Below are 112,946 nucleotides of genomic sequence, written 5' to 3'. Positions count from 1 at the left end.
GCGGTGACGCTGCCGAAGCCGCTGGGTGGCGCGCACATCTACCGCAAGGTCCGGGATCGCGCCTCCTACGCCTACGCCCTGGTCTCGGTGGCGGCGGTGGTTCAGCCGGACGGCAGCGGCCGGGCGGCCTTCGGCGGCGTGGCGCACAAGCCCTGGCGGGTTGAGGCGGCGGAAGGCGAGATGGCTCGGGGCGCCAAGGCGGTGACCGCGCAGGCCTTCGCCGGCGCCAAGCCCACCCACGACAATGCCTACAAGCTGACGCTGGCCGAGCGCACGCTCAGCGCGGCGCTGAACGAAGCGAGGGCCTGAGCCATGAAGTTCGACACCCCCGCGGGCCAGAACCCGATCGACCAGCTCAAGGTCGTGGGCAAGGCCACCGACCGCATCGATGGCAAGTTCAAGACCACCGGGACGGCGCCCTATGCCTATGAGCGCCACGACGTGGTGGCGAATCAGGCCTACGGCTACGTGCTCGGCGCCGGCATCGCCAAGGGCCGCATCCGCGCCATCGACACGGCGGCCGCCAAGGCGTCGCCCGGCGTCGTCGCCATCGTCACCACCCTGGACATGCCGGCCCTCGGCCTGGGCCGGATGAACGCCGCCAACCTCTTCGGCGGTCCCCAGGTCCAGCACTACCACCAGGCCATCGCGGTCGTGGTGGCCGAGACCTTCGAGCAGGCACGAGCCGCGGCGTTCCTCGTCAAGGTCGACTATGCCCGCGAGGCCGGCCAGTTCGACCTCGCGGCCGTGGCCTCGTCCGCCAAGCCGGTTCCCGGCGACAGCGGCGAGGGCAGCGGCGGCGGCGGCGAGGATCGAACCGGCGACTTCGAGGGCGCCTTCGCCTCGGCGCCGGTCAAGTTCGACGAGACCTACACGACCCCCGACGAGAGCCACGCGATGATGGAGCCGCACGCGACCATCGCCGCCTGGGAGGGCGACAAGCTCACCCTCTGGACCTCCAACCAGATGATCGCCTGGACCAAGGGCAGCATCGCCAAGATCCTCGACATCCCGGAGGCGTCGATCCGCGTCGACTCGCCCTATATCGGCGGCGGCTTCGGGGGAAAGCTGTTCGTGCGCTCCGACGCCGTGGTGGCGGCGCTGGCCGCCAAGGCCGCCGGCCGACCGGTCAAGGTCGCGCTGACCCGGCCGCTGGTCGCCAACAACACGACCCACCGGCCGGCCACGATCCAGCGCATCCGCATCGGCGCGACGGCGGACGGGACGATCACCGCCATCGCCCATGAGAGCACCTCCGGCAACCTGCCCAAGGGCAAGCCCGAAACCGCCGTGGACCAGACCAAGCTGCTCTATGCCGGGGCCAATCGCCTGACGGCCATGAAGCTTGCCCATCTCGACCTGCCCGAAGGCAATTCGATGCGGGCGCCGGGCGAGGCGCCGGGCCTGATGGCCCTCGAGATCGCCATGGACGAGATGGCCGAGAAACTGGGCATGGACCCGGTCGCCTTCCGCGTCCGCAACGACACCCAGGTCGATCCGGGCCATCCGGAGCGCCCGTTCTCCCACCGCAACCTCGTGGGCTGCCTGAAGCTCGGCGCGGAGACGTTCAACTGGTCGGCCCGCAACCCGAAGCCCGGCCAGGTTCGCGACGGGCGCTGGCTCGTGGGCATCGGCATGGCGGCGGGCTTCCGCAACAACCTGCTGATGAAGTCGGGCGCCCGCGTTCGGCTCGGGCGCGACGGCCTCGTCACGGTCGAGACCGACATGACCGATATCGGGACCGGCTCCTACACCATCATCGCGCAGACCGCCGCCGAGATGATGGGCGTGGGCCTCGACAAGGTGGTGGTGCGCCTCGGCGATTCGTCCTACCCGGTCTCGGCCGGCTCTGGCGGGCAGTTCGGTGCGAACAACTCGACCGCCGGCGTCTACGCGGCCTGCGTTCAGCTCCGCGAGGCGGTGGCGCAGCGGCTCGGCTTCAACTCGGACGATGCGGTGTTCGCGGACGGGCAGGTCCGCTCCGGAAATCGCACCGAGACCCTGGTGAAGGCGGCCGCCGACGGCGAACTCGTGGCCGAGGATTCGATCGAGTACGGCGACCTCGCCAAGAAGCAGCAGCAATCGACCTTCGCGGGCCACTTCGTCGAGGTCGGCGTCGATGTCGACACCGCCGAGATCCGGGTGCGGCGGATGCTGGCCGTCTGCGCGGCCGGGCGCATCCTCAACCCGAAATCGGCCCGCAGCCAGGTCATCGGCGGCATGACGATGGGCGTCGGTGGGGCGCTGATGGAGGAACTCGCGGTCGACACCAAGCGCGGCTTCTTCGTGAACCACGACTTGGCCGGCTATGAGGTGCCGGTGCATGCGGACATCCCGCACCAGGAGGTGATCTTCCTCGACGAGGTCGATCCGCAATCCTCGCCGATGAAGGCCAAGGGCGTGGGCGAACTCGGCATCTGCGGTGTGGGCGCGGCGGTGGCCAACGCGGTCTACAACGCCACCGGCGTGCGGGTGCGGAGCTACCCGATCACCCTCGACAAGCTCCTCGGCCAAATGCCGGACGCTGCCTGAGACCGAACGCGCGAAGGCCGCGGCAGGGATCCTGCCGCGGCCCGCAGGACGTCGCGCGACCCCCGATGGCCTTCAGGCCGCCGGGGGTCGTTCGCGTTCAGCTGTGTGCCAGCACCGCCAGCAGCAGCAGCGCGATGATGTTCGTGATCTTGATCGCCGGATTCACGGCGGGGCCGGCTGTGTCCTTGTAGGGATCGCCGACGGTGTCGCCGGTCACGGCCGCCTTGTGGGCGTCCGAGCCCTTGCCGCCGTGATGCCCGTCCTCGATGTACTTCTTGGCGTTATCCCAGGCACCGCCGCCCGAGGTCATCGAGATCGCGACGTAGAGCCCCGTGATGATCACGCCGAGGAGCATCGCTCCCACCGTGGCGAAGGCCTGGCTCTTTCCGCCGATCGGCTGGATCACGAAGAACAGCACGATCGGCGACAGCACCGGCAGCAGCGAGGGAACGATCATCTCCTTGATCGCCGCCCGGGTGAGCATGTCGACGGCGCGGCCGTAATCCGGCCGGTCGGTCCCCTGCATGATGCCGGGCTTCTCACGGAACTGCCGACGCACCTCCTCCACCACGGCGCCGGCCGCGCGGCCCACCGCGGTCATCGCCATGCCGCCGAACAGGAATGGGATCAGGCCGCCCAGTAGCAGACCGACGACCACGTAGGGGTTGGAGAGCGAGAAATCGACGGTCACGCCCTGGAAGAAGCGGTACTGGGTCGGGCTCGCATGGGCGATGAAGTAGTTCAGGTCGGAGGTGTAGGCGGCGAACAGCACCAGGGCGCCGAGGCCGGCTGAGCCGATGGCGTAGCCCTTGGTCACCGCCTTGGTGGTGTTGCCGACCGCGTCGAGGGCATCGGTGGACTTGCGCACGTCCGGCGGCAGGCCGGCCATCTCGGCGATGCCGCCGGCATTGTCGGTGACCGGCCCGAAGGCATCGAGGGCCACGATGAAGCCGGCGAGCGCCAGCATGGCGGTGACCGCGATGGCGATGCCGAACAGCCCGGCCAGCGAGTAAGTGCTGATGATGCCCGCGACGATGACGAGCGCGGGCAGAGCGGTGGATTCGAGCGAGATCGCCAGGCCCTGGATCACGTTGGTGCCGTGGCCCGTCACGGACGCGTCCGCGATGGACTTCACCGGCCGGAAGTTGGTGCCGGTATAGTACTCGGTGATGACGACGATCAGCGCCGTGATGACGAGGCCGATCACCGCGCAGCCGAGAAGGCCCCCGGAGGTGAAGGTCACGCCCGCGTTGGTGGTGAAGGCCGTGCCGAAGCCGCCGAACAGGGTGTAGTTCACGCCCGCGATGGCGACGATCGAGAGGGCTCCGGCGGTGATCAGGCCCTTGTAGAGCGCGCCCATGATCGACTGGTTGGCCCCGAGCCGCACCGCGTAGGTGCCGGCGATCGAGGTCAGGATGCAGGCCGAGCCGATGGCCAGGGGATAGAGCAGCATCGCCTCGAGGACGTTGCGCCCCCCGACCTCGGTCTGGCCGGAGAAGAAGATCGCCGCGAGCACCATGGTGGCGACCACGGTCACCGCGTAGGTCTCGAACAGGTCGGCCGCCATGCCGGCGCAGTCGCCGACGTTGTCGCCGACATTGTCCGCGATGGTGGCAGGGTTGCGCGGATCGTCCTCCGGGATCCCGGCCTCGACCTTGCCGACGAGGTCGCCGCCGACATCCGCGCCCTTGGTGAAGATGCCGCCGCCGAGACGGGCGAAGATCGAGATCAGCGAGGCGCCGAAGCCCAGGGCCACCAGGGCGTCGATGACGTCGCGGCTGGCCGGCGACAGGCCGGCGATGCGGGTGAGGTAGCCGTAGTAGAGCGCCACGCCGAGGAGCGCGAGGCCGGCCACGAACATGCCGGTGACGGCCCCCGATTTGAAGGCGACGTCGAGGCCGCCGCCGAGCGACGTGGAGGCCGCCTGCGCGGTGCGGACGTTGGCGCGCACCGAGACGTTCATGCCGATGAAGCCGGCCGCCCCCGACAGCACGGCGCCGATCAGGAAGCCGATCCCCACCTTCAACCCGAGGAAATATGTGAGGGCGACGAACAGCACGAGCCCGACGATCGCGATCGTGGCGTATTGGCGCCGGAGATAGGCCTGCGCCCCCTCGGCGATCGCCCCCGCGATCTCCTGCATGCGCTGGGTGCCGGCGTCGCGCTTCATCACGTCGTTGATCGTGAGGATGCCATAGGCGACGGCGCACAGCCCGCCCAGGATGATAAGCAACAAAGCTGTCATTCGACCGTCCTTGATTGGCGATGCCCGTGCGGGTCTGTCGTGGCGTTGCTGGACTTCGTGGCCGTGATTTCCGGGTGTGCGCAGCGTTTCTGGCGTGCGAAGGTCATCGTTCGCGCGAGCGTCTCCGCCGCGCGCCGCGTTTCTGTTGTTGTGCATCTCCTCCCAAGGAATGCCTGCTCTGAGTGCCAAACTTCACCGGCGCTGGCAAATGCTGCCGAGCTTTTTCAGCCGCGAATATTTTTGCATCGCAAAACAGGTCGGGTTCGGTGGAAGTGTTCGCGCGGGCGCGAGCCTGATCTCAGCGTTCGCGGACGGCGCCGTGCGAAGCGGCCGGCGTCTCAGAAGTGGCTGAAGGACCCTGTCCCCAGCACCCGCGGCGTGCCGTCGGCCTCCCGGAAGGAAGGCGACGCGGAACCGGCCGTGACCGTGCCGATGCAGGTCAGGGGCGTGCCGGTGGCGCCCGCCGCCGCCAGGCAGGCGTTCAGGTTCGCGGGGGCCACGGCGCAGAGGATCTCGTAATCGTCGCCGCCCGTCGCGATCGGGGTCAGGAGGGCCGGCTCCTGGGCCAGGGCTCTCGCGGCGGCGGGCGAGAGCGGGAGCCGGGCGAGATCGATCGCCGCGGAGCGCCCCTCCCCCTTCAGCATCTTGGCCAGATCCCCGGCGAGGCCATCCGAGACGTCCATCGCGGCCCGGGCATAGCGGCGCAGGACCGGAGCGAGGCCGATGCGCGGGCGGGGATGCCAGTAGCGATCGATGAGGGCGTCGTGATCCGCCGCGTCCAGCGCGCCCGCCCAGCCCGGCCCGTTGGGGCGGCGCAGGAGCAAGCCCAGGGCCGCATCCCCGATCGTGCCGCTGACGCAGATCCGGTCGCCGACCTGCGCGGTCCCACGCCGGACGATCCCCCCCGCCGGGACTTCGCCGATCGCGGTCACGCCGATCAGCGCCGGGCCGGCCGCCCGCACGGTATCGCCGCCGAGGAGGTCGAGGCCGAACTCCGAGAGACCATCGGCGAGGCCGGCCGCGAAGCCAGCGAGCCAGTCCTCGGTCCAGTCATCGGGCAGCGCGAGCGTCAGCAGGATTCCGCGCGGGCGGGCGCCCTTGGCGGCGAGGTCCGAGACGTTCACGCCGAGGGCCTTGCGGGCGATCGAACCCGGTGGATCATCGGGAAAATAATGCACCCCGGCCACGATGGCGTCGGTCGTGAGAACGAGGTCGCAGCCGGGACTGGGCGACAGGGTGGCGGCGTCGTCGCGCAGGCCATCCGCTCCGGGTCCCGCCAGGGGCGCGAAGTAGCGCGCGATCAGCCCGTCCTCGTCGGGCCGGGCCATCGGGGTCAGGCCCGGCCGGAGGCCGGCAGGCCGGCGAATTCGTTGCCGCGCACGTCCCGGGCCACCTTGTCGAGGACGCCGTTGACCATGCCGGGCTCGTCGCCGCCGAAGAAGCTGTGGGCGACATCGACGTATTCGGAGATGACGACCCGCGCCGGTACGTCGCGGCGGGACATGAGCTCGTAGGCGCCCGCCCGCAGGATGGCGCGCAGGACCGCCTCGATGCGCTTGAGGGGCCAGCCTGAGGCCAGTGCCCCGTCGAGGATCGGATCGATGGCCCGCTGCTCTTCGACGACGCCGCGCAGGAGGTCGCGGAAGAAGGCGATCTCCGCGGCCGGATGCTCGATGCCGTCGACCTCGCGGCCGATCCAGAAGGTCTCGAACTCGGTGAGCGCCTCGATCACGCCCTTGCCCGAGATTTCCATGTCGTAGAGCGCCTGCACGACGGACAGGCGTGCGCCGCTGCGTTCGGCGGTCTTCATCCCGGAGTCGTTGGCCATGATCCTCAATCCTCTCCGACCGACGCCGCCGATGCGTCGCGCTTCAGCGACAGCACCGCGAGCGCGGCCTCGGCGGCACCGCCGCCCTTGTTCAGTTCGGCGACCCGGGCACGGGCCTGGGCCTGGGCTTCCGTCTCCACCGTGAGGATGCCGTTACCCAGCGGCAGGCGCAGGGTGACGGAGAGGTCCATCAGGGCCCGCGCGCTCTCGCCCGCGACGATGTCGTAATGCCCGGTCTCGCCGCGGATGACGCAACCGAGCGCCACCACGGCATCGTAGGGCTGGCCGGCACGGGCCGCGGCCTCGACCAGGATCGCGATGGCGGCCGGGATCTCCAGGGCGCCGGGCACGGTCACCACCGTGGCCACCGCTTCGGCCGCGGCAAGAGCGCCTTCCGCGCCGGCCAGGAGCTCGTCGGCGAGATCCTCGTAGTAGCGGGCTTCGACCACGAGGACGCGCGCGCCCTTGACGTTGGCGGGAGCGGTGCGGGAAGCGTAGGCGAGCGATACCATCGAGAGGCTTTCACGGGACACGGTCGGCGGACGGCACAGCAGCCGGGACCGGGCGCGCTTGCCGCGACCCTCGGGGATCCGTCGGTGCGCAAGACTCGACCGGCCGGACCTGTCCTGCGCCCGCAGGCGCGAGCGATAGACCCTAGGCGCCGTGGCGACAAGCGCGAGCCCCGCCAATCCGGGACGGCGGGTGCTGGTCCGCGCGCTCAGGTCCCTGCGGCGGCGCGGCTCTCGGACAGGCGGGCGGCGTAGCGGGCGATGAGGTCGACCTCGAGGTTGAGCCGATCCCCGGCCCGCCGCTCGCCCCAGGTGGTCACCGCCAGGGTGTGCGGGATGAGCAGCACCGAGAACAGGTCGCCGTCCACCGTGTTCACGGTCAGCGAGGTGCCGTCGAGGCAGACGGAGCCCTTCTCGGCGATGAAGCGTGCGAGCTGGGCCGGGGCGCGCAGGGTGAAGCGATCCGAGGGGGCCCATTGCGGATCCCCCGCGCCGCCCGTGACGGGGTCTCGGGCCACGAGTTCGGCCAGGCCGTCCACATGGCCGGTGACGAGATGGCCGCCGAGCTCGTCGCCGATCTTCAGGGAGCGCTCGAGATTCAGGCGCCGGCCCTCGCGCCACGTGCTCACATGGGTGCGGGCCAGCGTCTCGGCCGCGGCATCGACGGCGAAGATGCAGCCGTCCTCGGCCGGCTCGATCGCGACCGCCGTGAGGCAAGGGCCCGAGCAGGCGATGGAGGCACCCAGCGCGATGGTGGCGGGATCGTAGTGCGAGCGGATGCGAATGCGGCGCAGGCGGTCGTCGCCGGCGACCGACACGACCTCTCCGACATCCGTGACGAGACCGGTGAACATCTCAGGCGCTCCGCTCGTAGGTGACGGCCCGGTCGGGACCGAGAATCCGGGTTTCGACGACCCGGAGGTGGTGTTCGTCGAGCCGCTTCCGAAGCACATGGCCGATGGCCGGCAGGCCGCCGGTGTCGCCGAGTCGTCCTGGGCCGGTGATGAGCGTGAAGACGTCGACGAGGTCGGCGCCCGCCAGGGCATCGGCGAGGTGCGGGCCGCCTTCGCAGCAGAGGCGCGTCACGCCCCGCTCGGCCAGGGCCCGCAAGGCGGCGTGCAGGTCGACCCGTCCCGCGCCGTCGGCATCGACGCCGATCACCTCCACACCGAAGGAGGCCAGCATGCGCTTGGCGTGCACCGGAGCCCGGCGGGTGCTGAGGATTAGGGTCGGAACGTCGCGGGCGCTCCGCACCAGGGTGGTGGAGGGCAGCAGGCGGAGGTTCGAATCGAGCACGACGCGCAGGGGCGAACGGTCGGACAGCCCCGGCAGCCGGACCGTGAGGGACGGATCGTCGGCGCGCGCGGTGCCGATGCCGACGAGGATCGCATCCGCGTGCGCTCGCCAGAGATGGACCGCTCCGTCGGCGATGGGGCCGGTGATCCGCAGGCGCTCGGCGGGCGCACCGGCGAAACCATCCTGGGTCTGGGCGAGCTTGAGGTGCAGGCTCGGCCGCCCCCGCGTCACGCGGGTGACGTGGCCGCGATGATCGCGGGCGGCCTCCTCCGCCAGGAGGCCCGTGGTCACCGCGATCCCGGCGGCGGCGAGGAGATTATGGCCGCGCCCGGCGACCCGCGGATCGGGGTCCTCCAGGGCCGTGACGACGCGGGCGATGCCGGCTGCGACGATGGCGTCGGTGCAGGGTGGGGTCCGTCCGTGATGGGAGCACGGCTCCAGGCTGACGTAGAGCGTGGCGCCGCGGGCCGCCTCCCCCGCCATGGCGAGAGCGATCGGCTCCGCGTGCGGGCGGCCGCCGGGGGCGGTCACGCCCTGGCCGACGATCCGCTCCGCACCGGGCGGACCCGCCACCACCACCGCGCCGACGGAGGGGTTCGGCCAGGTGCGTCCGAGGTTGCGATGCCCGAGGGCGAGGGCGAGACGCATGTAGCGGCGGTCGGTCTCGCCCGGGCCCGCGGTCTCCGTTCCGGCGGTCTCCATTCCGGCGCTCCTCAAGCCCGGGACTTCGGCTGGCGCTTCGGCCGGAGGGGCGTGACCGTCGCGGAGAGATCCGGAAGCCGGTCCCCGGTCGCGGTTCCGCCCGCCCCGCGCGGCTCCTCCGAGCCCGTATCGGCCGGGAGGGCAGCCGGATCGGAGAGGGTCCCGAGCAACGCCTTGAAGTCGCTGGCCTCGCGGAAATTCTTGTAGACCGAGGCGAAGCGCACGTAGGCGACGTCGTCGAGCCCCTTCAGGCCCTCCATCACGAGTTCGCCGATGGCCTCGCTGCCGATCTCGGCCTCGCCGCTGCTCTCGAGCTGACGCGTGATGCCGCTGACGAGGCGTTCGATGCGCTCGGGGTCCACCGGGCGCTTGCGCAGGGCGACCCCGATCGAGCGCTGGAGCTTGTCGCGGTCGAAGGGCACGCGCTTGCCCGAGCGCTTGAGCACGGTGAGTTCGCGCAACTGCACCCGTTCGAAGGTGGTGAAGCGACCGCCGCAATCCGGGCAGACCCGGCGCCGGCGGATCGCCGCTGCGTCGTCGCTTGGGCGCGAATCCTTCACCTGGGTGTCGGGACCGCCGCAATAGGGACACCGCATCGGACGGACACCTGGGAGGGAGGAGCGCTGAGGGGAAGGCGCGCCGGAAACGACAACGGCCGCGGACTCGAGGGTCCGCGGCCGTTGCATGGCATGGTGAGGGGCGCCGGTTCAAGCGCCCGCTGGCGGGGCGTTGCGCCTCAGCCGTAGATCGGGAAGCGGTCGGTGAGGGCGTGCACCCGCTGCTTCACGCTCGCCTCGACCGCGGCATCGCCCTCGTCACCCTTGGCCACCAGGCCATCGAGGACTTCGACGATGAGTCCGCCGATCTGCTTGAACTCGGCGACGCCGAAGCCGCGCGAGGTGCCGGCCGGGGTGCCAAGGCGGATGCCCGAGGTGATGGTGGGCTTCTGCGTGTCGAACGGCACGCCGTTCTTGTTGCAGGTGATGTCGGCGCGGCTGAGGGCCGCTTCCGCCGCCTTGCCGGTGAGGCCCTTGCTGGTGAGGTCGACCAGCATGAGGTGGTTGTCGGTGCCGCCCGAGGTGATGTTGTAGCCGCTCGACATCAGGGTGTCGGCCAGCGCCTTGGCGTTCTCGATCACCTGCTTGGCGTAGATCTTGAACTCGGGCTTCAGGGCCTCGCCGAAGGCCACGGCCTTGCCGGCGATGACGTGCATGAGCGGGCCGCCCTGGATGCCGGGGAAGATCGCCGAATTGAACTTCTTGGCCAGCGCCTCGTCGTTCGTCAGGATCATGCCGCCGCGCGGGCCGCGCAGGGTCTTGTGGGTCGTCGTGGTGACGACGTGGGCGTGCGGGAACGGCGACGGATGCACGCCGGCCGCGATCAGGCCCGCGAAGTGCGCTGCGTCCACGAAGAAATAGGCGCCCACGGCATCGGCGATCTCACGGAACTTGGCGAAGTCCCAGTGGCGCGGATAGCCCGAGCCGCCGGCGATGATCACCTTGGGCTTGTGCTCGTGGGCGAGGGCCTCGACCTGCTCCATGTCGATGCGCTGGTCGTCGCGGCGCACGGTGTAGGAGACGGGCTTGAACCACTTGCCCGAGACGTTCGGGGGGGCGCCGTGGGTGAGGTGGCCGCCGGCCGCGAGGTCGAGGCCGAGGAAGGTGTCGCCCGGCTGCATCAGGGCCAGGAACACGCCCTGGTTCGCCTGGCTGCCGGAGTTCGGCTGCACGTTGGCGAAGCCGCAGTTGAACAGACGCTTGGCGCGATCAATGGCCAGGTTCTCGGCGATGTCGACGAACTGGCAGCCGCCATAATAGCGGCGGCCCGGATAGCCCTCGGCGTACTTGTTCGTCAGCACCGAGCCCTGCGCTTCGAGAACCGCGCGCGAGACGATGTTCTCGGAGGCGATCAGCTCGATCTCGTGCTGCTGGCGGCCGAGTTCCTGGGCCACCGCCTGCGCGATCTCCGGATCCGCGTCCGCGAGGGGAGCAGCGAAGAAGGTGTTGGAGAAGTGCTTGTCGGCAGCAGTACCGGCGCTCATGGAAAGCCTCGATTGTTGAACGGGCGGACGCACCCGTAATCCGCTGGCGTTGGGCGGGCGGGCGTTCGAAGGCTGGATTACTACACGCGACCGGTTCCAAGGCCAAGCACAGGCATTTTTTTGCGTGGGATCAAAAAAATTCAGCACAGAGCGCGTCGCTCAGAGTCCAGACGGCAACAACCCGTGTCGTGGCGTCGCATCCACCATGCAAAAGGCCCGCGCTTTGGGGCGCGGGCCACGACAATCGTGCGGTTTGATCGCCCGTGAGCGGGCTCAGTTCTCCTCGTCGCCCGGCTCGAAGCTCTGAACCGGCTCGGCGCTGGCGACGGGGGTCGGGGCCGAGAGGGTCGAGGGCACGTTCACGCCGTCGCGCTTGTAGATGTCGTCGCGGAACTGGACGAGGCCGTCCGGGGTCGACCAGGCCGTGATGTAGGTCCAGTAGACCGGAACCGGGGTCGACAGCGTGGCGTCGACCCGCTTGCCGCTCTCGATGGCCTGCTCGACCTGCTCGCGGCCCCAGCCGGGCGTGTCCTTGAGAAGCCAGGTGATGTACTCGCGCACGTTCTGCACGCGGACGCAGCCCGAGGAGATGAAGCGGAAATCGTCGCCGTAGACGCCCTTCGAGTTCGTGTCGTGCATGAACACGCCGTAGGGGTTCGGAATGTTGATGCGCACGATGCCCATCGAGTTGAAGTCGGCCCCCGAATCCTGGCGGTAGCGGTAGCGGGTGCCTTCGTCCGAGTTCCAGTTCACCGAAGCCGGGGAGATTTCGTTTTCGCCGGCGAAGATACGGATCTTGTTCTCGGTGAGGTAGGTCGGATCCTTCTGCATCTTGGGGATCAGGTCCTTCTTCACGATGGAAGCCGGGACCGTCCAGAAGGGGTTGAAATTGATCTGCGTCGCCTTGGTGTTCATGATCGGCGACTGGCGGTCGATCTTGCCGACGCCGGCGGCGTGAAGGGTCACGACCTGGCCGTTCTCCACCGTCTGCACCAGGGCGGCGGGGATGTTGGTGATGACGAACCGATTGCCGAGGTTGCCGGCATAGGAGCGCAGGCGCACCACGTTGATTTCGAGCTGGTGCAGGCGGACATCGGCCGGCACGTTCATGGCCGCCTGGGTGGTCTGGCTCATGGCGCCGGTCTGGCTCAGGCCATGCCGCGCCTGGAAACGCTTCACGCCGGCCGCGACGTAGGAATCGTATACGCCCGAGCCGCCGGAGGCCGGGTCGAGGTCGCCCGTGACGATCAGGCGCTGGCGCAGGGCGGCCACGGCCGGCCCCTTGGCGCCGACGCGCAGGCGATCGGCGCCGGAGACCGGCTTCCATCCGCCGCGATTGACGATATCCCGGTAGCGCTCGATCATCTGCTCCGTGGCCGCCACGGTCTGCGGAGACAGGATCGGCGTCGAGGAGCGCTGCACCTGCATGGCGGCGGGCGAGGCATAGTCCTGCGCCCATTCGGCCTGGGCGAAGCCGCCGGCCTCACGCGCCGTCGCCGACTGGCCGATGACGGCCGCCGATGCGAGCAGCGCGAAGCCGAGCGCGCGGGTGTGGAAAGCCTGTTTCAGCATCGGACGTGAACTCTGATCTGATTTACGAAGCGACATGCGGTGTCGTCGGTCCCGGCAGCGCGCGCCGAGGTCTCGCAACACCCCCTGTCACGACCGTGTCGGGGTACGGTTAAGAACTCATGGGGACCCGGCCACATTGTGGCACGGCGCGGCTTATCCCCGCGATCCCCGGACACGTTCTCTCGACTGCGGCCCGTGTGCCACAGCACGGTGTCCCACCGTGCGATCGGCATGGCGAAACGAGGACCGATGGCGTAAGTCGAAGGACGATGACGCTTCCGGCGAACCAGGCTGGCCACGGAAGGTGGGCCCCGCTGCGCGCGATCACTGCGGTGGTCGCCCTCTACGCGTTCGTTCTCCATGCCGTCCTCAGCGGTCTCGTGCCCCTGCCGGACTCCTCCGCGCACGGCATCCTCTGCCTCGGGCAGATCGACGAGGCCGGCCCCGCTGAACCCGATTCGACCCACGCCCATCATCAGCCCTGTTGCACCGTGGCCGGGCCGATGCTGCACGCGGCGATGCCGGAGGTGTCGGCTCGCACCATCGTCTGGCCGGCGCCCGCGACGAGCCGGGTGACCTGGCGACGCGAGGCGTCCGTCTCCGCTCGTGGACCGCCGGGCACGATCCCCCATCCCAGAGGTCCGCCCGCCGTCTGATCCGATCGCCGATTCCCGATCCCATCAGACACGGACCATCCGATGAACCGCATCCCCCGGGCCGAGCTCTTCGCAGGCCTCCTCCTCTCCCTGTCCGCTACCGCCGCCCTCGCCCACGCCACCCTGGAGCGCAAGGAGGCGAGCCCGAATGCCGCCTACCGCGGCGTCGTGCAGATCACCCATGGCTGCGACGGCCAGCCGACCAACCGCGTCAGCGTCACCATCCCCGAGGGCGTGATCGGTGCCAAACCGATGCCGAAGCCCGGCTGGACCGTGACGACCGAGAAGGGCGCCTATGCCCGCGCCTATCCGTACTATCACGGGGACATTCGCGAGGGGGTGAGGACCATCACCTGGACCGGGGGCAGCCTGCCCGACGATCAGGTCGACGAATTCACCTTCCTGGCGCGGGTCAGCGACGCCTTCACGCCCGGCAGCACGGTCTACTTCCCCGTCGAGCAGGATTGCGCCGCGGGGCAGTACCGCTGGGGCGAGATCCCGGCCGCGGGGCAGGAGGCCCATGCCCTGAAATCCCCCGCCCCCGGCGTCCGCATCGTGGCCGCCGCCTCCGGCCCGGCCCGCGCCGCGGCGTCGAGCGTCAAGGCCGGCGACCTGAGCATCGAGACCCCCTGGATGCGCGCGACGCCCGGTGGCGCCAAGGTGGCGGGCGGCTACGTCCGCGTCACCAACACCGGCAGCCAGGCCGACCGCCTCGTCGGTGCTTCGATCCCCCTGGCGGGACGCACGTCGATCCACTCCATGATCATGGAGGGCGGCGTGATGAAGATGGCCCCGGTCGAGGGTGGCCTGGTGATCAAGCCGGGCGAGACGGTGGAGCTGAAGCCCGGCGGGCTGCACCTCATGTTCGAGGATCTCGCGAGTGGACCAAAGGCCGGCGAGACGGTCGAGGGCACGCTGCGCTTCGAGCGCGCCGGCACCGTGCCCGTCACCTTCAGCGTTGCGCCCATCGGCGCGATGAAGCCGGGTGCGCCAGCCGCCGCCGCGACGGCACCGGGCCACCACGAGCACTGACGCCGCGCGTCCCCGGATCCCGGGGACCGAAGGCCGGCCGGATCCTACCGTGACCGGCCGGCTCGACGCCTGGCGGTGTTTGTCTTCCAACTGGCCCGACCCATCGCTCCGCCGCGCGCATCCCCGCGCGGCGTCCGCCACCCCGCCCCTCTCCCACCGGGATCATGCCGGCCCCTTCGCGCCGTCGCGAAGCGCGGGCCCATGGTCCGGAGCCCGTCCCATGTCCGCGCCTCGGAATGTCTCCCCTCCCCGAAATGAGCTCGCCCTTCGCTCCCCCTGCCCCAAGGCCGCTGCCCTCGCCCTCCTGAGCGGCGCCTCGCTCCTGACCCTCGTCATCGCCGCGACGCCGTCCTGCGCCGAGGAAACGGCTGCCGCGACGTTGTCCGAGCTCAGCATCGAGGGCGCCGCGGCCGGCTCCCTAACGGTGCCGAGCGTCGCGGCCCAGCGCGCTGCGGTGAACGCCACCGTCGGTTCCGTCGCCTTCGTCGACGCCAAGGACTTCCAGGACCGCTACGCCAATACCCTGCGCGACACGCTGAAGGACGTGCCCGGTGTCTACGTGCAGGAACGCTACGGCCAGGAACTCCGCCTGTCGGTGCGCGGCTCGGGCATCTCGCGTGGCTTCCACCTGCGCGGGCTCGAACTGCTGCAGGACGGCATTCCGCTGAACCTCGCCGACGGCAGCGGCGACTTCTACCAGGTCGATCCCCTGGGGCTGCGCTCGATCGAGGTCTACAAGGGTGGCAACGCCCTCACCTTCGGAGCGACGACCCTCGGCGGGGCCATCAACGCCGTCACTCCCACCGCCCAGACGGCCTTCGCGCCCAACATCCTGCGCATCGACGGCGGCGCCTTCAACACGATCCGGGAGAACGTTCAGGTCTCGCGCATCTCCGGCCCGGTCGATTTTCTCGTCAACGGCACGATCACCAATTCCGACGGCTACCGGGACCACGAGACCCAGCGGACGCAGAACTTCAACGCCAATCTCGGCTACCAGCTCGCGCCGGGCGTCGAGACGCGCTTCTATGCCGGAGTCTACCTGACCGACCAGAAGCTCCCCGGCACGCTGAGCCTCTTCAATGCCCTGAACAATCCGACGCTCGCCAATCCGTCGGCGATCGCCGGCAACCAGTCGCGCAAGGTCGAGACCGAGCGGATCGCCAACCGCACCTCGTTTCTGCTCGATGTCGGCAAGCTCGACATCGACACCTGGGCGATTCACAAGTCGCTCTACCACCCGATTTTCCAGGTTATCGATCAGGACGGCTGGACCTACGGGATCGCCCCAAACTGGGCCGGGACCTTCGAGGTCGCCGGCTATCGCAACGACCTGATCCTCGGCCTGCGCGCCTTCGCGGGCCAGAATTCGGCCCTCCAGTTCGTCAACGTCGCCGGCCAGCGCGGCGCGCAGACGCTGCGCGCGGTGCAGAGCGCCTCGAACTACGAAGCCTATGGCGAGAACCGCTTCTGGTTCCTGCCGGACGTGGCCCTGATGGCCGGCGCCAAGGCGTTTTCCTCCAACCGGACCTACAGCAACAAGGGCGGCTTCTCCGGCGCCAACGCGTTCCCCGCCTCGGCCAACGAGACCTATGCGGGTATCAATCCCAAGGTCGGCCTCCTCTGGCAGCCGCTGCCCGACCTGCAGGTCTTCGGCGACATCACAGGGTCGCGTGACGTGCCGGATTTCTCCGACCTCGTGCAGCAGAATACGCTGAACACTACATTCGTGCCGCTGCGGGCGCAGCGCGCCGTGACCTACGAGGCCGGCACGCGCGGGCGGATCGATCGACTGTCCTGGGACGTCACCCTCTATCGCTCGGAGATCCGCGACGAGCTCATCAACTTCTCGATCAACCCGGTCCTCAACATTCCGGCCGCGACCTTCAACGCGCCCCGGACCCGCCACCAGGGCGTCGAGGCCGCAATCGCCCTCGATCTTGCCCGCGACCTGATCGGCACCGGCGACGCGGTCGTGGTTTCGCAGATCTGGACCCACAACGACTTCCACTTCCTCGCCGACCCGGTCTTCGGCGACAACCAGATCGCCGGCATCCCGCGCGATGTGCTGCGCACGGTCCTGACCTATCGCAACCGCGAGGGTTTCCACGTCAGTCCCTCCGTCGACTGGGTGCCCCAGGGTGCCTTCGCCGACCATGCCAACAGCCTGAGGGTGCCGGGCTACGCCCTCCTCAACGTCCAGGCCGGGTACGACTTCCAGAACGGCGTCTCGGTCTTCGTCGATGCCCGAAACCTGACCGATGCCCGCTACGTGTCGGACATCTCCGTCGTCACCGATGCCCGGACCGTCGCGGGCGGCCCGGTGGCCTTTTACCCGGGCGTCGGCCGCAGCATCTTCGGCGGCATCCGCGCCGGTTTCTGATCGGGCGGGAGCGGGCCGCCGGGGGAGGGTGCGCCTTTCGCGGCCGCCCGCTAGAAGCGCGCCATGAATGAGGGTTTCACCATCGCGCGCGCCCCCGGTGTTCCGGCGCCGGACCATCACCCGGACGTGCATGTCGGCCCGGATGGCTGGCTGTTCCTGATCGGCGGCACCAATTCCGTGCTGAGGCAGTATCGCGATCCGGGGATTCCACGCGCCATCCTCTGGCGCTGGCGCCGCATCCTGGAAGCGCGGGTGCGGCGTTGCGCGGGCCTCGGCACCCGCTACGCCCACGTGGTGGCGCCGGAGAAGCTTACGGTCTATCCGCAGGCGTCCGATGCGCTCGCCTTCGACCCCGAGCGCGCGCCGGTCCTGCGCCTGGAGCGCTGGCTCCGCCTCTCGCCGGCCCGGCGCCACTGGATCGATCTCGTACGGCCGTTTCGCGCGCGTGCCGCCGAGGCGCCGCTCTATTGCCGGACGGACAGCCACTGGACCTTCGCCGGATATCTCCTCGCCTATGGCGAGATCTGCCGCCATCTCGGTCTTGCTCCGCGCCAGGATATCCTCCGGCGCCGCATCGGCTCACCCGCACCCTATGCCGGCGATCTCGGCCTGAAGTTCGATCCGATCCGCAGGGAGACGGTGGAGTCCTGCCTGTTCGAGACCTCGGCGCGGCGCATCCACGCCAACAGGCTCGTCAAGGCCTTCGAGGCGGAGGGCCGGGGTCAGGCGGCGCATATCGGCGCCCACGTGGTCTACCGGAACGACTCGCGCGAGGCCGACCCGCGCCGGCTGGTCCTGTTCGCCGATTCCTACGGCCACCATACGTCGACCCCCCATACGGTGAGCCTGACGCCGCTCCTCGCCGACACCTTCCGTGAGGTTCACGTCCTGTGGTCGACGAGCATCGACTGGGGCTACGTCGCCCGGGTGAAGCCGGATTTCGTGGTGTCGGAGATCGCCGAGCGCTTCATGATCGAGCTGCCCCAGACCGGCTTCAACATCGAGAAGCTCGCGGATCTCGCCTTGGCGCGTAGGACAGGCTGAAACGACGAACGCCCCGGAGATGTCTCCGGGGCGCGATGTCGATCGATGGCGGTCCGCGATGGGTGTGCGGGCCTAGTAGAGCCCGCCGGCCTGGGCGGCGCGATCTGCGTCCGGCGGAACCGCGGCCGGGGCGCTGGAGGATTGTGCCGGGGCGGCGACGTAGGCGTCGGGCGGGGCGGTGCCGGGCTTGAAGGCCTCGAGGATGGTACCACCACCCTCGCCCGAGCCGGCGCGCATGCCGGAGGCGGCCGAGACGCGGATCAGCTTGATGCCCGGGGGCACGCGGAACGGCGTCGGCGGCTTGTCCTTGAGGGCCTGCTTCAGGAAGTCCAGGGCGATGGGGGCTGCGAGACCGCCGCCGGTGGCCCGGTCCCCCAGGGAGCGCGGCTTGTCGAAGCCGATATAGACGCCCACCGCGAGGTCCGGCGAGAAGCCGACGAACCAGGCGTCCTTGGCGTCGTTCGTCGTCCCGGTCTTGCCGGCGAGGGGCTTGCCGACCTGCTTCAGGATTGTGGCGGTGCCGCGCTGGACCACGCCTTCCATGATCGAGACCATCTGGTAGGCGGTCAGCGGGTCGAGGACCTGCTCGGAATCGTCCACGAGCTTGGGCTCGTCCTGGCCCGACCACTTGTCCGCGTCGCAGCCGAGGCACTTGCGGTTGTCGTGCTTGTAGATGGTCTCGCCGACGCGATCCTGGATGCGGTCGATCAGGGTCGGGCGGATGCGCCGGCCGCCATTGGCCAGCATCGAATAGGCGGTGACCATGCGCATCACCGTAGTCTCGCCGGCGCCGAGCGACATCGGCAGCACCGGCAGCATGTCGTCGTAGACGCCGAAGCGGCGGGCATATTCCGCGATCAGCGGCATGCCGACGTCCTTGGCGAGCCGCACCGTCATCAGGTTCTTCGAATGCTCGATGCCGTAGCGCAGGGTGTGCGGACCGCCGGACTTGCCGTCGTAGTTCGAGGGCGTCCAGGCCTCCTGGCCGGGGCCCGCCTCGATGGTGATCGGCGAATCCTGCACGATGGAGGACGGCGTGTAGCCGTTGTCTAGGGCCGCCGAGTAGACGATCGGCTTGAAGGAGGAGCCGGGCTGGCGCATCGCCTGGGTGGCGCGGTTGAACTGGCTCTCGTCGTAGGAGAAGCCGCCGACCATTGCGTGCACGCGACCGGTATAGGGGTCCATCGCCACGATGGCGCCCGAGACCTCGGGCCGCTGGCGCAGGCGGTACTGGTTGCGGCTCGTATCCGTCGCCTCGACGTAGACGACGTCGCCGGCGTTCAGCGCCGCGGCGGGCGACCGCCCGGTCCAGCGGGTGCCCTCGGCGGTGATCGTGCCGGTCTCGCGCTCCTTCGAAACCTGGCCGGAGGCTTCGCGGCGCGGCTGCAGGCCGATCTGGGCGGAGCCGCCGGTGGTGTTCAGGACCACGGCGAGGCGCCACGGCGCGACGTCGCCGAGACCGGGCACTTCGGCCACGGCGAGGCCCCAGTCGCGGCCGACGAGGTCGACCTTGGCCTGCGCGCCGCGCCAGCCGTGCGACTGGTCGTAGCGAACAAGACCGTCCACCAGGGCCTTGCGGGCCCAGGACTGCATCTTCGGGTCCAGGGTGGCGCGCACGGAGAGGCCGCCCTCGTAGAGCTTCTTCTCGCCGTAGCGCTCGGCGATCTCGCGCCGGACCTCTTCGGTGAAGTAGTTGGCGTTGGCGGCGTTGGCGAAGGCGACGCGCGGATTGACGCCGAGGGGCATCTTGCGGGCCGCCTCGGCCTCTTCCTTGGTGATGTACCCGTTCTGGGCCATCAGGCCGATGATCTCGTTGCGCCGATCGAGCGCCTTCTGGGTCTGGCGGTAGGGGTGGTAGTTGTTCGGCCCCTTCGGCAGGGCGGCGAGGTAGGCCGCTTCGTTGATCGTCAGTTCGTGAACCGACTTGCCGAAGTAATCGAGTGCCGCTGCCGCGACGCCATGCAGGTTGCGCCCGGGCACGATCGTGCCGAGGAAGATCTCGTTCAGGTAGAGCTCGAGGATCTTGTCCTTCGAGTAGGCGGCCTCGATCCGGAAGGCGATCAGCGCTTCCTTGGCCTTGCGCTCGAAGGTCTGCTCCGGGGACAGGAGGAAGTTCTTGGCGACCTGCTGGGTGATCGTCGAGGCGCCCTGCTTCTTGCCGCTCTTGAAGTTCGTCAGCGCGGCGCGCACGAGACCCTCGGGGTCGACGCCGCCATGCTTGTAGAAGTTCTTGTCCTCGGCCGAGAGGAAGGCCGCGACGACGATCTTGGGCATCGCCTGAATCGGGAGGTAGAGCCGCCGCTCACTGGCGTACTCGGCCAGCAGCGAGCCGTCCGCCGCATGGACGCGGCTCATCACCGGCGGCTCGTAATTGGCGAGCGCGGCGTGATCCGGCAGGTCCTGGCTGAATTTCCAGTAGAAGAACGCGGCCGCCGCGGCGGCGATCACGAAGACCATCGCGCCGACGCTGAACAGGAAGCCGAAGAAACGAAGGATGAAGCGCATCCGGGTCCCGTCCGTCGATGATCCATCGCCGCCGGCCGGCCGCGAGAGCACCCGCCACGATGGCGCGTAGCTCCTCGGACCGTGTCCCATTCCGAAATGCAAGAGTCCCGCCGCGTGAAATGCGGTCGAGCCCACGCTGTCGGCGGCGTTCGCTCAAGCGCGCCGCGATCAATCCGACCGAGACCATCGGCATCGGTGTGACCGGAGCGCTGTGAGCCCCGGTTTCACACGCATTCTATGGTGAAACTGGGGCGATTGCGGCCGAGCGACGGGGCGGCTGCGGACGGGTCAGCGACGTCCGGCTGCCGAAGAACGCATCGATCGCCTTGGCCATGCCGCCGGTCACCTCGGCGCGCCAACCCTCCGACTGCAGCAGGTCGAGGTCGTGCTTGCTGGACAGGTAGCCGAGTTCCACCAGCACCGAGGGGACGTCGGGCGAGCGCAGAACCTGGAAGCCGGCCTCGCGGTGCGGCTTGGCGCTCATCTCCATGACCGGCCCGAGATGGGTCATCAGCCTCTTGGCGAACCCCGACGAGAAGGTGCGGGTCTCGCGCAGGGTCAGTTCCTGGAGGATGTCGGCGACATGGCCGGGACCCTCGTTCGATTCGGTGCCGGCGGCCGCGTCGGCGCGGTTCTCGCGCTCGGCGAGCTTGGCCGATTCGGCGTCGGTGGCCTTCTCGGAGCCGGTGTAGATGGTGGCGCCGCGCACCTGCGGGGCCGACGAGATCGAATCCGCATGGATCGAGACGAAGAGGTCGGCCTTCGCGTCGCGAGCGAGGCGGACGCGCTCGGAGAGGGGCACGAAGACGTCGCGGTCCCGCGTCATCCGCACCCGGTACCGGCCGCCGGCTTCGAGCTGGGACACCAGGGCCTGGGCGAAGCCGAACACGATGTCCTTTTCGAAGGCGCCGGTGGCCGCGATGGCGCCGGGATCGGTCCCGCCGTGGCCGGCATCGACCATGATCAGAGGGCGGGCGTCCGTCGATTCCGGGATGGTCGCGACCTTGCGCTGGGCCGGTGCCGGATCGCTCGCCACCGAAGCGCGTCGGAAGCCCTCGCGATCGCTGCGCTGGAACTCGATGCTGAGCAGCACGGCGCCGTCGCGCGGGCGCGTGACGGTCTCGATCCGCCCCACCGTCGCCGGTTGGGCGAGGTCGACGACGATGCGCGACCGTCCCGGCGCGAAGAGCCCGTAGCGGAAGGAGGCCACCACCCCGTCGCGCTTCCGGCCGGTTTCCGGCCCGAGCTGGAAGTTCACTTCCGCCAGATCGATCACCGCCCGATCCGGACGCTCCATCACGAAGGCCTTCGCCTCGATGGCCTTCGAAAGGGTCAGGGTCAGCTTCGTGGTACCGTTGCTCGTGGCGAGGTCCGCCGCGATGGCGACGGCCGCCGGCGAGGCGGTCCCATGAGCCTTGTCGGTGTCCTGTGCCCGTGCACCGGTCCCGGCGAACGGGCTCGCTCCGGCGCAGGCCAGGGCGAGGAGGACGGAGCGGAGAAGGCGGGCGCGTCTCGGCATCGTTCCGGCAATCATCCCCGTGAGGACGGGCCCGCCCCGGAGGAGCGGGCTCGCGAGCGGGCTATGGCGTAAGCCAGCCACTACGGGATACCGATGGGATGGTTAACCGTTCCTCAAGGGCCGCGTTCCACTTCGGCGCCCCTTGTGTCCCGGAGGCGACAGCCCCCGCCACGACGCGGGCCGCGGCGATCCCCCTGCCGAGGTTCGGCACGGCGATGTCAGGTCAGAGCGGCAGATCAAAGATTAAGGACCTTGCCAAAACGTCGCGACGCTCTGTAATGATACGGTCCCCTTCCCGGTGCCGTGCGGTTTGCTCCGCGGCCCGCGGGCGCGGTTCGGCATTGCGTCGAATCGCCTTCGCAGTCGGTTCCCCGCGTCAGACATGGCGGCACAGCAAGGCCGGGTGGGAGTCGGTTCATTCGGTGGCCTTTTCGGCCGCCGCACCGTTCTGCACATGCCGGCCTGTCTTCGGATGGGCCCATACAGTCTTCGCGAGGTCAGGGAGAGAATGAGCGGACACACAGCATCGGTTGCCGTTGCTCGTGTTCAACGCCTGCGCGTTTCGCGTGGCGCCGCCTTCTCGTCGCCCCTGGCCAGGATCAACCCCACGCGCGCCGAGATCCGGCGCCCAGCGGCGGTTGGCGGCAATCCCTTCCCCACAGCTTCCGCGACCCCCTTCCCCGGGTCGTCACGGGCACCGATCCGCCGGGCCGTCGCGCCCGGACCGGTCGGCGCCTCATCGGGACCGCGCGGTTCGAGGAGAACGACGTCGACCGCCATGTCGAAAGTTCGTCATGGCCAACAACAACAAGATGCTCATCGACGCGATGCACCCGGAGGAGACCCGGGTCGTCACGGTTCACGGGTCTAGGGTCGAGGAATTCGACTTCGAGGCCGCCAACAGGCGCCAGCTTCGCGGCAATATTTACCTCGCCAAGGTGACGCGCGTGGAGCCCTCGCTCCAGGCCGCCTTCATCGAGTACGGCGGCAACCGCCACGGCTTCCTCGCTTTCAGCGAGATCCACCCGGACTACTACCAGATCCCCCTCGCGGACCGGCAGGCCCTGCTCGAGGACGAGGCCCGCGAAGCCGAGGAGCACCGGGAGCGCGAGGAGCGCAAGCCCCGCCGCCGCTCGCGCGGCCGTCGCGACGGCACCTCCGCCAAGAAGGCGCGCACCTCCGAGACGGTGACGTCGGAGGACGTCGGCGCACCGATTGCCGGCGAGGCCAACGGCAACCCGATCTCCTTCGACGAGACCTCCTTCGACGAGACTTCGGCCAGCGATCCGGCGATCGGCGTCGCCGACGCGCTGCTCGAGGGCGGCCTCGGCGACGCGCCGCCGCCGATCCTGCCCGGCAGCGATGAATCCGCCGACTTGCCGCAAGCGGCCCTCGCCAGCGGCGAGAGCTCCGAGGGCGACGAGCCGGCGGCGTCGGACGTCCCGTTCTCCGACGACGCAGGGTCTGCTGGTGCCACCGCCGAGGCGCCGGTCGAGCCGGCGGCCGAGTTGGCGCTCGAAGCCGCACCCATGGGCGAGGCCGACTCAGACATCGCGGCGCCCGCCGCCGGGACCACGTCCGAGGAGGAGCCCGACGAGGACGATGCGGACGAGAGCGACGAGGATTCGGAGGACGACGATTCGGACGACGAGTCCGAGGATGACGACGATGATTCCGATGAGGACGACGACGAGGACGACGAGGAGAGCGAGGGCGAGGACGGCGAGCGTCCGCAGAAGATCGCTCAGGTCGGCGGCGATGCCCTGGCCGAGATCCCAGAGCGCCCGCGCACCTATCGTCGCCACTACAAGATCCAGGAGGTCATCAAGCGCCGCCAGATCATCCTGGTGCAGGTCGTCAAGGAAGAGCGCGGCACCAAGGGCGCGGCGCTGACCACCTACCTGTCCCTGGCCGGGCGCTACTCGGTGCTCATGCCGAATACCGGACGTGGCGGTGGCATCTCCCGCAAGATCACCTCGGCCGCCGACCGCAAGCGCCTCAAGGAAGTCGCCCAGGACCTGGAGGTGCCGGAAGGGATGGGCGTCATCCTGCGCACGGCCGGCGCCTCGCGCACCAAGCCCGAGATCAAGCGCGACTTCGAGTACCTGATGCGCCTGTGGGAGAGCGTCCGCGAGCTGACGCTGTCGTCCTCCGCTCCGGCGCTGGTCTACGAGGAAGGCTCGCTCATCAAGCGCGCCATTCGCGACCTCTATAACAAGGACATCGACGACATCCTGGTGGCGGGCGATGAAGCCTATCGGGAGGCGCGCGACTTCATGCGGATGCTGATGCCCGGCCAGTCGAAGGTCGTGCAGCCCTACCGGGACGCGACGCCGATCTTCGCGCGCTACGGGGTCGAGCAGCAGCTCGACGCGATGTTCTCCACCCACGTCACCCTGAAGTCGGGCGGCTACCTCGTCATCAACCCGACGGAAGCCCTCGTCTCCATCGACGTGAACTCGGGTCGCTCCACCCGCGAGCACGACATCGAGGACACCGCCCTGCGCACCAACCTGGAGGCGGCCGAGGAGGTCGCCCGCCAGCTGCGCCTGCGCGATCTCGCCGGCCTCGTCGTGATCGACTTCATCGACATGGAGGAGAAGCGCAACAACCGCGCTGTGGAGAAGAAGCTCAACGAGTGCCTGAAGAACGATCGCGCCCGCATCCAGGTCGGCCGGATCTCGCCCTTCGGCCTCCTGGAGATGAGCCGCCAGCGCATCCGCACCGGGATGCTGGAGAGCTCGTCCCTGCCCTGCACCCATTGCGGCGGCTCGGGCTACGTCCGGGCGACCTCGTCGGTGGCGCTGCAGATCCTGCGGGCGATCGAGGAATCGCTCCTCAAGAGCACGACGCACAACCTCGTCCTGCGCACCCGCACCGAGGTGGCGCTCTACATCCTGAACCAGAAGCGGGCGCACCTGCGCGAGCTGGAGGTCCGTTTCGGCGTCTCCCTCACCATCGCGGCCGATGAGCGCCTCGCTGCCACCTCGGCCTTCCAGCTCGAACGTGGCGAGCCAGCGGTCCGTGCCGAGGGGCCGGTGACCGGTGTGCGTGCCGTGGCGATCAGCTCCGCCCTCGAGCCCGAGGAGGATTTCGATCCGGAGATCGAGGAGGAGGTCGCCGAGGCCGAGACCGAGGAGACCGAGGCCGGCGCCCCGGCCGAAGAGACCCGTGAGAAGGCCGCCGACGGTGGCGAGGGCCGCGGTGGACGTCGCCGCCGTCGCCGTCGGCGGGGCGGTCGCACCGAAGCGGGCGAGCAGATCGGTGGCGAGTCGGCCTCCGAGGGCGACGAGGATGGCGAGGGCGAGGAGTCCGAGGACATCGCCGCGCAGGCCGAGGCCGACGAGACGGTCGCGTCGGCCGAGACGCCTGCGTCCGGCGAGGATGATGGCAGCGGCCGCCGTCGCCGCCGGGGTCGCCGCGGCGGCCGCGGGCGTGACCGTGACGGTCGCGGGCGCGATGGCGAAGCCGTCGGCCAGGAAGCCGGGCGCGACGAGTCCGAAACTCAGGACTCCGCTCACCGGACCGGTGACGAGCAGGCCTTCGGCGATCGGCCGGTCGCTTCGGTGGAGGGCGACGAAGGTGCAACCGACGCGCCGTCCGCTTTCCTGGGCGGCGAGGAGCCGGTGAGCGCCGCGGCGGTGTCCGAGGCGGTGGCACCCGCGGCCTCCGAGACGGCCGCGCCGGTCACCCTGGAAGCGCCAGTGGCGGTCGAGCCGGAGGCCGAAGCGCCCCAGACGACGGAGCCGGTGCTTGCGTCCAAGCCGGCGCCCGAGCCGGTGGCGGTGGTGCTCACGCCCCCGTCCGATCCGGATCGTCCGAAGCGGGCCGGCTGGTGGTCCCGGACCAAGGCGGCCCTGACCGGCGAGTGATCGTCCGTTATTAGCCAGAACGAGCGGGGTGGGCGTCGAGCCCGCCCCGTTCTGCGTTTCAGCGAAGCCAAGCCTTGAGGCGCAGCACCGCATCGACGCAATCGGCGTGCGAGCCCGCGAACGAGAAGCGGACGTGGTGGCCGCCATCCTGGCCGTCGAAATCGAGTCCCGGAGTCGCGGCGACCCCGGCTTCGTCCAGCATCCGCCGGCAGAATGCCACCGAATCGTCGGTGAGGTTCGAGACGTCGGCGTAGAGGTAGAAGGCCCCGTCGGCCGGGTGCGTGCGCCCCAGGCCAAGGCCCGGGAAGGCGTCGAGGAGAAGGGCGCGGTTGACGGCGTAGCCCGCGCGCACCGCCTCGACTTCGCCCACGGCGTCGAAGGCCGCCAGCGCCGCGACCTGTGAGAGATAGGGCGCCGAGATGTAGAGGTTCTGCGCCAGCCGCTCGACGGGCCGGGCGAGCCAGTCCGGCACCACCATCCAGCCTATGCGCCAGCCCGTCATGCACCAGGTCTTCGAGAACGAGTTGATGACGATCGCTTCGTCGTCGTAGCGCAGGGCCGTCTCGGTCGGCACGCCGTAGGCGAGCCCGTGATAGATCTCGTCGGAGATGAAGCGCAGCCCCAGCGCCCGGGCCGTGGCACAGAGGTCGGCGAGGCGCGCCGGCTCGATCACGGTGCCGGAGGGGTTGGCCGGGCTCATCACGAGGATGCCGGACAGGGGCTCTCGTTCGTGTAGCGCCTTGAGGGCGGCGCCGGTGGGGGCGAAACGGTCCGCTTCCTGCAGCACCAGGGGGGCCGGGACGAGGTCGAGGGCGTTGAGGAGGCTGCGATAGGCCGGGTAGCCCGGTTGCGGAACCGCGATGCGGGCGCCGGCATCGAACAGGCCGAGGAAGGCGAGCACGAAACCGGCCGAAGAGCCGGTCGTCACGACGATCCGGCTCGGTGGGACCGCGACCCCATAGGTTTCGGCGTAGTGGCGTGCGATGCGCTCGCGCAGGGCCGGGAGGCCGAGCGCCTGGGTGTAGGGCAGTGCGCCGGTCGCGAGAGCCGCCTGTGCAGCCGCGATCACCGCGCGCGGGGCCGGTGCCGAGGGCTGCCCAACCTCCATGTGCACGACGGCCTCCCCGCGCGCCTCGCGGGCGGCGGCGGCCGACATCACGTCCATGGCGAGGAACGGGGCGACGCGGGCCGCGCGTTCGGAGGGCAGGTTCGAAGAGAGGATCAGGGGCTGGCTCATCGGCTCCGTCATAGCGGCTGCGCCGCGCGAGGGCCAAACCTGCCATTCGGTGATTGACCGCCCGCCGCGAAAACGCCTAACCCGGCCGCTAACCGCATGTCGCATCGACGACACGACCCCCGATGGCCGGCCTACGTCTGACCGGTCCCGCCCCGCGAGGACGTATGCCCCTCTTCCGCTCCCTGCTCTCCGCCACGATTTTGGCCGGCACCCTCGGCGCCGCGGTGGCTCAGACCACCCCGAGCCAGCCCGCCCCGGCCGCCGCCTTCACGGATGCGCAGCGCCAGGCGATCGAGGGGATCATCAAGGATTACCTCGTCAAGAATCCCGAGGTTCTGCAGGAGGCGATCGCCGAGGGCGAGCGCCGGCAGCAGGAGACCCAGAAGCTGGCCCAGTCGGCGGCCCTGAAGGAATCCCGCGAGGCTTTGGTCAACTCGCCCCACGGCGTCGTGGCGGGCAATCCCACGGGTGACGTCACGCTGGTCGAGTTCTTCGACTACAATTGCGGGTATTGCCGCAAGGCGCTCTCGGACATCCAGGCCCTGATCAAGGGGGACCCGAAGCTGCGCGTCGTCCTGAAGGACTTCCCCGTGCTCGGCGCCGAATCCCTGGAGGCCAGCAAGATCGCGCTCGCGGCCAAGCAGCAGCTCAAGGGCGACAAGATATTCGAATTCCATACCAAGCTCCTGGAATCGAAGGGCCGGGTGAACGGCGAGCGCGCCGTGGCCGTGGCGAAGGAGATGGGCCTCGACGTCACCCGCCTGATGAAGGACGCGCAGGGCCCCGAGGTGAAGGCCGCCCTGTCCGAGAATGTCGGCCTCGGCGACAAGCTCGGCCTGTCGGGCACGCCCGCCTTCGTCATCGGCGACGAGATCATTCCCGGCGCGGTCGGCCTCGAGCCGATCCGCAAGACCATCAGCGATGTGCGCCAGTGCGGCCACGCCAGCTGCTGAGCCCTCGACGTCCAGACCCGAGTCGTCGCTGCCGGGCATGTTCCGCCCGGCCATGGCATCCGCCAGCGACCCTAGCCGCACCCTCCGCCTGACCTGAAGACGACCGAGCCGATGCCCAAGGAGCCGATGTCCAAGAACGACCCCTTCGATCCGGAGCTCGTCCGCGAGCTCGCCAAGCTCATCAACGAGACCGATCTCAGCGAGATCGAGGTCGAGAAGGGGGATCTGCGCATCCGCGTCGCCCGCCGCATCGAGGCGGTTCAGGTGCAGGTCGCGGCTCCCGCGCCGGCCCCGGTGCCCGCGATGGCCGCCGTCGCCGCGCCGCTTCCGGTCCCCGGTCCCGGGGGCGGCCTCGACCGCAAGGCCGGTGCCGGCCATCCCGGCTCGGTCCCCTCCCCCATGGTGGGTACCGCCTATCGCCGGCCCTCGCCCGAGGCGAAGCTGTTCGTCGATGTCGGCTCGAAGGTCGAGGCGGGCGACAAGCTCCTGCTCATCGAGGCGATGAAGACCTTCAACGAGATCGTTGCGCCCCGCGCCGGCACCGTCACCGCCGTCTTCGTCGAGGACGGCCAGCCCGTCGAGTTCGGCGAACCCCTCCTCGTCATCGAGTGAGCAGGGCCGCACCCATGTTCGATAAGATCCTGATTGCCAACCGGGGCGAGATCGCCCTGCGCATCCTGCGTGCGGCCAAGGAACTCGGGATCGCCACCGTGGCGGTCCACTCCACCGCCGACGCGGATGCGATGCATGTGCGCCTCGCCGACGAGAGCGTCTGCATCGGGCCGCCAGCGGCCCGCGACAGCTATCTAAACATTCCCTCGATCATCGCGGCTTGCGAGATCACCGGGGCCGACGCCGTCCACCCGGGCTACGGCTTCCTCTCCGAGAATGCGCGCTTCGCCGAGGTGCTGGCCCACCACAACATCGGCTTCATCGGTCCCAAGGCGGAGCACATCCGCATCATGGGGGACAAGATCGAGGCCAAGCGGACCGCCAAGCGCCTGGGAATCCCTTGCGTGCCCGGCTCCGAGGGCGGCGTGGAGGATCCCGAGGAAGCCAAGCGGATCGCCGCCGAGATCGGCTATCCGGTCCTGGTCAAGGCGGCTTCCGGCGGCGGCGGCCGCGGTATGAAGGTCGCCCGGTCCGAGGCCGACTTGGAGCAGGCTCTCGGCATGGCCCGCACCGAGGCCAAGGCGGCCTTCGGCGACGATGCGGTCTACCTGGAGAAGTACCTGGAGAAGCCGCGTCACATCGAGGTGCAGGTGCTTGGCGACGGGCGCGGCAACGCGGTTCACCTTGCCGAGCGTGACTGCTCCCTGCAGCGCCGGCACCAGAAGGTCTGGGAGGAAGGCGGCTCGCCGGCCCTCAACGCCGACATGCGCGCCGAGATCGGCGGCATCTGCGCCCGCGCGATGCAGGACCTGCAATATCTCGGCGCCGGGACGGTGGAGTTCCTCTACGAGGACGGAAAGTTCTACTTCATCGAGATGAACACCCGCATTCAGGTCGAGCATCCCGTCACCGAGATGATCACCGGCATCGACTTGGTGAACGAGCAGATCCGCGTCGCCGCCGGTCTGCCTCTGTCGATGACGCAGGACGAGATCAAGGTCGAGGGGCACGCCATCGAGTGCCGCATCAATGCCGAGCATCCGGCGACCTTCCGTCCCTCGCCGGGCCTCATCACCTACTTCCATCCGCCCGGCGGCCTCGGCGTGCGCGTGGATTCGGCCGTGTTCCAGGGCTATCGCATTCCGCCGAACTACGACTCGCTGATCGGCAAGCTGATCGTGCACGGACGCACGCGCAACGAGTGCCTCATGCGCCTGCGCCGCGCCCTCGACGAGTTCGTGGTCGACGGTGTCGACACCACCCTGCCGCTGTTCCGGACCCTGGTGCGCAATGCGGATGTCCAGAACGGAGAGTACGACATCCATTGGCTCGAGGGGTTCCTGGCCGATGGCGGCCTCGACGAACCGTCGGCGCCGTAAGCCGGGGGGGAACAGCGCCGGCGCAGATTCGTTTTCCAGCATCTGCCCAGGCTCGATCGCGGGATTTGCCGCCGGGCCGCCCTGCAAGGAATACCCACCGCGTGCGCCTGACCATCCCGCTTCTCGCCGGCCTCCTTCTCGCCGGTCCCGCCCTCGCCCAATCGCCCTCCGGCAACGTCGGCCAGCCCGAGCGGGCGGTACCGCAGGCGGGTGGAACCACCCGCGGACCGATCGACAACCCCTCGACCCGCGACATGGCGCCGGTCCCGGGCGCAGCGACGGCCCCGGCCGGCGAACGCGGCATGAGCGCCGGCGCGGGCGCGGTCGATTCGGCCAAGGGCGGCAATGCCAACGACACCAACCGCGGCGTGCCGAACACAGGTACGACGTCCGGCGGCCCCGCCCGCTGATTGGACAACCCGTCGCGGCGGGTCTGCCCTGATTGTTCGATCCCGAGCCGGCCCCGAAACGGGCCGGCTTTTTCGTGCCGGTCCGGTCCCCTGGCGAGTCATCGACCACCCATGTGCGTTCACGCACAACCAAATTGCGCGTGAACGAGATTCAAGCTGATCCGGATCATCTCTTTCACGCTGAGCTCCGTTCGCGGATGGGCCCAATCTGAGCCGTTGCGACGACGTTCGCTCGTTCCCTGGGAATGATCTCAACACTTTCCAGGCCCGTCGCCTGCGACCGATTGCCAGCGAAGGAAGTGCCGGAACGCTTTGATCCGTCACGACTTCCTCCCCCAGATCAGTCAGGCGGAGCCGGAGCGGGCCTTTCGAGCCCCGAAGCGACCTGCTCCGCCGGAGACCGAATTCCTAACGACCGACTTCCTGAAAGATTCCGATGCGCACCTTCAGCCTGACCTTCGTCGCCGCCTCCCTGATCGCCTCTGCCGCCCTGGCGCAGTCTCCGTCCGGCAATGTCGGCCAGCCCGAGCGGGCCGTTCCGCAGGCCGGCAACACCACCCGTGGCCCGATCGACAATCCGTCGGCCTATGGCGCCTACCGCAACGCCGATGGCCGCGTCGACATGGACGTGACCGGTTCGGTGGTCGAGACGCCCTACACCACCAACCGCGAGGCGATCTTCGAGGATTCCGCGAAGGGCGGGAACGCCGAACAGCCGAATCGGATCGTGCCGAATCTTGGCACCACCTCGGGCGGCCCGAACTTCTGAGCATCCCCGCCGTCTGGCATGCGAGGGCGGAACCGGGAGGTTCCGCCCTTTTTCGTGAATCGGGCACCCCGTGCGGCGCGCCTCCCTCTGGCCTTCCACGTGGCACCGCTTCAAACTCCGCTCATGTATGATGGCGACCGCGTCGAGATCACGCCCGAGATCCTGTTGAAGGCGTATGCGGCCGGCATCTTTCCCATGGCGGAGGATGCCGACGATCCGGCCATCTACTGGGTTGAACCACGGGCGCGCGGCGTCCTGCCCCTCGACGCCTTCCATGTCGCCAAGCGTCTCGCGCGAACCGTGCGGTCGGACGTGTTCGAGGTCCGAACCGATCAGGATTTCGATGCGGTCATCGCCGGCTGCGCCGCGCCGCGAGGTGATGCCCAGCGAACCTGGATCAATGGCCGGATCCGCGAGCTCTACGGTGCCCTTTTCGAGGCCGGGCATGCCCACACGGTGGAGGTGTTCCTCGACGGCCAGCGGGTCGGCGGCCTCTACGGCGTCTCCCTCGGAGCCGCCTTCTTCGGGGAGAGCATGTTCCACACCGTCCGCGACGCCTCGAAGGTCGCCCTGGTGCATCTCGTGGCCCGTCTGCGCGCGGGCGGCTACCGCCTCGCCGACACGCAGTTCGTGACCGATCACTTGATGCAGTTCGGCGCGGAGGAACTCCCGCGCCACATCTACAAGCGGCGCTTGGCCGAGGCGATCGACCAGCGGGCAGACTGGACCGTCTGGCCAGGGGACGGATCGGTGCGCGGGCAACAGGTTTTGGACGCGTTAGCCCTCGGCTGACGCGCGTCGGCGCATCCTAACGGAACAGGGCGTCGAACAGCGACTGCGGCTGCTGCGGCGGCGGCGCCGGGGCCGGCCCCTCGTTCGACGGGAAGAACTTGCGCGAGGGCTTCTGCCTGGGCTGAACCGGCACCCCGCGCGGCGCTTCCACATCCACCTGGCCGTTCGGATTCACCTGCTGGGCGGTCCGGGTGGCGTCCTGGCCGCTCTTCGGACGCCGGGTCTTCTCCGGCTTCGAGGCCATGGCGGGCACATCTTCCTGCTCGCGCGCCTCGGCGATCACCTCGGAGCCGCCCTTACAATCGACGAGCCAGACATCGTAGATCGGATGCTCGATGGCGTGCAGGCCGGGGCTCGACGCGAACATCCAGCCGGTGAAGATGCGGCGATACTTGTTGTCGAGGGTAACCTCGTCGACCTCGAGGAAGCCCGTGGTCTTCGGGCTCTCGGTCGGCGGGCGGCTGTAGCAGACCCGCGGCGTCAGCTGCAGGGCGCCGAACTGCACGGTCTCGTCCACCGCCACTTCGAAGGAAACGATGCGCCCGGTGATCTTGTCGAGGCCCGAGAACACCGCGGTGGGGTTCTTGATCTTGTCGGCGGCGGCCGGGAGGCCGGAGAGGCCGATCGCGACCGACGCGAGGAGGAGGCGCTTGACCACGGAGCGAGACGATCCTGCTGTGCTGCGGCTCACGGACGACCCTCCTCGCTGGCGCCCCGGGCGGGCGCGACGATGCGAGGTCTTCTTAAGCGCGCGAAGATTGGTGGAAAAAGGGCCGGCCCCTGACCAGAGGGCCTGACCTCAGTTGCCCGGGCTCCAGGGCACGTAGTCGCCGGTGGCGGCCGGGCGCTGGCCGACATTCAACTGCGAGCCGCGCGGGCGGTAGGCGCCGCTGGTCCCGGTCAGGTTCTCCACGTAGGGCTTCTGCCAGGCCCGCGGCGTGTAATCCTGTTCGCTCGGGGGTACGTCGCCGTTGTGACAGAGCCAGGCGCGCCAGCCCGGGGGCACCTTCGAGGCGTCGGCATATCCGTCATAGACCACCCAGCGCCGCTCGGTGCCGACGGAACGGTCGATCAGCGGCCCCTGCGCCCGGTAGTAGACGTTGCCGAGATCGTCCGCGCCGACGCGCTGCCCGCTGCGCGCCGTGTAGAGCGCGAGCGACATCGTCTGCCCGTTCCACCAGGTGAAGATCCGCAGGAGCGTGTCCTTGAGAGCCATCGCGTTCGCCTGAATGGGGCACCCGCGCCCCGCCATCGTGTTCCGGCGCGGACTATGGTGAGGCGCATGCGTGAAGTCCAGCCGCGCGGCGGCGCCCGCGCGGCGAAGGGCCTGAGACCGATGCGGCGGAAATCTCACACCCGGCGCCGTTAACCCTGCGGGCACCACCGGCGAGGGTGGCACCACCTGTGGGTGGAAAATTTTTCGCCTCCGAATCCATCAAGCGAAAAGGGCACTTACGGATCGGGTCGCGATATCCACAGGAATAAGACGCCACCCACTACATGTAGCCCGGAACAGGCAGCCGGCACACTAGTTATTGACGTGAGGCCCCGGGCTGGCATACCTTCGGATCGTCGCCGAGGCTGTCGCGTCACCGGCGGATCACCGAATTTTCGTTACCCATTCCGGCGCTTCGCGGCGTTCGCGGACGCTTGGCTTCATCATTCTTCGACACGGCGTCGCACTTCTTCAGGCGGCTCGGGAGACAGGTTCCATGCGGTTCGAACGGCGCCATACCACGGCCGGACAATCCCCTTACGCGACGATTCCCTTTCGCAAGACCCTGAGCGAGATCCGCAACCCGGACGGTTCCACGGTCTTCCGCCTCGACGGGATCGAGGTGCCGGAGAGCTGGTCCCAGGTGGCCAGCGACGTCCTCGCACAGAAGTACTTCCGCAAGGCCGGCGTACCGGCGGCCCTGAAGAAGGTCGAGGAGAACGACGTGCCGTCGTTCCTGTGGCGTTCGGAGCCGGATCTTGTCGCGCTGGCCCAGCTGCCCGAGGCCGAGCGCTACGTCTCCGAGATCTCGTCGACGCAGGTCTTCGACCGTCTCGCCGGCTGCTGGACCTACTGGGGCTGGAAGGGCGGCTATTTCACGTCCGAGGCGGACGCCTCGGCCTTCCTCGACGAGCTGCGCTTCATGCTCGCCCGCCAGATGGTGGCGCCGAACTCGCCGCAATGGTTCAATACCGGCCTCCACTGGGCCTACGGCATCGATGGCCCGGCGCAGGGGCACTACTACGTCGATTACCGCACCGGTGAACTGACGAAGTCCGCCTCGTCCTACGAGCACCCGCAGCCGCATGCCTGCTTCATCCAGGGCGTGCAGGACGACCTCGTCAACGAGGGCGGCATCATGGACCTCTGGGTCCGCGAGGCGCGCCTGTTCAAGTACGGCTCGGGCACCGGCTCGAACTTCTCGCTGCTGCGCGGCGAGAACGAGAAGCTCGGCGGCGGCGGCAAGTCCTCCGGCCTGATGTCCTTCCTCAAGATCGGCGACCGGGCCGCGGGCGCGATCAAGTCGGGTGGCACCACCCGGCGCGCGGCCAAGATGGTCATCGTCGACATCGACCATCCGGATATCGAGCAGTACATCGACTGGAAGGTGAAGGAGGAGCAGAAGGTCGCTGCCCTCGTCACAGGCTCCAAGATCGTCTCCAAGCACCTGAGCGCGGTGATGAAGGCCTGCACCCAGTGCGAGGCCGAGGGCGATGCCTGCTTCGACCCCGAGCGCAATCCCGTCCTGAAGAAGGCCGTCAAGGCCGCCCGCAAGGACGCGGTACCGGATTCCTACACGAAGCGCGTGATCCAGTTCGCCCGCCAGGGCTTCACCAAGATCGACTTCCCCGTCTACGACACCGACTGGGATTCGGAAGCCTACCTCACCGTCGCCGGCCAGAACTCCAACAACTCGGTCTCCCTCACCGACGACTTCCTGCGCGCGGTCGAGTCCGATGCCGACTGGAACCTCACCGCCCGCACCACCGGCAAGACCACGAAAACCGTGAAGGCCCGCGACCTTTGGGAAAAGATCGGTGAGGCCGCCTGGGCCTCGGCCGATCCGGGCCTGCACTTCAACACGACGATGAACGACTGGCACACCTGCCCGGCGGGCGGCCGGATCCGGGCGTCGAATCCGTGCTCCGAATACATGTTCCTCGACGACACCGCCTGCAACCTGGCCTCGGCCAACCTGCTGACGATGTACGACCGCGCCACGAACCACTTCGACGTCGCGACCTTCGAGCATCTCAACCGCCTCTGGACGGTCGTGCTCGAGATCTCGGTGATGATGGCGCAGTTCCCCTCAAAGGAGATCGCAGAGCTCTCGTACCGCTACCGCACCCTCGGTCTGGGCTACGCCAATATCGGCGGCCTGCTGATGAGCATGGGCCTGCCCTACGACTCCGAGAAGGGTCGTGCGCTGGCCGGCGCCCTCACGGCGATCATGACCGGCGTGGCCTACGCCACCTCCGCCGAGATGGCCGGCGAACTCGGGGCCTTCCCGGCCTACGAGGAGAACGCGGATGCCATGCTCAAGGTGATCCGCAACCACCGTCGCGCCGCCCACGGCGACGCGGAGGGCTACGAGTTCCTCTCGATCGCCCCGGTGCCCCTCGATCTGGCCAACGTGCCCCAAACCGACATCGCCGAGCGGGCGAAGCACGCCTGGGACCGCGCCCTGGCGCTGGGCGAGGAGCACGGCTACCGCAACGCTCAGGCGACCGTCATCGCGCCCACCGGCACGATCGGCCTCGTGATGGATTGCGACACCACCGGCATCGAGCCGGACTTCGCCCTGGTGAAGTTCAAGAAGCTCGCTGGCGGCGGCTACTTCAAGATCATCAACCGCGCGGTGCCGGATGCCCTGCGCACCCTCGGCTACCGGGAATCCGAGATCGCCGAGATCGAGGCCTACGCGGTCGGCCACGGCTCGATGGGCCAGGCGCCGGCGATCAACCCCGGGTCGCTCCGCGCCAAGGGCTTCACCGACGACAAGCTCGCGGCGGTGGAGGCGGGCCTGAAGTCGGCCTTCGACATCAAGTTCGTGTTCAACCGCTGGACCCTGGGCGACGACTTCCTGAAGGACGTGCTCAAGGTTCCGGCCGAGAAGCTTGCCGATCCGACCTTCGAGATCCTGCCCTTCCTGGGCTATTCGAAGAAGGACATCGAAGCGGCCAACACCCACATCTGCGGTGCGATGACCCTGGAGGGTGCCCCCTTCCTCAAGCCGGAACACTACGCGGTGTTCGATTGCGCCAACCCGTGCGGCCGCATCGGCAAGCGCTACCTCTCGGTGGAGAGCCACATCCGCATGATGGCGGCGGCGCAGCCCTTCATCTCGGGCGCCATCTCCAAGACCATCAACATGCCCAACGACGCGACGGTCGAGGATTGCAAGAACGCCTACAAGCTGTCCTGGACCCTGGCCCTCAAGGCCAACGCGCTCTACCGCGACGGCTCGAAGCTCTCGCAGCCCCTGAACTCGGCCCTGATCGCCGACGAGGACGACGACGCCGAGGACTTGGTCGAGGCGCTGATCGCGGCCCCGGCCGCCGCCAAGGCTGCGCAGGTCGCGGAGAAGATCGTCGAGCGGGTGATCGAGCGCGTCGAGCGCATCCGCTCCCGCGAGAAGATGCCCCATCGTCGCAAGGGCTACACCCAGAAGGCGGTCGTGGGCGGGCACAAGGTCTACCTGCGGACCGGCGAGTACGATGACGGTCGCCTCGGCGAGATCTTCATCGACATGCACAAGGAAGGCGCCACCTTCCGCAGCCTGATGAACAACTTCGCCATCGCGATCTCGCTTGGGCTCCAGTACGGCGTGCCGCTGGAGGAATACGTCGAGGCCTTCACTTTCACCCGCTTCGAACCCGCGGGCTTCGTGCAAGGCAACGACGCGATCAAGAACGCGACTTCGCTCCTCGACTACGTCTTCCGCGAGCTCGCCGTGTCCTACCTCGGCCGCGCGGATCTGGCCCACGTCAACCCGTCCGAGATCGGAGGCACGGTGATCGGCGGCGGCGAGACCGACACCACCCGCGAGCCCGGCCGGACGGAAGCCACCGCCTCCAGCGTCGTCTCCCGCGGCCTCCTGCGTGGCTCGGCCGACCGGCTCACCCTGATCCAGGGTGGACCCGCCGGCGGCACCGTCGGTGTCGGCGCGGCAAGCGCCGGCCAGACCACCCCCGCCGGCGGCGTGGTCCATGCGCTGCGCGGTGCCACGGCTTTGAAGGCCGAGCCGGTCCAGGCCGGCCAGGCCGAGGCCCTGGTCAACGCCTTGCCCTTCGCCAAGCCCGACCCGATCAAGCCCGAGCGCACGGTCTCCGATCGCCGCGCCGAGGCGAAGATGAAGGGCTACGTCGGCGAAGCCTGCCCCGAATGCGCGAACTTCACGCTCGTCCGGAACGGCACCTGCCTGAAGTGCGACACCTGCGGCTCGACGACCGGCTGCTCGTAAGTCTCGGGAACCTTCGGAACGGCCGCGCGATCCCCATCGCGCGGCCGTTTCGCGTGACGGGAACGGAACCCATCCATGTCTGCCTCGCCGCCCAGCGCCGTGGTGATCGGCGCCTCCGGCGGGATCGGCCGGGCCCTCGTCGCCGGCCTCGTGGGCCGGGGGACCTACGGATCGGTCTTTGCCCTCTCGCGGTCGGGGACCGTCGAGGCTGGGCCCGTGGCGGTGGGACCGATCGACCTGACCGATGAGGCGTCCGTCCGTATCGCGGCCGAGCGCGTCGGGCGTCACGGTCCGGTGGGTCTCGTCGTCGTCGCTGCGGGGCTCCTGCACGGGTCCGGCGTCGCGCCCGAGAAGGCGATCCGGACCCTGGATCCGGCGGCCATGGCCGCGGTCTTCGCGGTGAACGCGATCGGTCCGGCCCTGGCGGCCAAGCACTTCCTGCCCCTGATGCCGCGCGCCGGGCGCAGCGTCTTCGCCGCGCTGTCGGCGCGGGTCGGCTCGATCTCCGACAATCGTCTCGGTGGCTGGTACGCCTACCGAGCGTCGAAGGCGGCCCTGAATCAGATCCTGCGCACCCTTGCGATCGAGGCACGCCGCACCCACCCCGATGCGATCGTGGCGGGCCTGCATCCCGGCACCGTGACCACGGCCCTGTCCGAACCCTTCCGACCGGACCCCAACACCCCCGGTCTGTTCACCCCCGAGACGAGCGCGGCGCACCTGCTGCGGGTCATCGAGGGGCTCGGGCCGGAGGATACGGGCGGGGTCTTTGCCTGGGATGGACGCCGCGTTCCCGCCTGATCCGGTTCCGGGCGTCGCATGGGGACCGGAAGGACCGATGTCGCTCCCCGGCAACGGCGCGAACCATACGGACGAGGCAGGAAGGTCCGATGTCGGACGAACGATGTCGCCCCGGCGAGGATGGTGCTAGACCGAAGCAGGTCCTGTCGGCCGGGCGATCCGCCGTCGGCGCGCGGCCGGGAGCCACATCGTGCCGGACTGCGCTGGCCCTCCAGGCCTCTCGACCTTGGCGGATGCCGGGACGACCCCCTCGCAAAGGCGATTCGCGGTTGCGGTCGCCGCCGCCTTCGGGCTTCTGACGCTCGCCCTCCTGCCCATCGTGGCGGAGCCGATGGGCGCGATGCCGGGATTCGTCCCGAGCTACCAAGCCGCGCTGATCACGGTCTACGCGGTCACAACCTGCCTTTTCTTCGCGCAATACCGGCGCACCCGGTCGGTGCCGCTGCTGGTTCTCGCCGCCGGCAGCCTGTTCACGACACTCATCGTCGCGGTTCAACTCCTCAGCTTCCCGGGCCTGTTCGGACCGGGACGGATCATCGGCTCGGGGCCGGGCACCACGACCTGGCTCTGGACCCTGTGGCATGTGGGGCCGCCGCTCTTCGCCCTGCCCTACGCGATCATGGAGGGCGACCGGCGCCCGCGCCTCGTGCCGCACGCCCGGGTCGGGGCCGTCGGCGGCCTCACCGCCCTGGCCGTCGCAGCCGCCGCCGGTGGGCTGAGCTGGATCGTCGTCGCCTACGTCGACTATCTGCCCCGCAGCGTCGAGGGCGACAATTACTGGCTGCTGACCACGTCGGGAGTCGGTCCGGCCGTGGTGCTCCTCACGGTGGCGGCCCTTGCGACCCTGTGCTGGCGCACGCGCCTGCGCACCGTGCTGCAGCTCTGGCTCGCGGTTTCGCTGCTGCTCCTCGTCTTCGACAACCTCATCACCCTGCCGGGCGCCGCCCGGGGTACGGTGGGCTGGTTCGCCGGGCGGCTGGAGGCCCTGGCGGCCGGCATCGTCGTCCTGGCCGTCTACCTGCGCGAGGTCGACGTCCTCTACGGCGCCGCGGAGGCGGCCGCCGTCCAGAGCGAGCGCCAGCGGGCCGAGCTCGAGATTGCCCGCGACAACGTCGCGATCGCCCTCGAGGCCGCGGATATGGGCAACTGGACCCTCGACCTCCGGACCGGGGCCTCCGTTCGCACGCTGCGGCACGACCGCATCTTCGGCTACGACAGCCTGCTTCCGCGCTGGGGCCTCGCCGACTTCCTCGGGCATGTGGTCGTTGACGACCGGGCGCTGGCGGAAGCCGCCATGGCGCGGGCGCAGGTGGAGAACATCCTCTGTTTCCAGTGTCGCATCACCCGGGCCGGGGACGGTGCCGAGCGCTGGATCGACGTGCGCGGCCGGCTCTATCGGGACCCGGATGGAACCCCCGCCAGCATGGCCGGCGTGGTCATCGACACCACCGATCGGCACGAGGCCGAGCAGCGCCTCAGCCAGGCGCAGAAGATGGAGGCGATCGGCCAGCTCACGGGTGGTGTCGCTCACGACTTCAACAACCTCCTCACGGTCATCGTCGGAAACCTCGACATGATCGTGCGCCGGCCCGACAACGCCCAGCGGGTCGAGCGGCTGGCGACCTCGGCGATGACGGCGGCCCGGCGCGGAGCCGAGGTCACCGAGAAGCTCCTGTCGTTCTCGCGCCGGCAGGTCCTGCGACCCGAGACCGTCAATCCCAACCACCTCATCAAGGACTTCCAGGGCCTGCTGCAGCGCGCGGTCGGCGAGACCGTCGACATCGTCCTCGACCTCGACGCGGCCCTCGATCCCGTCCGCCTCGATCCCGGACAGTTCGAGAGCGCCATCCTGAACCTCGCGGTGAATGCCCGCGACGCCATGCCGAGTGGCGGCACCCTGACGATCCGGACCGAGAACCTGTCCCTCATCCCAGAGCGCCGGGCGGCCTGGCCCGATCTGTCCCCCGGCGATTACGTCCGCGTCACGGTTGGCGATACCGGCCTCGGCATGGATGCGGCCACGGCCGCCCGAGCCTTCGAGCCGTTCTTCACCACCAAGGATGTGGGGAAAGGCACCGGGCTCGGTCTGAGCCAAGTCTACGGCTTCGCGCGCCAGGGCGGCGGGCAGGTCCGGGTCGCGAGCGCGCCGGGCCAAGGCACCAGCATCACCATCGACCTGCCGCGCTCGGCCGAGCCGGTCGTGCAGGCCGCCCGGACGGACGGGCTTCTGCCGCTGCGTCGGGCCGCGGAGGGCGAGGTCGTCCTGGTGGTGGAGGACGAGGCCGCGGTGCTGGAGATGGCGGTCGAGAGCCTGTCGGAACTCGGCTACCGGACCCTCACGGCCACCCATGCGGCCGAGGCGTTGGAACGCCTGAAAGGAGCGGAGCGCATCGACATCCTCTTCTCCGACGTGGTCATGCCCGGCGGGATGAACGGCGTCGAGCTTGCGACCCATGCCCGCGCCCTGCGCGCCGGCCTGCGGGTGCTGCTGGCCTCGGGCTATACCGGCTCCGCCCTCGGCGAACAGGGGGTCCCCGGCGACCTGCCGCTCCTCAGCAAGCCCTACCGCCGCGAGGATCTCGCCGACAAGCTGCGGCTGGTCATGGGCGGGCGCTGAGAGCAACCGGGACCCGTCAGGGTTTCGGCAGCATCCGGTCGCTGATGATCCGGCGCTGGATCTCGCTCGTCCCTTCGAAGATTGTGGTCAGGCGTGCGTCGCGCCAGTAGCGCTCCACCCGGCGCTCGGTGGTGTAGCCGTTGCCGCCGTGAAGCTGCATCGCTTGGTTCGTGACCCGCACCGCCATCTCGGTGGCCACGAGCTTGACCATCGCCGACTCGCTCTCGGCCGGCTCGCCGGCATCGAGCAGGTGGGCCACCTGGTTCCAGAAGGCGCGCGCCTGCGCGACGTCGGCCGCCATGTCGGCCAGGGCGAAGCGCAGCGCCTGGAAATCGCCGATCGGGTGCCCGAACTGCTCGCGCTCCTGCAGGTAGGCCTGGCAATCCTCCAGGGCCGCCCGGGCCACCCCGACCGCGCGCGCCGCCGTGTGCACCCGTGCGATGTTGAGCCCCCGCTGGACCGAAGCGAAGCCCCCGGAATCCGCGTCGGCGCCCTGGTCGCCGTAGAGCCCGGTGAGGCGATCGGTCTCCGGCACCCGCACGCCGTCGAGGTCCAGTTCGAAGGTGAGGAAGCCGTGATAGCCGATCTTGTCGATGACCCGGCCAGTCATGCCGGGCGGAAAGGTACCGGGCTCCTTCACGACGAGGAAGGGTTCGAGCCCCGCCGAGCGTGGCTCGCCGGGCTCGGGATCGCGGGTCCGGGCCAAGACCTCGACGAAGTCCGCGGCCTTGGCGAAGCCCGCCCAGCGCTTGGTTCCGGTCAACACCCAGGTGTCGCCCTCGCGTACCGCCCGGGTCTGCACGCCGGCGAGGTCCGAGCCGGCGGTGGGCTCCGAGAGGGCGATGCCGCCGATCCATTGTCCCTTCGCCGACTTCTCCAGAAGGGCCTTTCGCCGCTCTGGATCGAGGGTCTGGGTGCCGAGACCCTGGCCCCGCGCCAGGATGCTGCCCACCGAGAGCCAGGCCCGGGCGAGTTCCTCGGAGACGAGGCAGTACTCGAACACGCCGTGGCCGAGGCCGCCCTGCTCGGCCGGGATCGTGATGCCGAACCAGCCCTTGGCGGCCATTTGATCGATGAGGCTTCGCGGCATCTCCGCCTTCTGCGGATCGAGCGCGTCGGCGAGCGGCATCACGACGTCCCGGGCGAAATCGCGTGCCTCGGCCTGCAGCTTGGCCCGCGCCTCGGTCCGCCAGGGGCTCAGGAGCTCTGGCGGCGTCGGTTCCATGCGCTCGCGCTTCGCCATGTCGTCCCCCCCCTTGTCGTCGATCCCGCCGCGTTGGACGGAATCGATCCTCTGCGGAAGCTAGAGCGGCCCGCAGGGATGTCGACCGGAGATTGCGGGGCTGGCGGGCGCGACGGGGTACGGGAGTTCTCGCGGTCTGTTGTGGCTGCCGCGCGCCGGGTCGCGTTGCGCCGCCCGCGCGATCCGCGTAACCAACCGCGAGAGGACGCGCATCACGGGGACGGTCGGGGGGAGCGGAGGCTTTGACGGTGGATTCGCGGGGGTTGGACATGGGCTTGCCGCCCGCCGAAGCTCTGACCGTCTGCGACCGTGAGCCGATCCACCGCCTCGGGACGCTCCAGCCGCACGGCTTCCTCCTCGCCCTCCGGGCGACGGACGGCCGAATCGTCCAGGCGAGTGCCAACGTCCCCGGGGGTGTCGAGGCCTGCCTCGGCCAACCCTGCGATGCGGTCTTTCCGGAACTCGCCGGCCTCCTGCTGGAGGGAGCGGCGGAATCCGAGCGCGACGGCGCCCAGTACCTGCGCACCGTGACCCTGGCCACCCCCGAGGGGGCCCTCGCCTACGACCTCGCGATCCATCGCTCGGCCAGGCTCATCATTCTGGAATTCGAAGCGGTCGCGAGCGTCTTCGCATCCGACCACAGCCTCGACGCGCTCTACCCGCGCCTGAGCCGCTTCGTGGAGGGTCTGCACGACGCCGCCTCCGTCGCCGCGCTGTGTCACCTCGTGGCCGTCGACATCCGCCATATCACCGGCTTCGACCGTACCCTCGTCTATCGGTTCGACCGGGACTGGCACGGCACCGTCATCGCCGAGGATGGCAACGGCGCCTTGCCCTCCTACCTCGACCTCCGCTTTCCCGCGTCCGACATCCCCGCCCAGGCCCGGGAGCTTTACCGGCGCAACCGCCTGCGGATCATCCCCGATGCCGGGTACCGGCCGGTCCCCATCCTGCGGGAGGCCGGCGAGGACGCGGAGCCTCTCGACCTCAGCCAGTCGATTCTGCGCAGCGTTTCGCCGGTGCATGTCGAGTACATGCGCAACATGGGCACGATGGCGTCGATGTCGGTGTCGATCCTGGTCGACGGCGTCCTCTGGGGCCTGATTTCCTGCCACAATGCCGAGCCCCGCCGCGTGCCGCTCCAGGCCCGCAACGCCTGCGACTTCCTCACCCGCATCTTCGCGCTTCAGCTCGCGGCCAAGGAGCGTGGCGCGGAGACCGAACAGCGCCTGCGCCTGGGGGCGATCCAGTCGCGGCTCCTCGGCTTCATGGCGGAGGAGGAAAACTTCCTCGACGGCTTGCTGAAGCATTCCGACGACGTCCTGGCCCTCGCCGGAGCATCAGGCGCGGCCGTGATCACCTCGGACACCTGCCGGCTCCTCGGCGCGACGCCGCGGGAATCCGAAGTGCGGGCAATCTACCAATGGCTCTCCAGCGGACCCGGCGGTGCCGACCTCGTCGCCACGGATTCGCTGAGTGAAGTCTATCCGCCGGCACGCGCCTTCGCCGAACGGGCGAGCGGCCTCTTGGCGATCTCGATCTCGCAGAAATATGCCAGCTACGTGCTCTGGTTCCGACCCGAGGTGGTGCGCACGGTGAAGTGGGGCGGCGACCCGACCAAGGCCGCCGTGCCCGATCCGGCCGGCGGCCTTGAACGATTGCACCCTCGGCAATCCTTCGCCATCTGGAAGGAGACATTGCAGAACCGCGCCCTCCCCTGGATGCGGGCTGAGATCGAATCGGTGAAGGACCTGAGGGCCTCCGTGCTCGGGATCGTTCTGCGGCGGGCCGAGGAGCTCGCCTCCCTGAGCGAGGAATTGCAGCGCTCCAACAAGGAACTGGAAGCCTTCTCCTACTCGGTCAGCCACGACCTCCGCGCGCCCTTCCGGCATATCGTCGGGTACTCGGAGCTGTTGCGATCGCGCGAAGGCAGCCTCTTATCCGAGAAGGGGCGGCACTACATCAACACGATCATCGAGGCGGCCTTCTCGGCGGGTACTCTGGTCGACAACCTGCTGCGCTTCTCGCAGATGGGCCGCAACGCCCTGAACCCGGTCGCCGGCGATCTCAACGCGCTGGTCGAGGAGGTCCGTCGCTCTGTGCTTCGTGACGTCTCCTCGGAGCGGACGATCCACTGGACCATCGGGCAGCTCGGACGGGTCAACGCCGATCCGGTGATGCTGCGCCTCGTCATCGAAAATCTGCTCTCGAACGCCGTCAAGTACACCCGTGGTCGGACGGATGCGACGATCGAGATCGGTCGTCTCGATGGTCGGAGCCCCGACACCGGACAGGGGGACGACGGAGCGGAGCAGGCCGTCTTCTTCGTGCGCGACAACGGCGTCGGGTTCGACATGGCCTATGTCGACAAGCTGTTCGGGGTGTTCCAGCGCCTGCACCGGGTGGAGGAATTCGAGGGAACCGGCATCGGACTTGCGAATGTGCGGCGCATCGTCGAGCGCCATGGCGGTCGCACCTGGGCCGAAGGAGCCGTGGGACACGGCGCAACCTTCTACTTCACGCTGCCGACACCGAGGGCGGTGCCCAATCCGAATGCCGCGAACCGAGCCCGATCGTCGCGGAACCCCAGGGAAGCGCGCTGATCCATGCCCGATCTGAAGCCGATCCTCCTCGTCGAGGACAATCCGAACGACATCGAACTCACCCTTGCCGCCCTGGAGAAGAGCCAACTCGCCAATGAGATCGTGATTTGTCGCGACGGTGCGGAGGCACTCGACTTCCTCTATCGCCGCGGCGACTTCGCGGGCCGGGATACGCGCGACCCGGCCGTCGTCCTCCTCGACCTCAAGCTGCCCAAGGTCGACGGCCTGGAGGTCCTCGCGCAGGTCAAGGGCGATGTCCGGACCCGCGCGATTCCGGTTGTGATGCTGACCTCCTCGCGGGAGGAGACCGACCTCGTGCGGTCCTACGACCTCGGCGTGAACGCTTTCGTGGTCAAGCCCGTTGGGTTCACGGAATTCTTCGAGGCGATCCAGGATCTCGGCGTGTTCTGGGCGGTCCTGAACGAGCCGCCCCCGCATCGGGGAGGAGGTTGGCCATCGAACACGTGACTCAGCCCGATCAGGCGACGCAGGATGATGTCGGTCCGGCACTCCTGAGAATCCTCCTTCTCGAAGACAGCGACCTCGATACGGAACTCCTCGGTGCGGTGCTCGACGATCTCGGGCGTCCGTATACGATCGACCGGGTGATGACCGCGCCGGACTTCACCGCTGCAGCTGCGTCCTGCGGGCATCACCTCATCCTCGCCGACTACGTTCTGCCGACCTTCGACGGCCTCAGCGCCCTGGCGATCGCTCGCACCCATTGTCCGGGTACGCCCTTCGTCTTCGTCTCGGGCACCCTCGGTGAGGATGTCGCGGTGGAAGCCCTGAAGCGGGGTGCCACCGATTACGTGACCAAGCAGCGCCTCGACCGCCTGCCCCGGACCATCCTGCGCGCCCTCGCCGAGGCGCGCGCCCATGCCGAGCGCGAGCGCGCAGTCCAGGATCTGCGGGACCTCAACGCGACCCTGGAGGCCCGTGTGAAAATGCGCACGAGCGACCTCGCCGCCGCCAATGCCGAGCTGCACCGCCAGATTGCCGAGCGCGAGCGGGTCGAGGAGGCTCTCCGCCAGGCGCAGCGCCTGGAAGCCGTCGGCCAACTCACCAGCGGCGTCGCCCATGATTTCAACAATCTGCTGACGGTGATCTCCGGCAACATCGAGTTCCTGGAGCGTGCCATCCCCGACGAGCGGTCGCAGCGCCGCCTTCAGATGATGCGTGGTGCCGCCGACCGCGGAGCACGCCTGACGGCGCAACTCCTCGCCTTCTCCCGTCGTCAGCGCCTGGAGCCGACGCCGGTGGAGCTGAACCAGACCGTCGCGTCCATGCGCGATCTCCTGCAGAGCTCGATCGGCGGTGCGGTGCGCATCGAGATGACGCTGCAATCCGATCTCTGGTCAGCCCTTGTCGATGCGACGCAGATCGAGCTCGTGATCCTGAACCTCGCGATCAACGCGCGCGACGCCATGGCCGTGGGAGGTTGCCTCACCATCGAGACCGCGAACGTCACCCTGACGCGGACCCCTGCCCGTGCGGAAGAGCCGGTGCCCGGCGAGTACGTGATGCTCGCGGTGAGCGACACCGGTACTGGGATTGCGCCCGAGGTCCTGGCCCGTGTGTTCGAGCCGTTCTTCACCACGAAGGCGGTCGATAAGGGGTCTGGCCTCGGCCTCGCACAAGTCTATGGCTTCGTGAAGCAGTCCGGCGGCGGAGTTCGCATCGACACCCGCGTGGGCGAAGGCACCTCGGTGCGGATCTACCTTCCGCGGGCGGAGGCCACCTCCCCGGCCCGCGAGGCATTCCGGCCTGTTATCGACTGCGCCGAGCAGCGTCGGGCGGGCGATCGGCCGGTGGTCCTCGTGGTGGACGACGATAGTGCGGTGCGCGAGATCACCACCTCGATCCTGTCCGAGAACGGCTATCGCATCCGCGAGGCGGGCTCTGGCCTTGCCGCTCTCTCCGCTCTCGAATCCGACGCCTGTGTCGACCTGATCGTTCTGGACTTCGCCATGCCGGGCATGAACGGGGCCGAGGCCGCGTGCCAGATCCGCCTTCGCTGGCCGCATCTTCCCGTGATGTTCGTCACCGGATACGCCGACACCGCGGCGCTGATGCAGGCGGGCGAGGTCGGAGCCGAGCGCATCGTCCAGAAGCCGTTCCAGCGCGGAGAACTGGCGCGCAAGGCCACCGCCATCCTCGCCGAGGCGTCCGTCGGCCCGGCCGGCTTGCGCCTCGTCGTCGGCCAGCGCCACACCGCCTGAGCTTGTTGCGGATTGGCCAAGCTCTCATTCGACGGCCGAGAAGGTTGATCGGAGATCGATCCACCGCATCCAGCCGTGACGATCGTTGCCGGCAAGCGTCGATCGGCCTTGTCCGACGGCCATGTCCGCAGGCCCTGCGTGCCCCGGCAAGTCGAGGGAGAAATCCGAACGGATGGCGCGCGGTACATCGGTGGCGACCGCTGCATCGGGCCGCCGACCCCGTGCTTCGAAGATGACAGGGTCCACCCCGCTCAGGGCCGTGACGACGCAGGCGGCCCCATTACGGACGTTCGTGAGAACCGGAGGCGATCGCCGCCGCGATCGTGACCGCGGGGTCGGTGTGCGCGTCGGGCTTGCCCGTCGCAGCGGCGACGAAGATCCCGGCCAGGACGGCGAAGGCCCAGCCAGGACGGCGAAGGCCCAGCCAGCGGTGGTCGCGATTCAGCCCGCGCCTTCCGCCTCCGAGCCGCGCAAGGAGGGCCCCGGCCACAACCCCTTTGCCGAGGATGATCAGCACCATCGTGCCGAGAAGCTCCCCCAGGAGTGGCGACGTCATGGCAAGTCCGCCGACGTCGTCTTGTGTTTCCGAGGTGGTCGATGTCGGGGTGAACGTCAGTCGTCCTGCCTGTCCCAGTCGAAGGCGCGCTTCACCGCCCGGCCCCAGGCCGCGGTGATGCGCTGGCGCTGCGTCGCGTCCATATTTGGCTCCCAGCGCCGGTCGATTCCCCAGTTGCGCACGAGGTCGTCCGTGCTCTTCCAGTATCCGGTCGCGAGGCCCGCAGCGTAGGCGGCTCCCAGCGCTGTGGTCTCCGTCACCTTCGGCCGCACGACCGGAACGTCGAGGATATCGGCCTGAAACTGCATGAGGGTCACGTTGGCGACCATGCCGCCGTCCGAGCGCAGCTCCCGCACCGGGATGCCGGAATCCTTCTCCATCGCCTCCAGGACCTCGTGGGTCTGGAACGCCGTAGCCTCCAAGCAGGCCCGGGCGATGTGGCCGCGATTGGCATAGCGGGTCAGGCCGATGATCAGGCCGCGGGCACCCTCGTTCCAGTGCGGCGCGTAGAGCCCAGAGAAGGCGGGCACGAAGTAGACACCGCCATTGTCTTCCACGGTGGTGGCCAGGCGCTCGACCTCGGCGCTGTCCTGGATCATGTGCAGGTTGTCGCGCAGCCACTGCACCAGCGCGCCCGTGATGGCGATGGAACCTTCCAGCGCGTAGACCGCGGGCGCGCCGTCGAGCTTGTAGCCCAGCGTCGTCACGAGGCCACAGGTCGAGGGCATTGGCGTCTCGCCGGTGTTCATCAAGGCGAAACAGCCGGTGCCGTAGGTGTTCTTCGCTTCGCCCGGCCGAAAGCAGGTCTGGCCGAACAGGGCGGCCTGCTGGTCTCCGAGGATCCCGGCGATCGGCACCCCGGCGAAGGGCAGGCGTGTCTCTCCGTAGACTTGGGACGACGAGACAATCCCCGGCAGCATCGCGCGGGGAATTCCGAACATGGCAAGCATGCCATCGTCCCAGGCCAGGGTCTCGAGGGACATGAGTTGGGTGCGGCTGGCATTGGTCACGTCGGTGACGTGGAGGCCGCCGTCCGGGCCGCCGGTGAGATTCCAGACGAGCCAGCTGTCGATATTTCCGAATAGGACGTCGCCAGCTTCCGCCTTCTCTCGCGCGCCGTCGACATGGTCGAGGAGCCAGCGCAGTTTCAAGCCCGAGAAGTAGCTCGCCAGGGGCAGGCCTGTGAGCGCCCGGAAGCGATCGCGGCCGCCGTGGCGAGCAAACTCGGTCACGAGGCGATCGTTGCGGGTATCCTGCCAGACCAGCGCATTGTGAAGCGGAGTACCCGTGCGCCGGTCCCAGATCAGCGTAGTCTCACGCTGGTTCGTGATGCCGATCGAGAGCAGGTCCTTCGGCGTCAGTCCGGCCCCGTCGAGGGCATCCTGCATGACGGCCTGCGTATTGCGCCAGATCTCTATCGGATCGTGCTCGACGTGGCCGGGCCGCGGATAGATCTGCGCATGTTCCCGCTGCCTGCAGGCGGTGATGTGCCCTTCGCGATCGAAGACGATGAAGCGGCTGCTGGTGGTGCCCTGGTCGATGGCGCCGACATACTGAGACATGGTCGTCTTCCTCCCTTGGGAGCGGCGTCGAAGATGTCCGGGCCGGTCTTCGCGCCGGCTTTGGCGTTTCGGAAGGCGTTGGCGTCAGGCGGCTTCGGCCTTCCGCGCGATATAGGCGGCGAGGCGCGCGGCACTTTTCGGACTCGTGCGCAGGCCGAGCTTCGAGCGGCGCCAAAGGATGTCCTCGGCGGTCCGCACCCATTCGGCGCGAACGAGATAGTCGACCTCGACAGCCGTCAGGCCGCCGTCGAAGGCGTCGCCGAGATCCGCGAGACTGCGGGCGCCCTTCACGATGGTCCGCGCTTCGGTCCCATAGGCTCGGGCGAGGCGCCGCGCGGTCTCGGACGGGAGGAAAGGAGCCTCTCGGCGGAACTGCTCCAGAAATGTTTCGAAATTCGCCTCCGGCATCGCGCCGCCGGGCAGGACTGCAGTACCGGTCCAGGCTTTCTTGAGCTCCGGGAAATGTGGCGCGATCTTCTCCATCGCGTGCTCGGCGAGGCGACGGTAGGTCGTGATCTTGCCGCCGAAGACCGAGAGCGCTGGAGCCCGCCCACCGCCATCCTCGAGGTCGAGCACGTAGTCTCGGGTGACCGCCGAGGCATCGGCTGCCGCGTCATCGTAGAGCGGGCGCACCCCGGAGTAGCTCCAGACCACATCCTTCGGGTCGATCGACCGGGCGAAGGAGCGATTGATGCTCTCGCAGAGATAGCGCGTCTCCTCCGCCGAGATCGTCGCCGGGCCGGGCTCGTTCTCGTAAGGTACGTCGGTGGTACCGATCAGGGTGAAGTCGTGCTCGTACGGAATCGCGAAGATGATGCGCTTGTCGGGCTGCTGCAGGATATAGGCCTGGTCTCCCTCGTAGAGCTTCGGCACGACGATGTGGCTGCCCTTAATCAGGCGGACTGCCGCGCGGCTGTTGATCCCGAGAGTGGTGCCCAGCGTCTCGCTCACCCAAGGTCCGGCCGCATTGATGACGGCCTTCGCGCGAACGGTCTCGGACTGCCCGGTGCCGACGTCGTGGAGGGTTGCGGTCCAGGACCCATCGATGCGGCGGGCCGATTCGACGGCGGTCCGTGTTCGGATTTCGGCGCCCCGCGACCTGGCATCCATCGCGTTGAGGACGACGAGCCGACTGTCCTCCACCCAGCAATCCGAATAGACGAAGCCCTTCGAGAGCCGACCCTGTAGAGGCGCGCCCATCGGCGATGCTCGCAAGCGAACCATCTCCGAGCGCGGGAGCGTGCGCAGGCGCGCGAGATGATCGTAGAGGAAGAGGCCGATCCGCAGCATCCAGGCCGGGCGGAGTCCATCGTCGTGCGGGAGCACGAAGCGGAGCGGCCAGATGATGTGCGGTGCCAGACGCAGCAGGCGTTCCCGCTCGGCGAGCGCCTCGCGCACCAGGCGGAACTCGTAATATTCCAGGTAGCGCAGGCCGCCATGGATCAGCTTCGTGCTCGATGACGAGGTGAATTCGGCGAGGTCCCCACGCTCGCAGAGCAGGACCGAGAGGCCTCGTCCGGCCGCGTCGCGAGCGATCCCCGTGCCGTTGATGCCTCCGCCGATGACGAGCAGATCGTAGGGGGCTCCCTCGGCCCGACGGATCCGTCCTGACGTCATGAGTCTCCTCCAGGTCTCGTCGTATGCCGACGCCAGGAAGATTTCCCCTTGTCGAGGAATAGTCGCAAGCGAAAATCAGGGCTTCGCGAGACGCCTCCCGATCCGTTCAATGCGAGCTTCACCCCGTGCCGTTCCATCAGGGCGACGATTTCTGGCGGCGGCGGCCGGTCCGTGAAGAGCGCGTCGATCTGCGCAAGGCGTCCCACCTCGACCATCGGCCGGCGCGTGAACTTGGTGTGATCGGCCACCAGGAAGGTCCGTCGGGCGTGCAGGAGGATGGTCTTAGCAGGGTGTTGAAGAAGTCCGTGGCGTGCCAGGGGTTGGCATGATTCACTGCTCCCTGGCAGTCAGCGGGGGAGGCAGATGCGGGGCTCGGATCGGCATTCGGGAGCGTTGTTCTCGTATGTGGCCCTTGGGGCTCGGGTCCGGTCCGATCATCCTCTGCGAGCCATCCGACACTGACGGACGAGGCGCTGGCGGCCCTGAGCGGGTCGTTCTCGGCGCTTTATGCGGCCCGGATGGGTCATCCGTCGATCCCGCCCGAGATGCTGCTACGGGCCATGCTCCTGCAGATGTTCTACTCGATCCGCTCGGAGCGGCAACTGATGGGGCGGCTGGCGTTCGACTTGTTGTTCCGCTGGTTCGTCAGGCTGGGCATCGACGATCAGGCCTGGGACCATTCGAGCTTCACCCGGAACCGGGACCGGCTGCTGGCCGGTGGGATCGCGGCCCAGTTCCTGGCCGCCGTGCTGGCCCAGCCCCGGGTCAGGCGGCTTCTGTCCAGCGATCTCTTCAGCGTCGACGGGACGCTGATCGAGGCCTGGGCGTCGATTCATATGCTTCAATCCAAGGATAAGGGCGGCAACGATCAAGGGAAAGATCCGCCGCCGTCCGCCGGCGGGCGCAACGTCGAGGTCGACTTCAGGGGTCAGACGCGCTCGAACGAGACCCGCGCGAGCACCACGGACCGAGAAGCCCGCCTCTACCGTAAAAGTTCGGGAATGGAAGCCAAGCTCTGCTTCATCGGTCACACCCTGATGGAGAACCGCTGGGGCCTGATCGTAGATAACCTCGCCGCATGTCCAGCTGGTTCGGTCCTGGCTGATCCTTCAAATCAGCCCGGTCCAAAGCCAGCCGGTCAGGTCATGATGTCGCCGGAGCGTTTGAGATTCATCAGGTTTTCGGCATCCTTGATGCCAGCCGGTGCGTTGGCCACGCGGACCTTGACCATCTTGACGCATGCCTCGAGGGCGGTCTGGCCAAACTCGTCGTTGTCAAACCAGAGGATGATCTCCTCGAACCGGTCGAGGCAAAGGTAGTCGGCCTTGAGCTTCCCGGCGGCCCCCTTGGAACCCCCGTCGACCGACTCCACCGCGAATTGCCCCAAGCGAAGCAGTGCGTGTGGCTATCGGCAGTCGTTGCCCTCGGGGAAGCTGGTGTCGCGTGGGGCATGGGGTCTCCATGTCCGGCGAGCCCTCGGCTCCGCTCCGGCTTTTGGTGGGACTGCGTGGGACTTGGCGTAGGAGAACTTGACGGGAGACCCGGAGAATGGCCGGCGATAGGTCGCAAATGTTCTCGCCGGGAGGCGCCAGATGAAGGCGCCCCCGCGAGTTGCCATCTTAGTTTTCTGAGAAGAACCTGGCGACCCCGGTTGGGCTCGAACCAACGACCTGCCGCTTAGAAGGCGGCTGCTCTATCCAGCTGAGCTACGGAGTCGGGGGTGCCGTCGCCCGTAAAAGGCATGGGTCCCGCCCGGGGTCAAGCCTTTCGGCCGCGGGGGGCGAGGCCCCGGCTTCCGGCGCACGGGAAGGGTCGACGTGTACCGCGCCGGGTCGGTCCTTTCGAGGCTTCGCGTGGGCGGCCGCTTGAAATAGTCCGGCCGGTCCTGTGGGATGCCGATCCATCGTCGAGGGCGGCCCCGCCGGGAGCGGACGCGCGTCGGCGGCCGGCGCGGAGAGCATCCCGATGAGCAGCGCGAATCGACCCGAAGGACCGGCCCCTGTGAAGGGGGGCCTCGTGGCCTACCTGACCGTGGCGGGCGCGATGAAGGCGGTGGAGTTCTACGTCGGGGCCTTTGGGGCGGAGATCGCTGCCGCGTTGCCCGTCGACGACCAGGGACGGACGATGCACGTGCATCTCCACGTCAACGGGGCGTCGCTGATGCTGAGCGACGCGTTTCCCGAGTACGGGCACGCGCTCCAGCCGCCGCAGGCCTTCTCCCTGATGCTGATGGTCGACGACATCGATGCGCGCTACGCCCATGCCGTCGCGGCCGGCGCGACCGCCGTGACGCCGCCGGCCGACATGTTCTGGGGGGATCGCTACGGCCAGCTGCGCGACCCCTTCGGGGTGCTCTGGGCGATGAACCAGCCGAAGCGCTGACCCTCTCTCGCCCGCCGTCCTCTGTCGCTGCTGGACCGAGCGGGACGCGATCGGGCGCTGGTTTGCCCGCAAGGCGTTTGTGGCGGCGGCGGCGGAGACCGACCTGGGGCCGGGCGGCGCGACTTGATTCGTCATGCGGGGCCCGGACGGCGCGAGATTCCCAGCGCCGGCTTCAACCTCGAACCGATGAAGAACCCCCGGATCGTCTCCACGAACGCCTCTGTCCCGGCCCGGGACCCCTCGGCCAAACCGCTCTCCACCGGCCTCGTCACCTTCGCGCCGGAGGGCGAGGCCACCTGCCACATCACGCGGCTGCGGCACTGGTCGGCGGAGGACTGCGCGGCCCAGGTGGCCATGGGCTTCCCAAACGAATGGGGCCGCGCTCGCCGCAAACCTCTGACGCGGCCTTCGCCCAGGCCGCCCGGAGGACCAACGCGGGGGAATGCGGTCATCTCCGAGAAGAGCGTCAAGGTCAGCGCGCCAATCTGCACGAACCTCCGGTACACGTGCAATGCAGAAGAGGCGATCCGCCACGACGTCTCGCGGGTGCCGGACTCCCACCCCGATCACCTCCCGCGGGCCCGCGGCCCCTGGCCCGGCGACGTCATCCTGATCCGCTTCACCCTCGGCGGGCAGAGCTTCCAGGCCCTGAACGGCGACGTGGCGGCCGATGACGGCACGGCCTCCGCGATCAGGGGTGCCTGCGTGGATCGGGCGGCGTCGACCGGCTCCGGAGGGGGCGCCGGGCGGAGGGCAGTTCCCATATCCCGTAGGGCTGGCTGCGCGACCGCTGGGGTGTGCCCTGGCCGATCGTTCCGGCGATCCCGCCTTGGCCGGTCGGGTCTTCACCGCCATGCAGTCCCTGGTGAAGCGCGACGTCGCCGCCGTCCAGCACGCGGCAGAAGGAACGGATTAAAACCGGGGGCGCCGCAAAAATGACGGAATCCTCGCGGGCCGTGGAACCACTCCCCATGCTTACGCTTGTATAGCAAAGGTTACGGCATAGGTAAGGGACCCAACATGAAGACCTTGGCGACTGCCCTCGCAGGCCTACTCGGTGTCTGCGTTCTCTCCACGAGCCCTGTTGTGGCGGCTCCCTATGATCCGTTCGGCACGAATGCCGGCGAGGATTACTACGCGTCCGATCCGGCCTACGGCTACGGCCGCGCGACCGACGATCCGTACGGCTACCCGGCCACCGCCGGCCAGGGCTACCAGGCGGCACCCCAGGCGCAGGTCGCCCCGATCCCGCGCGAGATCGTGGCCTTCGACGGCAACTACAAGCCGGGCACGATCGTGGTCTCCACGGCCGAGCGGCGCCTCTACTTCGTGATGCCGAATGGCGAAGCGATCCGCTACGGCGTCGGCGTCGGCCGTCCGGGCTTCACCTGGTCGGGCGTCAAGACGGTGACGGCGAAGAAGGAATGGCCGTCGTGGACGCCCCCGGCCGCGATGATCGCCCGTCGCCCCGACCTGCCGCGTTACATGGCAGGTGGCGTCGAGAACCCCCTGGGCGCCCGCGCCATGTATATCGGCAACACCGAATACCGCATTCACGGCTCCAACGAGCCGGATACCATCGGTCAGGCCGTGTCGTCGGGATGCATCCGGATGACCAACGAGGACGTCACCGACCTCTACGAGCGTGTGAAGGTCGGAGCCAAGGTCGTCGTTCTGAACTGATTTTTCGCGACAGGGACGATCACGCGAAGGCCGCGCCATCCGGAAGGATGACGCGGCCTTCGGCGTTCCGGGCGTCGGATCGTCGACCGCTCAGGGGACCACGCGCCCGACCGCGGTCTGCGGTGGGCTGAAGGGCGCGATCGGCATGTCGCAGAAGCAGCGCGCACCGAGGGGGCGCGGACCCGGCAGCGGGCAGGAATAGGGCTGGTAGCCGGTCAGGCCCGACTGCACCGCATCGCAGTTCAGGCCGACCTCGCGACGGGGCGGCAGGCGGCGCTCGTCATAGGCGCGGCGCGGCGGCGGCCTGTCGTAGCCATCGTCATCATATTGCGCGCTGGCGCCCTGTGCCGCGAAAAGCCCGGCGAGGACCGTGAGGATCAGGCTGCCTCGGGAGATACGTCGCATGGTCATACGCCCTCGTTGACAGCGCCGGCCCGGAACACTCGGGCAAGCGCGGCGACAGGGTTAGGAGACCCGCCCGGGGCGGGCAAGTCGGGTTCGCGACGGTTCGCATCGCAGCCGGTGCCGCTCTGCACGCCCGGGCTCGAACGCGAACAGCCCGCTTGGCCGAAGGGCGAAGCGGGCTGCAAGGCGGAAGCCGTGAGGGCTTCGCGGAGCGACACTTAGGAGTTGGTGGCGTTCCGCATGGCCTGCTCGGCATCGCTGCCGGCCTTGCGAGCGGCTTCGGAACCCTGCTCCATCGCCTTGCGGGCGTGCTCGGCGCCCTCCTGCATGGCACCCTTGGCCTTCTCGGCGCTCTGCTGCATCGCCGACTGGGCGAGGCCGCCGAATTCCTTGGCCTGAGCCTGGATGGCGGCGAACTGGCTGCGAACGAACTCGGCCTGATGCTGCATCGCTTCCTGCAGGTCGCGGGAGCGGACGAGCTTCTGGGCGAGGTCGAACGCCGCCGTCACGTTCTGCTCGGCGAATTCGAAGCCGCGGGCGGACACGTCCTGGGCGTTGGTGCGCGCCATCTCGGCGGAGCCCTGCACGGTGTCGGCGGTGCGGCGGGCGGCGCTGATGAAGGTGTCGAACGCCTTGCGGGCCTGATCGACGCTCTTCTCGGCGAAATCGCGCATCTCGGCGGGAACCTCGTAATTCGGGGTGCTGTTCATTATCCTCTCCTCAATCTCGTTGTTGATGGCGCGTTGTGCACTGCACAATAGCACAGCGCCGGCCCTATGCCACCCTGCTCGGGCGCATTAAGGTTGACAACAGGTAAACGTGCGGCGGCCCCTCTCGTGGCTTATGGAGAGGCGGTGACGCGGTAAAAAGGACGTCACGTTCCAAGATTCGTCACGCGAAACAGGTGCGGATGTTCGAGAGTGGAGCCTCAGGGCCTGGCGGGAACGACGACGGGGCGATTCAGGCGGCTCTGCGTCGATGCGCGGATGATTCGCGCCTCGGCCCCAGCCTGAGCGATTCGAAGACGGCGGTTCTGCTCCTTGATGCGGACGGGACGCGCATCCTGCACGCGTCGCCGCGGGCCGCGAATCTCCGGGACGGCATCAGCGGAGCGGACGGCCGCGTCGACGCGGGGCTCAGGCTCGGCGAGCAGATCGCGCAGGCTCGCCTGCGAAAGGACCAGCCGGTGCTCATGCGCCTGCATCTCGATGCGCGGCGCCTGGCACCGCCGGTCCTGGTCAGCGTGATGCGCATTGCCCTCGCCGAGTCGCGCGACGCGGTCGTGCTCCTCGCGAACTCGCCGCTCCCGATGCGTCTGCAGGGTCTCCGCAAGCGCCGCGCACCCGGTGTAGCGGCCGTCGACACGGCTGCGATCGCCGAGCCGGACGCGGCGGAGCACGCGGGCGCGCCGGTCGTAAGCGAACCCGTCGTGGAGACGGGGGAGCCGATCGTCGCCCGGCAGCGCTTCACCTGGGAAAGCGACGCGGCGGGGACGATCCTCCAGGTTTCGTCGGCGGCCGGACCGGGCTTGCGCCGGCGCCTCGAGGGGCGGAGCTGGCAGGCGCTGGCGGATGCGGACATCCTGCGCGATGCCGGCGGCCTTCTCGCCGCCCTCGATCTTGGGCGGACCTTCCGGGCGATCCCGCTGACGTTGATCGCGGCGGATGGCGCCCTCTGCGATCTCGAAATGTCCGGCGCTCCGAAGAGCCGGGCCGGATCGGGATGTCGCGGCTTCGGGCAGATCCGGTCGATCACGGGTCCCGTCGCGGCGCCGCCGGCACCGACGGTCGCGGCGGCGCCCGCCCAGGCGACGACCGCGGCCGCGCTCGTGCCCGACCCGCCCGCGGCCTCCCATACCGAGGCCGATGTGGCGGTCGAGCCGGCGGTCGATTCCGGCGATCCGCATCTCTCGAGCCACGAGCACGCGGCGTTCCGCGAGATCGCACGGGCCCTCGGTGCCCGGTTCGCGGGCGACGAGCGTTCGGACAGGGAGGCCGAGCCCAGCCTTCCCTGCGCGGTGATGCCGTTTCCGGTTCCGTTCGCGCGGTCGGCCGACGACCTGTCGCCCGATGCCGCCATGGTGGCGACCCTGGAGCGCATCCCCTCCGGCGTCTTGGTCTATCGCGACGACACCGTGCTGTTTGCCAACCAGACCCTCCTCCGCCTCGTCGGGTACGCGACGCGGGAGGATCTCACGGCGGCCGGTGGGATCGGGCACCTGTTCGGTGGCCTCGATCCCCAGGCCCGACCGGCGGGTGAGGCACCCCTGGTGCTGACGACCCGGGACGGCGGACGGGTCAGCGTCCTGATCGAGCATTCCGCCCTCGATTGGGCCGGCCGACCGGCCCACCTCCTGCTCGCCCGCGATGCCGAGCCGAGCGAGGAAGCCCGCGCCGCGACGGCGACCGCGATCGCCCAGGATTTCGCCGCCCGCCATAGCGTGGATGCCCGCGCGGTCCTCGATGCGCTGGAGGACGGCATCGTGCTGCTCGACCACCAGGCCCGCATCCTCTCCTTGAACCGTCGGACCGCCGAGACCTTCGGGCTCGATCCGCGCGAGGTGGTGGGCGCGAGCTTCCTTGGCCTGTTCGCCTCGGAGCATGCCGTCGATCTGCTGGCACGCCTGCATGCCGAGCCGGGCTCAATGGTGCGGGACGAGGTGCCGGTGGCGGTGCGCGGCACGGGACGGCGCCTTCGGGTGAAGGTGCTGCCGCTCTCGGGGGACGCGGAGGAACGTGTCTGCGCCGTGATCCGCGACGAGGCCGCGGCCGCCGACCGGAGCGGGGCCGACCTGCGGAGTTCGATCGCGGCACGGGAGGCGATCCCCCAGCAGGCCGAGCTCCTGGCTCAGGTCGCTCAGACCCTTCAGGCGCCGGTCAAGCAGATGCTCGATTCGCTCGGGGGCCTCGTCGACGAGACCGTCGGTCCCGTGGGGTCGGAGCGTTACCGCGTATCCCTCCGGGAGGTGCACGCCTCGGGCGCGCGCCTGCTGGATCTCCTCACGGATCTACTGGACCTGGCGCGGATCGAGGCCGGGAAGATCGACCGCGTCGTCGCGGACATCGCGCTGAACGACGTGGTGACGCACTGCGTCACGCTCCTCCACCCGGAGGCCGTCCGCCGGCGCATCGTCCTGCGCACCAGCTTCTCCACCGACCTGCCGGTTCTCTCGGCCGACGAGCGTTTCGTGCGCCAGGCGACCATGAACGTCATCGCGAACGCCATCGCGCTGACCGAGGCCGGCGGACAGGTCATCGTGTCGACGTCGCTCGCGGATCGCGGGGAGATCGCCCTGCGCATCCGCGATACCGGGGTCGGGATGACGGCGGCCGAGATGGAGGGCGCCCTGCATCCCTTCCGGTCGGGCTCCCGGGTCGAACCATCCCGCGGTACCGGACTCGGGCTGCCGCTGACCAAGGCGTTGACCGAGGCCAATCACGGTCGCTTCCGCATCTCCAGCCGGAAGGACGAGGGAACCCTGGTGGAGATGCTCTTCCCCGTGCCGGGAGCGACGAAATGGGCCTGACACCGGGCCGGGGTCGCTGCAACCGGCCCACGCAGCGCGCGTTGTTTTCACAGCGGAGGGGAGCCCCTCCCCTGCCATGGAGACGATGATGCGTGCGTTGACGTTGATCGCCGGTCTGGCGATCGGTCTGCCGGGGGTGGCCCTGGCCCAACAGAGCGGCACCGAGTCGAATCTGGGATCGGCCGGCCAGTTCCGGAGTATCACTTCGACCGGCGTGACCAAGCCCCCAGGCCGGGCGGCCGCCCCCGAAGAGGATCGCGTGTCGGACACCACCCGCAAGCAGCGCGCCATCGACAAGAAGGTCGAGACCGGCATTTGCATTGGGTGCAACTGACGAGTGTTCAGACAAAAGACCGGTCCTGTCCCGCACCGCGCCATATGGGTGCTTGCGGGGAATATCTCGTTGAGCCTATGACGGTATTTGGAAGACCCGGCTGCGTGAACAGTCGCGATACGATCGGGCACCGATAGGGACAACGCGATGGACGAGAAGGTGGTCGAAGTGCGTTCGACGTGGAGCGAGGGCGCCCACGTCGACAACGCGAAGTACCTGGCCATGTACGAGGCCTCTGTCACCGATCCAGAGCGGTTCTGGAGCGAGCATGGCAAGCGCATCGACTGGATGACACCCTTCACGAAAGTGAAGAACACGAGTTTCGAGCCCGGTCACATCTCGATCAAGTGGTTCGAGGACGGGCGGACGAACGTCGCTTACAATTGCATCGACCGCCACCTCGCGTCGCGGGGCGATCAGGTCGCGATCATCTGGGAAGGCGACGACCCGAGCGAGTCCAAGCACATCACCTATCGCCAGCTTCATTCTGAAGTCGGCAAGATGGCCAACGTCCTGCGCAATCGTGGCGTGTCCAAGGGCGACCGGGTCACGATTTACCTGCCGATGATCCCCGAGGCCGCCTACGCGATGCTCGCCTGCGCCCGCCTCGGCGCCATCCACTCCATCGTGTTCGGCGGCTTCTCGCCGGATTCGCTGGCCGGGCGCATCGAGGGCTGCGCCTCCAAGATGGTCATCACGGCGGACGAGGGCCTGCGCGGCGGCCGCAAGGTGCCGCTCAAGGCCAATGTGGATGCCGCCATCGCGCGCCTGCCCCAGGACAGCGTCGACCACGTGGTCGTGGTGCGCCGCACCGGGTCGTCGATCGCCATGGAGCCCGGCCGCGACGTCTATTACGACGAGGCCGCCGCCCAGGTCACCGACGAATGCCCGGCCGAGCCGGTGGAGGCCGAGCACCCGCTCTTCATCCTCTACACGTCGGGGTCGACCGGTCAGCCGAAGGGCGTCGTCCACACCACCGGCGGCTACCTCGTCTACGCCTCGATGACGCACCAGTACGTCTTCGATTACCGCGAGGGCGAGGTCTATTGGTGCACGGCCGATGTCGGCTGGGTCACGGGCCACTCCTACATCGTCTACGGGCCCCTCGCGAACGGCGCGACGACCCTGATGTTCGAAGGAATCCCGACCTATCCGTCGAACTCCCGCTTCTGGGAGGTGGTCGACAAGCACAAGGTCAACATCTTCTACACTGCCCCGACGGCGATCCGCTCGCTCATGGGCGGTGGCGAAGGCCCGGTGAAGAAGACCTCCCGCGCGTCCCTGCGCGTCCTCGGCTCGGTCGGCGAACCGATCAATCCGGAGGCCTGGGACTGGTACTACAAGGTCGTGGGCGATTCCCGCTGCCCCATCGTCGACACCTGGTGGCAGACCGAGACCGGCGGCATCCTGATCACGCCCCTGCCGGGCGCGACCAAGCTGAAGCCGGGCTCGGCGACGCGGCCGTTCTTCGGTGTCCAGCCCATCGTGGTCGATGCCGAGGGTAAGACGCTGGACGGGCCGTGCGAGGGCAACCTCTGCATCAAGGATTCCTGGCCCGGCCAGATGCGTACGGTCTACGGCGACCACGAGCGCTTCGAGCAGACTTACTTCTCGACCTATCCGGGCAACTACTTCACCGGCGACGGCTGCCGCCGCGACGCGGACGGCTATTACTGGATTACCGGCCGCGTCGACGACGTCATCAACGTCTCGGGCCACCGGATGGGCACGGCGGAGGTGGAATCCTCCCTCGTCGCGCACCCGAAGGTCTCAGAGGCCGCGGTCGTCGGGTATCCCCACAATGTCAAGGGCCAGGGCATCTACGCCTACGTCACCCTGATGGAGGGCGAGGAGGGCTCGGAGGAACTGCGCAAGGAACTCGTGACCTGGGTCCGCAAGGAGATCGGTCCGATCGCCTCGCCGGATCTGATCCAGTTCGCGCCGGGCCTGCCGAAAACCCGCTCGGGCAAGATCATGCGCCGCATCCTGCGCAAGATCGCCGAGGACGAGTTCTCCTCGTTGGGTGACACCTCGACGCTCGCCGAGCCGGCGGTGGTCGACGACCTCATCGAGAATCGTCAGAACCGGACGCACTGAGCGCCCCGTTCCCTTCGATCGCGCGGATACGGCAACCCCGTGTCCGCGCAATTTGCTGCGCCGACAATTCACACGCCTTCAATCCGGAAGCCGCCCTGACAAGAGGCGGATCCCTGGGAGAAAACCGTCATGGCCGATCTGGAGACTGCGCGGATCGCGCAGAGCCCGCACTTCAAGGAACTGGTCCACGAGCGGACACGCTTCGGCTGGACCCTCACCATCATCATGCTGCTGATCTATTTCGGCTTCATCGGCTTGATCGCCTTCGACAAGGCGCTGCTCGCCGTGAAGATCGGCGGCGGCACCGCCTCCCTCGGCCTCGTCCTCGGCGTCGCCGTGATCGTGCTCGCCTTCATCCTCACCGGCATCTACGTCCAGCGCGCCAACGGCCGCTTCGACCAGCTGACCGCCGCCCTCAAGCGGGATCTCGGCCGATGATCCGCGCGAAGCACCCCCTCGTCCTCGGCACCGCTCTGGCGGCCCTGGCCGTGACGGCGGCCTACGCCGCGGGCCCCGATCTCGGCGCGGTCAAGCAGTCGGCGACGAACTGGCCGGCCATCGGCATGTTCGCGTTCTTCGTGCTGTTCACCCTCGGCATCACCTACAAGGCCGCCAAAGGCACCAAGTCGGCGGCCGATTTCTATGCCGCCGGCGGCGGCATCTCGGCCGGCACCAACTCCCTGGCCATCGCGGGCGACTACATGTCCGCCGCCTCGTTCCTGGGCATCTCGGGCCTGGTCTACACCTCGGGCTTCGACGGCCTGATCTACTCCACCGGCTTCCTCGTCGGCTGGCCGATCGTGCTGTTCCTGATCGCGGAGCGCCTGCGCAACCTCGGCAAGTTCACCTTCGCGGACGTCGCCTCCTTCCGCCTCGACCAGACCTCGATCCGCATCATCTCGGCCACCGGCACGCTGGTGGTGGTGGCGTTCTACCTGATCGCCCAGATGGTCGGCGCGGGGAAGCTGATCCAGCTCCTGTTCGGCCTGCCCTACCTCTACGCGGTCATCATCGTCGGCGTGCTGATGATCGTCTACGTGGCCTTCGGCGGCATGAAGGCGACCACCTGGGTGCAGGTGATCAAGGCCTGCCTGCTGCTGGGCGGGGCGACCTTCATGGCCGGCGCCGTGCTGTACAAGTACGGCTTCAACCCCGAGACCCTGTTCGCCGCTGCCGTCGCCACCCACCCCAAGGGTGACGCGATCATGGCGCCGGGCGGCCTCGTCAACAATCCGATCGAGGCGATCTCGCTGGGTGTCGGCCTGATGTTCGGCACGGCCGGCCTGCCGCACATCCTGATGCGCTTCTTCACGGTGTCGGACGCCCAGGCGGCCCGCAAGTCGGTGTTCTATGCCACCGGCCTGATCGGCTACTTCTACATCCTCACCTTCATCATCGGTTTCGGCGGTATCGCCCTGCTGATGTCCGACCCGGCCTACTTCTCCCTCGACGCGGCCGGCGCCTTCGACAAGCTCAAGGGCATGATCGGCGGCACCAACATGGTGGCGGTGAACCTCGCCAACGCGGTGGGCGGCCCGTACTTCCTGGGCTTCATCTCGGCCGTGGCCTTCGCGACCATCCTGGCGGTGGTGGCGGGCCTGACGCTCGCCGGCGCCTCGGCGGTCAGCCACGACCTTTACGCTCAGGTGATCGCCCGCGGGCGCACCAACGAGGCGGCGGAGGTCCGGCTCTCCAAGATCGCCGCCGTCGTCATCGGCATCGTGGCGATCTATCTCGGCTACGTCTTCGAGAACCAGAACGTCGCCTTCATGGTCGGCCTCGCCTTCTCGGTGGCGGCCAGCTGCAACTTCCCGGTCCTGACCATGTCGATCCTGTGGAAGGGCACCACCACCTGGGGTGCCCTTATCGGCGGCCTCGTCGGCCTCGTCGCGGCGGTCGGGATGGTGGTGCTGTCGAAGGCAGTCTGGGTGACGACCTTCGGCAATCCCGTGGCGATCTTCCCCTACGACAACCCGGCCCTGTTCTCGATGCCGCTGGCCTTCCTGACGATCTTCCTCGTCTCGAAGCTCGACAACACCCGGCGGGCGAAAGCCGAGCGCGCACTGTTCGACGCGCAGTTCGTTCGCTCCGAGACGGGAATCGGTGCCGACGGCGCCCACGCGCACTAGGCGCTGCTGACGCAAACAAAGGCCACTCGAGGGGGGCGCGACGCGAGTCGCGCCCCTCTTCGTTTCCGGGCCCGACTTTAATCCCGGCCAAAGACAAAAAAACTTCGCGGACGGCTAAAAAAATATCTGGATTCGATCTCTCGCGGTCGTCGGGGGACTTGGGCGAAAACGTGGCATGGCCTAGCATTGAGCCGCGGGTCCTCAGACTTAGGCTCAGGCGAGCCGCGGGCTGAACAGTCCGGGCAGCTTTTGCCGCAGTGCTGCGGTCGCCGCAGGGTCCAACACGTCACGGGCGGACTACGCCTGGGCAAAACAAGACTTGGAGAAACGTCCCATGGTTGCGTCCAGCGCAATTCCCGTCAGCGATTCGGCCACACGGCCGATGAGCGCCGGCGAGAAGAAAGTCATCCTCGCCTCCTCCCTCGGTACCGTCTTCGAGTGGTACGATTTCTACCTTTATGGATCGCTCGCGACGATCATCGGAGCGCAGTTCTTCTCGGCCTACCCGGAAGCGACGCGGAACATCTTTGCGCTGCTGGCCTTCGCGGCGGGCTTCCTGGTCCGGCCCTTCGGCGCCCTGGTGTTCGGCCGGCTCGGCGATATGGTCGGGCGCAAGCACACCTTCCTCATCACCATCCTCATCATGGGCATCTCGACCTTCTGCGTCGGCCTGCTGCCCTCCTACGACACCCTGAACGGCTACGGCATCGGCTGGGTCGCCCCGGTGACGCTGCTGGCGCTGCGCATGCTGCAGGGCCTGGCTCTGGGCGGCGAGTACGGTGGCGCCGCCGTCTACGTGGCCGAGCACGCGCCCCGCGGCCGCCGCGGCTTCTACACCGCCTTCATCCAGACGACGGCGACGCTGGGCCTGCTGCTCTCGCTGGTCATCATCCTGTCGACGCAGGGCTACGTGAACGGCGCCTACGCGCCCACCGTCACCACGGCCGCCGACGGCACCCAGACCACCATCACGGCCTTCCAGGCCTGGGGCTGGCGCATCCCGTTCCTCGTCTCCTGCGTGCTGCTCGGCATTTCCGTCTGGATTCGCCTGCAGATGAACGAGAGCCCGGCCTTCAAGAAGATGAAGGAAGAGGGCACCCACTCGAAGGCGCCGCTCTCGGAGGCCTTCGGCCAGTGGCGCAACGCCAAGTGGGCGCTGCTCGCGCTCCTCGGCCTCACCGCCGGTCAGGCCGTGGTCTGGTACGCCGGTCAGTTCTACGCCCTGTTCTTCCTCCAGAGCATTCTCAAGGTCGACCAGTTCACCGCCAACGTGCTGATCGCCTGGTCGCTGCTTCTCGCCACCGGCGGCTTCCTGTTCTTCGGCGCGCTCTCCGACAAGATCGGGCGCAAGCCGGTGATCCTCGGCGGCTGCCTGATCGCGGCGCTGACCTACTTCCCGCTGTTCGAGCAGCTCACCGCCAACGCCAACCCGGCGCTTTACCAGGCGCAGTCCACGGTGCCGGTGGTGGTCAAGACCAACCCGGACGAGTGCTCGTTCCAGTTCAATCCGGTGGGTACGGCCAAGTTCACCAAGGAGTGCGACGTCGCCAAGGCGCTGCTCGCCCGTTCGGCCGTGAACTACACCACCGAGCCGGTCGCCGCGGGCGCGCCGACCATCGTGACCATCGCGGGCAAGGACTTCCCCGTCGCCGACCCGGCCTTCGCCAAGTCGGTTCCCGCCGCCCTGACCGCCGCCGGCTACCCGGCGCCCGCCGGCAACGCCACCATCGTGAAGGTCGCCAACCCGATCGACATCTTCACGGGCCAGAAGCTCATCGTCATCGGCATCCTGACGATCCTCGTCCTCTACGTGACGATGGTCTACGGCCCGATCGCGGCGGCCCTGGTGGAGCTGTTCCCGACCCGCATCCGCTACACCTCGATGTCGCTGCCCTATCACATCGGCAACGGCTGGTTCGGCGGCCTGCTGCCGGCCACCTCCTTCGCCATCGTCGCCCAGACCGGCAACATCTATAACGGCCTGTGGTACCCGATCGCGATCGCGGCGATGACCTTCGTCATCGGCCTCCTCTTCATCCCGGAGACCAAGGACCGCGACATCTTCACCTACGACGAGAACCCGGTCCGCTGAGGCCGGCTCTCCCCCGAGGGGCCCCGCCGCGAGGCGGGGCCCTTTTCGTTTCAGGTGGCTTGAGGCTCAGGCGTCGTCAGGAAGTCGGTGACCAGCAGGGCGTGGTCGGCGATGCTCTGGCGGGCATACGCCATGGCGAAGTCGGCGACCGCCTCGTCGAAGGCGGACCCCTTGCCGAGATAGCCGGCGATCATCGCGGCATCGCCCGAGCGGGCATGGGCGCGGGCGAGGGTCGTGCCGCAGAGCCGGGCGTAGGGCTTGGCGCCGCTCTCGGCGAGGATCTCCGCCACCGCCGACAGCTTCCGGTTCTTCAGCTGGCGCACGTAGTAGCAGCGGCCGCTCGCGTCGGAGACCGTCGTGCCGAGGAAGAGGTCGCTCGCCGCCTGCATGATCCGCTGGCCGTCGATGACCCGCTGGCCCTCCGAGGCGACGCTGAACGGCGTGAGCGCGAGCTGGCCGATCACGGACGGGCGGGCTTCCTTGATCTGCAGGAACAGCGGGGCGCCGTCCGCGTCGCTGTAGATCCCGACGGCGCAGACCAGCCCCACCGAGCCGATGCCGACGACCTTGAAGGCGACGTCGCGCTGCGCGTAGCGCGAGAGGAGGGTCCAGCGGTCGGCGGTGAGGCTGTGCGGGTAGGCGAGCAGGGCCGCCGCCGCGTCGCGCACCGCCTCGGTGAGGCCGCGGGGCCCCTCGTGGAAGATGATCGGCGCCTTGTCGGCGATGCGCCACTCCACCGGGTCGGTCTCGTGCGGGGCCACCGCGAGGGTGGGCACGTCGCCACGGCTGAGGCCATCGGCATTCTCGGTCCCGGCCTCGGACAGGAGGCGCCGGCAGAGGTCGCCGTCGCCGAGGCGCCCGACCTCGTGGTCGAGGTCGATCCGGCTGTGCCAGATCGCCAGGGGCGAGAGGGCCGCGAGCTCGCGCATGTGTTCGCGATAGGCCCGGACGCCGGCCCGCGCCGCCCGTCGCGCCTTGTCCGCGCCGTGCGGCAGGGCGGCCAGGGCGATGCTGGCGGCGAGGCGCTTCACGTCGACGGTGAAGTCGACGTTCCACAGGGTCTCGTCGAAATCGTTGATGTCGAACAGCGTCTGCCCCTCGGGGCTGCGGTAGACGCCGAAATTGCCGATGTGGCAGTCGCCGCAGGCCTGAACCGGGATGCCCGGCACCGGTACGCCCTCGAGGTCCGCCGCCATCACGGCGGCGGCCCCGCGCAGGAAGGCGAACGGGTCGGCCCGCATTCGCTCGCGGCGCAGGGGCACGAGCTCGGCGAGCCGGCCGGTTTCCCCGGCCTCGAGGACTGCGAGGGGATCGCGCTGCGGTGCGGGCCGCCAGTCGGCGTGCGACTCCCGCGAGACCTGCTCGCGCAGGCGCTTGCCCGCCGCCCGGCGCTCGTCGCGGCGGCTGGATTGGTGCGTATGAGTCATGGGATCGGGCCTCGTGGACTCGAAGAAGCGTAGCCGTTCCCAGCCGCCCGGGCGAGGCGTCAGTGCCGGAAATGGCGGTGGCCGGTGAACACCATGGCGAGACCCGCCGCGTCGGCGGCCTTGATCACGTCGGCGTCGCGCATCGAGCCGCCCGGCTGGATCACCGCCGTGGCGCCGGCTTCCGCCGCCGCGATCAGCCCATCGGCGAAGGGGAAGAAGGCGTCGGATGCGACCACCGAGCCCTTGGCCAGGCTCTCGGTCGTGCCGAGGCGCTTGGCGCCCTCGGCGGCCTTCCAGGCGGCGATGCGCGCGGAATCCACCCGCGACATCTGTCCGGCCCCGATGCCGACCGTCGCGCCGTCGCGCGCATACACGATGGCGTTTGACTTGACGTGCTTCGCGACCCGGTAGGCGAAGCGCAGGTCGGCGTATTCGCGCTCCGACGGCGCGCGCTGCGTGACGACTGTCAGCGGCATGTCGTCGACCACCGCGGCGTCGCGGGCCTGGACCAGGAGGCCGCCCGCGAGGGTCTTCACGGTCTCGCCGGCCCCGCGCGGGTCGGGCAGGCCGTCGGCCAGGAGGAGGCGCAGGTTCTTCTTGCCCGCGACGATCGCGATCGCCTCCGCGGTGGCGTCCGGTGCGATGATCACTTCGGTGAAGATCTCGACGATCCGGCGCGCCGCCTCGGCATCCAGGGGGCGGTTCAGGGCGACGATGCCGCCGAAGGCGGATGTCGGATCACAGCTGAGGGCACGCTCGTAGGCTTCGACGAGGCTCGCGCCCTCGGCCACGCCGCAGGGATTGGCATGCTTGATGATCGCCACCGCCGCCGAGCGCGCCGGGTCGAACTCGGCCACGCATTCGTAGGCCGCGTCGGTGTCGTTGAGGTTGTTGTAGGACAGGTCCTTCCCCTGGAGCTGGCGCGCCGTGGCGACGCCCGGGCGCGGCAGGCCGGGAGACCGGTAGAAGGCCGCGCTCTGATGGGGATTCTCACCGTAGCGCAGGGGCTGGGCGAGGCTGCCACCGAAAGCCCGATAGGTGGGCGTCGCCGCGTTCTCGATCTGGCCGGCGAGCCAGTTGGCGATGGCCGCATCGTAGGTCGCCGTGCGGGCGTAGGCCTTCTGGGCGAGGCGGCGGCGGGTCTGCGCGTGCAGGCTGCCGGCATTCGCCTCCAGCTCGGCGAGGAGATCGGCGTAGTCCGCGACGTCCACCACGACCGCGACGTCGGCGTGGTTCTTCGAGGCTGCGCGGATCATTGCCGGGCCGCCGATGTCGATGTTCTCGACGCAGTCGTCGTAGGCGGCGCCCTTCGCCACGGTCGCCTCGAACGGGTAGAGGTTGACCACCAGGAGATCGATGGCGCGGATCCCGTGCGCCGCCAGGGCGGCCTGATGCTCGGGGTTGTCGCGCACCGCCAGCAGGCCCCCGTGGACGCCGGGATGCAGGGTCTTCACCCGCCCGTCCATCATCTCGGGAAAGCCGGTCAGGTCGGCGACCTCGGTGACCGGGAGTCCGGCCTCGCGCAGAGCCTTGTGCGTCCCGCCCGTGGACACGAGCGCGATGCCGAGGCGGTCGAGGGCGGTGGCGAACGCGACGAGGCCGTCCTTGTCCGAGACGGAGAGGAGTGCGCGGGTGACCCGCACCTGGTCATGCGACATGGCGTTGCGTCCGGAGGCAAGCGACGAGAAACTGAGCGGCGCCTACCATGAAATTGTGCGCTGCGGCCAGTCGTCCCCTCAGCCCTGGCGCGCCGGAACCCGGGCGAAGCCCCAACGGATGCGGGTGTCGTCCGCGACCGGCAGGTAGAGCACGATCTGGTCGGTGCGCCGGGCGCCGGTGATCCCCGCGAAGTAGACGCTCTCCTCCAGGGCCACGGGCACGCCCTCGGCACCGAAATGCCAGATTTCGCCGATCGGCGAGGTCAGTTCGAGGCGGCCGTCGTCGAGACCGCGCGCGGCGATCGCCGGATGGAGGTGAAAGCGCACCGCCACCTCCTGCGGCCGATGCCGGGCCTTGCCCCGCTTGCCGGCCGGCGGACGCAGGAAGGCGTCCTCGCCTTCGAGGACGTTGCCGTTGCTCGCCAGGCGCCAGCGTCGTTCGTGGACGATGCCGAGATCGCCCGCATAGCCGTCGTGGCGCGCCGCCAGGATGGTGGCGCCCTCCTCCGTCGTCCGCTCGGACTTCACGTCGCGCGGGCCGCGCAGGATCACGGGTCCGATCCGGTGCGAGAGCCAGGTCACGGCCCAGCGCTCGTACCAGGCTCCCCCCCCGACGAGGAAGCGGCAGGACGAGGTGTCGCCGACCGTCGCGGTGGAATGGGCGGCGGTGCTGCGGGCGAGACGGCGCAACTCGGGTCCGCTCGCGGGCAGGCCGCAATTGACGACGATGCGCTGGGGGCCGCTCGACATCTCGAAGGACAGGCACCCTGCCCCGGCGTTGATGGAATCGGGCAGCGGCGGCGGCGCGCCGACATCGGCGACGACGAGGACCCGCCCGCCCTCCAGGCGCTCGTAGCCGGAATTCGGCGCGTGCATCATCGGTTGGGCCAGGGCGCCGTCGTAGACCAGCAGGGTGGCGAGGTGGTCGGCCGCCGTGGCGCCCATGCCGTTGAAGTGGCTCAGCGACGCATCGGGGTGCCGGAGCAGGCGCAGGAGCGGCAGCATGCGGTCGATGGCGTGCAGGAGCGCTTCCGGCGGGTCGATGCTGCGCGACAGGAAGCTTTGGCGCAGGGGCAGCAGGTCGAGGAGCAGTTCCATGGCGAACCGCGGATCGCGGCTGCGATGGCCGCCGTCGCGCAGGATCTGTCGCTCGAGTTCCCGCACCAGGATGCGGGTCGAGCGGCGCAGGATCGCCTGGATGCCGTCGCAGCACAGGCCCGCGTAGCAGAGCGCCACCGCCGCCAGCAGGCGGTTCTGCGGGGCGATGCTCCGGCGCAGGTCGCTCTCGAGGTCGCGGGCCGTTTTGCCGAGGGCCTTCAGGAAGGCCTGGTAGAAGGCGTGGTCGGCCCCCTCCAGGACGAGGGGCGACTGGCACAGGAACGAGATCAGCCGGCGGGCGGCGACCGGCGTCGGCCGGGCGAGGGCCGCGTCGCCCCGGCCGGCGATGAAATCGGCCACGAAGGCGCGGGCATTGGCGCGGGCCAGGGCCGTATCGGCCGCGCGCAGGTGGCGCAGCCAGCCGAAGCCGTAGAGGATGTCGGCCCATTCCGGAGAGGGCGGTGCGTAGTCGAAGGGCGAGCGACCGCTCACAGACAGGGAGCGCCCGGCGAAGACGAACAGGCCGGCATAGATGTCGTCGGCGAAGGTCGCGTCGCTGGTGCGCAGGTCGTGCGGTGCGATGACGAGCGCTGTGACGCGGGCGCGGGCCAGAATATCGGGTCGGCCGGTCACCCGGGCATAGGTGTCGCGCACCGAGCGCGCGACTTCGCGTCCGATCAGCCGATAGAAGCGCCAGCGATCAGTCCCCCAACGCACGCGCTCTCCTCTTCCGGGGGCACAGCCGCGGGCTGGCGTCGCTCCGCGTCCTGTCCATCTTGTAACTAGGCCGTGGGCCTTAACCTGCGGTTAACCTCAAGTCACCCGCCCCATCGGGGGCAGACGGCCTCATTCCGCCGGGCCAGAGGCGACCGGGCGCATCGGCCGGGCGCTGCGGGCATCCGCGGCCTTCAGCGCCTTCCAGCTGTTCGGCTGCGCCACGAAGGCCCGCAGCGCCGCGGTGTTGGCCGCCGCTTCCTCGGGCGAGAGATCCTGGCGGGAGACGGCGTCCGCCTCGGCGAACTTGCCCTGCAGCCCGAGCACCAGGGCGAGGTTCTGGCGTACCCGTGCGTCGGCGCGGGGCTGTTCGGCGGCCCGCCGCAGGGTCGCCTCGGCCTGCGGCAGCTGGCGGCCGAGGGCGTAGGAGAGTCCGAGGTTCGACAGGATGACCGGATCGTCCGGCTGGATCTTCAGCGCCGCCTCGTAGAAGCCCTGGGCCCGGGTATGGTCGTTGAGCTGGTCCGCCACCGCGCCCTGGGCGGAGAGGACGCGCCAGTCGGGACGCGCCGGCGTGTGGGCGTTCTGAAGGACGTCGGCCGCCTCCTGGAACCGGCCGACCTCGGACAGGCTCTTGCCGTAGGCAGCCAGGACGGTGTTGTTCTTCGGGTTGCGCAGGGCCGCCTGCTGCAGGACCGCGACGGCCTGCGTCTTCTGGTTCGTGGCGCGCAGGGCCTGGGCGTAGCGCAGGGCCAGCGACAGGTCGTTCGAGTCGGCGGCGTACTTCTCGCCGAGGGCCTCGACCTCCCGTCGGCTGATGACGGCAGGGCTCGGGGAGCGGCCGAAACCCGGAAGGGAGATCCCCCCGATGGAGCCGGTCGTTTCCGGCGACCGGGACTGGCAACCGGCGGTGAGGGCCGCCACGAGCGCTGCCGCCAGGACGGGCATCGGGCGCACCCGGGAGAAGTTGACCAGCGGCCGGACCATGACGCGCTCCACGACGGCCCGCAGGGGCCTAGGATTTGCTCCGGCGAGCGCTTCGCGCTCCCGTTGCCCCGGTGATAGAGCGTTAACCCTAACCCGCCGTTAATCTCCCGCCCCTGTCCTCGCGAGCGCCATGATCCAGACCCTGTCCCGCCTCGTTGCCGATCCGGGCGACGCGATCCCGATCCTGAGCGTCACTCCGGAGACCTGGCCCCGGCTCGAGGCGGCGCTGCCGGCCCCGCAGGCGGCCTATGCCCGCGCGACCGAGTTCGTGCCGAAGGCCGGGCGGATCGCCCTCCTCCCGGCGGCCGACGGTCGGCTGGGGCAGATCCTGTTCGGCCTGGGCGATCGCAGCGATCCGCTGATCGCCGGCAAGCTCCCCGGCGCCCTGCCGCCCGGCACCTATCGCCTCGTTCCCGCGGACGGGTTCGATGCCGGCGCCGCTTCCCTCGCCTGGCTCCTCGGGAGCTATCGCTTCGCACGCTACCGCGAGGTCGGCTCCGAGCGCCCGGCCCTCGTCGTACCGGACGGGGTCGACGGTGCGGCCGTCACCCGCATCGCCGAGGCCGTGGCGCGGGGCCGCGACCTCGTGAACACGCCGGCGAACGACCTGGGGCCGGCGGAGATCGAGGCCGCGGTGCGCGCGGTCGCCGAGCGCCACGGCGCCACCGTCTCGGTCGTGACCGGGGAAGACCTCGCCGTGGCGTTTCCCCTCGTCCACACGGTCGGGGCGGCCTCGCCGCGGGCCCCGCGCCTCATCGACCTCGCCTGGGGACCGACGGACGCGCCCCGCGTGACCCTGGTCGGCAAGGGCGTCGCCTTCGACACCGGCGGACTCGACATCAAACCGTCCAGCGGCATGCTGCTGATGAAGAAGGACATGGGTGGCGCCGCCGCCGCCCTGGCGGTCGCCGACATGGTCATGGGCTCGGGGCTGCACCTGCGCCTGCGCCTGATCGTGCCGGCCGTGGAGAACGCCATCTCGGGCAGCGCCTTCCGTCCGGGCGACGTGATCCGCAGCCGGGCCGGGCTCACCGTCGAGATCGGCAACACCGATGCCGAGGGGCGGCTGATCCTCGCCGACGCCCTCGCCCTGGCGGATGCCGACGCACCGGACCTGCTCCTCGACTTCGCCACCCTGACGGGTGCGGCACGGGTCGCGCTCGGACCCGACCTTCCGGCCTTCTTCACCGAGGACGAGGCGCTGGCCGCGGCGGTGTCCGAGGCCGGGATCGCCGTCGCCGATCCGGTCTGGCGCCTGCCCCTGCACAAGCCCTATGCGCGCCTGCTCGATTCGAAGGTCGCCGACCTGAACAACGTCTCCGGCGGCCCCTTCGCCGGGGCGATCACGGCGGCCCTGTTCCTGCGCCGCTTCGCCCCCGGCACCCGGGCGCACGTCCATTTCGACCTGTATGGCTGGAACCCGTCCACCAAACCCGGTCGGCCGGAGGGGGGCGAGGTGCAGACCGCCCGCCTCGTCCACGACCTCCTCGCGCGCCGCTATCCGAAAGCCTGATTGCGAGGAGGCCCGCCCGGGCGCGTGGCTTCAGAGGCCAAGCATCGCCTTCTCGGATTCGTACGCGGCCCGGACCGGCTCCGCCCCGTAGAGCCGCTCCAGCCGCCGCACGGTGAAATGCGCCCGGGCGGTGGACTGGAAGTGGTCCATGAAGGCGGCGTTCACCGCCGCCCCACCGACGGCTCCCAGGATGGGGACGGCCTGCGCCGCCACCTTCTGGGAGACGACCAGGCCGAAGCGGGCCGCGATCTGCGTCGAGAAGCGGATCAGGGCCGGCGCGGCCTCGTCGAGGAGGGCGCGGTTGCCGGCATAGCGCGCCGCCTCGACCATCGTCTTGGCCAGGGCCGCGCGCACGGCGAAGTAGCCGCTCTCGGTGAGCGCGCTGCCCGCCGCCTCGCGACCGCCCAGGGCGAAGACCTGCACGCAGGCCAGGGCATTCTCGGGATCGCTGAGGTCCTCGCCCTCCTCCCGGGCGATCTGCGCGATCGAGCGCAGCATCAGGGTGGTGGAGACCGGCAGTTCGATCGCGAGCGTCGCGAGGCCGAAGGCGCCCCCGAGGGCACCGGAGACGGCGGCCATCGCCTTGTGGCCGAAGGCGCTGGAGGGCAGGTACTTCGCCAGGCGCGTGGTCGTGCGGACCGTTGCGGAATCCGTATCGGCCGGACCGGCGAGAAGCGGATCGGCCGGAACCGCGATCGCGCGCCCCTCCGGCAGCGTCGCCAGGGCGACCTTGAGCGAGGCGCGCATGGCGCTCTCCGTCGCCTGCGACACCGCGTCGGTGACCGGCGCCGGCAGGGCCCGTCCGATCATGTCCAGGGGGGCGCCGGCCACGGCCGAGAGCCGCGCCGCGAGGCCGGGCTTCTCCAGCGCCTCGACGGCGCGCCGCAAAGCCGCCCGATCGGCCTCGCTCAGGCCGGGAATGCCGGGGCTCACGGCCGGGGCGGTGGTGGTGTCGTCGACGAGTTTGATGTTGCTCACGTCTGCTGTCTCATCCGTGTGCCGGGTGGGGTTTCGTGGGCCGGCCTGCGCCAGGGTGGTCCTGGCCGGTGGAAGCAAGGCCGGGGCCCCGCGGATGGTTCCCGCCGATCTCGTCGCCCGCGGCCGCTTCGGGGCGGACCGGGTCCGTCGCGGTCGCTTCGGCGGCGGACACCTTTCGCCCGCCCGCCCGGCCGACCAGCAGGCAGAGGACGACCACCGGGATGCCGACCGCCGCCGTGAAGGCGAAGAAGACCGGATATCCGTAGGCCGCCACGACGAAGCCGGAGGTGCCGGCCACGAGCTTGCCCGGCAGCGCATAGAGCGAGGAGAAGAGTGCGTACTGCGTCGCCGCGAAGCCGGGCGCGGTCAGGCTCGACATGTAGGCGATCAGGGCCATCCCGGCGAAGGAGCCGCAGAAGTTGTCGATCGAGATCGTCGCCGTGAGACGCCAGACCTCCGGTCCGCCGAAGGACAGCCATGAGAAAGCGAGGTTCGAGGCCGCACCCAGGAAGGCGCCGACCACGAGCGTGGGGAACAGGCCGAAGCGCGTCATGGCCCAGCCGCCCACGAAGGCGCCCGCGATGCCGACCCAGATGCCGTAGAGCTTCGAGACGGCTCCGATCTCCACGAGGCTGAACCCCACCTCCCGGTAGAGGGGGCTCGCCATCACGCCGGAGATGAAGTCCGGCAGGCGATAGAGGGCGACGAGGAGCAGGATCGCCCAGAGGCGGGCGCCGAGCCGCGTGTGCAGTTCGGTGAGGGGCTCCAGCACCGCGCCCCGGAAGGTCCAGGTCCTCGCCGGGGCGGCCGGCGTCGCGTCGGTGATCGCGCGGTCGTAGGCCGGGGCGAGCAGCGCGGCCACCATGCCGACGGCCATCAGGGCCGCCATCGACAGGTAGGCGACGTTCCAGCCATAGGCGCTGGCGATGAAGAGGGCTCCGGCACCGGCCGACATCAGGGCGAGGCGGTAGCCGAGGTTCGAGGTGGCGGCCATCACCCCCTGCAGGTCCGTGCCGGCGGCGTCGATGCGCCAGCCGTCGATGACCACGTCCTGCGTCGCGGCGCAGAAGGCGACGAGGAACGCACCGAGGCCGAGAAGCGCCAGGCTGGTGCCGGGGTCGGCGAAGGCCATGAGGCTCAGCGACAGGGCGACCGCGCACTGGGTCGCGATCATCCAGGCCCGGCGGCGGCCCAGCGCCCGGCTCAGCACCGGCACGTCGAACCGGTCGATGATCGGGGCCCAGAAGAACTTCAGGCTGTAGGGGAGCGCCAGATAGCTGAACAGGCCGATCGATTTGATGTCGACGTCCGAGTAGGCGAGGCGCGTCGAGAAGGTCCCGAGGACCAGCAGCAGCGGCAATCCCGACGAGAAGCCCAGGGCGAGCATCAGGAGGATCCGGGGATCCTCGACGATGTCCCTCAGTCGGAGGCGGCGGCTCGGGATCTCCAGCGCGTCGCTTTGGGCCATGGCATGGAACTCCTGGGGGCCGAAAGGCTTGATGCCCGCAGACCATAGCAGGCCTCCGCGCCGCCCCGGCACGGGGCTGTCGCCGGGCCCGCGTGCCGTGGCGCATCGCTTACCATCGGCAGCATGCCTTCCGAAATCTTAACGCGAGGTCTCGCATCTTCCTGTTAGCGGCCCGATCGCCTCCAAGAGGTTCCTCGATCCAGGTGTTGACGGCGGGGTTTCCCGGCAGTTCAAGTCTGTGGTCGCGCCCGAGTGGACCGGCGACGGGCCAACGTTCAGGTCAACATTTCGGGTGTCTCGTCTTGGCTGAAGCCGATCATGACGCATAGGGAAACGCCGGCCACCGGAGCACACGGCCTCGGCATCAGCGCAGGCGCATTCGTGGCGGCGTTCACCGCGAGTCCGACGCCCATGGTCCTCACCGACCCGCGCCAGCACGACAACCCGATCGTCTGGGCGAACGAGGCCTTCCTGAGCCTGACCGGCTACGCCTGGGAGGAGATCTCGGGTCGGAACTGCCGCATGCTGCAGGGACCCGAGACCGATCCGCGGGCCGTGCGTCGGTTGCGCGACGCGGTGATCGCGGGGCGACCCATCGAGATCGAGCTGGTCAATTACCGGAAGGACGGGACCTCGTTCTGGAACGGCATGACGGTCGCCCCGGTGCACGATGAGACGGGGCAGATCGTGCATTTCTATTCGGCGCAGGCCGACATGACCGGCAAGTACCGGACCGAAGTCGCGATGAAGGACGCGCACGACGAGCTCGAACGACGGGTCGGGGAGCAGACCGCCCACCTTCGCGCCGCCCTCGAGCAGAAGACCGCGCTCCTTCACGAGGTCGACCATCGGGTCAAGAACAACCTTCAAGTCATCTCCTCGCTGATGCTTCTCAAGGCGCGGCGCACCCCGCGCGGAGAGGCCAAGGATGCCCTGCAGGGCATGGCGGAGCGCATCGGCGCCCTCTCGACGGTGCACCGGATGCTCTACTCCACCGGCGACGTCACGCGGTTCGACCTGCGCGAGTTCGCCGACGACTTCGTCTCGGAGCTGGTGGCGGGGCTCGACACGGACCGGACGGCCGTCAGTGCGGAGATCGACTCGATCGCCGTATCGGCCGCGATGGCGGCGCCCCTGGCGCTGATGTTGCACGAACTGGCGACCAACGCCGTCCGGCACGCATTCCCGGACAGCCGGCCCGGGCGCATCACGATCAGCGCGCAGCGCAGCGACGACGGCCTGCGCATGCTGATCGAGGACGACGGCGTCGGTTTAGCCGGCGGCACGCCGAATCCGGCCGGCTTCGGTCGCTCCCTGGTGGAGATGGTGGTGCGGCAGCTTCGCGGGGTGATCGCCTGGAGCGACGTCGCGCCGGGAACCCGCGTCGAGATCCTCGTTCCCCTCGACGCGATCTCCCTCCAGAGTCCCATCACGGATCGGGCGCCGGGGCCCGAATGGGCTTCCCCATGACCGAGACGCCCCTGCGGATCCTCGTGGTCGAGGATGAGGTCCTGATCGCCCTCGAACTGGAATGCCTGCTCGATGACCTCGGCCACATCACGGTCGGCATCGCGGGGAATTCGGCGGAAGCGATCGCCCTGGGGCAGGCGACCTCCCCCGACGTGGCGTTCGTGGACATCCATCTGATCGACGGCCCCACCGGCGTCGAGGTAGCCCGCGCCCTCAGCGCCGATCCTCACACCACGGTCGTGTTCATGACCGCGAACGCCAAGCGCATCCCCGACGATTTCGCCGGCGCGGTCGGGGTCATCGCGAAACCCTATTCCGAGCGGGTGGTCGCCGGCGCGCTGCGCTACGTCGCCGACCGGCGCGCGGGCCTCGCGGCCACGGTCGAGGGGCTGGACGGGTTTCGCCTGGCCTCGGCGCCCGAGACCGGCGAGCGGCATACACCGGTCCGTTGAGGTCCGGGGAGCGGCCTTCGCGGCTCCCGGCGCGCGAACGGGCTAGCGATTCGTGGGTCCGGCGCCAGCGGTAGCCAAGGCGCGGCGGTTCTCGGCCTGACTGCTGACTTCTCCATAGAACTTGTTCGCATCGCCGAGCTGGATCGAGGGCTGGCAATTCGGCGTGCACGAATAGGATTCGCGCTCGAGACCGCGCTGAACCGTGATGACGGCCGCCTGCGGCGCCTGCACGCTGATCGTGGATTCCGCTAGCATGTGGCCGGCGGCGTCGAGGGCGATCAGGTTGGTGCTGCCGAAGCTCTTCCCGGTCAGGATCAGGATGCCGTTACGCTGGAGGGCGACGTCGGCGATCATCGGATTGCCGACGATGACGGTCTGGGTCTTCTCGGGCAGGCGCATGACCTTGGCGTTGTCGACCGTGACCGCCACGATGGTCGGCGGCGCGTCCGGTGCCTGAGCGCGCACCGACCCGCATCCGAAGACGGCGTACCCGGCCAGGAGAAGCGCCGTCAGGATCCGGAGAGGGATGTGGGACGGATTGGTTGGGGAGTGCATCGGACGCTCACTGGACCGCACGGCACGACGCAGATCGTGATTGATCTCGGTGCATCGGGACGCACCCACCGGCCGAAGCTCGACGACCAAGAGACACCAGTACGGTAAACGAACCGATAAGCGCGTTGTCCGACTTGTGATGAGAGACCCTCGTTAGAACCGCCCGTGAATGCGGGGGGCGTGAAGTCGACGCGTGCGATCACCAGAAGTCTCGGATCGAGCCCCCAGCTCCGCTGCCGAGGGCGGCGTGCGGCTTTTAACCAACCCTTCACCACATCACGAAGCGGTTTCCTCCGCCCGGGTTTCGGCGACCGATTTAACCCAATGGCAACGGCGCCGGGGCACACTCCACCTGTCGCCGATTGAGACGCCTACAGCGTGAACGGCACATGCCTTTCCAGGGGAGTTTTGCCATGACCACCATGTTCAAGCGTTTCGTGGCCGACGAGTCCGGCGCGACCGCGATCGAGTACGGCCTGATCGCGTCTCTGATCGCCGTCGCCGTCGTCACCGTTCTGACAACGGTCGGCACGAACCTGCGTGCGACCCTCACCACCGTGGCGAACAACCTCAAGAGCTCGTAATCGCGGTCCGCGCACCCGGGACGGTCTCGCGGCTACGGCCCCGGTGGCCGATCGGTTCGCTGTAGATCTTCCGATTTTGCCGGTTTCGAGGAGTATTGCGGGATGTCCGCGATGCTCCTCGCTCCGTTTCGGATCTGCGGGATCGTTCGCGCGCGTGGCGTGCGCCCTTTCGGGTTTCGCGGCACGGACTCTTAATCCCGGTCCGGGATCATGGGGCAAGGCCGGGGTTCCCCAGGGCCTCCCGCCCGCGAGAGACCCGCGCCCGCGAAATGTTGCGCCCGCAAGAGACAGGACCGAGAACGACATGGCCAGCGTCAGCCTCCTCGTCGTGTTTCCGTTTCTCATGGCCTACGCCGCCGTCAGGGACCTCCTGACGATGTTGATCCCCAACACCGTCTCGGTGGCACTGGTCGTCGGCTTCGCGGTCTTCGCCGTCGCCACCGGCCTGGGCTGGGACGATCTCGCCGGGCACCTCGGCGCCGGCGCCGCGACCCTCGTCGTGACCTTCACGCTCTTCGCCTTCGGCTTCATCGGTGGCGGCGACGCGAAGCTCGCGGCCGCGACGGCCCTGTGGATCGGCTTCGACCAGCTGGCCGGCTACCTCCTCATCGCCTCGCTCGCCGGCGGCGCACTGACCCTGACGCTCCTCGCGTTGCGCCAGCAGCCGCTCCCGCCCACGATCGCCCGCCTTCCCTTCGTGCTTCACCTGCACGATGCGAAGACCGGCGTGCCCTACGGCATCGCCCTCGCCCTCTCGGCGCTCCTCGTGCTGCCCGACACGGCCATCTGGCTTCGCCTGGTCGCGGTCTGAACGGCATTGCTCCTCGGTTCGGCAATGCGTCGAACCGATTACTCCTTGTTAACCGTAATTTGAGGAATGCCAGGCCACTCTGAACCGACACGGCGATGTGCCGTCGCAGGTTCGAGTTCGGCGATGAAACCAGCCAGACTGGCCGTCCTTGCCATAGCCCTCGTGGCAGGTGGTGGCGCGGCGTTGTTGATCAGCGGGGAGGACAGGCCGGTCGTGCAGCCGGCCGCCATCGTTCCGCCTCCCGTCGTGCCGATGACGGACGTGCTCGTCGCCGCCGCCGAATTGCCGATGGGCCAGAATATCCAGGCACCGGACCTGCGTTGGCAGCCCTGGCCCAACGATGCCGTCACCAGCGGCTACATCACCCGCACCAATTCGCCCCGCGGCATGGAGGAGATCGTCGGGTCGATCGCCCGGTCGAGTTTCCTCGCCGGTGAACCGATCCGGCCGCAGAAGCTCGCCCGCTCCGACGGCGGCTTCATGGCCGCGATCCTGCCCGCCGGCATGCGCGCCGTCGCCATCACCATCGATGCGATCGGCAGCAGCACGGCAGGCGGCTTCATCCTCCCCAACGACCACGTGGACGTGCTCCGGACCTATCGGGACGAGGAATCCTCGCGCGGGAGCGCGGAGGTACAGGTCTCGGAGACGTTGCTCCAGGACGTGCGCGTCCTGGCGATCGGGCAGATCCTCCAGGAGAAGAACGGCAACACCGTCGCCACCGGCCAGACGGCGACGTTGGCCCTGACGCCGGCCCAGGCCGAGACCGTCACGCTCGCCCAGAAAGTCGGTCAACTCTCGCTCTCCCTGCGGAGCCTCGTGGATAGCGGGCGCGCGGGCGAGCCCATTCTCGAGGGTCGTCCGGAGACGGCCCTGACCGTGGTGCGGTTCGGCGTCGCGAAGCAGCAATCGCGACGCTGAGGGAAGCACACGCACCATGACTGAGGACACGTCGATGACCCTCTCCCCCTGGCCGGCGGCGCGCCGCACCCCGCTGCTGGCTTGCCTCCTCGCCTGCCTCCTGCCCAACGCGATGGTCAATCCGAGCTACGGCCAGCCCTCCGGCGGACTGACGGCGGCGCCGATCCTCGCGGTCGGGACCAACGAGGCGGCGACCTCGCGCCGGATCGATCTCACCATGGGACGCTCCCTGGTGATCGATCTGCCGCGCGACGCCAAGGAGGTCTTCGTCGCCAATCCGAAGGTCGCCAACGCGGTCGTCCGCTCGACCCGGAAGGTGTTCATCATCGGCATGGAGAACGGGGCCACGTCGATCTTCATCATGGATGCCGAGGGCCGGCAGATCACGGCCCTCGACGTCACGGTGGCGCGCGACCTCAACGTGCTGCGCCAGACCCTGAACCAGAGCATCGCCGGGGGACGCTTCGACGTGCGCGCCGCCGGGGATTCGGTCGTGCTGACCGGGACCGTCAACTCGGCGTCCGAGGCGGCCCAGGCCCTCGACATCGCCAATGCCTTCGTGGGGATTTCGGCCGCCGGCGCCGCGGCGCGCGGCGCCGTCATCAACAACCTGACGATCCGCGGCAAGGATCAGGTCATGCTGCGCGTCACGGTGGTGGAGGTGTCGCGCACGGTCCTGAAGCAGTTCGGCGTCAATCTCAGCGGCGGCTGGTCCGGCCTGAACCTCGTCAACACGGCGCCGCTCGCCCTGAACGGCGGCTCGTTCCCCACCGGCAACCTCCTGTCCGGAACGATCAACGGGCCGGGCGGAGCGAACCTCACGGCTACCCTGCGGGCCTTCGAGCAGGCCGGCGTCTCCCGTGTTCTGGCCGAGCCGACCCTGACGGCGATCTCCGGCGAATCTGCGACCTTCACGGCCGGCGGGCAGATCCCGGTCCCGTCGAACCTGAGCTGTACCTCCGTCGGCACCAGCACGATCCAAACCTGCGTTCCGAGCGTCAGCTACAAGGATTACGGCGTCAGCCTCAACTTCACGCCTGTGGTGCTGGCGGAGAACAAGATCTCGGTGCGCGTGGGCACCCAGGTCACCGAGATCGACCAGCAGAACGCCCTGAACCTGAACTTCACCGGCACCACCACGGCCGTGCCGGGCTTCACCGTCCGCAAGTCGGAGACCACGATCGAGCTCGCCTCCGGCGCGACGATGATGACCGCCGGCCTGATCCAGCAGCGCAACAAGGCGGCGATCACCGGCTTGCCCGGCCTGATCAACCTGCCGATCATCGGCGCGCTCTTCCGCTCGCGCGATTATCAGCGGCAGGAAACCGAGCTGATGATCATGGTCACGCCCTACATCGCCAAGCCGATGGAGCCGCGCCAGGTCTCCCGCCCGGATGACGGTTTCGTCGATGCGCAGGATGCGCAGGCCATCCTGCTCGGGCGCTTCAACCGCCTCTACGGCGTCGCCGGCGCCAGTCCCCTTGGCAGCGCCTATCGCGGCCGCGTCGGCTTCATCACCGATTAGTCCGGCGCTCTCCCGACCGATCCAGGCGCTCCGGCCCCGGCCTCAGCAGGACCCTCCCCCGATGTCCACCTCTCCCCTCCGCACCCCCCTGGCCCTCGTGGCCGTGGCCGGCGTCGCCGCCCTGCTCGGGGCCTGCCGAGCCGATCCCGTCGTGACCACCGGCTCGCTCTATCCGGCCGACTACCGCGCGCGGCATCCCCTCGCCCTCGCCGAGGGCGTGCGCACCCTCGACGTGTTCGTCACGGGCACGGGCCATCTCGATCCGCGCCAGGCCGCCGACGTCGACGCGTTCCTGCTGGAATTCCGGCGCTACGGGCGCGGGACGCTGGCCCTCGACGTTCCCGCCGGCGGTACGCCCCGGACGGCGGCCGCGGTGGAACGGACGGCCGCGGCCCTGCATCGCATAAGCCTGAACGGCGGCGTCTCCGACCGCCAGGTGGTGGTCGCCCGTTATGCGGTGGCCAATCCGAACCTTGCGGCGCCCCTCCGGCTCAGCTTCCAGCGCATGGAGGCCAGGGGCGGAAGCCAGTGCGGAACCTGGCCCCAGGATCTGGGCGTCGGAGATCCGGCCTTCAGCGGTCGCAACGAGGCCTACTGGAACTTCGGCTGCGCGACGCAGTCGAACGTCGCCGCGCAGATCGCGGATCCCGTCGATCTCGTCCGCGCCCGCCCGGAAGGTCGGATCGATACGATCCGGCGCACGAACGACATCGGCAAGATCCGCGACGGCAAGGATCCGTCAATCGAATGGCGTCAGGATGGGAAGACCTCGATCAAGGCGCAGGTCTCCCAATAACCGCGTCGGGCGGGCGCACCGTCTCGCCCGCGACGTGCCCCATCTTCGCTCCCGCATCGGCGGCAACCTGAACCGGAATTCCCTCCATGACGGATCTGAACGAGACGTCCGAGCGCATCATCGCTCCCGTGCCGCGGATCACGATTCAGGCGTTCTGCGAGACGCAGGAGAGCGCGGCGCTGATCGAGTCGGCCGGCGCGGACCGGCGCCTGCAGAAGGCGCACATCAAGGTTCAGATGGGCGGCGGCGCGGCGGCGGTCGAAGCGTATCGGCATGCGCCCACGCCGAACGTCATCGTCATCGAGACCCAGGGGGCGAAGTCGCGCCCGCTCGAATGCCTCGATTCGCTGGCCGAGGTCTGCGACGAGGGAACGAAGGTCGTCGTCATCGGGCATGTCAACGACGTCGCGCTCTACCGGCAGTTCATCCAGCGAGGCGTCAGCGAGTACCTGATGGCGCCGGTGCGCCCGATCGACCTCATCCAGGCGATTTCGGACCTGTTCACGGCGCCGGGCGCCAAGCCGGTCGGCCGCACCGTCGCCGTCGTCGGCGCGAAGGGGGGGGTCGGCGTCTCCACCCTCGCGCACAACCTGGCCTGGACGATCGGTCGGGAGCAGGACACCGCGACGGTCATCGCCGACCTCGATATCGCCTTCGGGACCGCGAGCCTGAACTTCAATCAGGATCCGCCCCAGGGCATCGCGGAGGCTGTGTTCGCGCCGGATCGCCTGGATTCGAATCTCCTCGACCGGCTCCTGTCGAAGTGCAGCGACAATCTCTCCCTGCTCGCAGCCCCCGCCACCCTGGACCGCACCACCGATCTCGCCGAGCCGGCCTTCGACCATCTGCTCGACCTGTTGCGGGCCGCCGTGCCATGCGTCGTCCTCGACGTGCCGCACCAGTGGACCGCCTGGTCGCGACGGCTCATGATCAGCGCGGACGAGATCCTGATCGTCGCGAGTCCCGAGCTCGCCGCCCTGCGCAACACGAAGAATCTTCTGACGCTTCTGCAGCAGAACCGCCCGAATGATCGCAAGCCCCGCATCATCCTCAACGGCGTCGGGGTGCCCAAGCGTCCCGAGATCGCCGCGGCCGAGTTCGCCAAGTCCCTCGACACCACGATCACGGCCGCGATTCCCTTCGATGCCGCGCTGTTTGGGACCGCCGCCAACAACGGGCAGATGATCGGCGAGGTGCAGGCCAACGCGAAGGCGGCCGAGATCTATTCGTCGCTCGCCGCCTCGATCACCGGCCGCGCCGAACTGCGCCGGGCGCGCCCGAACCTGTTCGAGCCGCTGCTCTCCAAGCTCGCCCGTCGCAAGGCGTCGTGATGCTCCGGCCTGCTCCCCGTGACCTGATCGCCAGGAGGCTGCACCATGTTCGGTAGACGATCCGGCAGCGCAGCGGTGCAGGCGCCGCGTCCGGCGGCCGTGGTCGACAAGCCGGAAGTTTCGCTGCCGGTCCACGACGATTCCGCCCTGCGCCCCCGCGCGGAGGCGCCCCGCCGGCCCGAGCCCGCGCCCGTCACGGAGTCGGCCAAGTCCGAGGACTACTTCCGCACCAAGAGCATGATCTTCGGGGCGTTGATCGAGGCGATCGATCTGTCCCAGCTTTCGCGTCTCGATGCGGAATCGGCGCGCGAGGAAATTCGCGACATCGTTTCGGAAATCATCGGCCTTAAGAACATCGTCCTGTCGATCGCCGAGCAGGAAGAGCTGCTCGACGACATCTGCAACGACGTGCTCGGCTACGGCCCGCTGGAGCCGCTGCTGGCCCGCGACGACATCGCCGACATCATGGTGAACGGCGCCAGCCGCGCCTTCATCGAAGTCGGCGGCAAGATCCAGCTGACCAACGTCCGCTTCCGCGATAATCAGCAACTGATGAACATCTGCCAGCGGATCGTGAGCCAGGTCGGCCGGCGGGTCGACGAAGCCTCGCCGATCTGCGACGCCCGTCTTCCGGACGGGTCGCGCGTCAACATCATCGCGCCCCCGCTGGCCATCGACGGGCCCGTGCTGACGATCCGCAAGTTCAAGAAGGACAAGCTGACCCTCGACCAGTTGGTGACCTTCGGAGCGATCTCGCCGGAAGGCGCCCGCATCCTGCAGATCATCGGCCGCGTGCGCTGCAACGTGGTCATCTCGGGAGGCACCGGATCCGGCAAGACCACGCTGCTGAACTGCCTGACCCGCTACATCGACGCCGACGAGCGCATCATCACCTGCGAGGACGCGGCGGAACTGCAGCTCCAGCAGGCGCACGTGGTGCGCCTCGAAACCCGGCCTCCCAACATGGAAGGGTCCGGGCAGGTCACCATGCGCGACCTCGTCAAGAACTGTCTCCGCATGCGGCCCGAGCGGATCATCGTCGGCGAGGTCCGCGGCCCGGAGGCCTTCGATCTCCTGCAGGCCATGAACACCGGTCACGACGGCTCGATGGGGACGCTCCACGCGAACTCCCCGCGCGAAGCCCTGGCCCGTATCGAGTCGATGATCACCATGGGCGGCTTCAGTCTGCCGTCGCGGACGCTGCGAGAGATGATCTGCGGCTCCATCGACGTCATCGTGCAGGCCACCCGCCTGCGCGACGGGTCGCGCCGGATCACCCACATTACCGAGGTGATGGGACTCGAGGGCGACGTCATCATCACCCAGGATCTCTTCCTGTACGACGTGCTCGGCGAGGACGCGAACGGCAAGCTCATCGGGCGCCATAGATCCACGGGTATTGGCCGCCCCCGGTTCTGGGAGCGCGCGCGCTATTACGGCGAGGACGAAGCGCTCGCGGCGGCCCTCGATGCGGCCGGTGCCGGCGGGAGTGGGCTGTGAACGCCGGCGGCCTGGCCCTCGCCTCCGGTCTCCTCGCGCTCACGGCCGGGGGGCTCGCCTACGTCTTCGTCTTTCCCTACCTCTCGGGAGAGAAGCGGTCCGCCGAACGCCGTCGCACCGTCAGCGTCGTGACGGCGCCGGGAAACCGGGTCGCGACCGTCAATCGCCGCGAGCAGGTCGCCAAGAGCCTCAAGGACGTCGAGGCGAAGCGCGAAGGTACCAAGGTCACGCTGGAGCTGAAGCTGGCCCGCGCCGGCCTGTCCTGGTCGCGCAAGCAATATTTCGCCGTCGCGGCAGTGATGGCGGTGGTGTTCGGCCTGGTGATCCTGATCGCGACCGGCAATCCCCTCGCGGGGTTGGGCGCGGTCTTCGCCGGCGGCTTCGGGCTGCCTCTCTGGCTCATCACGTATCTGCGCAAGCGGCGGATCAAGGCGTTCATCAACGAATTGCCGACGGCGATCGACATCATCACCCGTGGTGTGCGTGCGGGTATCCCGGTGGGTGACTGCTTCCGGATCATCTCGCGGGAGGCCGAGGAGCCGATCCGCAGCGAGTTTCGTCAGGTGGTCGAGTCCCAGACTCTCGGCCTGTCCCTCGGCGAAGCCCTGATGAAGATGCACGAGCGCGTGCCCGTGTCGGACGTCAACTTCTTTGCCATCGTGATCAGCATCCAGGCGAAGTCCGGCGGCAATCTGTCCGAGGCCCTCGCCAACCTGTCCCGGGTTCTGCGCGAACGCAAGAAGATGGCCGGGAAGATCCAGGCGATGAGCATGGAGGCGAAGGCGTCCGGCGGCATCATCGCGGCGCTTCCCTTCATCGTCGCCCTCCTGACCTACCTGTCGAGCCCGGATTACATCTCCCTGCTCTGGCGGACCGATATCGGGAAACTTGCCCTGGTGTGTTCCGCGATCTGGATGTCGCTCGGGGTCTTCACGATGAAGAAGATGATCAGCTTCGACGTCTGATTCGTCGATGCCTACCCGGTATCAAGTTCGAATCCTCGTCCGGTCGGATCGTACGGAGACACCGCATGCTGGATCTCATCGCCGCCAAGGTCACCGAGCCGCGCTTCCTCGGCACCGCCCTCGCCGCCATCGCGGCGGCTGCGACAGCCTTCGCGCTGCTCCAACCGATGCTGGAGCCCGACCGTCTCGGGAAGCGCATGAAGCTGATCGGCGAGGAGCGGGAGGAGATCCGGCGCCGCGAACGCGAGCGCATGAGCTCCAAGGCGACGCTCCGGGTCGCCCCCAAGGCCTACATGAAACGGGTGGTGGAGCAGTTCAACCTCAGCCGTTGGCTCGGGACGGAGACCGCCCGCAAGCAGCTGATGATGGCGGGCTATCGGTCGCCGGGGGCCGAGACGGGATTCCTGTTCTTCCGCCTGGTGACGCCGATCGTTCTGGCTCTGGTGGCGATCTTCTACCTCTTCGTGCTCGATGTCCTGGATCAGCCTTTTGCCATCCGCACGATGATCGTCATCGGCGTGCTCCTGTTCGGCATCAAGGCCCCGGAGTTGTACCTCCACAACCGCGCCAGCAAGCGGCAGACCGAGATCCGGGCCGCCTGGCCGGATGCCCTTGACCTCACGCTGATTTGCGTCGAGTCCGGCATGTCCGTCGAACACGCGTTCCGGCGCGTCAGCACCGAGGTGGTCGGGCAATCCATCGTGCTCGCCGAGGAACTCGCGGTCCTGACCGCCGAGCTCTCCTACCTGCCGGATCGGCGCATCGCCTTTGAAAACCTCGCCAACCGCATCGGTCTCGATCAGATCAAGGCGGTGACGACGGCACTGATCCAGGCCGAGCGCTACGGAACGCCCGTCGGCCAGGCCCTGCGCGTGCTGTCCCAGGAAAGCCGCGACATGCGGATGAACGAGGCTGAGAAGAAGGCCGCCGCCCTGCCGCCGAAGCTGACGGTGCCGATGATCCTGTTCTTCCTTCCGGTACTCTTCGTCGTCATCCTGACCCCGGCGATGATCCAGATCTTCCGTTAGGCCCCAGCCTTCACAGTCGCGTGGCCCGTGACCCTTGAACGCGGCGTTGGCTCCGGAGCCGGCCCAACGCAAGGATGTTCAGCGCATCCGTTTCCTGCCATGCGACGGGGATGCTCCCAACGCTGTCACCGGACTTCGCATGAACGTCCTCACCTACGCGATCGGCGATATTCACGGCTGCGCCGATGCGTTGCTCCGTCTGTTGGAGCGGATCAACCTGCACCGGGCCGGGCGTCCGGCCCGCATCGTCTGCCTGGGCGACTACGTGGATCGGGGTCCCGAGAGCGCCCGGGTGATCGAGATTCTCAGGCACCTTCAGCGCGACGCTCCGAGTGCCCTCACCTGCCTGATGGGCAACCACGAGCAGATGATGCTGGAGGCCTATCGCGACCCGCACGGAGCCTCCACCTGGCTGAGCAACGGCGGCCGGCAGACCCTCCGCTCCTTTGGAATCACCGGCCCGGAAGCGTTTCCGCCCGACGTGCTGACCTGGCTCTCATACCTGCCCACCGTCCATGAGGACGCCGCGCACTACTTCGTCCATGCCGGCTTTCGCCCCGGGCGAACCGGCGTCGATCCCGATCTGTGGAACCGCCTCTGGATCCGAGAGCCGTTTCTCGGCACGGCCTTCGACTTCGGGAAGCACGTGGTTCACGGACACACGCCGCAACTGGAGGGGATGCCCGACCGGCAACCCTACCGCACCAACCTCGACACGGGTTGCGTCTACGGCCGGTGCCTCACGGCCGGCGTCTTCGATGAGACGCAGGGGCCGCCGATCGATTTTCTGCAGGTCGATCGCGACGGTTAGTTTGATGCAATTTGTTTGTGGATCGGACCGGTCCAAAGAGTTGCCGAAGTCCTCGTGCGGCGGCTCGTGCCTCAGGGACCCGTCATTGGGATGCGGTGTCTGCGGAACGCCTGCCGGTCGTCCAGGGGACGAACCTCGCCCCACCCATTTCCCGCCGTCGACGCACGCCCATCTTCGAAAAGCATTGCCGACCGTGCCCGTCAGCCTCTAGCATCCCGAGCGTCGGAGCCAATCAACGAGCGCCGCGGTCAGGGATCAGAAGCGATGTCGTGGTGCCAAGCGCCGCCCGCCCCACAGGACCGGCATCGGCGGTCCCGCCCTCCGCGTCCCCAGCCCTGCCCCCGCCTCCACGGAGCGACCACATGGACACGCTGACCCGCCGGGCGTGGCTCGCTGGGGCCGCCGCGACGAGCCTCGTGGCCACGACCGGGGCCTCGGCGGAACCGGACCCGGGCGGTCCTTTCGACCTCGTGATACGGGGTGGCGAGGTGATCGATCCGAGCCAGTCCCTGCGCGGAAAGCGCGACATCGGTATCCGTCACGGACGGATCGCCGCCCTCGCGGCGGATCTGCCGACGGATCGGGCCAAGCAGACGATCGACGCCTCCGGCAAGCTCGTGCTGCCCGGCCTCGTCGACCTCCACGCCCACACCTTTCCCTATGGCTCGGCGATCGGCATCCCGGCCGATGAGACGGTCCCGTTCTCCGGGGTGACGACGGTGGTCTCCGCCGGAGACGCGGGCGCCAACACCATCGCCGCCCTGCGCCGGCACATCGCCGCGCAGACCCGGACGCGGATGTTCGCCTTCGTCCACATCGCCAATCACGGACTGTCGGCCTTCCCCGTCGCGGAACTCTACACCATCGACAACGCCCAGGTGGACGCCTGCGCGCTGGCCATCGCGGAGAACCCGGACTTCGTCCTCGGCGCCAAGGTGCGAATGTCGGAGAACGTCATCTTCAAGCATGGCGCCGAGCCCCTGCGCCGGGCGATCCAGGCCTGTGAGCTGTCGGGACGACCCGCCAAGGTGATGGCGCATATCGGCGGCGTCGAGACTGCCGACCTGATGAGCCGCATCCTCGACCTGCTGCGGCCGGGCGACATCCTCACGCACTGCTACTCGGGCGCGCCCAACATGGCTGGGCAGTTCACCAACATCGTCCAGGATGGCAAGCTCCTCCCGGCGGCCCTGGCCGCCAAGCAGCGCGGTGTCGTGTTCGACATCGGCCACGGTGGCGGTTCCTTCGATTTCACCGTGGCGGAGGCGGCCATCGCGCAGGGAGCTCCGCCCGATACGATCTCGTCGGATCTGCACGTCGTCTCCGGCAATACGCCGGGCATGCCGTTCCTGCCCCTGGTGATGAGCAAGTTCCTGCCCCTGGGCTTCAGCCTGGAACAGGTCATCGCGATGGCGACCGCGGCACCCGCCCGGGTGATCGACCGGGACGCGAAGCTCGGGACGCTGCAGGTCGGTGCGCCGGGCGACGTCTCGGTGATGGAATGGGTCGAGCGGCCGCTCTCCATGGTCGACACCCGCAACAACCGCCGTGACGGAACGGGCTTCCTCTCGCCCGTCCAGACCGTGAACAACGGCGTCCCGTTCGGACGCCCGTATCAGCTGCCCTTCTCCGTTCGGTGAGGCCGACCGGCCATTTCGCTGTTCATCCCGCGCGGGAGCGGCGCGGGATATGAAACGCCGCCGACGGGGACGGGTTTTCGGCGCGACCTCGACGACGACCCTCGTGTATACCAGCGGCTCGGCAGCGACCCGTTCGCGAGGGTGCGAGCCGCCGACGCCGCGCGCTCCGATCCTCATGCCATCCTTATAAAATCGCGTGGCGCGCTCACTCGAACCCTAATGCGGTTCCCGTCCATGCTCCGGGCGAGCGTGATCGGTCGTGACGACCCGGGCCGATCCGCCGCACAGGATCGGACCCCTCATGCTCGACATCGCCTTCCTGGCCACAGGACTCGCCTTCTTCGGTCTCGCCGCCGGGTACGCCCTGCTGTGCGAACGCCTCTGAGCGCGCTGACGGGAGCATCCCCCTCATGACCCTCGACCTCACCCTCGGCGCCCTCGTGACCCTGGGACTGCTTGGCTACCTCACCTACGCCCTCGTGCGCCCCGAGCGGTTCTGACGCGCCCTCCGGACGAATTCCCAAGGACCACCTCCATGACCATCAACGGCTGGATTCAGGTCGCGCTGTTCTGCGCGATCGTGCTGGCGCTCGTCAGGCCGCTCGGCGGGTACATGACCCGCGTGTTCCAAGGCGAGCGTACCCTTCTCTCGCCCGTTCTCCGGCCCGTCGAGACCGGACTCTATCGCCTGGCCGGCATCGACGTACGGGGCGAGCAGAGCTGGCTCAGCTACGGGCTCGCCATGCTGACGTTCCACGCCCTCGGCTTCGCCATGCTCTACGGGCTCCTGCGCCTGCAGGACGTCCTGCCTCTGAACCCGGCCGGACAAGGGTCCGTGGCGCCGGATCTCGCCTTCAACACCGCGGCGAGCTTCGTGACGAATACCAACTGGCAGAACTACGGCGGCGAGAGCACCCTCTCCTACCTGTCGCAGATGCTTGGGCTAACCCACCAGAACTTCCTCTCGGCCGCCACCGGCATTGCCCTCGCGGTCGCTCTCGTTCGGGGCTTCGCGCGAGCTTCGGCCCGGACGGTTGGCTCGTTCTGGGTCGATCTGACCCGCTGCACCCTCTACGTGCTGCTGCCGATCTGCGTGGTCTACACCCTGTTCCTGGTCTCACAGGGCATCCCCCAGACCCTGGGCGCCTCCATCGAGGCCACGACGCTCGAAGGCGCCACCCAGACGATCGCAATCGGGCCCGTGGCGAGCCAAGTGGCGATCAAGATGCTCGGCACCAACGGCGGGGGGTTCTTCAACGCCAACGCGGCTCATCCCTTCGAGAACCCGACCGCGCTGTCCAACTTCATCCAGATCGTCTCGATCTTCGTCCTCGGCGCGGCGATGACCAACGTCTTCGGCCGCATGGTCGGCGACGAACGGCAGGGTTGGGCGATTCTCGGCGCCATGGGCGTGCTGTTTCTCGCCGGCGTCCTCGTCACGTACGCCAGCGAGGCCGCGGGCAGCTCCGTGCTGAATGGGCTCGGGCTCGCGGGCGGCAACATGGAGGGCAAGGAGCTGCGCTTCGGCATCGTCGCATCGGCGCTGTTCGCGGTGGTGACTACCGCCGCCTCCTGCGGCGCGGTCAACGCGATGCACGACAGCTTCACCGCCCTCGGCGGCCTGATCCCGATGATCAACATGCAGCTCGGCGAGATCATTGTCGGCGGCGTCGGCGCCGGTCTCTACGGCATGCTCGTCTTCGTCATCGTGGCGATCTTCGTCGCCGGGCTCATGGTCGGCCGGACCCCCGAGTATCTCGGCAAGAAGATCGAGGCGCGGGAGGTGAAGATGGCCATGCTCGCCATCCTGTGCCTGCCTCTGATGATGCTGGGATTCACCGGCCTCGCCACCGTGGTGGCCGCCGGCCTCGCCGGCCCCGCCAATGCCGGGCCGCACGGATTCTCGGAGATCCTCTACGCCTTCACGTCCGCCGCGGCCAACAACGGCTCGGCCTTCGGCGGCCTCAGCGGCAACACGCCGTTCTACAACACGACGCTGGCGATCGGCATGCTGGTGGGGCGGTTCTTCGTGATCATCCCCGCCCTCGCCATCGCAGGCGCCCTCGCCGCCAAGAAGACCGTGCCGGCTTCCGCCGGAACCCTGCCGACCCATGGCGGGCTGTTCATCGGCATGCTGGTCGGCGTGATCCTGATCGTCGGCGGCCTGACGTTCTTCCCGTCCCTGGCTCTTGGCCCGATCGTCGAGCACCTGGCGGGCACCGCAGGCCTGAGCTTCGCGACGGGCGGCTGAGCGGTGCGCCCCGCCCTTCCACCGCGCCGGGTCCGGCGCCACCACCTTCACGGGCTCCGATCCGGTACCCGCCAGCCTCACCCGATTCCCGGGGCCCGGCCGCCCCGGCTCTCGGACCTGATCCTGGCGGTGCTCGGTGTCACCCTCCTGGGCGCCCTCGCCCTGGTGCTCGCCGCCGAGTTCACGCGCCGTGCCCTCGCACCCTGACCAGCCACGGACCCGGCGCGTCGCGCCCGGCCGTCCCGCGCCCCTTCGTGGACCCCCCCATCATGTCTCGCTCCTCCACGTCCCTCTTCAGCGCCGCCCTCGTCGGCCCGGCCGTCGTCGGCTCGATCCGTAAACTCGATCCCCGGATCATGATCCGCAATCCCGTGATGTTCGTGGTCGAGGTCGTCGCGGTCTTGACCACCGTCCTGTTCGTCCGCGATCTCGCGACCGGCGCGTCCGGGCTCGGCTTCTCCGGCCAGATCATCCTCTGGCTCTGGTTCACGCTGATCTTCGCCAACTTCGCCGAGGCCTTGGCCGAGGGCCGCGGCAAGGCGCAGGCCGACAGCCTGCGCCGGACCCGCACCGAGATGACCGCCAAGCGCCTCACCGGTCCGGGCGATGCCTGGGACTCGGTGCCCGGGACCGCCTTGAAGGTCGGCGACGTGGTGCTGGTGGAGGCTGGCGACCTGATCCCGTCCGACGGTGAGGTCATCGCGGGCGTCGCCTCCGTCAACGAGGCGGCCATCACTGGCGAGTCCGCACCGGTGATCCGGGAATCCGGCGGGGACCGGTCGGCGGTGACGGGCGGAACCCAGGTCCTGTCCGACGCGATCCGGGTCCGCATCACGGCAGCGGCCGGCTCGACCTTCGTCGACCGCATGATCGCTCTTGTTGAGGGCGCGTCCCGCCAGAAGACCCCGAACGAGATCGCCCTCAACATCCTGCTCGCCGGCCTGACCCTCGTCTTCGTGTTCGCGGTCGCCTCGATCCCGAGCTTTGCGAACTACGCCGGCGGGGCGATCCCCCTGATCGTCCTCGTCGCCCTGTTCGTAACTCTTATCCCAACCACCATCGGTGCGCTCCTGTCGGCCATCGGCATCGCCGGCATGGATCGCCTCGTTCGCTTCAACGTCCTCGCCATGTCGGGCCGCGCGGTTGAGGCCGCCGGTGACGTCGACACCCTCCTGCTCGACAAAACCGGCACCATCACCCTCGGCAACCGTCAGGCGACCGAGTTCCGGCCGGTCGGCGGGGTGGACGAGCACGATCTCGCCGACGCGGCACAGCTCGCCTCGCTTGCCGACGAGACGCCCGAGGGCCGCTCGATCGTGGTGCTGGCCAAGGACCGCTACGGCATCCGAGCCCGCGACATGGCGGGCCTGAACGTCACCTTCGTGCCGTTCACGGCCCAGTCGCGGATGTCCGGGGTCGACCTCGACGGACGGTCGATCCGCAAGGGTGCGGTCGAGGCGGTGATCGCCTCTCTGGGAGTACAGCCGATCGCGTCCCGCGGCGCGAATGCGGCGCTCGCCTATCGACCGGTCGAGGACTCGCAGGCCGTGGTGGAGATCAGGGCTATCGCGGAGACCATCGCGAAGGCCGGCGGCACGCCCCTGGCGGTCGCCCGCGACGGGCAGCTGCTCGGCGTCGTGTTCCTGAAGGACATCGTGAAGGGTGGCATCCGCGAGCGCTTCGCCGAACTTCGCCGCATGGGCATCCGCACGGTGATGATTACCGGCGACAACCCCATGACTGCGGCGGCTATCGCGGCCGAGGCCGGCGTCGACGATTTCCTGGCGCAGGCCACGCCGGAGGATAAGCTCGCGCTGATCCGGCGGGAGCAGGCGGACGGCAAGCTCGTGGCCATGTGCGGCGACGGCACCAACGACGCGCCCGCCCTGGCCCAGGCCGATGTCGGCGTCGCCATGAACACCGGCACGGTGGCGGCGCGTGAGGCCGGGAACATGGTTGATCTCGATTCAGACCCGACCAAGCTCATCGAGATCGTCGGGATCGGCAAGCAGCTCCTGATGACCCGCGGGGCCCTAACCACGTTCTCCATCGCCAACGACGTGGCGAAGTACTTCGCCATCATCCCGGCGATGTTCCTGACGCTCTACCCGCAGCTTCAGGCCCTGAACGTCATGGGGCTCGCTTCGCCCCAGAGCGCGATCCTGTCGGCGATCATTTTCAATGCACTGATCATCGTGGCGCTGATCCCGCTCGCCCTCCGAGGCGTCTCGTATCGGGCGGTGGGAGCCGCCGCGCTCCTGCGGCGCAACCTGCTGATCTACGGCCTCGGCGGCATCCTGGTGCCGTTCGTTGGCATCAAGGTGATCGACCTCGCCGTGAACGCTCTGCACCTCGCCTGACCCCCCTTCCTGTCCGAACCAGAGTTGTCTCCATGCTCGCCTCCCTGCGTCCCGCTCTCGCCCTCTTCGTCGTACTGACGGCGATCACCGGCCTCGCCTATCCCCTGACCATGACCGGCCTCGCCGCGGCGATCTTCCCCGCCAAGGCCGCCGGCAGCCTGATCCGTCGCGACGGCACGATTATCGGCTCCAGCCTGATCGGCCAATCCTTCACCAGCCCGCGCTACTTCCACGGGCGCCCCTCGGCGACGGTGGCCACCGATCCGGCCGATGCAGCCAAGACCGTGCCGTCGCCCTACAACGCCTCCAACTCGGTCGGCTCCAACCTTGGACCGACCAGCGCTGCCCTGGCCGAGCGCGTGAAGGGCGACCTCGACGCCCTGAGGGCCGAGAACCCCGGCGCGACGGTGCCGGTGGATCTCGTCACCGCCAGCGGTTCCGGGCTCGATCCCGACCTGTCCCCCGAGGCTGCCCTGTTCCAGGTGGCACGCGTGGCCCGTGCGCGAGGCGTCAGCGAGGACCGGGTGCGCGACCTCGTCGCCGCGCAGGTCGAAGGCCGGACCTTCGGGGTCCTCGGCGAGCCGCGCGTGAATGTCCTGGCGCTGAACCTCGCTTTGGACGCGCGCCTCCGGCAATAATCCGCGCCGGAGGACACGTGGGATGAGGGACTTTCCATGAGTGAGGATGTCCGCGAGCGCCAGCGTCCCTCGCCGGAGGCCTTGCTCGACCGCGCGCGCCGGGACGAGACGGGACGGGGCCGCCTCAAGGTCTTTCTCGGCGCAGCTCCCGGGGTCGGCAAAACCTACGAGATGCTCACGATCGGCCGGGCTCGCCTCAAGGCCGGGACCGACGTGGTGATCGGCGTCGTGGAGACCCACGGCCGCAGCGAGACCGAGGTCCTGATCGAGGGCTTCGAGGTCGTTCCGCGCCGGCGGGTCCCCTACCATGACAGCGTCATCGAGGAGATGGACCTCGACGCCCTGCTGGCGCGGCGTCCGGCCCTGGCGCTAGTCGACGAACTCGCCCACACGAATGCGCCGGGCTCGCGCCATCCCAAGCGCTACCAGGATGTCGAGGAATTGCTCGCCGCCGGCATCGACGTGCACACGACCCTCAACATTCAGCACGTCGAGAGTCTGAACGATGTCGTCGCGCAGATCACGCGCATCCGGGTGCGCGAGACGGTGCCGGACGGCATCCTCGACCGGGCCGACGACATCGAGGTGGTCGACCTCAATCCCGACGACCTGATCGAGCGCCTGAAGGCCGGCAAGGTCTACGTGCCCGCCAATGCGGAGCGTGCCCTACGCCACTACTTTTCCCGCGGCAACCTGACCGCTCTGCGCGAACTCGCCCTGCGGCGGACCGCCGATCGAGTCGACGACGAACTCCTCAGCCACATGCAGGCCCATGCCATCGCGGGACCCTGGAGTGCCGGGGAGCGGGTCATGGTCTGCGTGAGCGAGGATCCGCGCTCAGCCGGCCTCGTCCGTTACACCAAGCGTCTGGCCGATCGCTTGCACGCGCCGTGGACTGCCGTCACGGTGGAGGGCGCGCGGAGCCTCGGCCTCAGCGAAGCGGACCGCGATCGGGTCGCCGACGCCCTGCGCCTCGCCGATCGGCTGGGCGGCGACGCCGTGACCCTGCCGGGGAGCCGGCGCGTCGCCGACGACCTCCTGGCATATGCCCGGGGCGCCAACGTCAATCACATCGTCGTCGGCAAGGCGACGCGGTCCTGGCTGTTCGAACTCTTCAACGGCTCGGTGGTCCACGATCTCGTGCGCCGCAGCGGCGCCATCAGCATCCACGTCGTGCCCGGTGAGACGCTGCCGGCGCCCGTCTCCCCCAAGAGGGTGGCGACGGCCCCGGTCCGACCCGCCCTTGACGGCGCCGGCTACGGTTTCGCTGCCCTGGCCATCCTCGCCGGCCTCGGCCTTGCCCTCGGGCTGCAGCCCTACCTCGGGGTCGAGAACGCGGACCTGTTCCTGTTGACCGCGGTGGTGGCGGTCGCGGCGCGCTTCGGCCTGGGGCCGGCGCTGTCCGCCGTGGTCGCCGCGTCGCTGGCCTACAACTTCTTCTTCCTGCCGCCGGTCTACACGCTGACCATCGCCGACCCGACCAACGTGGCCGCGTTCCTGCTGTTCACCCTGGTTGCCGTGCTGGTCTCGAACCTCGCCGCCCGGGCTCGGGCGGTGGCGGTGGTCAGCCAGCGCCGGGCGCGGGCGACGGAGCGTCTCTACGGCTTCAGCCGCAAGCTTTCCGCCTGCGGAACCCTCGACGACGTTCTCTGGGCGACCTCCGCGCAGATCGCCGCGATGCTGCACGTACGGGTCGTGCTGCTGCTGCCCGAGGGCGACACGGTGACGGTCCGGGCCGGGTATCCCCCCGAGGACCGCCTCGACGCGGCGGATCTGGCCGCGGCGCAGTGGGCTTTCGCAAACGATCGGCCGGCGGGACGCGGTGCCGATACGCTTCCGGGTGCCCGTCGTATTTTCATACCGACGCGGACAGGTCGCGGCCCCATCGGGGTGATCGGCCTCGACGCGGACGGCAGCGGACCGATCCTGACGCCCGAGGATCGACGGCTGTTCGATGCCCTCGCCGACATGGGCGCCCTCGCCATCGAACGGGTCCGTCTTGTGGAGGATCTGGCGCGGGCCGAACGCGATGCCGAGACCGACCGGTTGCGCCAGGCCCTGCTGACTTCGATCTCCCATGACCTGCGGACACCCCTGTCCTCGGTTCTCGGGGCCGCCACGACCCTGCGCGACCTCGACGCCGATCTCGGCCGGGACGCGAAGGGCGACCTTCTGGCGACGATCATCGCCGAATCCGAGCGGCTGAACCGGTTCATCGTCAATCTCCTCGACATGACCCGGCTCGAGGCCGGCGCGGTCGCGGCGAACCTGACCGCACAGGACGTGGCGGAGATCGTCGACACCGCCCTGCGCCGCCTGGGCGCGATCCTGGCCGAGCACCGGGTCGTCCTGGACCTCGCACCGGATCTCCCGGCCCTTCGCCTCGACCCGGTCCTGTTCGAACAGGTCCTGGTCAACCTCCTCGACAACGCTGCGAAGTACGCCCCGGACGGCTCGACCGTCACGGTGACGGCGCAGATCGTCTCCGGCCCGTCCGGCGGGCCGTCCCAAGTCCGCCTTCAGGTCATCGACGCGGGCGACGGCCTGCCGGAGGCGGAGCGGGAGCGGGTGTTCGACAAGTTCTATCGCGCTCGGAAGGGCGACAGCGTGCGGGCCGGGACCGGACTCGGCCTCGCCATCGCCCGTGGCTTCGTGGAGGCGATGGGCGGGACGCTCACGGCGGGCAATCGGCATGATCGCAGCGGCGCCGTCTTCACCCTTCTCTTCCCGGTGCCCGCCACGAGCGCCACCGCCTCGGACCTCGCCGCATGAGCCCCGCCGTTCTCGTGGTCGATGACGAGCCGCCCATCCGCAAACTCCTGCGAATGGGGCTGGCAACGCAGGGCTACACGATCTTCGAGGCGCCGAACGCGCGCGTCGCTCTTGAGATCCTGACCCGCGAGACGATCGACCTGATCATTCTGGACCTCGGCCTGCCGGATATGCGCGGGCACGATCTTCTTCGTCGCATCCGCGAGGATCATCGCGACCTCCCGGTGGTGGTCCTGTCGAGCCGCGACGACGAGCCGGGCAAGGTCGAGGCCCTCGACCTCGGCGCGGACGACTACGTCACCAAGCCCTTCGGCATGGGTGAACTCCTGGCACGCCTGCGGGCGGCCCTGCGTCATCAGCTGGCGGTGCAGGGCGAGCGCGCCCTGTTCGAGATCGACGGCCTCAGCGTGGACCTCGTGCGCCGCATCGTCCGCGTCCGCGGCGCGGAGGTGAAGCTGACGCCGCGGGAATACGATTTCCTGCGGGTCCTGGTGCAGCATGCCGGAAAGGCCTTGACCCACGCCCAGCTGATGAACGCGGTCTCGACCTCGTCCGACCCGCAATATCTCCGAGTCTACATGCGCCAACTCCGTCAGAAGCTCGAGGCCGATCCCGAGCGCCCTCGGATCCTCCTCACCGAGACCGGCGTCGGCTACCGCCTGCGCGCGCCCGACGATGGGGGCGGACCAATCCGATGACCGTCGACGATCTCTTGCCCGCGGACCGCGTCATCTGCGGTCTGCGAACGGCCGGGAAGGCGGCGCTCCTCGACGACCTGGCGCGCCGGGCGGCGCTCGCCCTCGGGCGCGAGGCGGCGCCGATCCGCGCGGCCCTGGCGGCGCGCGAGAGCCTCGGCTCCACCGGGATCGGCGACGGCATCGCCCTGCCGCATGCGCGCCTCGACGGCCTGGACCGACCCTTCGGGCTCCTGGCCCGCCTGCGCGATCCCCTCGACTTCGAGGCCATTGATGGGTGTCCCGTGGACCTCGTCGCGCTCCTGCTCTTGCCGGCGGACCCCCGGGACGTCTCGCTGACTGCGCTGGCCTGCATCGCCCGGCGGCTGCGCGATCCGGACGTCGCGGTGGCCCTGCGCACCGCCCGTGACGTGCCGGGATTGCATGCTGCCCTGCGCCGGAATGGGCTCGGGGCCGCCGGTTGAGAGCCGGTCCGAACGCCGTTCGCTCCCTCAGATCCGAAGTTCGACGCGCTCCGCCGCGATCCTGACGGCATCCGGTCGATGCGCCGTCGCCTCCACCGCGTAATGCAGCGCGGCCTGGCAGGTGCGGAACAGGCCGCCGGCCCGGCCATGAACTTCGATGGCCACCCAGCACCCCCGCCCGTCTTGGCCGATGACGAAGCGTGGCGTGTCGGGGCCCGAGATCGGGCTGACGGGCGTGACCGGACGGGGACGGGGCATGGATGGCTCGTGGGTTCGCACGATCCCGGTGTCGGATCGCAGGAGGAATTTGCGTCGCGGCGCGTGAGGGTTCGAGCGGCAACGAGGCGTCGTTTCATAAGGGTCGCATCAGGATCCCCTGGCCCCCTCGCAGCCGCGCCGGCCCCGGATGGCCGATGTGGTTTGCGGGGCTGGCCGGCTCGCGCACGATGCGGCGACGCGACAGCACCTCGGATGTGCCGCTGGTCCCGAGACGACAGGACTCCTTCGCCTGAAGCGCCTCATGCTCCCGAACCGTCCTAAGGGAATCCGGTCTCTGAGTCGGGGGGCTCGCCATGCTGCGATCGGCCTCGCTCGCCTGCGACGGGGGCGAGCCTGGCTGGCCGGGTCTCGGGCGGCTTCTGTTGCCGTGGCTTTCTGCGGCGGAGGGGCTGATCCTCGGGATCTCCCGGGCCGACGCCGACTGCTGTTGGGCCGGGTCTACCTTCTCGACGACTGTCTGAGATTGCGCTGCGTGGCGCGCGGACCTTGACCCGGGCGTACCGGCGCGGGAAGGCAGCCCCACGGACCGGAATGAAGGAATGCCGCGATGGCCACGCCCCGCGACCTGAAGGTGCAGATGGCGGGCGAGACCCGCGCCCGCGAACGGGCTCAGGCCCTGGCCGCGACCCAGGCGGCGCGCGCTCAGCGTGCCGAGACCGCGGCGCGCGCCACCGAGGCCGAGCGCGATGCGTGGAAGGCGCGGGCGCTGGCCGCGGAGGCGGAACTGGAGCGGCTGCAGCGAGGCTGAGCGTGGCCACATCTCCACGTCGATGCGGGTCAGCGGTTTGCGACCGTGGCGCTCCTCGATGCTGGCATGTCGCGGCGGCGGCACCCACAGATGTCGCAGGTTGCGCCGGAACATGAGCCGCGATGGAGATCTTCTCGTAACGACGGCGAACGCCTTCGCTACCGATCAGGAGACGAGAAACGTGGCTATCGAGACGCGCGAAATCTATGTCACGGCTCTGAAGAACACGCATGCACTCGAGATGCAGGCGCTTCAGATCATGGAGCGGCAGGTCGAGCGCTTGCAGCGCTACCCCGAGATGGAGGCGGCCCTGCGCCGTCATATCGAGGAGACGCACGGTCAGCGGACCCGCCTGGAGGAAGCCCTGCACAGCCTTTCCGAAAGTCCCTCGAGCCTCAAGGAGGGTGTGCTCGGCTTCGTCGGAAACATGATGGCGCTCGGGCATATGCCCGCCCAGGACGAGATCCTGAAGAACGCTTTCGCGAACCATGCCTTCGAGAACTTCGAGATCGCGGCCTACGAGTCGCTCCTCGCCATTGCGGAGGCCGCCGGAGAGCAGACGGCGCTCACGGGATTCCAGCAATCTCTGCGGGAAGAAGAGGCGATGGCGCGCAAGGTTCGCGACCTCGTGCGTCCGACCACCCTGCGCTACATCGAACTGACCCTGGCCGGGGACAAGGCGGACCGCTGATCTCGCAAATCACCCGGCCCAGTCGGTTGCCCTGCACGTTCGCTCGTCTGTGCGTGCAGGGTGCGTTCGCGTGACAGACGCCGCGTCTTCCTGACAACGAATCGCTCGCTCAAGGGCCTTCCGTGAGGCCTTGAGGGTCACGAGACGAGATCCCCGCGATCAGCGGATCGTCATGCGGTAACCAGATACCTCGCGCTCGAAAGGCTTGAAAGATCGCACCTTTCGGCGTTTCACTGGCGTGGAAGAGAGCTTATCCGTCTTGACGAAACGCAGTTGGGGGCCTAATGCAGCCGCCAACGCCGTCGCGTCCCGCACGCGACGGCGCATCGTTTTGTCCAGACACCATACGGAACGCCACGGGATGAAGACCTTTTCTCTGAAGCCCGCCGACGTCGACAAGAAGTGGATCATCGTCGATGCAGAGGGCTTGGTCGTTGGCCGGCTCGCCTCCATCGTCGCCATGCGCCTGCGCGGCAAACATAAGCCCGCGTACACGCCCCACGTCGATTGCGGCGACAACGTCATCGTCATCAACGCCGAGAAGGTGAAGTTCACCGGCCGCAAGCGCGAGCAGAAGGTGTACTACCACCACACCGGCTACCCGGGCGGCATCAAGGAGCGCACGGCCAAGTTCATCCTCGACGGTCGCTTCCCCGAGCGCGTCGTGGAAAAGGCCGTCGAGCGCATGCTCCCGCGCGGCCCGCTCTTCCGTCACATCATGGGCAACCTCCGGGTCTACAAGGGCTCCGAGCATCCCCACACCGCCCAGCAGCCGCAGGCGCTCGACGTCGGCAGCCTCAACCGCAAGAACGTGAGCGCTTGATCATGGCGACCCTTCAGTCCCTCTCCGACCTGAACCGCGCGAACGTCGAGTCGCCGGAGAACGCCGCCCCGGTCCACGTTCAGAAGCTCGACGCCCAGGGCCGCGCCTACGCCACCGGCAAGCGCAAGGACGCAGTCGCCCGCGTCTGGATCAAGCCGGGCACCGGCAAGGTCGTCGTCAACGGCCGCGCCGTCGAGACCTACTTCGCCCGTCCGGTGCTGCGCATGATCCTGCGCCAGCCCCTGCAGATCGCGAACCGCGTCGACCAGTACGACATCACCGTCTCGGTGCATGGCGGCGGTCTGTCGGGCCAGGCCGGCGCCGTGCGCCACGGCCTCTCGAAGGCGCTGACGTACTACGAGCCGGAGCTGCGTTCGCCGCTGAAGCGTGAGGGCTTCCTCACCCGCGACAGCCGCGTGGTCGAGCGCAAGAAGTACGGCCGCAAGAAGGCCCGCCGCAGCTTCCAGTTCTCGAAGCGCTAAGCGCTTCCTTCGAGATGTGTCTGGTCAGGGCGGCTTCGGCCGCCCTTTCCTTTTTGAGCCTCAGAAAGACGAGTCCCCATGGCCAAGCCCTTCCGACGCGTGACCGAGCCCGACGCCTCCGCAGTGACCCTCTGTCTCGCACAGGTGGACGGCGCGACGACGGGGGAAGTGAAGCTCGCCGACGGCCGCCTCTTCAGCACCACCGGCACGCTTCCGGTCGCCCAAGCCTTCGGCATCGCCGTCCATGTCGCGAACGAGAGCGATCGTGAGATCGTTGTGATCGACCCGCAGAACGTGTGGCAACCGTCCTGGGGAACGCTGGTCGCCTGATGGATCAGGCGTGAAGGGCGCGCTCAAGTTCGCTCTTCGACATCTTCGAGCGTCCCGGAATGTCCTTTTCCCGTGCCGCCTTCATGAGGTCCGCCTTGGTCTTACCGGATTGGGATTTACGCGCTGCGGCGGTCTTCTTCGCGACGTCGGCGGGCTGCTTCGAGAACTGCTTCCCCTTGGCCGAATCGGCACGCTTCTTCTTCGACGACCGGTCGTATTCGGACTTGGACACCGAATCGCGCGCCTTCTTGGGCAGGTAGCGCTCCCCCGTCTCGCCGCTTTTCTTGCCGGACTTGGTGTCCCATTCTTCCTCGGTCCACTGCTTCAAGTGGTTGTCGTCCGACTTCTTACCCTTGTAGCCGCCGCCGGCATCCTTGTAGGCCTTGGTCGCAGCCTGCGCCTTGCGTGCCGACCATTGTCCGGGTTTTCCGCCCTTGTCGGATGCCGTGACCTCGTTCTTCACCTTCTCCCAGAGCTTGGGATCACTCTTCTCCGCGCTGGCCGACATTCGCTGTTCCTCGATTGATGGTTCCTTTGGCCCATAACAGGCCAGTCGACGGCGCCGTTCCAGGCAAGGGGAAACGATACACAGGCTTGATCGCCCGTCATCCGCCCTTCTTCGAGTGTCGCGAAGACATTGACTTGACGAAGCGTCCCGGCCACGTGGCGCATACGGGTCGATGCAGGATGCGTCTTCGTCGACTCGACGAAAAGGATATCAGGTGTCCATGAGCGAGAACGGTGTCGGGCGGAAGCCCACGGTCTTCATCGACGGCGAGGCAGGGACCACCGGTCTCGGAATTCGCGAGCGCCTCGAGCGCGACGGCCGCATCGCCCTGAAGAGCATTCCGCACGAAAGCCGCAAGGACATCGCGGTGAAGCGCGACCTTCTGCAGGCGGTCGACCTCGTTGTGCTGTGCCTCCCCGATGCCGCCGCGAAGGAGACCGTTGCCCTGGCCGACACGTTGCCGGGCGGCGGGCCCCGCATTCTCGACGCCAGCACGGCCCATCGGGTCGATCCGGCCTGGGTCTATGGCTTCGCCGAACTCGAGCCCCTCCAGGCGCAGGCGATCCGGGAAGCCCGCCGCGTGGCCAATCCCGGCTGCTACCCGACCGGCGCGATCGCTCTGCTCCGCCCCCTGGTGGAAGCCGGTCTGATCCCCGCGAATTTCCCGATCAGCATCAACGCGGTCAGCGGCTACAGTGGTGGTGGCAAGGCGATGATCGAGACCTACGAGGCGGGACAGGGGGAGCCTTTCCTGCTGTACGGCCTGGGTCTCGGCCACAAGCATCTGCCCGAGACCCAGGCTTATTCCGGTTTGACGCGGCGTCCGATCTTCATCCCGTCGGTGGGGAATTTTCGGCAGGGCATGCTTGTGAGCGTGCCGCTGCACCTCGATACCCTGCCGGGCTCACCGAATGTCGCGGATCTGGAGACCGCCCTTCGTGCCTATTACGCGGGGCAGGATCTCGTCCGGGTGATCCCCGCCGACGAAGATGAGCGGATCGAGCCGGAAGCCCTGAACGACACCGACCGGCTCGAATTGCGGGTCTTCGGCAAAGACGCCTATGGACAAGCCGTCCTCGTTGCTCGCCTCGACAATCTCGGTAAGGGGGCATCGGGGGCAGCCGTACAGAACATCACCCTGATGCTTGGGCTTGACTGAACGCCTCGGAGCGCACCCCTGCCCCGTTCGCTGGGGGCGCTCTCTCGGGTAGGGATGGTACACGTCGAGAAGGTCGTACCCGACACGGGATGCGTGTGCCGCGTCGACACCGGATTCGCGTGCCGAACGCCGTAGCTGTGCTGCGCGGGCCCACGCTGTACCAAAGCCTCGATCGACAACACTTTACCCTGATCACAGACAGGTTCTCATCCACGCGAGATCGCTGCGGCGTTCGTGAAGAAGAACTATGGGCAAACCAGAAAATGGCGACCCACCTTCCTCACCGACGATCTCTGGTCAGATGCCGGCACGGCCTTCCCCAAGCATTTCTGGCTGATGCTGTACGAACTCTCCTCCATTCATTGCGAACACCGTAAAAGTGTTCTATCGAACGCAACGTTATGTCCGATGGTCAGTCCGAATCTTGTGGGAGACCGTCGGAACAGCAGTCGATGCTCTCGATGAGGCGCGGATTTCCGTCTGTCCGCGTAGGGTGAAACCGCCGTTTGCGAACGCGTCAACAATGCCGAGCGTTCTTTGAGGGACGGATTCGGTCAAAGCCCGATCCTGTTGCGCTGACGGAATGGTTTGTTCCAGCATCGTCTCTCGGATCATGCGTAGATCTCCGCTCCTGCTCGATCCGTGATGGTCTTGTTGGGCAACTGGAACGCGACTGCTGCAAAGTGTGCAGGCGATACGCGAAAAATTGATAAATGATCCACACGGACAGGATGAAAAATTGCCCATTCTGTGATGTAACATCTTGCTTGCAAAAAGATCTGAGCCTACGCTTCAAGACAACATCGGCTCTTATGCAGATTGGCTACGAAACATGACCGAAACAGACAACGACGCAGCTCGACTCATCACCCTGGCCGCCGACATCGTCTCGGCCTACGTCAGCAATAATCATGTACAGAGCGCGGAGCTTCCTAAGCTGCTCAGTGATGTGCATGAGGCGATCCGTGGCGTAACCGCCAGTGGCACGCCGGCAGCCGAGGCGGGTCCGCCGAAGGCGACTCCCCAGGAGATCCGCCGCTCGATCACGGCGGACTATCTGATCAGCTTCGAGGACGGAAAGCAGTACAAGACGCTGCGTCGCCACCTCACCCTGCGTGGCCTGACGCCTGAGCAGTATCGGGCCAAGTGGGGCCTCGCGCCCGACTATCCGATGACCTCGGCAAGTTACTCGGAGCAGCGTTCCGAGTTGGCCCGAGCCCTCGGCCTCGGTCAGCAGCGCCGGAAGGGTGTAGCCAAGAGCGCGCCGGAGGAGACCGTGTCCGCTTCGCCGCCCGAGGAGGAGGCCGCCGAGGCTCCGCAGGCCGAAAAGAAGCGTCGCGGCCCGCGCAAGAAAGTCGACGCCTGAGTTTGGATCAGGTCTGCACGCGCCAAGGTGCGTGCAGACCGTTTTCGACATGGTCTGCACCGGCGATGGGGCGCTGATCGGGTTTCCGCCCGGTCGGCGCCGCTCGTGTTGTTATCCGGTCCGGTTGCTTGCGTGACGTGCCGATGTCTGGAGCCAGCGCTCGCCTCGCAATGCGTCCCATCCAGAGTGCCGAAGCCGCACGTCTGCGGGCTTGCACCCTTCGCTCCACATCGGTCGAGCGCGTGCGCGTCAGCGAGACGCTTGTGTCGTGCGATCCTGTAACCGCTGCGGCTCCGGTGCGGCGTTTGCCATGAGGCGCCCGCCCTGCACCGGTCAGCGCGTCCGTAGCCCTCCGATCGAGCCGCTGTAGAGCGCCCTCGCCGGCGCCTTCGAGCGTCGGCTCTCCCGAGGAGGAGCGGGGCGCAGTAGGTGCTATGGGCTCGGCAGAAGCGCCGTGACTGCCCAGCTGGTGCCCTCGCGGAGGTCGGCGTGGCCGGTTGAACCTCGCAGGCCGCGGGTCATCGGTTGGTCCCCTCAGCGGACCTCCAGATCCGGTGCTTGCAAAACGCCCTCGCCTTCCATTTCGCGTGGTGCGTGAGGGGGACGACTCGCCATTCCTGCGTCGTCCTATGATCCCGAACGCGCGCATGCCCGTCGCCCCCGCGAGCGGCGAGGTCCTCGAAGGCCGCCCTGGAAACCGCATTCCACGCGGCCTCCCGGCCCCCGTGGGCGTCAACGCGATCCGCCAAGGGCGCGGCTTGCCGTCGATCGTGCGCAGCCGTCCCCCGAACCCGCTCGGCCCTCAGGACAGGGGCGTCGCCAGAACCTTGTCGATGCGGCGGCCGTCCATGTCGACGACCTCGAAGCGCCAGCCATGCGACTCGAAGTGGTCGCCGGTGCCCGGGATCCGGCCGAGGCGGAAGATCACGAAGCCGGCGAGCGTGGTGAAGTCGTCGGAATCCGGATGCTCAGCGAAGGCGAGGCGGTCGAAGGCCTGCGAGGCCGGCATCATGCCGTCGATGAGGAGCGAGCCGTCCTCGCGCTCGACCACGTTCGGCTCGTCGCCGACTTCGGGGATGTTTCCGGCGATCGCCTCCAGGAGATCGGTCTGCGTCACGATTCCTTCCAGGCTGCCGTACTCGTCGACCACCACCGCCATCCGCACGGGCTTGGCCTGGAAGGTCTCCAGCACGGCGAGGATCGACATGCTCTCGTGCACGACGATCGGGGGCTGGGTCACGGCCAGGACGTTGACGGGCTTGCCGTCGAGCAGCTGGTTCAGCAGGTCCTGCTTGCGCACGACGCCGACGATCTCGTCGACTTCGCTGCGGCTCACCACCAATTGGGCGTGGTCGCAGGCACGCACGGAGGTCAGGATGGCCTCCGGCTCCTCGTCGGCATCGACCCATTCGACCTCGTGGCGCGGGGTCATGATATCGCGCACGCGGCGCTCGCCGATGGAGAAGATGCGCTGCACCGCCTCCTGCTGCGCCTCGCGGATCAGGCCGGCCTCCTGGCTCGCCTGGACCAGGAGGTTCAGTTCGGCGGTGGAGTGCAGCGAGCCCTCGCCGTGTCCCGTCTGCAGGCCGAACATCCGGACGACGCCGTTGCCGAGGCCGTTCAGGAAGAGGATCGCCGGGCGGAAGACGAAGAGGAAGACGCCCAGGGGCCGGACGACCGCCAGGGCCGTGCGCTCGCTGCGCTGGAGCGCCAGGCTCTTCGGGGCGAGCTCGCCCAGCACGATGTGCATCGCCGTGATGATGACGAAGGAGATCACCACCGCGATGGTGTGGGCGGCCGTGGTGCCGACCGGTTCCGGCAAAAAGCTCAACGCCGGCACGATGATATGCGCCAGGGCCGGTTCGCCGACCCAGCCGAGGGCCAGGGAGGAGATCGTGATGCCGAGCTGGGTCGCGGCCAGGTAGGCGTCGAGCTGATCGGTGGCGCGCTGGAGCGAGCGGGCATGGGTCCGACGCTCGGAGACCAGTTCGGCGACCCGGCTCTTGCGGACGGAGACCAGGGCGAATTCGGCGGCCACGAAGAATCCGTTGGCGAGCACGAGGGCAAAGACGGCGAGGAGGCCCAGGCCGGTCACCCATACATCGTCGGAAATCGTCGTCTCCCCTGGTCAGCGCCGGATCTCTACCAGCTACGCGCGAACCGGGCCACCGGACAACGCTCGTATACCGCGGAGGTCGTGTCGAGGTCGCGGCATTTCGGGTCCCGCGCCGACCCCGTCGCGCGTCGCCCTCAGGCGCCCGGCGGAATCGCGTAGGTACCGGTGGCGTGGCAGACGAGCGGGCCGCCGTCCGGGCCGGTGATGTGGACCTCGCCGACGGCGAGGCGCCGGCCGAGCTTGAGCAGGCGGGCGGTGCCGAGGAGGCCGGTGGGGCCGGGCCTGCGCAAAAAATTGAAGCTGAGGCTGGTGGTGACGGCGAGCGCCACCGGGCCGAGGCTGGCGAGGATCGCCGCGTAGAGGGCGTAGTCGGCCAGCGCCATCATGGAGGGACCGGAGACCGTGCCGCCGGGGCGCAGGTGCCGGTCGTGATGGTCCATCCGCATCCGGGCGAGGCCGGGGCCGACCTCGACGAGGTGGTAGGTCCGGCCCCCGGCCTCCATCTGCGGGAAGGCCGATTCGAGGAAGGCCGCGGTCTCTTCCAGCGTGAGGGCCTGGGGCAGGGTCTCGGACATAAACGGACACTCCGGTTCATCGGGCCGCGCCCGACCCGATGACGCGGGACGATCGCGCGAGGACTTGGCGTGACCCCGCGAAGCCTTGCAGCACGCCCCCGCTTGCCCGACAAGATCGGGGATGCGCCAGTCCCACGATGCCTACGACCCCGCCCTGATCCGCCGGGTCCTCGCCGAGACCCGGACCATCGCCCTGGTCGGCGCCTCGGCCAACCCGGCCCGGCCGAGCCACCACGTCATGGCCTTCCTGCTGGAACGCGGCTACCGCGTGATCCCGGTCAATCCCGGGCTCAGTGGGCAGGTGCTCCAGGGCCAGCCCGTGATCGCCCGCCTCGCCGACCTGCCCGAGCCCGTCGACATGGTCGAGATTTTTCGGAGCTCCGACGCCGCCGGCGGCGTGGTGGACGAGGCCCTCGCCCTCCCCCAGCCGCCGCGCTTCATCTGGATGCAGATCGGGGTTCGGGATGAGTCCGCCGCCGCACGGGCTGAGGCGGCGGGGTGTGTTGTGGTGATGGATCGGTGTCCGAAGATTGAAATATTTACGCTTCACCAGCGGTCTATCATCTCATATGCTAATCCGATAGCAATCGATGAAGTAAAAAAATCAGCTAGGACATTGTAATGAGCCAATCTCAAAATTTTTTAGAAGAAAAAACATCGTTCGGCGAGGCTTCAGGTGTCGAAGATGAGCAGATTGATAGAGATGAGGATATTTCTGTAATTGGAGAGCCATTTAATCCCGACAAGATAGACGTTGCTACTCGATCAATGACAATTGATCTACTTTTATCTCGTATCAAATCGAATGCAATCGATTTGGAGCCTGATTTCCAGCGCCGGCGAGGCATATGGACCGATAGACAGCAAAGTAGGCTCATTGAGTCTTTATTGCTAAAAATACCTCTCCCAACACTTTATGCCGCGGAAGATGAGGAGGAAAATTGGGTTATAGTTGATGGTATTCAGAGACTCACAACGATTACCCGATTTATGGACCCTGACATAATATCAGAAACAAGATTAATATTGGGAGGATTGGAGTATTTGGGATCCGCATTTAATGGAAAATCATTTCAAGGGCTCTCGTCTAGATTTCAGAGAAGGCTTAGAGAGACGGAGTTGGTAGTACATTTAATCAAGCATGGTACTCCAGAAGAGGTAAAATTTAATATTTTTGCCAGAATCAATACAGGCGGCCTTCCGCTTTCCAGTCAGGAGTTGCGCCATGCTTTAATTCCAGGCAGAGCCCGCTCGTTTTTGGCGGATCTCGCGGGGACGGTCGAATTCAAGGCGGCGACATCAAATAGCATTCGCGACGAACGAATGGCAGATAGAGAAATGGTGCTGCGGTTCATCGCGTTTAAGCTTAATCCGCCACAGCAATACAAGGCATACGATTTTGATCGATTTCTGGGAGACACAATGAGAGAAATTAATGGTAAAAGCGAAGATTTTTTGAATAGTTTAAAGAGAGATTTTCGCTCAGCTTTGCGCGCTGCCCTCAAGATATTTGAGCAAGACGCGTTTCGTAAGCGGTACCGTGTTTCCGACGCTCGCTACCCTGTGAATAAAGCTTTATTTGAAACTTTTGTAGTAAATCTAGCCAATATCGGATCTAGCCGACGGCAAGGATGCATCGACAATAAAGATTTGGTGAAAAACGAATTTATGCTGCTCATGAATACACGCGAGTTTGAATCTTCGATCTCGCAAGGTACGGGCGACATAGCGAAAGTACGCAGAAGGTTTGGCGAAGTCGAAGCGCTTTTAGTTAGGTGTTCAAATGATTGAATCAATCAGACTTCAGAACTTTAAGGCTTTCAAGGATATTTCGATTAAATTTAGACAGATTACATTACTATCTGGCTTGAATGGTTCTGGAAAAAGTACAACCCTACAGGCTTTTGCGCTACTTAGACAATCTTTTGACAATGGGTTTATATTCAAATCATCACTTACTCTAAATGGTCATCTCGTCGATCTCGGAGTAGGTCGTGATGTCCTCCATGAGAACAATGATAGAGATGAAATAGTTATTTCATTGAAAGAAAATTCGTCATCCGACGTACTTCATTGTGCGGTCAGTTACGACCAGATGAGCGATGTTCTTGAGGGAAAATCGGCGCTGTCACACGAAGAGCTAAGCAAATTCTCATTATTCAAAGATTATTTTCAGTATTTAAAGGCAGATCGCGTGAGTCCTATGGTGAGTTATCCAAAATCTCACCATGTAATAAGCACACAGAAATTTCTTGGAAGCAAGGGAGAGTTTGCTCCGCACTATCTGTTTAAGTTTCAAGACAGCGAAGTTAATCATGCTATTAAAAGGCACCCGTCTTTTTCCGCGACAAGCGGTCTCTTAAGTCAAATTAATGCTTGGATGCAGGAAATAAGCCCCGGCGCAAGAGTCAGCGTAGAAGAAGTTGATCGAACAGATACCGTAAGATTGGCATATGGATACGGATCGAACGCAGGAATTAAAAGCTCTGAGTTATACCGGCCTACAAACGTTGGTTTTGGTCTTAGTTATTCTCTTCCAATACTCCTCGCTTGTCTAACAAGTCCGCCTGGAAGCTTAGTTCTTGTAGAAAACCCGGAGGCTCACCTGCATCCACAAGGTCAGGTTGCGTTAGGCGATTTGCTGGCCAGAACTGCAGCTTCAGGTGTGCAAATCATAGTTGAAAGCCATAGCGATCATATCCTTAATGGGTTGCGTATAGCAGTCAAAAATAAAATTATTGATTCAGAAAAACTTCAACTCAACTTTTTCTCGCGTGCGCTAGATGGGGCGCAACCCAGCCTAGTGACTCCCGAAGTTGACCCGACTGGTCGCTTATCGAAATGGCCGGACGGCTTTTTCGATCAGTGGGATAAGAGCATCGACCTGATACTAGGATAGAATCAATGAGCTTTCCGATATTTATTAATGAGCTTTCGTACAATCCGAATATTATTATTGAAGACGAAGCCGCTCAAATTGCTAATTTGCTTCTGGAGGTATTGAGAATAATTCGACAAACAAGGCGTGACGTAGTTGTGCACAGCGAATGTACGCTAAGTGCAACAGAGGTCGGCGCAGGAAAAACGCTGATCGAAATTTTTAGAGGAGATAAATTCAAAGAGGAATGGCGTCTGATTAGAGGATTAGAGAATCGGTCGCCATTTGACTCGTCGAAGTTGTATGAGAACACTGATTATGTATACGGAACCCGCATTGCAAAAGGGTTAGGCTTAGCTCAATCGATCAACACGGTTGCAGTGAGTCTGAACAGTGAGCCCTGGAAAGTACAATATATAGAACTTGCAAAATCAAAAATAATCGAAAATACGGAAGGAGAAGTGGAAGTATCTACATCGAATGTCTCGGTCCGTCATATTTCTTGCAAAGAGCACGTCGAAACCCATAGGCAATGGTGCTCAAAATATTCGGAAAATATTCTAAGTGGTGACGAGATATGGGAGCTTCGTGCTAATATATTTCCAAATCTTCGATTTCTGTCACGCACCGAAAATCAGATCAGAAGCCTTTTGATTGGAACCCAAGCGTTGAAGGAAGTAAAGCTTCGACTATTCGAGCTTAACGAATCGTTCTCGAATTGGGATCCAACCTCCGGCGATCTACCAAAATTCCAAAGTAATGTTACTCCAGAGCATAGCACTCGGAAAAAGCTTTGCTGGTTTACAAATTCCGCTGGAGAAAACAAGCTATTCGACTGGCATGCTCGGTTCACTCCCGGCTGCGGAAGAATTCACTTCTTGATGGAATATGACACATCGTGCGCCATCATCGGACACGTAGGCGAGAAACTGTAGTCGTTTCAACTTGGAGCAGACAGCTGAATATCGCTTGTCTCCTGCATCGACGCCACCGCCGCAAAACTAACCCCAGCCGCCACCGCCAAATAAAGCCCCACCCAACCCACACCACCCCATTCCGACAACCGCTGCGCCAGGTACGGCGCAGCGGAGGCCCCCAGAATCCCGGCGAGGTTGTAGGTCACGCTCGCCCCGGTGTAGCGCACGCGGGTGGGAAACAGTTCGGGCAGCAGGGCGCCCATGGGGCCGAACAGCCAGCCCATGGCGAAGAGGCCCAGGCACAGGAAGCCGAGGACGAGTCCGCCTTGGCCGCTGCCGAGCATCGGGCCCATCAGCAGGCCGAGGCTCGCCGTGAAGACGAGGCCGGAGAGGAGGACGGGGCGGCGGCCGTACCGATCGGCGGCCCAGCCCGAGAGAGGGATGCCGAGGCCCATGAACAGCACGGCGACGCATTCGAAGAGCAGGAAGGTCGGCCTTGTGAAGCCGAGCGTCGAGACGCCGTAGCTCAGGGCGAAGACGGTGGAGAGGTAGAACACCGCGTAGCAGGCCACCATGGCGAAGGTGCCGAGCAGGGTCGCGCGGAGGTATTTGGTGAAGATCACCGCCAGCGGCACCTTTTCCGGGGCGGCCTTCTCCAGGGCGGCCTTGAAGACCGGGGTCTCGGTGAGCTTGAGGCGGACATAGAGCCCGACGCCCACGAGGACGGCGCTCGCCAGGAACGGGATGCGCCAGCCCCAGGCCTGGAAGTCGGCGGGGCTGAGCGCCAGGGCGAGGCCGAGGAAGCCGAGATTGGCGGTGATGAAGCCCACCGGCGCCCCGAGCTGCGGGAAGATGCCGTAGAGGGCACGCCTTCCGGGCGGCGCGTTCTCCACCGCCAGCAGGGCCGCCCCGCCCCACTCGCCGCCAAAGCCCACGCCCTGGCCGAAGCGCAGCACGCAGAGGGCGAGGGGCGCCCACCAGCCGGCGGTGGCGTAGGAGGGCAGGCAGCCGATCAGCACCGTCGACAGGCCCATGATCATCAGGGAGGCGACGAGCGTGGCCTTGCGCCCGACCCGGTCGCCGAAATGGCCGAAGAACGCGGCGCCCAGGGGCCTTGCGATGAAGGCGATGGAGAAGGTGGCGAAGGCCGCCAGGGTCTGCACCGCCGGATCGCCGGGCGGGAAGAAGATCGGCCCGATCACCAGGGCGGCGGCGGTGGCGTAGACGTAGAAGTCGTAGAACTCGATCGCGGTGCCGACGAAGCTGGCGATGAGGATGCGCGCGGCCGGGACGGCCTCGGCGGGTGTCGTCGGGCGGGTCGCGGCGGGGCGGAGGGCTGTCTGGCTCATGGCCGGGGCCTTAGCGCAGGCGCGACCGGCAGGATAGCGCTGGTTCGGGGTCGGGCGGAGCGTTAGCGCGCATGGCCTTCTCCCCTCTGCGGGAGAA

96 protein-coding genes, 1 tRNA gene and 1 pseudogene (1 of these 98 running past the window's edge) are annotated in these 112,946 nt (G+C 68.0%); 63 read left to right on the top strand and 35 right to left on the bottom strand.

The window, feature by feature from the left end:
• Positions 1-309, top strand: partial view of a xanthine dehydrogenase family protein subunit M gene (locus ASF20_RS12165; RefSeq protein WP_056274547.1) — the end only. It extends 642 nt beyond the left edge of the window; 309 of the gene's 951 nt are visible here — the last part of the coding sequence; its start codon lies beyond the left edge, outside the window; it ends in the stop codon at positions 307-309.
• 3 nt (positions 310-312) lie between these two features.
• Positions 313-2,532 carry an aldehyde oxidoreductase molybdenum-binding subunit PaoC gene (paoC, locus tag ASF20_RS12160; RefSeq protein ID WP_056274545.1) on the top strand — a complete coding sequence of 740 codons (2,220 nt, stop codon included), beginning with the start codon at positions 313-315 and terminating at the stop codon, positions 2,530-2,532.
• Positions 2,533-2,629: 97 nt separating this feature from the next.
• Here paoC and ASF20_RS12155 read toward each other — a convergent pair whose 3' ends face one another.
• The 9 genes from ASF20_RS12155 to ASF20_RS12115 all read right to left on the bottom strand — a co-directional run bounded on the left by ASF20_RS12155 (position 2,630) and on the right by ASF20_RS12115 (position 12,725).
• The gene (locus ASF20_RS12155; protein WP_056274544.1) at positions 2,630-4,777 is read right to left on the bottom strand and encodes a sodium-translocating pyrophosphatase; all 2,148 of its coding nucleotides are present in this window, start codon (positions 4,775-4,777) and stop codon (positions 2,630-2,632) included.
• A 338-nt stretch (positions 4,778-5,115) separates the two neighbouring features.
• Complete coding sequence (gene thiL / locus ASF20_RS12150) at positions 5,116-6,105, bottom strand: thiamine-phosphate kinase (protein WP_056274542.1); 990 nt, start codon at positions 6,103-6,105, stop codon at positions 5,116-5,118.
• Positions 6,106-6,110: 5 nt separating this feature from the next.
• Positions 6,111-6,587, bottom strand: coding sequence for a transcription antitermination factor NusB (gene nusB / locus ASF20_RS12145; RefSeq protein ID WP_056214016.1), 477 nt, complete (start codon positions 6,585-6,587; stop codon positions 6,111-6,113).
• Between the two features lie 23 nt (positions 6,588-6,610).
• Positions 6,611-7,117 carry a 6,7-dimethyl-8-ribityllumazine synthase gene (ribH, locus tag ASF20_RS12140; RefSeq protein WP_056213889.1) on the bottom strand — a complete coding sequence of 169 codons (507 nt, stop codon included), beginning with the start codon at positions 7,115-7,117 and terminating at the stop codon, positions 6,611-6,613.
• A 206-nt stretch (positions 7,118-7,323) separates the two neighbouring features.
• Positions 7,324-7,968 (bottom strand): riboflavin synthase, encoded by a 645-nt coding sequence (locus ASF20_RS12135; protein ID WP_056213892.1) that lies wholly within the window; start codon positions 7,966-7,968, stop codon positions 7,324-7,326.
• A 1-nt stretch (position 7,969) separates the two neighbouring features.
• Positions 7,970-9,112: a bifunctional diaminohydroxyphosphoribosylaminopyrimidine deaminase/5-amino-6-(5-phosphoribosylamino)uracil reductase RibD gene (gene ribD, locus ASF20_RS12130; RefSeq protein WP_056274541.1), complete on the bottom strand. Its 1,143-nt coding sequence runs from the start codon at positions 9,110-9,112 to the stop codon at positions 7,970-7,972.
• A gap of 11 nt (positions 9,113-9,123) precedes the next feature.
• On the bottom strand, positions 9,124-9,708 hold the full coding sequence (nrdR, locus tag ASF20_RS12125; RefSeq protein ID WP_244476410.1) for a transcriptional regulator NrdR: 585 nt from the start codon (positions 9,706-9,708) through the stop codon (positions 9,124-9,126).
• Positions 9,709-9,848: 140 nt separating this feature from the next.
• Complete coding sequence (gene glyA, locus ASF20_RS12120) at positions 9,849-11,153, bottom strand: serine hydroxymethyltransferase (RefSeq protein ID WP_056274539.1); 1,305 nt, start codon at positions 11,151-11,153, stop codon at positions 9,849-9,851.
• A gap of 273 nt (positions 11,154-11,426) precedes the next feature.
• Complete coding sequence (locus ASF20_RS12115) at positions 11,427-12,725, bottom strand: L,D-transpeptidase family protein (RefSeq protein ID WP_056274537.1); 1,299 nt, start codon at positions 12,723-12,725, stop codon at positions 11,427-11,429.
• A 332-nt stretch (positions 12,726-13,057) separates the two neighbouring features.
• Here ASF20_RS12115 and ASF20_RS12110 point away from each other — a divergent pair, with 332 nt between their 5' ends.
• The 4 genes from ASF20_RS12110 (at position 13,058) to ASF20_RS12095 (ending at position 17,840) form a co-directional block, all read left to right on the top strand.
• Entirely contained in the window at positions 13,058-13,381 is a 324-nt protein-coding gene (locus ASF20_RS12110; protein ID WP_244476409.1) for a hypothetical protein, read from the top strand.
• Between the two features lie 42 nt (positions 13,382-13,423).
• Positions 13,424-14,413, top strand: a complete 990-nt coding sequence (locus ASF20_RS12105; protein ID WP_056274534.1) for a DUF1775 domain-containing protein — start codon at positions 13,424-13,426, stop codon at positions 14,411-14,413.
• 220 nt (positions 14,414-14,633) lie between these two features.
• Positions 14,634-16,796: a TonB-dependent receptor gene (locus tag ASF20_RS12100; RefSeq protein WP_082501306.1), complete on the top strand. Its 2,163-nt coding sequence runs from the start codon at positions 14,634-14,636 to the stop codon at positions 16,794-16,796.
• Positions 16,797-16,859: 63 nt separating this feature from the next.
• Entirely contained in the window at positions 16,860-17,840 is a 981-nt protein-coding gene (locus tag ASF20_RS12095) for a hypothetical protein (RefSeq protein WP_082501305.1), read from the top strand.
• Positions 17,841-17,912: 72 nt separating this feature from the next.
• On the opposite strand, the gene ASF20_RS12090 is transcribed toward ASF20_RS12095, so the two are convergent.
• Together ASF20_RS12090 and ASF20_RS12085 are read right to left on the bottom strand one after the other, a co-directional pair.
• Positions 17,913-20,345 (bottom strand): penicillin-binding protein 1A, encoded by a 2,433-nt coding sequence (locus ASF20_RS12090; protein ID WP_056213908.1) that lies wholly within the window; start codon positions 20,343-20,345, stop codon positions 17,913-17,915.
• Positions 20,346-20,580: 235 nt separating this feature from the next.
• Positions 20,581-21,864: an N-acetylmuramoyl-L-alanine amidase gene (locus ASF20_RS12085; protein ID WP_056274677.1), complete on the bottom strand. Its 1,284-nt coding sequence runs from the start codon at positions 21,862-21,864 to the stop codon at positions 20,581-20,583.
• Between the two features lie 794 nt (positions 21,865-22,658).
• Here ASF20_RS12085 and ASF20_RS12075 point away from each other — a divergent pair.
• Entirely contained in the window at positions 22,659-25,736 is a 3,078-nt protein-coding gene (locus ASF20_RS12075) for a ribonuclease E/G (protein WP_056274533.1), read from the top strand.
• Between the two features lie 58 nt (positions 25,737-25,794).
• On the opposite strand, the gene ASF20_RS12070 is transcribed toward ASF20_RS12075, so the two are convergent.
• The gene (locus tag ASF20_RS12070) at positions 25,795-26,973 is read right to left on the bottom strand and encodes an aminotransferase class I/II-fold pyridoxal phosphate-dependent enzyme (protein WP_056274676.1); all 1,179 of its coding nucleotides are present in this window, start codon (positions 26,971-26,973) and stop codon (positions 25,795-25,797) included.
• A gap of 164 nt (positions 26,974-27,137) precedes the next feature.
• Between ASF20_RS12070 and ASF20_RS12065 the strand changes: the two genes are divergently transcribed.
• The 6 genes from ASF20_RS12065 to aat all read left to right on the top strand — a co-directional run bounded on the left by ASF20_RS12065 (position 27,138) and on the right by aat (position 31,888).
• On the top strand, positions 27,138-27,926 hold the full coding sequence (locus ASF20_RS12065) for a DsbA family protein (RefSeq protein WP_056274531.1): 789 nt from the start codon (positions 27,138-27,140) through the stop codon (positions 27,924-27,926).
• Between the two features lie 126 nt (positions 27,927-28,052).
• Positions 28,053-28,538 (top strand): acetyl-CoA carboxylase biotin carboxyl carrier protein, encoded by a 486-nt coding sequence (accB, locus tag ASF20_RS12060; protein ID WP_056214026.1) that lies wholly within the window; start codon positions 28,053-28,055, stop codon positions 28,536-28,538.
• A 14-nt stretch (positions 28,539-28,552) separates the two neighbouring features.
• Positions 28,553-29,917 carry an acetyl-CoA carboxylase biotin carboxylase subunit gene (gene accC, locus ASF20_RS12055; RefSeq protein WP_056213926.1) on the top strand — a complete coding sequence of 455 codons (1,365 nt, stop codon included), beginning with the start codon at positions 28,553-28,555 and terminating at the stop codon, positions 29,915-29,917.
• A 101-nt stretch (positions 29,918-30,018) separates the two neighbouring features.
• On the top strand, positions 30,019-30,327 hold the full coding sequence (locus tag ASF20_RS12050) for a hypothetical protein (protein WP_056213929.1): 309 nt from the start codon (positions 30,019-30,021) through the stop codon (positions 30,325-30,327).
• 436 nt (positions 30,328-30,763) lie between these two features.
• A complete protein-coding gene (locus ASF20_RS12045; RefSeq protein WP_200927224.1) occupies positions 30,764-31,096 on the top strand; it encodes a hypothetical protein in 333 nt (110 codons plus the stop codon).
• Positions 31,097-31,219: 123 nt separating this feature from the next.
• Positions 31,220-31,888 carry a leucyl/phenylalanyl-tRNA--protein transferase gene (aat, locus tag ASF20_RS12040; protein ID WP_056213937.1) on the top strand — a complete coding sequence of 223 codons (669 nt, stop codon included), beginning with the start codon at positions 31,220-31,222 and terminating at the stop codon, positions 31,886-31,888.
• Between the two features lie 16 nt (positions 31,889-31,904).
• Here the strand turns inward: aat and ASF20_RS12035 are convergent, their stop codons facing one another.
• On the bottom strand, positions 31,905-32,546 hold the full coding sequence (locus ASF20_RS12035; protein WP_244476408.1) for a DUF2155 domain-containing protein: 642 nt from the start codon (positions 32,544-32,546) through the stop codon (positions 31,905-31,907).
• Between the two features lie 141 nt (positions 32,547-32,687).
• A complete protein-coding gene (locus ASF20_RS12030) occupies positions 32,688-33,104 on the bottom strand; it encodes an NADH:ubiquinone oxidoreductase subunit NDUFA12 (protein ID WP_056274529.1) in 417 nt (138 codons plus the stop codon).
• Between the two features lie 496 nt (positions 33,105-33,600).
• Here ASF20_RS12030 and ASF20_RS12025 point away from each other — a divergent pair, with 496 nt between their 5' ends.
• The 3 genes from ASF20_RS12025 to ASF20_RS12015 all read left to right on the top strand — a co-directional run bounded on the left by ASF20_RS12025 (position 33,601) and on the right by ASF20_RS12015 (position 40,765).
• Positions 33,601-37,347 carry a vitamin B12-dependent ribonucleotide reductase gene (locus tag ASF20_RS12025; protein ID WP_056274527.1) on the top strand — a complete coding sequence of 1,249 codons (3,747 nt, stop codon included), beginning with the start codon at positions 33,601-33,603 and terminating at the stop codon, positions 37,345-37,347.
• A gap of 75 nt (positions 37,348-37,422) precedes the next feature.
• Entirely contained in the window at positions 37,423-38,148 is a 726-nt protein-coding gene (locus ASF20_RS12020) for an SDR family NAD(P)-dependent oxidoreductase (RefSeq protein WP_056274525.1), read from the top strand.
• A gap of 190 nt (positions 38,149-38,338) precedes the next feature.
• The gene (locus ASF20_RS12015; protein ID WP_056274523.1) at positions 38,339-40,765 is read left to right on the top strand and encodes an MASE4 domain-containing protein; all 2,427 of its coding nucleotides are present in this window, start codon (positions 38,339-38,341) and stop codon (positions 40,763-40,765) included.
• A gap of 16 nt (positions 40,766-40,781) precedes the next feature.
• Here the strand turns inward: ASF20_RS12015 and ASF20_RS12010 are convergent, their stop codons facing one another.
• Positions 40,782-42,008 (bottom strand): acyl-CoA dehydrogenase family protein, encoded by a 1,227-nt coding sequence (locus ASF20_RS12010; protein WP_056274518.1) that lies wholly within the window; start codon positions 42,006-42,008, stop codon positions 40,782-40,784.
• Positions 42,009-42,277: 269 nt separating this feature from the next.
• Here ASF20_RS12010 and ASF20_RS12005 point away from each other — a divergent pair, with 269 nt between their 5' ends.
• Genes ASF20_RS12005 through ASF20_RS11995 form a run of 3 tightly spaced genes read left to right on the top strand, consistent with a single transcriptional unit; the run spans position 42,278 to position 46,833 of the window.
• Positions 42,278-44,611 carry an ATP-binding protein gene (locus ASF20_RS12005; RefSeq protein WP_082501304.1) on the top strand — a complete coding sequence of 778 codons (2,334 nt, stop codon included), beginning with the start codon at positions 42,278-42,280 and terminating at the stop codon, positions 44,609-44,611.
• 3 nt (positions 44,612-44,614) lie between these two features.
• The gene (locus tag ASF20_RS12000) at positions 44,615-45,079 is read left to right on the top strand and encodes a response regulator (protein ID WP_056213964.1); all 465 of its coding nucleotides are present in this window, start codon (positions 44,615-44,617) and stop codon (positions 45,077-45,079) included.
• Complete coding sequence (locus ASF20_RS11995; protein WP_244476419.1) at positions 45,067-46,833, top strand: response regulator; 1,767 nt, start codon at positions 45,067-45,069, stop codon at positions 46,831-46,833. Before ASF20_RS12000 ends, ASF20_RS11995 begins: the two co-directional genes overlap by 13 nt.
• A 280-nt stretch (positions 46,834-47,113) precedes the next feature.
• On the opposite strand, the gene ASF20_RS11990 is transcribed toward ASF20_RS11995, so the two are convergent.
• The 3 genes from ASF20_RS11990 to glpD form a co-directional block, all read right to left on the bottom strand.
• Complete coding sequence (locus ASF20_RS11990) at positions 47,114-47,353, bottom strand: hypothetical protein (RefSeq protein WP_156648054.1); 240 nt, start codon at positions 47,351-47,353, stop codon at positions 47,114-47,116.
• Positions 47,354-47,445: 92 nt separating this feature from the next.
• The gene (gene glpK, locus ASF20_RS11985) at positions 47,446-48,951 is read right to left on the bottom strand and encodes a glycerol kinase GlpK (RefSeq protein WP_056274515.1); all 1,506 of its coding nucleotides are present in this window, start codon (positions 48,949-48,951) and stop codon (positions 47,446-47,448) included.
• Between the two features lie 84 nt (positions 48,952-49,035).
• Positions 49,036-50,568, bottom strand: coding sequence for a glycerol-3-phosphate dehydrogenase (gene glpD, locus ASF20_RS11980; RefSeq protein ID WP_056274513.1), 1,533 nt, complete (start codon positions 50,566-50,568; stop codon positions 49,036-49,038).
• Positions 50,569-50,693: 125 nt separating this feature from the next.
• On the opposite strand from glpD, the gene ASF20_RS24070 reads away from it, so the two are divergent.
• Positions 50,694-50,897, top strand: a complete 204-nt coding sequence (locus tag ASF20_RS24070) for a hypothetical protein (protein ID WP_156648053.1) — start codon at positions 50,694-50,696, stop codon at positions 50,895-50,897.
• A gap of 34 nt (positions 50,898-50,931) precedes the next feature.
• Positions 50,932-51,635: pseudogene (locus ASF20_RS11975) on the top strand (transposase); the annotation flags it as partial.
• Between the two features lie 572 nt (positions 51,636-52,207).
• Here ASF20_RS11975 and ASF20_RS11970 read toward each other — a convergent pair.
• Positions 52,208-52,284: transfer RNA gene (locus ASF20_RS11970), tRNA-Arg, on the bottom strand.
• A 249-nt stretch (positions 52,285-52,533) separates the two neighbouring features.
• On the opposite strand from ASF20_RS11970, the gene ASF20_RS11965 reads away from it, so the two are divergent.
• Positions 52,534-52,950 (top strand): glyoxalase/bleomycin resistance/extradiol dioxygenase family protein, encoded by a 417-nt coding sequence (locus tag ASF20_RS11965; protein WP_056274509.1) that lies wholly within the window; start codon positions 52,534-52,536, stop codon positions 52,948-52,950.
• A 131-nt stretch (positions 52,951-53,081) separates the two neighbouring features.
• Here ASF20_RS11965 and ASF20_RS24065 read toward each other — a convergent pair whose 3' ends face one another.
• On the bottom strand, positions 53,082-53,306 hold the full coding sequence (locus tag ASF20_RS24065) for a hypothetical protein (RefSeq protein WP_156648052.1): 225 nt from the start codon (positions 53,304-53,306) through the stop codon (positions 53,082-53,084).
• A gap of 664 nt (positions 53,307-53,970) precedes the next feature.
• Between ASF20_RS24065 and ASF20_RS11955 the strand changes: the two genes are divergently transcribed.
• Entirely contained in the window at positions 53,971-54,633 is a 663-nt protein-coding gene (locus tag ASF20_RS11955) for a L,D-transpeptidase (protein WP_056274503.1), read from the top strand.
• Positions 54,634-54,723: 90 nt separating this feature from the next.
• Here ASF20_RS11955 and ASF20_RS11950 read toward each other — a convergent pair whose 3' ends face one another.
• From ASF20_RS11950 to ASF20_RS24060, 3 genes are all read right to left on the bottom strand, one after another.
• The gene (locus ASF20_RS11950; RefSeq protein WP_156389648.1) at positions 54,724-55,044 is read right to left on the bottom strand and encodes a hypothetical protein; all 321 of its coding nucleotides are present in this window, start codon (positions 55,042-55,044) and stop codon (positions 54,724-54,726) included.
• A 212-nt stretch (positions 55,045-55,256) separates the two neighbouring features.
• Positions 55,257-55,748: a phasin gene (locus ASF20_RS11945; protein ID WP_056222335.1), complete on the bottom strand. Its 492-nt coding sequence runs from the start codon at positions 55,746-55,748 to the stop codon at positions 55,257-55,259.
• 218 nt (positions 55,749-55,966) lie between these two features.
• Positions 55,967-56,242, bottom strand: coding sequence for a hypothetical protein (locus ASF20_RS24060; RefSeq protein ID WP_156648051.1), 276 nt, complete (start codon positions 56,240-56,242; stop codon positions 55,967-55,969).
• Here ASF20_RS24060 and ASF20_RS11940 point away from each other — a divergent pair.
• From ASF20_RS11940 to ASF20_RS11915, 6 genes are all read left to right on the top strand, one after another.
• The gene (locus ASF20_RS11940) at positions 56,231-58,564 is read left to right on the top strand and encodes an ATP-binding protein (protein WP_156648050.1); all 2,334 of its coding nucleotides are present in this window, start codon (positions 56,231-56,233) and stop codon (positions 58,562-58,564) included. The two genes, ASF20_RS24060 and ASF20_RS11940, sit on opposite strands and share 12 nt — an antisense overlap.
• Positions 58,565-58,640: 76 nt before the next feature.
• Positions 58,641-58,898, top strand: a complete 258-nt coding sequence (locus ASF20_RS11935) for a hypothetical protein (RefSeq protein ID WP_056274495.1) — start codon at positions 58,641-58,643, stop codon at positions 58,896-58,898.
• 147 nt (positions 58,899-59,045) lie between these two features.
• Entirely contained in the window at positions 59,046-60,995 is a 1,950-nt protein-coding gene (gene acs / locus ASF20_RS11930; RefSeq protein ID WP_056274492.1) for an acetate--CoA ligase, read from the top strand.
• 129 nt (positions 60,996-61,124) lie between these two features.
• On the top strand, positions 61,125-61,433 hold the full coding sequence (locus tag ASF20_RS11925; protein WP_056222348.1) for a DUF485 domain-containing protein: 309 nt from the start codon (positions 61,125-61,127) through the stop codon (positions 61,431-61,433).
• Positions 61,430-63,124 (top strand): cation acetate symporter, encoded by a 1,695-nt coding sequence (locus tag ASF20_RS11920; protein ID WP_056222351.1) that lies wholly within the window; start codon positions 61,430-61,432, stop codon positions 63,122-63,124. The genes ASF20_RS11925 and ASF20_RS11920 overlap by 4 nt, the downstream gene beginning before the upstream one ends.
• A gap of 334 nt (positions 63,125-63,458) precedes the next feature.
• Positions 63,459-65,216 (top strand): MFS transporter, encoded by a 1,758-nt coding sequence (locus ASF20_RS11915; RefSeq protein ID WP_056274489.1) that lies wholly within the window; start codon positions 63,459-63,461, stop codon positions 65,214-65,216.
• Between the two features lie 50 nt (positions 65,217-65,266).
• Here the strand turns inward: ASF20_RS11915 and ASF20_RS11910 are convergent, their stop codons facing one another.
• The 4 genes from ASF20_RS11910 to ASF20_RS11895 all read right to left on the bottom strand — a co-directional run bounded on the left by ASF20_RS11910 (position 65,267) and on the right by ASF20_RS11895 (position 71,100).
• Positions 65,267-66,643 (bottom strand): DUF2252 domain-containing protein, encoded by a 1,377-nt coding sequence (locus tag ASF20_RS11910; RefSeq protein WP_056274486.1) that lies wholly within the window; start codon positions 66,641-66,643, stop codon positions 65,267-65,269.
• A gap of 59 nt (positions 66,644-66,702) precedes the next feature.
• Positions 66,703-68,301, bottom strand: a complete 1,599-nt coding sequence (gene purH / locus ASF20_RS11905; protein WP_056274483.1) for a bifunctional phosphoribosylaminoimidazolecarboxamide formyltransferase/IMP cyclohydrolase — start codon at positions 68,299-68,301, stop codon at positions 66,703-66,705.
• A gap of 78 nt (positions 68,302-68,379) precedes the next feature.
• A complete protein-coding gene (locus ASF20_RS11900; RefSeq protein WP_056274481.1) occupies positions 68,380-70,116 on the bottom strand; it encodes a heparinase II/III family protein in 1,737 nt (578 codons plus the stop codon).
• A gap of 129 nt (positions 70,117-70,245) precedes the next feature.
• Positions 70,246-71,100: a tetratricopeptide repeat protein gene (locus ASF20_RS11895; RefSeq protein ID WP_056222376.1), complete on the bottom strand. Its 855-nt coding sequence runs from the start codon at positions 71,098-71,100 to the stop codon at positions 70,246-70,248.
• A 130-nt stretch (positions 71,101-71,230) separates the two neighbouring features.
• On the opposite strand from ASF20_RS11895, the gene ASF20_RS11890 reads away from it, so the two are divergent.
• Positions 71,231-72,613 (top strand): leucyl aminopeptidase family protein, encoded by a 1,383-nt coding sequence (locus ASF20_RS11890; RefSeq protein WP_056274477.1) that lies wholly within the window; start codon positions 71,231-71,233, stop codon positions 72,611-72,613.
• Between the two features lie 30 nt (positions 72,614-72,643).
• Here the strand turns inward: ASF20_RS11890 and ASF20_RS11885 are convergent, their stop codons facing one another.
• Together ASF20_RS11885 and ASF20_RS11880 are read right to left on the bottom strand one after the other, a co-directional pair.
• On the bottom strand, positions 72,644-73,582 hold the full coding sequence (locus ASF20_RS11885) for an EcsC family protein (protein ID WP_244476418.1): 939 nt from the start codon (positions 73,580-73,582) through the stop codon (positions 72,644-72,646).
• Positions 73,583-73,601: 19 nt separating this feature from the next.
• Positions 73,602-75,059: an AmpG family muropeptide MFS transporter gene (locus ASF20_RS11880; RefSeq protein WP_056274473.1), complete on the bottom strand. Its 1,458-nt coding sequence runs from the start codon at positions 75,057-75,059 to the stop codon at positions 73,602-73,604.
• 318 nt (positions 75,060-75,377) lie between these two features.
• On the opposite strand from ASF20_RS11880, the gene ASF20_RS11875 reads away from it, so the two are divergent.
• Complete coding sequence (locus ASF20_RS11875; RefSeq protein ID WP_056274469.1) at positions 75,378-76,529, top strand: histidine kinase dimerization/phosphoacceptor domain -containing protein; 1,152 nt, start codon at positions 75,378-75,380, stop codon at positions 76,527-76,529.
• On the top strand, positions 76,526-76,981 hold the full coding sequence (locus ASF20_RS11870) for a response regulator (protein WP_082501317.1): 456 nt from the start codon (positions 76,526-76,528) through the stop codon (positions 76,979-76,981). Before ASF20_RS11875 ends, ASF20_RS11870 begins: the two co-directional genes overlap by 4 nt.
• 42 nt (positions 76,982-77,023) lie before the next feature.
• Here the strand turns inward: ASF20_RS11870 and ASF20_RS11865 are convergent, their stop codons facing one another.
• Positions 77,024-77,536 (bottom strand): pilus assembly protein N-terminal domain-containing protein, encoded by a 513-nt coding sequence (locus tag ASF20_RS11865; protein ID WP_082501303.1) that lies wholly within the window; start codon positions 77,534-77,536, stop codon positions 77,024-77,026.
• Positions 77,537-77,949: 413 nt separating this feature from the next.
• Between ASF20_RS11865 and ASF20_RS11860 the strand changes: the two genes are divergently transcribed.
• The 20 genes from ASF20_RS11860 (at position 77,950) to ASF20_RS11770 (ending at position 98,628) form a co-directional block, all read left to right on the top strand.
• A complete protein-coding gene (locus ASF20_RS11860) occupies positions 77,950-78,120 on the top strand; it encodes a Flp family type IVb pilin (RefSeq protein ID WP_056222398.1) in 171 nt (56 codons plus the stop codon).
• A gap of 304 nt (positions 78,121-78,424) precedes the next feature.
• A complete protein-coding gene (locus tag ASF20_RS11855; RefSeq protein WP_056274464.1) occupies positions 78,425-78,931 on the top strand; it encodes a prepilin peptidase in 507 nt (168 codons plus the stop codon).
• 123 nt (positions 78,932-79,054) lie between these two features.
• A complete protein-coding gene (gene cpaB, locus ASF20_RS11850; RefSeq protein WP_056222406.1) occupies positions 79,055-79,852 on the top strand; it encodes a Flp pilus assembly protein CpaB in 798 nt (265 codons plus the stop codon).
• A gap of 112 nt (positions 79,853-79,964) precedes the next feature.
• Positions 79,965-81,377 carry a type II and III secretion system protein family protein gene (locus ASF20_RS11845; protein WP_156648059.1) on the top strand — a complete coding sequence of 471 codons (1,413 nt, stop codon included), beginning with the start codon at positions 79,965-79,967 and terminating at the stop codon, positions 81,375-81,377.
• Positions 81,378-81,438: 61 nt separating this feature from the next.
• On the top strand, positions 81,439-82,173 hold the full coding sequence (locus ASF20_RS11840; RefSeq protein WP_056274458.1) for a CpaD family pilus assembly protein: 735 nt from the start codon (positions 81,439-81,441) through the stop codon (positions 82,171-82,173).
• Positions 82,174-82,259: 86 nt separating this feature from the next.
• Entirely contained in the window at positions 82,260-83,504 is a 1,245-nt protein-coding gene (locus ASF20_RS11835; RefSeq protein ID WP_056222418.1) for an AAA family ATPase, read from the top strand.
• 45 nt (positions 83,505-83,549) lie between these two features.
• Entirely contained in the window at positions 83,550-85,004 is a 1,455-nt protein-coding gene (locus tag ASF20_RS11830; protein WP_056274454.1) for a CpaF family protein, read from the top strand.
• Positions 85,001-85,969 (top strand): type II secretion system F family protein, encoded by a 969-nt coding sequence (locus ASF20_RS11825; protein WP_056274451.1) that lies wholly within the window; start codon positions 85,001-85,003, stop codon positions 85,967-85,969. Before ASF20_RS11830 ends, ASF20_RS11825 begins: the two co-directional genes overlap by 4 nt.
• 65 nt (positions 85,970-86,034) lie before the next feature.
• A complete protein-coding gene (locus tag ASF20_RS11820; protein WP_056274449.1) occupies positions 86,035-86,997 on the top strand; it encodes a type II secretion system F family protein in 963 nt (320 codons plus the stop codon).
• 139 nt (positions 86,998-87,136) lie between these two features.
• Complete coding sequence (locus ASF20_RS11815) at positions 87,137-87,808, top strand: metallophosphoesterase family protein (protein ID WP_056274444.1); 672 nt, start codon at positions 87,137-87,139, stop codon at positions 87,806-87,808.
• 362 nt (positions 87,809-88,170) lie between these two features.
• Entirely contained in the window at positions 88,171-89,448 is a 1,278-nt protein-coding gene (locus ASF20_RS11810; protein WP_056274441.1) for an amidohydrolase/deacetylase family metallohydrolase, read from the top strand.
• A gap of 259 nt (positions 89,449-89,707) precedes the next feature.
• Positions 89,708-89,833: a hypothetical protein gene (locus ASF20_RS25280; protein WP_274534757.1), complete on the top strand. Its 126-nt coding sequence runs from the start codon at positions 89,708-89,710 to the stop codon at positions 89,831-89,833.
• Positions 89,834-89,858: 25 nt separating this feature from the next.
• A complete protein-coding gene (locus ASF20_RS11805; protein ID WP_036267122.1) occupies positions 89,859-89,948 on the top strand; it encodes a K(+)-transporting ATPase subunit F in 90 nt (29 codons plus the stop codon).
• A gap of 35 nt (positions 89,949-89,983) precedes the next feature.
• The gene (gene kdpA, locus ASF20_RS11800; RefSeq protein ID WP_056274437.1) at positions 89,984-91,699 is read left to right on the top strand and encodes a potassium-transporting ATPase subunit KdpA; all 1,716 of its coding nucleotides are present in this window, start codon (positions 89,984-89,986) and stop codon (positions 91,697-91,699) included.
• Positions 91,700-91,702: 3 nt separating this feature from the next.
• Entirely contained in the window at positions 91,703-91,906 is a 204-nt protein-coding gene (locus ASF20_RS11795; RefSeq protein ID WP_056222440.1) for a hypothetical protein, read from the top strand.
• A 62-nt stretch (positions 91,907-91,968) separates the two neighbouring features.
• Positions 91,969-94,059: a potassium-transporting ATPase subunit KdpB gene (gene kdpB, locus ASF20_RS11790; RefSeq protein WP_056274433.1), complete on the top strand. Its 2,091-nt coding sequence runs from the start codon at positions 91,969-91,971 to the stop codon at positions 94,057-94,059.
• 32 nt (positions 94,060-94,091) lie between these two features.
• Complete coding sequence (locus ASF20_RS11785) at positions 94,092-94,697, top strand: K(+)-transporting ATPase subunit C (protein WP_056274430.1); 606 nt, start codon at positions 94,092-94,094, stop codon at positions 94,695-94,697.
• Between the two features lie 36 nt (positions 94,698-94,733).
• Entirely contained in the window at positions 94,734-97,469 is a 2,736-nt protein-coding gene (locus ASF20_RS11780) for a sensor histidine kinase KdpD (protein ID WP_056274427.1), read from the top strand.
• Positions 97,466-98,167, top strand: coding sequence for a response regulator transcription factor (locus tag ASF20_RS11775; RefSeq protein ID WP_056274424.1), 702 nt, complete (start codon positions 97,466-97,468; stop codon positions 98,165-98,167). The genes ASF20_RS11780 and ASF20_RS11775 overlap by 4 nt, the downstream gene beginning before the upstream one ends.
• Entirely contained in the window at positions 98,164-98,628 is a 465-nt protein-coding gene (locus ASF20_RS11770) for a PTS sugar transporter subunit IIA (protein WP_056274420.1), read from the top strand. The genes ASF20_RS11775 and ASF20_RS11770 overlap by 4 nt, the downstream gene beginning before the upstream one ends.
• Positions 98,629-98,655: 27 nt before the next feature.
• Here ASF20_RS11770 and ASF20_RS11765 read toward each other — a convergent pair whose 3' ends face one another.
• Entirely contained in the window at positions 98,656-98,886 is a 231-nt protein-coding gene (locus ASF20_RS11765) for a hypothetical protein (protein ID WP_056274417.1), read from the bottom strand.
• 568 nt (positions 98,887-99,454) lie between these two features.
• Between ASF20_RS11765 and ASF20_RS11760 the strand changes: the two genes are divergently transcribed.
• The 5 genes from ASF20_RS11760 (at position 99,455) to ASF20_RS11740 (ending at position 101,981) form a co-directional block, all read left to right on the top strand.
• Positions 99,455-99,655 carry a hypothetical protein gene (locus ASF20_RS11760; protein WP_056222462.1) on the top strand — a complete coding sequence of 67 codons (201 nt, stop codon included), beginning with the start codon at positions 99,455-99,457 and terminating at the stop codon, positions 99,653-99,655.
• 181 nt (positions 99,656-99,836) lie between these two features.
• Positions 99,837-100,346 (top strand): ferritin-like domain-containing protein, encoded by a 510-nt coding sequence (locus tag ASF20_RS11755; RefSeq protein WP_056222947.1) that lies wholly within the window; start codon positions 99,837-99,839, stop codon positions 100,344-100,346.
• 361 nt (positions 100,347-100,707) lie between these two features.
• Positions 100,708-101,169 carry a 50S ribosomal protein L13 gene (rplM, locus tag ASF20_RS11750; RefSeq protein WP_056274414.1) on the top strand — a complete coding sequence of 154 codons (462 nt, stop codon included), beginning with the start codon at positions 100,708-100,710 and terminating at the stop codon, positions 101,167-101,169.
• 2 nt (positions 101,170-101,171) lie between these two features.
• Positions 101,172-101,651 (top strand): 30S ribosomal protein S9, encoded by a 480-nt coding sequence (gene rpsI / locus ASF20_RS11745; RefSeq protein ID WP_056222465.1) that lies wholly within the window; start codon positions 101,172-101,174, stop codon positions 101,649-101,651.
• 78 nt (positions 101,652-101,729) lie between these two features.
• Entirely contained in the window at positions 101,730-101,981 is a 252-nt protein-coding gene (locus tag ASF20_RS11740) for a hypothetical protein (RefSeq protein ID WP_056274411.1), read from the top strand.
• A 4-nt stretch (positions 101,982-101,985) separates the two neighbouring features.
• Here ASF20_RS11740 and ASF20_RS11735 read toward each other — a convergent pair whose 3' ends face one another.
• Positions 101,986-102,489, bottom strand: a complete 504-nt coding sequence (locus ASF20_RS11735) for a hypothetical protein (RefSeq protein ID WP_056274408.1) — start codon at positions 102,487-102,489, stop codon at positions 101,986-101,988.
• Between the two features lie 220 nt (positions 102,490-102,709).
• On the opposite strand from ASF20_RS11735, the gene argC reads away from it, so the two are divergent.
• Entirely contained in the window at positions 102,710-103,648 is a 939-nt protein-coding gene (argC, locus tag ASF20_RS11730; RefSeq protein ID WP_056274403.1) for an N-acetyl-gamma-glutamyl-phosphate reductase, read from the top strand.
• 832 nt (positions 103,649-104,480) lie between these two features.
• Positions 104,481-105,014: a MucR family transcriptional regulator gene (locus ASF20_RS11725; RefSeq protein WP_056274400.1), complete on the top strand. Its 534-nt coding sequence runs from the start codon at positions 104,481-104,483 to the stop codon at positions 105,012-105,014.
• An 802-nt stretch (positions 105,015-105,816) separates the two neighbouring features.
• Here the strand turns inward: ASF20_RS11725 and ASF20_RS11720 are convergent.
• Both ASF20_RS11720 and ASF20_RS11715 read right to left on the bottom strand, forming a co-directional pair.
• Positions 105,817-107,109 carry a hemolysin family protein gene (locus tag ASF20_RS11720; protein ID WP_280136490.1) on the bottom strand — a complete coding sequence of 431 codons (1,293 nt, stop codon included), beginning with the start codon at positions 107,107-107,109 and terminating at the stop codon, positions 105,817-105,819.
• Between the two features lie 155 nt (positions 107,110-107,264).
• Entirely contained in the window at positions 107,265-107,705 is a 441-nt protein-coding gene (locus ASF20_RS11715) for a PaaI family thioesterase (protein ID WP_056274397.1), read from the bottom strand.
• A gap of 121 nt (positions 107,706-107,826) precedes the next feature.
• Between ASF20_RS11715 and ASF20_RS11710 the strand changes: the two genes are divergently transcribed.
• The 4 genes from ASF20_RS11710 to ASF20_RS24055 are packed head-to-tail and all read left to right on the top strand — an operon-like array spanning position 107,827 to position 111,518.
• On the top strand, positions 107,827-108,327 hold the full coding sequence (locus tag ASF20_RS11710; protein WP_056274393.1) for a CoA-binding protein: 501 nt from the start codon (positions 107,827-107,829) through the stop codon (positions 108,325-108,327).
• Entirely contained in the window at positions 108,327-109,496 is a 1,170-nt protein-coding gene (locus ASF20_RS23320; RefSeq protein ID WP_082501301.1) for a DUF262 domain-containing protein, read from the top strand. The genes ASF20_RS11710 and ASF20_RS23320 overlap by 1 nt, the downstream gene beginning before the upstream one ends.
• Positions 109,489-110,604, top strand: coding sequence for a DUF3696 domain-containing protein (locus ASF20_RS23315; protein WP_082501300.1), 1,116 nt, complete (start codon positions 109,489-109,491; stop codon positions 110,602-110,604). The genes ASF20_RS23320 and ASF20_RS23315 overlap by 8 nt, the downstream gene beginning before the upstream one ends.
• Positions 110,605-110,609: 5 nt before the next feature.
• On the top strand, positions 110,610-111,518 hold the full coding sequence (locus tag ASF20_RS24055; RefSeq protein WP_156648049.1) for a hypothetical protein: 909 nt from the start codon (positions 110,610-110,612) through the stop codon (positions 111,516-111,518).
• Positions 111,519-111,523: 5 nt separating this feature from the next.
• Here ASF20_RS24055 and ASF20_RS11705 read toward each other — a convergent pair whose 3' ends face one another.
• On the bottom strand, positions 111,524-112,849 hold the full coding sequence (locus ASF20_RS11705) for an MFS transporter (RefSeq protein ID WP_244476407.1): 1,326 nt from the start codon (positions 112,847-112,849) through the stop codon (positions 111,524-111,526).
• Positions 112,850-112,946 lie beyond the last annotated feature (97 nt).

The sequence above is a fragment of the Methylobacterium sp. Leaf88 genome, assembly GCF_001422795.1.
In the GTDB taxonomy this organism is placed as follows: Bacteria; Pseudomonadota; Alphaproteobacteria; order Rhizobiales; family Beijerinckiaceae; genus Methylobacterium.
Note: the sequence above shows the minus strand (reverse complement) of the source record. Positions and strands in the feature narration are given on the sequence as shown.

What these genes read in the sequence shown, in the direction of transcription:
- ASF20_RS11835 (WP_056222418.1), top strand. Translation starts at nt 82,260, where the DNA reads ATGACGGATCTGAACGAGACGTCCGAGCGCATCATCGCTCCCGTGCCG.
- aat (WP_056213937.1), top strand. Translation starts at nt 31,220, where the DNA reads ATGTATGATGGCGACCGCGTCGAGATCACGCCCGAGATCCTGTTGAAG.
- nrdR (WP_244476410.1), bottom strand. Translation starts at nt 9,708, where the DNA reads ATGCGGTGTCCCTATTGCGGCGGTCCCGACACCCAGGTGAAGGATTCG.
- paoC (WP_056274545.1), top strand. Translation starts at nt 313, where the DNA reads ATGAAGTTCGACACCCCCGCGGGCCAGAACCCGATCGACCAGCTCAAG.
- ASF20_RS11705 (WP_244476407.1), bottom strand. Translation starts at nt 112,849, where the DNA reads ATGAGCCAGACAGCCCTCCGCCCCGCCGCGACCCGCCCGACGACACCC.
- ASF20_RS12105 (WP_056274534.1), top strand. Translation starts at nt 13,424, where the DNA reads ATGAACCGCATCCCCCGGGCCGAGCTCTTCGCAGGCCTCCTCCTCTCC.
- ASF20_RS12085 (WP_056274677.1), bottom strand. Translation starts at nt 21,864, where the DNA reads ATGCCGAGACGCGCCCGCCTTCTCCGCTCCGTCCTCCTCGCCCTGGCC.
- ASF20_RS11725 (WP_056274400.1), top strand. Translation starts at nt 104,481, where the DNA reads ATGACCGAAACAGACAACGACGCAGCTCGACTCATCACCCTGGCCGCC.
- argC (WP_056274403.1), top strand. Translation starts at nt 102,710, where the DNA reads ATGAGCGAGAACGGTGTCGGGCGGAAGCCCACGGTCTTCATCGACGGC.
- ASF20_RS12025 (WP_056274527.1), top strand. Translation starts at nt 33,601, where the DNA reads ATGCGGTTCGAACGGCGCCATACCACGGCCGGACAATCCCCTTACGCG.
- ASF20_RS11955 (WP_056274503.1), top strand. Translation starts at nt 53,971, where the DNA reads ATGAAGACCTTGGCGACTGCCCTCGCAGGCCTACTCGGTGTCTGCGTT.
- ASF20_RS11815 (WP_056274444.1), top strand. Translation starts at nt 87,137, where the DNA reads ATGAACGTCCTCACCTACGCGATCGGCGATATTCACGGCTGCGCCGAT.
- nusB (WP_056214016.1), bottom strand. Translation starts at nt 6,587, where the DNA reads ATGAAGACCGCCGAACGCAGCGGCGCACGCCTGTCCGTCGTGCAGGCG.
- ASF20_RS11865 (WP_082501303.1), bottom strand. Translation starts at nt 77,536, where the DNA reads ATGCACTCCCCAACCAATCCGTCCCACATCCCTCTCCGGATCCTGACG.
- ASF20_RS11830 (WP_056274454.1), top strand. Translation starts at nt 83,550, where the DNA reads ATGTTCGGTAGACGATCCGGCAGCGCAGCGGTGCAGGCGCCGCGTCCG.
- ASF20_RS11760 (WP_056222462.1), top strand. Translation starts at nt 99,455, where the DNA reads ATGGCCACGCCCCGCGACCTGAAGGTGCAGATGGCGGGCGAGACCCGC.
- ASF20_RS12100 (WP_082501306.1), top strand. Translation starts at nt 14,634, where the DNA reads ATGTCCGCGCCTCGGAATGTCTCCCCTCCCCGAAATGAGCTCGCCCTT.
- ASF20_RS11965 (WP_056274509.1), top strand. Translation starts at nt 52,534, where the DNA reads ATGAGCAGCGCGAATCGACCCGAAGGACCGGCCCCTGTGAAGGGGGGC.
- ASF20_RS12065 (WP_056274531.1), top strand. Translation starts at nt 27,138, where the DNA reads ATGCCCCTCTTCCGCTCCCTGCTCTCCGCCACGATTTTGGCCGGCACC.
- ASF20_RS11740 (WP_056274411.1), top strand. Translation starts at nt 101,730, where the DNA reads ATGGCCAAGCCCTTCCGACGCGTGACCGAGCCCGACGCCTCCGCAGTG.
- accB (WP_056214026.1), top strand. Translation starts at nt 28,053, where the DNA reads ATGTCCAAGAACGACCCCTTCGATCCGGAGCTCGTCCGCGAGCTCGCC.
- ASF20_RS12010 (WP_056274518.1), bottom strand. Translation starts at nt 42,008, where the DNA reads ATGGCGAAGCGCGAGCGCATGGAACCGACGCCGCCAGAGCTCCTGAGC.
- ASF20_RS12135 (WP_056213892.1), bottom strand. Translation starts at nt 7,968, where the DNA reads ATGTTCACCGGTCTCGTCACGGATGTCGGAGAGGTCGTGTCGGTCGCC.
- ASF20_RS11920 (WP_056222351.1), top strand. Translation starts at nt 61,430, where the DNA reads ATGATCCGCGCGAAGCACCCCCTCGTCCTCGGCACCGCTCTGGCGGCC.
- purH (WP_056274483.1), bottom strand. Translation starts at nt 68,301, where the DNA reads ATGTCGCATGACCAGGTGCGGGTCACCCGCGCACTCCTCTCCGTCTCG.
- ASF20_RS11735 (WP_056274408.1), bottom strand. Translation starts at nt 102,489, where the DNA reads ATGTCGGCCAGCGCGGAGAAGAGTGATCCCAAGCTCTGGGAGAAGGTG.
- ASF20_RS11895 (WP_056222376.1), bottom strand. Translation starts at nt 71,100, where the DNA reads ATGGTCCGGCCGCTGGTCAACTTCTCCCGGGTGCGCCCGATGCCCGTC.
- ASF20_RS12155 (WP_056274544.1), bottom strand. Translation starts at nt 4,777, where the DNA reads ATGACAGCTTTGTTGCTTATCATCCTGGGCGGGCTGTGCGCCGTCGCC.
- ASF20_RS11785 (WP_056274430.1), top strand. Translation starts at nt 94,092, where the DNA reads ATGCTCGCCTCCCTGCGTCCCGCTCTCGCCCTCTTCGTCGTACTGACG.
- ASF20_RS24055 (WP_156648049.1), top strand. Translation starts at nt 110,610, where the DNA reads ATGAGCTTTCCGATATTTATTAATGAGCTTTCGTACAATCCGAATATT.
- thiL (WP_056274542.1), bottom strand. Translation starts at nt 6,105, where the DNA reads ATGGCCCGGCCCGACGAGGACGGGCTGATCGCGCGCTACTTCGCGCCC.
- ribH (WP_056213889.1), bottom strand. Translation starts at nt 7,117, where the DNA reads ATGGTATCGCTCGCCTACGCTTCCCGCACCGCTCCCGCCAACGTCAAG.
- glpK (WP_056274515.1), bottom strand. Translation starts at nt 48,951, where the DNA reads ATGTCTCAGTATGTCGGCGCCATCGACCAGGGCACCACCAGCAGCCGC.
- ASF20_RS11890 (WP_056274477.1), top strand. Translation starts at nt 71,231, where the DNA reads ATGATCCAGACCCTGTCCCGCCTCGTTGCCGATCCGGGCGACGCGATC.
- ASF20_RS11765 (WP_056274417.1), bottom strand. Translation starts at nt 98,886, where the DNA reads ATGCCCCGTCCCCGTCCGGTCACGCCCGTCAGCCCGATCTCGGGCCCC.
- ASF20_RS11880 (WP_056274473.1), bottom strand. Translation starts at nt 75,059, where the DNA reads ATGGCCCAAAGCGACGCGCTGGAGATCCCGAGCCGCCGCCTCCGACTG.
- ASF20_RS11950 (WP_156389648.1), bottom strand. Translation starts at nt 55,044, where the DNA reads ATGACCATGCGACGTATCTCCCGAGGCAGCCTGATCCTCACGGTCCTC.
- ASF20_RS12045 (WP_200927224.1), top strand. Translation starts at nt 30,764, where the DNA reads ATGCGCACCTTCAGCCTGACCTTCGTCGCCGCCTCCCTGATCGCCTCT.
- ASF20_RS11710 (WP_056274393.1), top strand. Translation starts at nt 107,827, where the DNA reads ATGCGCCAGTCCCACGATGCCTACGACCCCGCCCTGATCCGCCGGGTC.
- acs (WP_056274492.1), top strand. Translation starts at nt 59,046, where the DNA reads ATGGACGAGAAGGTGGTCGAAGTGCGTTCGACGTGGAGCGAGGGCGCC.
- ASF20_RS12020 (WP_056274525.1), top strand. Translation starts at nt 37,423, where the DNA reads ATGTCTGCCTCGCCGCCCAGCGCCGTGGTGATCGGCGCCTCCGGCGGG.
- ASF20_RS12075 (WP_056274533.1), top strand. Translation starts at nt 22,659, where the DNA reads ATGGCCAACAACAACAAGATGCTCATCGACGCGATGCACCCGGAGGAG.
- ASF20_RS11990 (WP_156648054.1), bottom strand. Translation starts at nt 47,353, where the DNA reads ATGGTGCTGATCATCCTCGGCAAAGGGGTTGTGGCCGGGGCCCTCCTT.
- ASF20_RS11860 (WP_056222398.1), top strand. Translation starts at nt 77,950, where the DNA reads ATGACCACCATGTTCAAGCGTTTCGTGGCCGACGAGTCCGGCGCGACC.
- accC (WP_056213926.1), top strand. Translation starts at nt 28,553, where the DNA reads ATGTTCGATAAGATCCTGATTGCCAACCGGGGCGAGATCGCCCTGCGC.
- ASF20_RS11935 (WP_056274495.1), top strand. Translation starts at nt 58,641, where the DNA reads ATGGAGACGATGATGCGTGCGTTGACGTTGATCGCCGGTCTGGCGATC.
- ASF20_RS11820 (WP_056274449.1), top strand. Translation starts at nt 86,035, where the DNA reads ATGCTGGATCTCATCGCCGCCAAGGTCACCGAGCCGCGCTTCCTCGGC.
- ASF20_RS24065 (WP_156648052.1), bottom strand. Translation starts at nt 53,306, where the DNA reads ATGGCCACCTGGGCCGCGCAGTCCTCCGCCGACCAGTGCCGCAGCCGC.
- kdpA (WP_056274437.1), top strand. Translation starts at nt 89,984, where the DNA reads ATGACCATCAACGGCTGGATTCAGGTCGCGCTGTTCTGCGCGATCGTG.
- ASF20_RS11940 (WP_156648050.1), top strand. Translation starts at nt 56,231, where the DNA reads ATGCGCCTGCATCTCGATGCGCGGCGCCTGGCACCGCCGGTCCTGGTC.
- ASF20_RS11845 (WP_156648059.1), top strand. Translation starts at nt 79,965, where the DNA reads ATGGTCAATCCGAGCTACGGCCAGCCCTCCGGCGGACTGACGGCGGCG.
- ASF20_RS11810 (WP_056274441.1), top strand. Translation starts at nt 88,171, where the DNA reads ATGGACACGCTGACCCGCCGGGCGTGGCTCGCTGGGGCCGCCGCGACG.
- glyA (WP_056274539.1), bottom strand. Translation starts at nt 11,153, where the DNA reads ATGAGCGCCGGTACTGCTGCCGACAAGCACTTCTCCAACACCTTCTTC.
- ASF20_RS11855 (WP_056274464.1), top strand. Translation starts at nt 78,425, where the DNA reads ATGGCCAGCGTCAGCCTCCTCGTCGTGTTTCCGTTTCTCATGGCCTAC.
- ASF20_RS11840 (WP_056274458.1), top strand. Translation starts at nt 81,439, where the DNA reads ATGTCCACCTCTCCCCTCCGCACCCCCCTGGCCCTCGTGGCCGTGGCC.
- ASF20_RS11715 (WP_056274397.1), bottom strand. Translation starts at nt 107,705, where the DNA reads ATGTCCGAGACCCTGCCCCAGGCCCTCACGCTGGAAGAGACCGCGGCC.
- ASF20_RS11945 (WP_056222335.1), bottom strand. Translation starts at nt 55,748, where the DNA reads ATGAACAGCACCCCGAATTACGAGGTTCCCGCCGAGATGCGCGATTTC.
- ASF20_RS11775 (WP_056274424.1), top strand. Translation starts at nt 97,466, where the DNA reads ATGAGCCCCGCCGTTCTCGTGGTCGATGACGAGCCGCCCATCCGCAAA.
- ASF20_RS11875 (WP_056274469.1), top strand. Translation starts at nt 75,378, where the DNA reads ATGACGCATAGGGAAACGCCGGCCACCGGAGCACACGGCCTCGGCATC.
- ASF20_RS12095 (WP_082501305.1), top strand. Translation starts at nt 16,860, where the DNA reads ATGAATGAGGGTTTCACCATCGCGCGCGCCCCCGGTGTTCCGGCGCCG.
- ASF20_RS11870 (WP_082501317.1), top strand. Translation starts at nt 76,526, where the DNA reads ATGACCGAGACGCCCCTGCGGATCCTCGTGGTCGAGGATGAGGTCCTG.
- ASF20_RS11925 (WP_056222348.1), top strand. Translation starts at nt 61,125, where the DNA reads ATGGCCGATCTGGAGACTGCGCGGATCGCGCAGAGCCCGCACTTCAAG.
- ASF20_RS12005 (WP_082501304.1), top strand. Translation starts at nt 42,278, where the DNA reads ATGGGCTTGCCGCCCGCCGAAGCTCTGACCGTCTGCGACCGTGAGCCG.
- rpsI (WP_056222465.1), top strand. Translation starts at nt 101,172, where the DNA reads ATGGCGACCCTTCAGTCCCTCTCCGACCTGAACCGCGCGAACGTCGAG.
- glpD (WP_056274513.1), bottom strand. Translation starts at nt 50,568, where the DNA reads ATGACGTCAGGACGGATCCGTCGGGCCGAGGGAGCCCCCTACGATCTG.
- ASF20_RS12030 (WP_056274529.1), bottom strand. Translation starts at nt 33,104, where the DNA reads ATGGCTCTCAAGGACACGCTCCTGCGGATCTTCACCTGGTGGAACGGG.
- rplM (WP_056274414.1), top strand. Translation starts at nt 100,708, where the DNA reads ATGAAGACCTTTTCTCTGAAGCCCGCCGACGTCGACAAGAAGTGGATC.
- ASF20_RS11915 (WP_056274489.1), top strand. Translation starts at nt 63,459, where the DNA reads ATGGTTGCGTCCAGCGCAATTCCCGTCAGCGATTCGGCCACACGGCCG.
- ASF20_RS12090 (WP_056213908.1), bottom strand. Translation starts at nt 20,345, where the DNA reads ATGCGCTTCATCCTTCGTTTCTTCGGCTTCCTGTTCAGCGTCGGCGCG.
- ASF20_RS24060 (WP_156648051.1), bottom strand. Translation starts at nt 56,242, where the DNA reads ATGCAGGCGCATGAGCACCGGCTGGTCCTTTCGCAGGCGAGCCTGCGC.
- ASF20_RS11805 (WP_036267122.1), top strand. Translation starts at nt 89,859, where the DNA reads ATGACCCTCGACCTCACCCTCGGCGCCCTCGTGACCCTGGGACTGCTT.
- ASF20_RS11780 (WP_056274427.1), top strand. Translation starts at nt 94,734, where the DNA reads ATGAGTGAGGATGTCCGCGAGCGCCAGCGTCCCTCGCCGGAGGCCTTG.
- ASF20_RS23320 (WP_082501301.1), top strand. Translation starts at nt 108,327, where the DNA reads ATGAGCCAATCTCAAAATTTTTTAGAAGAAAAAACATCGTTCGGCGAG.
- ASF20_RS23315 (WP_082501300.1), top strand. Translation starts at nt 109,489, where the DNA reads ATGATTGAATCAATCAGACTTCAGAACTTTAAGGCTTTCAAGGATATT.
- ASF20_RS11910 (WP_056274486.1), bottom strand. Translation starts at nt 66,643, where the DNA reads ATGACTCATACGCACCAATCCAGCCGCCGCGACGAGCGCCGGGCGGCG.
- ASF20_RS11770 (WP_056274420.1), top strand. Translation starts at nt 98,164, where the DNA reads ATGACCGTCGACGATCTCTTGCCCGCGGACCGCGTCATCTGCGGTCTG.
- kdpB (WP_056274433.1), top strand. Translation starts at nt 91,969, where the DNA reads ATGTCTCGCTCCTCCACGTCCCTCTTCAGCGCCGCCCTCGTCGGCCCG.
- ribD (WP_056274541.1), bottom strand. Translation starts at nt 9,112, where the DNA reads ATGGAGACCGCCGGAACGGAGACCGCGGGCCCGGGCGAGACCGACCGC.
- ASF20_RS12115 (WP_056274537.1), bottom strand. Translation starts at nt 12,725, where the DNA reads ATGCTGAAACAGGCTTTCCACACCCGCGCGCTCGGCTTCGCGCTGCTC.
- ASF20_RS12000 (WP_056213964.1), top strand. Translation starts at nt 44,615, where the DNA reads ATGCCCGATCTGAAGCCGATCCTCCTCGTCGAGGACAATCCGAACGAC.
- cpaB (WP_056222406.1), top strand. Translation starts at nt 79,055, where the DNA reads ATGAAACCAGCCAGACTGGCCGTCCTTGCCATAGCCCTCGTGGCAGGT.
- ASF20_RS12070 (WP_056274676.1), bottom strand. Translation starts at nt 26,973, where the DNA reads ATGAGCCAGCCCCTGATCCTCTCTTCGAACCTGCCCTCCGAACGCGCG.